Genomic DNA, 111,710 nt, shown 5'->3' with positions numbered 1-111,710 from the left:
ATCTTATCAGGACCCATTTCCTGAACCGGTCGGTGCTGACAAGCCCCCGCCAATTCCTGGGTAACCTTTCGCGGGTACGCCCGCTCGACCGCAATCTGAGAAACGAATTCTTCGGCGCGCGCGCCGCCGGATAGTCACGGCAATCCTTTCGCTCAACAAGGTTTCGATGAATGCCGGCTGATGCAACGAAACATAGATACGCGGCCCTGGATGCGATGCGCGGCCTGGCGGCATTCGCCGTCGTCGTCTACCACCTTGACAGGCCCTATGCGCCTTCGGCCTACATCGCGGTCGATTTCTTCTTCGTGCTCAGCGGCTTCGTCATCGCCAGAGCCTATGGCGAAAAGCTCGCCGGCGGCATGACCGTGCTGGCGTTCATGAAGGCCCGCTACGCGCGCCTCTATCCGCTATTCCTCATCGGCAGCGTCTACGGCCTTGTGCAATTGCTGCTGCATTGGCAGGCGGCAGGCGTCGGGCGGGCCGATCTTGCCGCAAGCATCCTTACGACCGTGTTCATGCTGCCTTCGCCGAGCTTTCTGACGCGATCGGCCGGAGACATCTTGGCGCTCTATCCGCTAAATGGCCCCGCCTGGTCGCTGTTTTGGGAGTTGCTGGCCAATCTGGTCTTCGCGCTGGTGCTTTTCCGACTGAAAACGCGAAGCCTCGTCCTCATAGCCGCCGCATCTCTGGCGACGCTGATCGGCTCGGTCTTCTTCCACAAATCGCTCGATCTCGGTTGGGAATGGCACTCCGTGGATGGCGGTTTTGCCCGCGTCTTCTTCTCTTTCACGCTCGGAATGATCATCTATCGGCTTCGAAACGTCGCAGCGCTCGGCCACACGGTGAACACCTATGCCGCGCTGTTGCCGATCGCAGCGATCCTGATCTTGCTGTTTCTCCCCACCTATTCGCTGAAATACGCGCTGGTGTTCTGCATCCTGATCTCGCCGCTCATCGTCCTTGCAGGCACAATGCTCGAACTGCCGGCCAAGCTGCAGCGGCTCGGTATCTTTCTCGGCTACCTCTCCTATCCGATCTACATGTGCCATCGCGGTTTCACCGAGATCTACGGGCATCTGATGCGCAATATCCACTTGCCGCAACCCGTCTACATCGCAATCTACCTCGTCGCGATCTCCATCATTGCGCTTATCTCGGCCAAGCTTGCGACTATCCTCGTCAGGTATGCTTCCCCCTGGAGGGAGGCGCCCAAAAGCGTGGGTGCGACCTCGAGCCGGTAGCATTGCCATTCACGTGTGGACAGCGGCAAGTGCGATGGCATCCGCAACATAGTCACGCCGCTCCGAGAGTTTGGCCGTCGCGACACGCAAATGACTGCTGGGCAAGATCGAGAACTTGGCACCGGGATGCACCGCAATGCCTCGGGCGGCAAGCGTCACCATTGCGAAGGGCTCCGACGAGACCGGCACCCAGGCACACAGCCCCTCCCCGTGTTTTGCATCGACGCCACGCTCGCCAAGCGCATCGATGAGGCCGGCCCGGCGCTCCCGATAGGTCTTGCGGGCATGATCGAGGCATGCCGCCGTCGCCGGATCGCGCAGCAGCCAGGCCGCCGCCGCCTGCAGAATACGGCTGGTCCAGCCGGAGCTGAAGCTGCGATAGGACTGGATCTGATCGATGATCGCCCGCGAACTCGACAAGACCGCGAGGCGCAGATCCGGCCCGTGCGTTTTCGAAAACGACAGGATATGGATGACCCGATCGGGAAAAAGGCTCCCCATCGAATGGCGCGGCGCCATCGAGATATCGGCGATACCATCGTCCTCCACGATCAACGTATCCTTGTCGCGAAGGATCTCGGCAATGGCCGCCATGCGCGCCGCACTGACGCTTTGGCCCGTGACAGAATGGATGCGCGGCTGAAAGATGAAGGCGACCGGGCGGTATTTCAACGCTTCCTCCAGCGAAGACGGCAGCGGCCCCTCCTCATCGCATTTCACCGGAATGATGCGGGCACCCCGATCCTCGAGAATATCGAGAAGCCGCATGCCTGTCGGGTCTTCGATCGCGACGGCGGCACCCGGCATGACGAGGGCATTGATCAGAGTGTAGACGGCATTATAGCCGCCATTCGTTGCCAGGAAGGCCTCTGGCTCATAGGGCCAGCTCTTCCTGACCTCGCTTTCCAGCTCCGGCAGGATGCGATTGCGCTCGTAGCTGTTGAGATTCTCGGCCGAGGCGCCATAGGCCATCGCCGCCTCGAGCTTCGGCAGCAGTTGCACATCGGGAACGGCGGCCGTCAGATTGAGGGCGTCGGAACCGTAGTCGCCGACGCTTGCCAGCCGCGCCGGCTTGGCAACAAAGCGGTCGCCGCTGACCCATGTACCATTCCGGCCTCGTCCGCTGATGATCTTCTGACGCCTGAGCTCGCTCCAGGCTTCCGATAGGGTTGCCGGGCTCACCCCAAGGACAAAGGCAAGGTCGCGGATCGACGGCAGCTTGGTGCCAACAGGCAGCGCCCCGGCGCGAATGAGCGCGCTCGTTTCAAGTGCAATGCCACGAATGGTCCGATCGCTCAATTTTTCGGCAAACCATTTCGCGTCCCGATCTTCGCTCATTTTCGCACCATTTTTAATGTTCAATAACGTAATAATATTTGATCGACTTATATTGAACATTTAGTCGTTGAGAAAACAAGTTTTCCCGCGAGTGAATTTCATGGCCCTTACTCTTCGACTTGCTCTCCGTGACTGGGACTACATGACCCCTCTGGTCCTGGGTGACGTCTCCTCCCGCAAGCTCGACATCAAGGTGGACCGTGTCGGCACGCTGATCTCGCATGTCGGCAAGAGCGATGCCTATGATGCCGCGGAAACCTCCTTCAGCCGCTATACGCAGCTGCGCATCGACGGTGACGCGAGCGTCGTCGGCATTCCGAATTTCATCATGCGCGGCTTCCGCCATCGCTGCGTCATCACCACCAAGGACAGCCCGATCACGAACTTCGCCCAACTTGCCGGCAAACGCATCGGCGTCACCGGCTGGCGCGACTCCGGCAATACCTGGACGCGGGCAGCACTGCGGCGCGAAGGCGTCGGCGTCGAAGATGCCATGTGGTATGCCGGCCGTCTCACCGAAGCCCATCCGATCACCGATCGCCTCGACGGTTTCGGCCGCCCCGGCCGCATCGAGGCCGCACCCGGCGAAAGGCCGATGGTGGAGCTTTTGAAGGAAGGCCTGCTTGACGCGATCTTCACGCCCTTCATGCCGGACGGTTATTTCGCCGGCAATTCCGGTTTCCGCCAGGTGCTTTCCGATTTCCGCGCCGCCGAACATCGCTATTTCGCCGATGTGGGCTATGTACCGGGTATGCACCTGATCGGATTGAAGGCGGAGTTTGCCGCCGAGCATCCGTGGGTCATGGCTGAGCTGAGCGCCCTCATCGATGAATCGCAGCGTGTGTGGCTCAGCAAGCGGCGCAAATATGCCGACACCACGCCCTTCATGCTCGACGAACTCCTGAAATCGGCGGTCGAATTGCCTGAGGGCTGGGATGCGAGCGGCTTTGCCGCCAACCGTAAGATGATCGCAGATTTCGCTGGGGAGCTGCATGTGCAGGGTATCCTGCCGCGGCTGATGACGCCGGAAGAACTCTTCCCGTTCGACGTCGATGGCAGCCGGACGAGCGCTGCCTGACCATCGACTGAAAAATCAGAGACACAAAGCAAAAAGGGGAATGAACATGTCGCTGAAGAAAATGACCTACGTCGCCCTGGCAAGCCTGATGATGTCGGGCGCCGCCTTCGCTGAGGATGCAAGCCTGCCGAAACTCTCGGTCAACAAGGATCTGCAGGCCAAGCTGCCGGAAGCGATCCGCACATCGGGCAAGATGATCTCCGTCAACAACGGCTCTTTCCCTCCCTATGAAATCGTCACCGGCACCAAGCTGACCGGTGCCAGCGCCGATCTGACCGACGCGATCGGCGAAGTGCTTGGCGTGAAGATCGAGCATGAGAGCGTCAGCGGCCTGCCTGCCATCCTCGCCGGCATCAATTCCGGCCGCTATCAGTTCGCCTTCGGTCCGATCGGCGATTTCAAGAGCCGCGAGGAAGCCAATGACTTCGTCGACTGGGTGCAGGAATTCGTCGTCTTCGCCGTCCAGAAGGGCAATCCGAAGGGCATTACCTCGCTCGACAGCGCCTGCGGCCAGCGCATTGCCGTCATGGCGGGCGGGTCGGCCGAAAAGGTGATCCAGGTGCAGGCCGAGAAGTGCAAGACCGACGGCAAGGGCGCGATCGAGGTTCAGTCCTTCACCGACCAGCCGAGCTCCATTCTCGCCGTCCGCTCCAAACGCTCTGACGCCTTCTTCTCCTCGCAGGCGCCGCTCACTTATTTCGTCTCGCAGGCCAGCGGCCAGCTGGAACTGACCGGCGTCGGCCAGAAGAACGGTTTCGAAGATCTCTATCAGGGCGCCGTGGTGCCGAAGGGCTCATCGCTCGGACCTATCCTCAAGGATGCCGTCAAGGTTCTTATGGACAACGGCACCTATGCCGCCATCATGAAGAAATGGGGCCTTGAGAACAATATGATCAAGGAGCCGGGTATCAATCTTGGCGGGATATTGCCGAAATGAGCACAAATGCCAAAGACATCGCATCGCCATCTGGCGATGCGGCGGAACGAGATGTGGCGAATGCCCACACACCGTTCCCGAAGGGCCGTGTGGCGGCCTGGGTCGTCACCCTCCTGATCGCGGCCTATTGGGCGTGGTCGGTCGCCCGCAATGAGAATTTCGGCTGGCACGTCGTCGGGCAATATTTCTTCGATCCCGTCGTCATCAGCGGCCTTTATGTTTCGCTTGGCCTGACCGTCGTCGCCATGGCGCTCGGCATCGTGTTCGGCCTGCTTTTGGCGATCGCCAGGCTGTCGAAAGACACGCTGGCAAGCACACTCGCGTCCCTGTTCATCTGGTTCTTCCGCGGCACGCCGCTGCTCGTGCAGCTGATCTTCTGGTACAATCTCTCGACGCTTTTCCCGACGCTGTCGATCGGCATCCCCTTCGGCCCGACCTTCGTCAACTGGGACACGAATTCCGTTATCAGCCCAATGACAGCAGCAATCGCCGGCCTCGCTCTCAACGAAGCGGCCTATATGGCCGAGATCATTCGCGGCGGCCTGCTTTCGGTCGACAAGGGCCAGTTCGAGACTGCGGAAGCCTTTGGCATGACGAGAATCCGGGCGCTGCGCCGCATCATCATCCCGCAGGCCATGCGCTCCATCGTGCCGCCGACCGGCAACCAGCTCATCAGCATGATCAAGGCGACTTCGCTCGTCAGCGTCATCGCCATGGCTGATCTGCTCTATTCCGTGCAGTCGATCTACAACCGCACCTTCGAAGTCATCCCAATGCTGCTGGTCGCCGTCATCTGGTATCTGCTGATTACATCGGTGCTGAACATTGGCCAGAGCTATATCGAGCGCTACTATAGCCGCGCCGACCGCCGTACAGGCGCGACGAAGGCTGTAAAGGAGAGTGCGCCGGCGCTCGTACCGGCACAGGAGGCGGGCCAATGAACGCTCCTATGAACTCGATCGTCAATGTGAACCCGCTGGTACAGGCACGCAACGTCCACAAGTCCTTCGAAAATCTCGAAGTGCTGAAAGGCATCGATCTCGATGTGACGCCGGGCGAAGTGGTCGTCATCCTCGGACCCTCCGGTTCCGGCAAGTCGACTTTCCTGCGCTGCATCAACCATCTGGAATCGATCAATCGCGGCTCGATCGAAGTCGACGGCGAACAGATCGGTTATCGGCTGAACAAGGGCCGACTGGTCAAACTGTCGAATCATGCGATCGCGCTGCAGCGGCGCAAGATTGGCATGGTGTTCCAACAGTTCAATCTCTATCCGCATATGACGGCGCTGCAAAATGTCATCGAGGCGCCGATCGGCATCCATGGCGAAAGCCGCAAGCAGGCGACCGAGAATGCGCTGGCGCTGCTCGACCGCGTTGGCTTGTCGGCCAAGGCTCACAACTACCCAAGGCAGCTTTCCGGCGGCCAGCAGCAGCGTGTGGCGATTGCAAGAGCGCTCGCAATCAAGCCGAAGCTGATGCTGTTCGACGAGCCGACGTCGGCGCTCGATCCGGAATTGGTCGGCGAGGTGCTGTCGACCATGCGCGATCTCGCCAGCCAGGGCCTGACGATGATCGTCGTCACCCACGAGATCGGTTTTGCCCGCGAAGCGGCCGACCGCGTCGTCTTCATGGATGGCGGCAAGATCGTGGAACAGGGCAGGCCCGAGGATGTGATCGGCAATCCGCAGCATCCGCGCACCAGAAGCTTCCTGTCGCGCTTCATCTAGCGCGACAGCTCCATCATCAGTGAAGCCCGCACGCTTTATGGCGAATGGCGGCACAAGCGAACCATTGGAATAGCCATGACCCTAGACAACGATTTCGCCCGCCTCTCGGACTTCGAGCCGATGAAGGCCGAATTGACCGGCATCCGCCAGCATCTGCATGCCAATCCCGAACTCTCCTTCGAGGAGGCGGAAACCGCGCGTTTCGTTGCCGAGAAGCTGGAAGGCTGGGGCTATGAAGTCACACGCAATGTCGGTGGCCATGGCGTCGTTGCACGCATGACTGTCGGCGCCGGCAAGAAGAGCATCGCGATCCGCGCCGATATGGACGCCTTGCCGATCACCGAACAGACCGGCGCCACTTACGCCAGCAGGTCGCCCGGCAAGATGCATGCCTGCGGCCACGACGGCCATACGACCATATTGCTCGGGGCGGCCGAATATCTCGCCCGCACCCGCCGGTTCAACGGCACGGTGAACCTGATCTTCCAGCCGGCCGAAGAAGCGGGGGCCGTCAGCGGCGCTCCCGCAATGATCAAGGATGGCCTCTTCGAACGCTTTCCCTTCGACGTCATTTACGGGCTGCACAATCATCCGGGTGCTACGGAAGGCACCTGGCTGTTGCGCTCCGGCCCGCTGATGGCGGCAGCCGATACGGTCGAGATCACTATCACGGGCAAGGGCGGCCATGCCTCCCGCCCGCATCTGACCATCGACCCCGTCGTCGTTGCGTGCAATCTCGTCGTCAGCCTGCAGACGATCGTTGCCCGCAGCGTCGACCCGACGCAGACGGCCGTCGTGACCGTCGGTGCCATCCATGCCGGCGAGGCTTCGAACGTCATTCCCGAAAGCGCGAAGATGCTGCTCACCGTCCGCTCCTTCGATCCGAAGGTGCGCGAACTGCTCGAGGCTCGCATTCGCAAGCTGACAGAATCCATCGCTGACGGCTATGGCGCCAGCGTCGAGATCGACTACGTCCACGGCCATCCGGTCGTCGTCAATTCGGAGAAGGAAACGGAATTCGCGCGCATGGTCGCCGAAGAGCTCGTCGGCGCCGACAAGGTCACCACCTGCGGCCTGATCCCCGGCAGCGAGGATTTCTCTCACTACCTGGAACACAAGCCCGGCAGCTTCCTGCGCCTCGGCAATGGCTTGAATTCGGCCATCCTGCACAGCGCCAAGTATGATTTCGCTGACGAAAGCCTGACCGTTGGCGCCGCCATGTGGGCACGGTTGACCGAGCGCTATCTCGACGCCTGAAGCACTTTCGCGAAGTGCGTGGCCCCACAAGCGACAGAATAAACGACAGCCCTGGCCGTGAGCCGGGGCTGAGCCGTTTTCGGAGATGACGTGAAGGAGTGGAGTGCCGCAATCGACCTCGCCAGAGCCTCATCATCAGATAAGCTCGGCGCGATCCGGTCTCCGCGAAGGATTATTTGTCGAGGGCTGCCAGGCTGTCGGGCGCTCCCGGTGCGGCCTTGACAGGCGTTTCCGTGGACAGCGAGGTCTTCACCTGCACGCTCTGAGCCTGCACCAGCCGCCATTCATTTTCCAGGCGATCAATCACATACGTAGGAATTTCATCTCTTACGTTTTCAAACTCTTGCATCACGACCTCCATTGTCATGCGTCACTGGCATGACATGGAAGAGTTTCTTTGTAAATCAAGGCATTAAATTATTTAAACGATTAAAATTTTTTCAATCGTTTGAAATATGCGCGCCTGTGGAAAAGCCGCAAACAGCGTTAATGCGGAGGTGCAAGGGTTATGAACCCGGCACTGGATCATCAGCGGCGCAAGCAATACGCCCCTGCCTGCTGACCTTGCCGCCTTCACAGCTACAGGCGGCTATCAAGCTCCAGATCCTGTCTGCGCCAGATCGAATCATGCTGCTCGCGCATGGCGTCGGCCGCCTCGCGCACCACTTCGGAAATCTGCATGAGCTGTTTGACCAGAGGGCTTGTCCTGCGCCAGATCATGCCGATCGTCCGTGACGGCTGCGGGCTTTGGAAGCGGACGGTCGAAACCGAGGCCGAACGGGTTTCCACCGCGACCGCCATCTCCGGTATCAAGGTGACGCCGATGCCGGCACTGACCATCTGCACCAGCGTTGACAGCGAGCTGCCATCCATCAGCTCCCGGGGAAGCGCCGACTGTATATTGCAGAAGGAGAGCGCCTGGTCGCGGAAGCAATGCCCTTCCTCCAAGAGCAACAGCCGCATTTCGCGAAGCGCTTCCCGGTTGGGCACCGGCTTGCCTTCGTCCTCGCTCGGCCGCACCAGGACGAAGTTTTCAGCAAATAGCGGCACTTCCGTCAGAGATGCTTCGGAGATTGGCAGAGCAACGATCGCCGTATCCAGCCTCCCCTCCTCCAGCTCTTCCACCAGTTTCGAAGTCAGGGTCTCGCGCACATGGATATCGAGCCCATCATAGATGCGGGAGAGATTGCCGATGATGCTCGGCAGTAGATAGGGCGCGACGGTGGGAATAATACCGATGCGCAACCGTCCCACAGGCTGATTGTGCGATGCGCGGGCAAGATCTCCCAGCTCGTCGACGGAGCGCAGGATGTCGCGGACGCGGATCGCGAACGCTTCTCCGAAATTGGTCAACCGGACCTGTCTCGCGCCTCTTTCGAAAAGATTCGTGCCGAGTTGCTCCTCCAATTCCTTGATCTGCATCGATAAGGCGGGCTGGGAGATCGCGCATAGATCGGCGGCGCGTCCGAAGTGGCCGAGCCGGGCCAGCGCTTCGAAATAGCGAAGCTGTTTAAGCGTGAAGTTTGCCATAAGCCTATCTTATCGCACCAATCAGGAAATCCAACTTAAATTAATGGAAAGCCTTGGCTATAGTGCCGCAGCAGAGATGAGATGCGGCCGCCTGTCACATGAAGCTCACATTGAGAGCATTGACTGCGTTCAGTTCATCGATGCACGGGCCGGTCGGAAGGCAGGATACCCAAGCTTTGCCTGCTTCCGCGCCTCCGTTTCATGCGAGGCCAGAACAACGAGAGATTCATGCGTCTGACATGTCGCCGCCATACCCGTTTTAGAGCCGGACCATTTCCCGGCGGGCTGGCAAAGCTCCTTCTCCGGTCGTCACAAATCAAATCATCGTAAGGGAGAAAATTATGGATACGAAAGTCGAAAATGCCGGCAAGTGTCCGTTTCCGCATGGGAACACGAGCGTTTCGGCTCGTTCGAACCGCGACTGGTGGCCGAACCAGCTGAACCTTCGGATTCTGCACCAGAATTCGGCCCTTTCCAGCCCGATGGGCAAGGCGTTCAACTACGCCGAGGAATTCAAGAAGCTCGACCTGGAGGCCCTGAAGAAGGACCTCACCGCCCTTATGACGGATTCGCAGGAATGGTGGCCGGCCGACTTCGGCCATTACGGCCCGCTCTTCATCCGCATGGCCTGGCATAGCGCCGGCACCTACCGCACCGGCGACGGCCGCGGCGGCGCCTCTTCCGGCACGCAGCGTTTCGCGCCGCTCAACAGCTGGCCGGATAACGTCAACCTCGACAAGGCTCGCCGCCTGCTGTGGCCGCTCAAGCAGAAATACGGCAACAGCATCTCCTGGGCCGACCTGCTGATCCTCACCGGCAACGTCGCACTGGAATCCATGGGCTTCAAGACCTTCGGCTTCGGCGGTGGTCGCGAAGACATCTGGGAGCCGGAAGAAGATATCTATTGGGGTGCGGAAGATACCTGGCTCGGCGACAAGCGCTACAGTGGCGACCGCGATCTGGAAAACCCGCTCGCAGCGGTGCAGATGGGCCTGATCTACGTCAATCCGGAAGGCCCGAACGGCAATCCCGACCCGCTCGCAGCGGCCCGTGACATCCGCGAAACCTTCGCCCGCATGGCCATGAACGACGAAGAAACCGTCGCCCTCATCGCCGGCGGCCATACCTTCGGCAAGACCCATGGTGCCGGCGATGCCGCCCATGTCGGCCCTGAGCCGGAAGCGGCCGGCATCGAAGAACAAGGCCTCGGCTGGAAGAACAGCTTCCGCAGCGGCAAGGGCGGTGACACGATCGGCAGCGGTCTCGAAGTCACCTGGACCTCGACGCCGACCAAGTGGAGCAACAACTTCTTCTGGAACCTGTTCGGCTATGAATGGGAACTGACGAAGAGCCCGGCCGGCGCCCATCAGTGGGTACCGAAGCACGGCGCTGGCGCCGGCTCGATCCCGGATGCTCACGACAAGTCCAAGCGCCATGCTCCGTCGATGCTGACGACCGACCTCGCCCTGCGCTTCGATCCGGCCTATGAGAAGATCTCCCGCCGCTTCTTCGAAAATCCGGACGAGTTCGCCGATGCCTTTGCCCGCGCATGGTTCAAGCTGACCCATCGCGACATGGGTCCGCGCGTGCGCTATCTCGGCCCGGAAGTGCCGAGCGAAGAGCTCATCTGGCAGGACCCGATCCCGGCTGCCGGTCACGCATCGATCGATGCCAACGATGTCGACACGCTCAAGGGCGAGATTGCCGCATCGGGCCTGACGATCCCGCAGCTGGTTTCGACCGCCTGGGCGTCGGCCTCGACCTTCCGCGGCTCCGACAAGCGCGGTGGTGCAAACGGCGCTCGCATCCGCCTGGCGCCGCAGAAGGACTGGGAAGCCAATCAGCCGGCCCAGCTCGCTTCCGTGCTCAACACGCTCGAAGGCATCCAGAAGAAGTTCAACGATACCCAGACCGGCGGCAAGACGGTATCGATTGCCGACCTTATCGTTCTCGGCGGCTCGGTTGCCATTGAACAGGCTGCGAAGAAGGCCGGCCATGACGTGGTCGTACCCTTCGCTCCCGGCCGTACCGATGCGACGCAGGAACAGACCGATGTCGAAGCATTCGCCGTTCTCGAGCCGATCGTCGACGGTTTCCGCAACTACCAGCGTCAGGCCTATACCGTCTCTTCGGAAGAGCTGCTGATCGACAAGGCACATCTGCTGACGCTGACGGCTCCGGAAATGACCGCCCTCATCGGCGGCCTGCGCGCACTGAACGCCAATGTCGGCCAGAGCCAGCACGGCGTCCTCACCAAGCGTCCGGAAACACTGACCAACGACTTCTTCGTGAACCTGCTCGACATGGGGACGGAGTGGAAGGCCGTTTCGGATGCCAAAGACGTCTTCGAAGGCCGCGACCGTGCGACCGGCGACGTGAAGTGGACGGCAACGCGTGCCGACCTCGTCCTCGGCTCCAACTCGCAGCTGCGTGCGATCGCCGAAGTTTACGGCCAGGCCGATGCCGAGAAGAAGTTCGTACAGGACTTCGTCGCGGCATGGACCAAAGTCATGAACGCCGACCGCTTCGACATCGCTTGAAGTGACTGAATAAAACGCCCGGACGCGACCCTACTCAGGTCGCGTCCGGGCATGACGTGATTTCTAGACGCACTCCGGACCTCAGCGGGCGGACTGCAATTGCAGGCGCGAGACGCCGGCTGCAACGTTCAGGCCCGTTCCCGCTTCCGCGCTCAGCGGCTGCAGCGCGAAATTCTTGGAATTGCCACCCACCAGAGCGTTCGCACCGAGGCCGAGCCCCACGGAAGCGCCTGCCGAAGCACCGACGTAGGTGCCGGCCAGGGCACCGTCGCCCACACGCGTCGGCGCGGTATTGACGACAACCCAGCTCATATAGGTCTTGCGGGTGACCCCGATATCGATGCCGAGCTTGCCGATTGTGCCCGTATAGCGTTCAGCTCTGCCGGTTCGCTGCTTGAATGTGCAGCTGATCGCCTTGTTCGATCCGATAATCATGCCGACACCGCCGGCGACCTCGCAAGACAGCGTTCCGAGCCTTTGCTTCGGCTCGGACACCACTTGTGCCGACTGCCTTTTGGAGTGAGTGCTGGCAGCGGAAGCCGCAGAACCAAAGGCAACTGCAATTGCCGCCGCCGCTATAATGAATTTTTTCATGACGTCTCCTTCGGCGTTTTGGGCGCCGCGGTCTGTCCGGGCGGCGCAGGGGAATTCGACAGCTCGATTTGCGGATGAGGATGGCTGGAAGGGTCGCGATCGGCCCGCAGGGCGATATTGCTGACGACGCGGGTCCTGGCATATTCGGCAGCTATTGCAATGGCCCGCTGCCGCGCCTCATCGGTCGATGCCACTCCGGAGAGAACGATTGCGCCTTCCATGGCGGCAACTTCGATATGACAATCCTCAAGTCCCTCGGCATAGGCGATCAGGCAGCGGATGGCCGCACAGGTTGCGTAACGATCCGACGATGCCGTCATCGATGGGGACTTGGCCAGGAAAAGCATTGGAAGCCTCGATAAATCGCGGGGGCGAAGTTTCGCACGCGCTTGACGTCAGCGAAGCGCGTGTCGATGGGGTCTTTGGCCTTGCCCACTTGCGCCAGGATCTTGCCTTCGACCTTTTCGGCGGCACCTTCGATCTTGAGCCGATTGTTTCCTGTCAGCCTTCCTGCGGCCTCCTTGATGGAACCGCTTGCCTCCTTGACTGCGCCTTTGACACGGTTCTTGTCAATTTCTTATCTCCTTGAGCTTTTCAAAAGAGGAGGTATCGGCGTTCCACCGAGACCATGAACAATGAAGTAGGGCGGCAATGCATAGCTTGCAGGGCAGAATGTACTATTGGTGCGAGTGGAAAATAGCCTTTTTGAGGCCATCACACGCATTCATCTGCCGATGACCGCAGCCCGGCACTCATGCTAAGCCTCTTTAAACGACTGAAATATTAGATGGGCCAGCGAACCGATAAGGAAAGCTATTACGACCGTCAGCAGATGACAGCGTCGGCAACCGCTCGCAAGCGACGGTTTAGTCTACGCAGCACAGAGGTGCTGCATTCTGCAACGGCAGCGGCAGGGCAATGACGGGATTGGGGATCGTAAGGGCGTCCAGAGTCGCCGTCTGTTCCGGCGAAAGCCGAACTTCAAGCGCGCCGATATCCTCATTGAGTTGTTCCAGCGTGTGAACGCCGATAATCGTTGAGGATACGCCAAGGCGCGCCATTGCCCAGGCAAGGGCGACGCGTGCGGTTGTCGTACCGAGTTCATCGGCGACGCGGAACAGGGCGTCGACGATTTCAAGATCCTGCTCGTCGGGCCTTTGCGCCAATTGTGCCGCATGCCCCGCCCTCACGCCCGCTTTGTTGGCGCGGGTATATTGGCCGCTGATGAGACCGCCGCTCAACGGCGAATGGGAGACGACACCAAGCCCCAATCCCCGCGCCAGAGGGATGAGCTCGATTTCAAATAGCCGCGCGGCGAGCGAATATTCGATCTGCAGACCGATGAACGGCTTCCAGCCGTTGGACTGCGACAAGAGGTGGGCATGCGCGACCTTCCACGCCGGCGTATCGGAAATGCCGAAATAACGCAGCTTTCCCGACTGAACGAGGTCATGGAGCGCCTCCAGCATTTCTTCCAAAGGGACCTGTATGTCCCAATTGTCCAGCCAATAGAGATCGAGATAGTCGGTACGCAGCCGCCGAAGAGCCTGTTCGAAGCCGTCTATCACGGCTTTGCGGCCCAGCGTTTCGCGATGCCACTCAACATTGAACTTGGCGGCGACGACCAGACGATCGCGTCTGATCGCGTTCTGTGCGACATAGCTGCCGACAACCGTCTGGCCGCCCGCTTTTTTTGCCCCGCTGCCCGTATCGAGATAATTGCCCCCCAGTTCGAGATATCGCGCAAGGACTGACGCGGGCTGATTTTCGCGCGACTTCCAAGCAAAACCCTCGTCGAAGGTCATGGTTCCGAGCGCAAGCGGACTGACGCGCAACTCCGAGCGGCCGAGTGCGGCATAGTCATCAAGATGCATGCATAGTCCCCCAGCCGGCTTGCAGCCGATACATAACTTTACACGCTATGTAAGAGCATCCAGCAAAGGAATTAAGCAGCAATTTGCAATTTTACAATTCGGAAATCCGGATAATCAGCCCGGTATCGTTCGATTTTGCAACCGCGTGGCCCGTGAGGAACGGTTCTCCCCAGTCGCCGCATGTCTTTGGCCACATGCACTGCAGCATTCATGATCGGCGGGGCTCAGTTCACCCTTCCCGGGAGCAACTAGCCGCGATACCGCAATGCGTCGACCAGCAGAGAAAAAGCCGCGGAGGGCTGCCGTCGGCTTGGATAATACAGATGATAGCCGGAAAACGGCGCGCACCAGTCTTCCATGACGCGCACAAGCCGCCCCTCCCCGACATCGGTCGCGACATGATCTTCCATGACGAAGCCAAGACCCAGTCCTGCCTTCGCAGCCCTCACGATCATGCCGACATTGTTGAAGACGAGCTGCCCCTCTACCCTGGCACGAAGCTCCCGCCCATCCTTTTCCAACTCCCAGGCATAGAGGCCGCCGGAACTCGGCAGACGCAGATTTATGCAATTGTGCTCGGCAAGTTCATTCGGCGCTTTCGGCGGAGGATTCCTGGCGAGATATGCCGGGGACCCGACGATGACCATGCGCACATCGGGACTGATCTTGACGGCGATCATATCCTTGGCGAGCGCCTCGCCAAGCCGGACGCCTGCATCGAAGCGATCAGCAACGATATCGCGCAGGCTGGAATCGATGCTGAGTTCGACGTGGATATCCGGATATTGCGGCAGGAGCCTTTCAAGGGCCGGCCAGAGAATGGTGGTGGCAGCGTGCTCGGAGGTGGTGATGCGGATGGTTCCTGCCGGCCTTTCGCGCAGCTCGCGCAGGGAAGCGAGTTCGCTATCGATGCTTTCGAGCGCCGGGCCAAGAGTGGCAAGCAGCCGCTCGCCCGCTTCCGTTAGAGCCACATTGCGGGTGGTTCGTGTCAGCAGGCGCACGCCCAGCCGCGCCTCCAGACGCCGGATCGTATGGCTGAGGGATGATTGCGACGTGCCGAGTTTCGCGGCGGCACGCGTAAAGCTCCTCTCCTCGGCCACAACAGCAAAGGCGTTGAGATCGACCAGTTCTTCCCGCTGCATTTATGAGCCCCAGATATAATTATATGTCATTTATATTGTATGGTCCCGGTTATCCGGCAAGTCTAAGGTGCCTTGAAAAACGGCGAAAGAGCCGCAAGTTCCCCCAAGAGGTGCAGGACATGGACATCAAACGCAGCGGTTTCCAGCCATCGGCCAAAGGGCCGGAAGACTATTTCACGGGTGTGGTTCGCATCGACGCGCCTTTTAGCGGCCGCGGCAATCTCAGCGGCGCGACCGTGACTTTCGAGCCCGGCGCCCGCACCGCGTGGCACACTCATCCCTTCGGTCAGACCTTGCTCGTTGTTTCAGGCCTCGGGCGCGTGCAGCGCGAAGGCGGCCCGGTGGAAGAAATCCGTCCCGGCGACATCGTCTGGTTCGCGCCGGACGAAAAGCACTGGCATGGAGCATCGCCCGATTGCGCCATGAGCCATATCGCGATCGCCGAAAAGGAAAACGGTTCGCCGGTGACATGGCTGGAGAAGGTGAGCGACGCGGATTATCTCGGAAAGGCACAATCATGAAGCCATATGTCATCTGCCACATGGTCTCGTCTCTCGACGGCGGCCTGCATCCCAGCTGCTGGACACATAGTTCGGACGGCAAGCTCAGTGACTGGACGGCGCTCTATCAATCCTGTCACGAGAAGCTTGAAGGCGATGCCTGGATGGTCGGTCGCGTCACGATGGCCGAGATGACCAAGGGCAGCCCGCATCCACCGCATGAACACGGCGCGGTGGCGCGTCCCCTCCATTTCGCCAATCGGAAAGCGGCCAATTTCGCCATTGCCATAGATATTTCCGGCAGGCTGCATTTCACCACGAATGAAATCGATGGCGATCACATCGTCGTCCTCCTCGGCAGCGACGTGCCGGACAGCCATCTGGCCGAGCTCACGAACGACGGCATTTCCTACATTGCCTCCGAGCAAGCTCAGCCTGACCTGGCCGCCATGCTTGATACGCTGGAGCACGAACTCGGCATCAAGCGCCTGCTGCTGGAAGGCGGTGCCGGGATCAACGGCTCCTTCCTTGCTGCCGGTCTTGTCGATGAAATCAGCCTGATCATCGCACCCGTTCTCGACGGACGCGCCGCAAGCCAGAGCATCGTCGAACATGGGGAGGGAGGTTTGGCAGGAAAAATCCAGCTCTCGCTCAAAAGCTGCGAGCCGCTGGCGCATGGGGCGGTCTATCTGCGTTATGCGGTCACCCCATCTTGATGTCGACGGCACATCTATTGGTCGGCGCAGCATAGGGTTCGTGGCCGCCGATCGACGGCCACGGGATTGCTCAGTTCAGCGGCCGGTGGTCTTCATCAGTTGCTCGGGATAGCGCTCGCCCTCGATCGCAATGTCTGCAGCTGCGCGCTTAATTTCGGCAAGTTCCGCCGCGCTCAGCTCGACATCCGCAGCCGCAAGATTCTCTTCCAGACGATGCAGCTTGGTCGTGCCTGGGATCGGCACGATCCAAGGTTTCTGCGCCATAAGCCATGCAAGCGCGACCTGGGCCGTGGTTGCCTGCTTGCGACCGGCAATCTGCTTGAGGAGATCGATGAGCGCCTGGTTCTTTTCCATCGCCTCGGGCGTGAAGCGCGGCAGAATGCGACGGAAATCATTCTCGCCAAGCTTCGTATCCTTGTCCATCGCGCCCGTCAGGAAGCCCTTGCCGAGCGGGCTATAGGCGACGAGACCGATGCCCAATTCCTCGCAGGCCTGCAGGATGCCGTTGGTTTCAGGTCCACGCGTCCAGAGCGAGTATTCGTTCTGCAGCGCCGTAACGGGCTGCACCGCATGGGCGCGGCGCACCGTCTGCGCACCGGGCTCGGAAAGACCGAAATGCCGCACCTTGCCCGCAGCGATCAGATCCTTCACCGCGCCTGCCACATCCTCGATCGGCACATCGGGATCGACACGGTGCTGATAGAAGAGATCGATGATCTCGATGCCCAACCGTTTCAGCGAGGCATCGGCGACGGCGCGAATATTCTCGGGACGGCTGTCGAAGCCGTTCGACTTGCCGTTCTCGATCCTGAAGCCGAATTTCGTGGCGATGACGACCCGATCACGCACGGGCTTCAGGGCCTCGCCGACGATTTCCTCGTTGGTAAAGGGACCATAGATTTCGGCGGTGTCAAAGAAGGTCACACCACGCTCGACGGCATCACGTATGAGCCTGACACCGTCATCCTTGGCCAGCGCATGGCCATAGCCGAAGTTCAGCCCCATGCAGCCGAAGCCCAGGGCCGAAACTTCAAGGCCGCTTTTTCCAAGTACACGCTTCTTCATCGCATCTCTCCTGCTGTCGCAAGCGTTTCGGGTTCGATGCGCATAAGATATGGGAGGCCGAACCTAGTGATTAGGCGGCATAATCAGCATGAAGCTATATTCGATGTTCATGAATACGCTATCGGCCGGACGCCAGTAACTATAGGTCTTCAAAGAACATCTCCTTGATTTCCGCCCGGAACACGGCCGTCCATCGAAAACACAGCCGTCTGGCGATATCAGGCCAAGTTTTTCTAGCGCTTGCGTATGAATTCGGTACGGAGAACCAATCCCTTGATCCCGTCGTAGCGGCAATCGACTTCTTCAGGGTTGTCGGTCAGTCGAATCGACCTGATAACGGTACCCTGCTTCAAGGTCTGATTGGCGCCCTTCACTTTCAAATCCTTGATGAGGGTGACGGAGTCGCCATCGGCAAGGACGTTGCCGCTCGCATCGTAAACGACAAACTCCGCGGCGGCAGCAGCCGCTGCCATCTCCGCGGCAGGTCGCCACTCACCGGTCACTTCGTCGTAGATATATTCGTCATCTTGGCTGCTCATGCCATACTCCATCCTGCAGGTTTTCTGAGTATTCCAAAGCCGGCAAACGCCTGACTTTCATCTCATTCATGATTGATAAATGGCGTCTACCCGAGACAATCAGCCTATGCAATAAGCGCGAAGCGAAGACCCGAGCGGACACTTGGCTTTCCTATTTCAGCTTGGATGCCGGCCAGGGATTGCGGCCCTCCCGAAGCCACGACAGCGTATTGACCCAGAAACCCTCAGCATGGCTATCGTGAAACAGGCCGAAATGGCCGATTGCGGACCGACCGAAATCAGCCGGGCGGAGCAGCACCGACTGGCGTTGCGCACCGGTATAATAATTCAGTGTGCGGTGAATTGCCGGCACGGTGCCAAGTTCGTCGTCCGAAACGGCAACGGCCAGGATCGATGCCTTGACAGCGCCCATTCGCCGCAGCACATCCCCCCTCTCGCCCGCAGGATGGCTGCGCTCGAACCGAGGGCCGCGAAAGCTCCACTCGTTTGCCACGCCTTTCGGCAAGTCCTCCAGCCAGCCAAGCCGGCGGCCCGGGAAATAACCGCAAAGCCCAGTCAGCGCAGGCATGGCGACATGCCATTTGAGGAACAGGGCGGCGCGGCGGCGGCGCATGTAATCCCCCCACCAGGCATATTGAGCTCCGACCGTCAGCATTCTGTCGATCATCGAGGCGCTTTCGGCCAGTCCAGGCAGGAAGCCACCGACACTATGGCCGATCACCATGAGGGGACCGCTGCGTCGATGCTCGATCATCAGTTGAAGCGCAGCCTCGAAATCCCTCTCCCCCCAATCGCGCCAGCGATAGCCCACCCCTCGCAGTTCCTGCGGTCGCGACTGGCCGATGCCGCGATAGTCGAAGGTGAGGACATCGAACCCATTTTGCGCCAGAAATCGCGCGTAGCGATGATAGTAGCGCGCAAGAACCCCGGTGGCCGGATTGATGATCACGCTACCCTCCGGCTTACCTGCCTCCGCCAGCCAGAGATGGCCGCCAAGGGTGACACCATCGCGGCACGAAATGGAAATCGGCAGGCTCCGCGGCTTTGCGGCTGGTGGAATTGGTTGCTCGCTCATAGCCGGCAGGATGGGGCCATTGCCACATTGTGTATATTCACTACCCGGTATACATTGAGCCATGAAAGACAGCTCACAGCCGACACGCGAACGCATTCTTCAGGCGGCAGGAAAGCTCTTCCATCGCGACGGCATCCGCGCGATCAGTGTCGATGCCATCGCCGAGAAGGCAGGCATTACCAAACGCACTCTCTATTATCATTTCCGCAGCAAGGACGACCTGATCGCCGCGCATCTGCAGGCGCGCGACGAGCCGAACCTTGCGCTCTTCAAAGGCTGGTTCGAGGAAACGGAAGGCGATACCGCCGAGAAGGTCGCAGGCATTTTCCGTCATCTAGCGCAATCGGCGCGCAACGCCAAATGGAAAGGCTGTGGCTTCCTGCGGACCTCGGTCGAACTCATCAATCTTCCTGGCCATCCGGCCCTGGTTGCGGCGCGCGCCCATAAGAAACGCGTGGAGGACTGGCTGGGTTCGATCTTTATGGAAGCGGGAGCGAGCGATGATGCCCAGCCGCTCGCACGCCAGATCATGCTGCTCCTCGATGGTTCATTTGCGGTCGTGCTGCTTCATCGAGATCCGAGCTACATGGAAACCGCAGCGGATGCTGTGGCGCAACTCATTGCCGATAAATTATCGCGTACCAGAGGGAACGAGAGCGGCCTCCGGGGAGCCGCATCAGTTGGCTGATCAATGATATTTCAGGCGCTCGCGGCCGAGGATGGCGGGAGCATCGACACCGGCGATCGGCTGGGAGAGATCGCTCGAAATGTCACCGGCAAGCTGCAGGTCGAGATAGCGTGAGCAGCAGACTCGCAGGAACGAGGTGAAATTACCGAGATCGTGACCGGCATCGATCGATTCATGGTGCAGCTTGGTAATGAGCTGCACCACGTTCATGCCGTCACGCCGCGCGATTTCCTCCAGCTTCGACCAGAAGAAGTTTTCCAGTCTGACGCTCGTCACCATACCGTCGATGCGCAGGGAGCGCGTGGTGCTTTCCCAGAGCCTGGCATCGGCCTTGATGAACAATTCGCACATGCGCGTCTCCCTCCTTCAGTTTCAGGCGGCGTTTGCTGCCGACAAAGCATTGGCGTCGAGTACGGCCATGAATTGCCGCAGCCATGACGGATGCGCCGGCCAGGCCGGTGCAGTCACGAGGTTGCCGTCGGCGACCGCGTCATTGATAGCGATATCGGCATAGATGCCGCCGGCAAGTTCCACCTCGGGGCGGCAGGCGGGGTATGCCGAGCAGGTGCGTCCCTTGAGCACGCCTGCCGCGCTCAGCAGTTGCGCGCCATGGCAAATCGCGGCCACCGGCTTGTCTGCCTCGAAGAAATGCTGAACGGCCTTGATGACATCAGGATTCAGCCGCAGATATTCCGGTGCTCGACCACCCGGAATGACGAGCGCGTCATAGTCTTCGGCGCGGATGCTGGCGAAGGTCGCGTTCAGTGCAAAATTGTGGCCGCGCTTTTCGGAATAGGTCTGGTCGCCTTCGAAATCGTGGATGGCCGTTGCCACCGTTTCGCCGGCATTCTTACCGGGGCAAACGGCATGGACCGTATAGCCGCAGGCAAGCAGCGTCTGAAACGGCACCATGGTCTCATAGTCCTCGGTGAAATCACCTGTAATCATCAGGATCTTTGCTGCTGGCATCGTTGTCCTCCCTCAAAACCAACAGATCTCACCTTAGCAAAGCGTCTGCGACCGCGGGTATTAGGCGAATACTACACGCGATTTATGACCCTGCTTATTGCGCTGGCGGACGCCGGATCTCCGGGATCGCACAAGCCTCGCCGCCGCCGAAGAGGCGGGAACGGGTCAGAAACCGCTTCTCCCGCCCGTTGTCGAGCGAGAACATGCCGCCACGTCCCGGCACGACGTCGATGATGAGTTGCGTATGCTTCCAGGCCTCGAACTGGCTGCCGCTGATATAGACGGGCACGCCACCGATCTCACCGAGCTTGACGTCATTGTCACCGATCATGAATTCATTGGCCGGATAGCACATCGGCGAGGAGCCGTCGCAGCAACCGCCCGACTGATGAAACAGGATATCGGGATGGTCCTGTTGTATCTCGCGGATGAGTTCAAGCGCCTTGTCGGTCGCGAGCACTCGATGCTCCGATCCATTATCGTCCATGATGATCCTCCATCGCCGCCTGAAAAAGATAGAGCGGTTCAGCTTTTCACGGAATCTCTGAACCGCTCTATCTTTTTGATTTCACGCAATTCCGGACGAAAAACAGCTGCGCACTTTTCCTGGAATTGCTTGAGAAGGCCCCCGGCCGCAGCCGGGAGCCTTGCTGGCTTCCTTGGGAGAACTCAGAAGAAGCCGAGCGCCTTCGGGCTATAGCTCACCAGCATGTTCTTGGTCTGCTGGTAGTGGTCGAGCATCATCTTGTGCGTCTCACGCCCGATGCCTGATTGCTTGTAACCGCCAAAGGCGGCATGCGCGGGATAGGCATGATAGCAATTCGTCCAGACACGGCCGGCCTGGATCTCGCGGCCGAAGCGATAAGCGCGATTGCCATCGCGGGTCCACACGCCGGCGCCAAGGCCGTAAAGCGTATCGTTGGCGATTTCGAGCGCTTCCTTCTCGTCCTTGAAGGTCGTCACGGAAACGACCGGCCCGAAGATTTCTTCCTGGAACACGCGCATCTTGTTGTGGCCCTTGAAGATGGTCGGCTTGATGTAATAGCCGCTCGACAGCTCACCGCCGAGATCGGCACGCGCGCCGCCCGTCAGCACTTCTGCACCTTCCTGCCTACCGATATCGAGATAGGAGAGGATCTTCTCCATCTGCTCGCTCGATGCCTGGGCGCCGATCATGGTTGCGGAATCAAGCGGATTGCCCTGCTTGATAGCTTCCACGCGCTTGACGGCCCGCTCCATGAAGCGGTCGTAGACCGATTCCTGGATCAGCGCGCGACTGGGGCATGTGCAGACCTCGCCCTGGTTGAGGGCGAACATCGCAAAGCCTTCCAGCGCCTTGTCGAAGAAATCATCGTCCTCGGCTGCGACGTCGGCAAAGAAGATATTCGGCGACTTGCCGCCGAGTTCGAGCGTAACGGGGATGAGGTTCTGGCTGGCATATTGCATGATGAGCCGGCCGGTCGTCGTCTCGCCGGTAAAGGCGATCTTGGCGATGCGCGGGCTGGTCGCAAGCGGCTTGCCGGCCTCCAGACCGAAACCATTGACGATGTTGAGGACGCCCGGCGGCAGGAGATCGCCGATCAGCTCGGCCCAGACCAGAAGCGAGGCCGGCGTCTGCTCAGCCGGCTTGATGACGACGCAATTGCCGGCGGCCAGTGCCGGCGCAAGCTTCCACGCGGCCATCAGGATCGGGAAGTTCCAGGGAATGATCTGGCCGACGACGCCGAGCGGCTCATGGAAATGGTAGGCGACGGTGTCGTGGTCGATCTCCCCGATCGAGCCTTCCTGAGCGCGAATGCAGGACGCAAAGTAGCGGAAATGGTCGATGGCGAGCGGAATATCGGCCGCCATGGTTTCACGGATCGGCTTGCCGTTGTCCCAGCTTTCCGCCTGCGCCAGCACTTCCAGCTTGTCTTCCATGCGCTGGGCGATCTTCATCAGGATGTTGGAGCGCTCTGCAACAGCGGTCCGGCCCCATTTGTCCTTTGCCGCATGGGCGGCATCGAGCGCGGCGTTGATATCCTTCTCGTCCGAGCGCGGTATCTCGCAAATCTTGCCGCCGGTGATCGGCGTCAGATTGTCGAAATATTTGCCGCCGATCGGCTCGCGCCACTCGCCACCGATATAGTTGCCATATTTCAGCTTGAACGGAGATTCGACGATCTTTTGATGCAGCATGCCATCCTCCCTTGGTCGAAAGGTTCGATAAGCGAACCGGATGAGGGAAGTCTGAGGGCATATCGCGGCAGGCGATAGGGGCGGCCTTACATGCTGCAGCGCACAGTGTCGCAACTCTGCGACAGCCGCCAGATCGAATGCGCGTCGACAGTGCTTCAGTGCAGATTGAGCCGCTTCATCTTCCGATGCAGCGTCGAGCGGCTCATGCCGAGTGCGGTCGCTGCCTGAGAGACATTGCCGCTGGCACGGGAAAGAGCCCTGAGCAGGGCCGCGCGTTCAGCCTCGGCCAGATCCTCGCCCACGGCCGCCTGCTCGCGAAGTACGTCGGATGCCGGAATTCCTGCGGCAATACGGTGATCGTCGAGCTTCAGCGCGAGACGAGCCGCCCGGGTCGCACCGAGCACGAGGTCGTTGCGGTCGACTGCCAGAAGCGCCGAGGTGGATGCCGTATCCGTCGGCACCATGACAAAACGGGCGCCGGCAAAGGCGCTGCGGAAAAGATTGAGCTCGATGCGCACCGCTGCGTCTCGCACCGTCTGCGAGAGGATCGCCAGAGTGGCATCGTTCACGTCGTCGCGGCAACTCGAAATGTCGAGCGCGCCGGCAAGCTGGCCACGATGATCGCGGATCGGAGCCGTCGTGCAGCTGAGATTGATGTTGGAGCAGAAGAAGTGCTGATCGCGAAAGATCGCGACAGCCCGCTCATCGGCCAATGCCGTACCGATGCCGTTGGTGCCGATGCTGGCCTCGGTCCAGACCGAACCGGTCCACAGACCGAGATCGTAGAACTCCTTGTCGTCGCCGGCGGCGCCGCGGCGTTCCAGCGCGATACCGTCGCGATCGGTCAGAAGCAGGCAGCAGCCGGCCTTGCCGACTGCGAGGAAAAGGCGATCCAGCTCGTTGCTGGCTTCGGCGACCAGCCGTTCTGATCGTTCCAGTGCGGCTTGAAATTCCTGGTTGCCCAGGCGCATCGGCAGACGCTTCTCCTCCGGCGCCAGGCGATGCATGACCATGCACCGCCGCCAAGAGGCAACGACCGAAGAACTCGCCGCCGTCGATTGCGCCGACGCGTAAACCTGATCCGCATGCGCGGAATAGTCGTGCATTTGGCTCCTCCCACCGAACGCTGCGCTAATTGTCGCTAAAAAAGGCCATTGACGCAATCCTCCCGGCGGCTTTCGTCCAAGATTGCGGGATTGAGCGGCTACCTTGTTGGCGGCACAGTTTTTTTCAACGCGACGCCTGTCTTCAGCCATAACTGCACATTTCGACAATCGAAGCCGACTGGCAGATATCGGGTATTGTTGCTTGTCATCCAAACAACCGAGATCTGACCCGCCAATCGCGACCTTTCAGGCGGCTGTCAGCGTGTTGCTGTAGCAGCTTTTTCCAAGGGAAAACGGAGCGGAAGGCGATTGGTGAGCCCAGCTCCACGAGCGGCTGTAGCGACAGCAATGGAAAGTCGGCTTTATGCAGGCATGGCAGCGAGGCCGAGAGGCCATAAAAGAAATGCTGGGGCGTTCCGCCGACACCGGTCGCAGGCGCATGGCTGGCGGCCTTCACTGCTTTTTCCGCACCCCGACCATTAAACCTCCTGCGAATCGCGCATTTCTCGAGCGCCCGATCGTTATCATCGCCATCTTCCTCGCCTTGTCATTGCTCGTCATGTGGACGGCCGATTATCCCTTGGGCATCTGGATGAAGTCGTTTCCCTCGCAGTTGCGTGGGACGGCGAAGTGGATCAGTAGCCTCGGCACCGGGCTTTTGGTACTCTCATTCAGTGGTGCACTGCTGATATTTGCAATCCTCGCGCCCGCACACAAGCTGCGGAAATCCATGCGAACGGGGGCAGATCTCATCGCCACCGCCGCCGCTTTCATCTTCCTGGCAGTCGCCGGCGGCGGCATTGTCGATTCGCTCGCCAAGAACATTATCGGCCGCGCCAGGCCGGAACTTCTGGATACGAATGGCGCCTTCTCATTCCGACCCTTCGCCTTCCACGCCGACTTCGCCTCCTTTCCCTCCGGACATTCGGCAACGGCCGGCGCCATGGCGATGTCGCTGGCGCTCGTCTTTCCTCGCCTTCGCCCTGTCTTCATGCCTATCGGCGTCCTGATCTGCCTGTCGCGGCAATGGGTCGGCGCGCATTGGGCAAGCGACACGCTGATGGGCTGGGGGGTCGGCGTCGCTTTTGCCCTGTGGCTGGCGCATGCATTCGCACGGCGGCGTCTCTTGTTTGCCTATGATACCAGCGGTCGCCTGTGCCCTGGGGAGCAATACAAGGCAATTCTGGCCGTGCTGCGCGCTTTGATCCGCCGTATGCCGATCATCGGCAAGAAAACGGTGCCTGCAGCAAAATCGTGCCCATCGCAGGCTCGCCTCGCATCCCGAGCCTTTGAAATTCGATCCTGATCCCGGGGCGAATATAGTTCTCCTGTATTGCCTGCCTGCTTCGGCGCTGCTGATGTCGGCCTTTCGTATCCGGATACAAAATCATCGCTATCCAGCGACGGATTTGCCTCTCGTCCCCGTTTAAGCGCTGAAGGGATAACAGCTTAAAGCTCTTCAAGGACGAATGAGGACATCATGAAAAAGATCATTTTGCTGGCTTTTGCCGCGGTCGCCTGTTTCGTTGCCATCTCGCCAGCCGAGGCTCGCGACGGATGCGGTATCGGCTTTCATCGCGGCCCCTACGGCTATTGCCGTCCGAACGGGCGGCCGGTGGTCGTCGTGCCCGCCGGCCCGGCTGTCGGCATCTTCTATCCCGGCCGTGGTTACTGGGATGGGCGTCGCTATTGGGTGCATCGCGAGTGGTGGCATGGTGGCTGGCGTTATCGCTAAGCCATTCTTCAGCGATGTGCGCGGTCCGATCTTGGGGATCGGGCCGCGTGCCAGCCGATAGATTAATCGGCATTCTTCCCTCGATCCATCCGCAGCCTGGCCCTGCCCTGCAAAGCTCTCGGTCTTTTATCAGTTTGGCATGACAGCCCATAGAAACGCGCAATTGACGGCGGCAATGCAACCGGTCAAAACTTCGGCCAGACCGGTTTACGGAAAACAACGCCGCCAGCATGAGCAAAAGCACTATCAGCGACTATCAAGGGCCGATCATCGTCTTCGACGCCATGTGCGTCCTGTGTACCGCCAACGCCCAGTTCGTGCTGCGCCATGACCATCTTGGCCGTTTTCGTCTTGCCTCCATGCAGAATGAAACCGGCATCGACCTCTATCGCCGCTGCGGCATGGACCCAGCCGATCCGGACAGCCTCATCATCGTGGACGGCACAATCGTGCTACGCGACAGCGACGCGGTGCTTGCCATCTATGCCGGCCTCGGCTGGCCTTGGAAGGCGATTTCCGTGCTGCGCATCGTGCCCCGTCTGCTGCGCAATCCGATCTATCACTGGCTTGCGCGCAATCGCTATCGCATCTTCGGCAAGCGGGAAACATGCTGGCTGCCGACACCAGAGCAGGCGAGCCGCATCCTTTGAAAAAAATCCTCGTTCTCGGTGGCTATGGCGGGTTCGGCGCGCGGCTGTCGCGGCGCCTTGCCGGCGACGGTTTCGAGGTTCTGGTCGCCGGACGCAATCTTGAAGCTGCAAAGGTACTCGCCGCTCGATTGCCAAATGCGATTGCGCTGCAAGCCGATCGAAATGGTGACATCGCGGAGATCCTCGGCAAGTATCAGCCCTTTCTGCTCATCGATGCGGCAGGCCCCTTTCAGCATAGTGACGACAGAGTGCCACGAGCCTGCATAAAGGCCGGCGTCCACTACATCGATCTTGCCGATGCGCGCGATTTCGCCGGCGCAATCGGCTCGCTTGACGGACAGGCAAAGACTGCCGGCGTCACCGTCATCTCGGGTGCGTCGAGCGTGCCGGCACTCTCCGGCGCCGTCGTTGCGGACCTTGTCAAGGACATGGAGGAGGTTCGTTCGATAGAAATGTCAATCAGCGCCTCCAATCGCGCGACCGCAGGCGCCTCGGTCGCATCGGCGATCCTGAGTTATGTCGGCAAACCGGTGCGGCTCTGGCGCGGCCGGCGCTGGCAGGATTCGACCGGCTGGCACATGCTGAAACGCGAAACCTATGCGGTCTCCGGCCATCGCCCTCTGCGCCGGCTGGTGGCGCTTGCCGACGTGCCGGATCACGACCTGCTGGTTGATGGCTTTGCCGAACGGCCCAGCGTCATCTTCCGGGCCGGACCCGAGTTTGCGTTTCAGACGCTGGCACTCTGGCTGCTGTCCTGGCCGGTCGCCTGGGGTTGGCTGACATCGCTCAGAAAGATCAGCCGCTTTCTGCTGCCGCTACAGGGCGTGACGGCACGGCTTGGCACAGCACGCTCGGCCTTCACGATCGAAGTGAAAGGGATCTGCCAGAGCACGATGCGAGCCCGCCGCTGGATCCTGATGGCCGAAAATGGCGATGGTGTGGAAATCCCCACTCTTCCGGCGCAACTGCTGGCGCGTGCCTTGCGCGACGGCCACCTTTCGCCCGGTGCCCGTCATGCGGGCGGACTCCTGTCGCTGGAGGATTTCCGGACATTGTTTCGCGATCTGGCAATCAGCGAGGAAAGGACGGAAGCACCCTACACGCCGCTTTACCAGCGCGTCATGGGCTCCGCATTCGCGCACCTTTCCGATCCTGTGCGCGCCATGCACGACGTCTTCGGCGATGGCGGCGCCAAGGGCGAGGCAGTCGTCACCCGCGGGCACTCACCCCTTGCCCGGCTGGTCGCGAAAGTATTCGGCTTTCCCGCAGCCGGGAAGCACGCGCTGCATGTGTCCTTTGAGGAATGCGATGGCGTCGAACAATGGACGCGGGACTTTTCCGGCCAGCGCTTTCTCAGCCATTTGAACGAAGAGAATGGCCACCTCGTCGAACGCTTCGGTCCCTTCCGCTTTTCGTTTGCTCTTCCCATGCGCGGCAACGGGCTCAGCATGGAGATGCGGCACTGGTCGTTCCTGCGCATTCCGCTGCCGCTCTTTCTGGCGCCCCGAAGCGTCGCCCTTGAATGGGCGGAGGATGATCGCTTCCAGTTCGACGTACCGATCGCCCTGCCGTTCATCGGCCTCGTCGTCCATTATCGAGGCTGGCTACAGCCAATCGAATGATCCGATCCGGCTTCCCCGCCTCAAGCCAGCAGCTACCGGCCGATTTGCGGCCGATAGCACGAGCGGAACGCACGATCGTCAGCCAGCCGCACTTGCGGCGCTTAAGACCGCCTTGACGGTTGCGGTTGCAACGTCGTCATCGATACCGACACCGAAGACCTGCGATCCGTCCGGTCGGACGCATTGCAGATAGGCGGCCGCTTTTGCATCGCTGCCGCGACGCAGTGCATGCTCCTGATAGTCCATGACGCTCAGCTCCACCCCGAAGGCTTCGGCAATCGCAGCATGCACTGCCGAGACGAGCCCGTTGCCGCGGCCGCTGACGGCAACATCCTGGTTGCCATGGCGAATCCGGCCGGTGAAAATGCGCTCCGCACCCGCACTCCTGCGGAAGCCGCCTTCGTAATCGACCAGCGCGAAGAACTTACCATCATCGACGTGATAGGCGTGGACGAAGACCTTCCAGATATCCCCGGCCGTCAGTTCGCGCTTGGTTTCATCGGCAAGGAGCTGCACCCGTTTGCTGAAATCGACCTGCATGGCGCGCGGCAGCTTCAGGCCCCTGTCCTGCTCGATCACCCAGACGACACCACCCTTGCCCGACTGGCTGTTGACGCGGATGACGGCCTCGTAGCTCTCGCCGATATCGGCGGGATCGACCGGCAGGTAAGGCATTTCCCAGACACCGTCATTGCGTCGCTTATGCGCGGCAAATCCCTTGCGGATGGCATCCTGATGCGAACCGGAAAAGGCCGTATACACGAGTTCGCCCCCGTAAGGGTGGCGCGGATGGATGGGCAGGCCGTTGCAATACTCCACCGTCTTCACGACATCGCGGATCGACGGAAAGGTCAGCTCGGGATCGATGCCCTGCGTATAGAGGTTCAGGGCCAGCGTCACCAGATCGACATTGCCGGTGCGCTCGCCATTGCCAAAAAGGCAACCTTCGACACGATCGGCGCCGGCCAGCAGCGCCTGTTCGGCCGAGGCCACCGCCGTCCCACGATCATTGTGGGGATGGACGCTGATGACGACGGCGTCGCGACGCGAAATATGGCGGCAGAACCATTCGATCTGGTCGGCATAGACGTTGGGCATCGCCACTTCCACCGTTGCCGGCAGGTTGAGGATGGCGGGACGCTCCGCAGTCGGCTGCCAGACATCGAGCACACGCTCGCAGATTTCGAGCGCGAAATCCGGCTCGGTGAAGCAGAAGGTTTCCGGCGAGTATTCGAAGGTCCAGTCGGTTTCCGGCTGCTTCAAGCTTTTTTGCAGCATTGTGGTAACGCCACTGATCGCGAGGTCGACGATCTCGTGCCGTTCCATACCGAAGACGACGCGGCGAAAGAGCGGTGCCGTGGCATTGTAGAGGTGGACGATCGCTTTGCGGGCACCGTTGAGGGATTCGAAGGTGCGGGCGATGAGATCGGCACGCGACTGGGTGAGCACCTGGATCGTCACATCCTCGGGAATGCGCTCCTCCTCGATCAGCGCACGCACGAAATCAAACTCGATCTGCGAGGCTGAGGGAAAGGCGACCTCGATCTCCTTGAATCCGGATGCAAGCAGCATGTCGTAGAAGCGCAGCTTGCGCTCGACATCCATGGGATTGGCAAGCGCCTGGTTGCCGTCGCGCAGATCCGTGGAAAGCCAGCGCGGTGCCTTGGCGAGGCGCTTGTTCGGCCATTGCCGATCCGGCAATTCGACGGGCGAGATGAAAGGGCGATATTTGGTTTCGGGATTCTTCAGCATGATCCGTTCCGTTGCATGTCGGTAAATTCGGGGAAAACGCGGACAGCAGCCTACGGTCGCCGGGATGCCGTCAGGCCCGACGACCGCGGCTAAGTCGCAGTGCAACAGAAAGCTGAAAGGACGTCGGTGCGCAGAGCGCAGCTGCGTTGTTCACCCGCACATGCAACGATGCGGCGGCAGCGCGATGCGGCCGATCAGATCGATGCAGATTGTGGGATGGGACGGACACGGGAGGAGAGATCCTGTTTGAACGGAACTCTAGGTTATCGTGAGGGATTTTGATATTCTCACGCGCATGGATCAATCATCGTCGCAAAAGGATCAAGCCTATCTGCAGCACGGCACCGATGTCGCTGAAGGCATCGCCGTCATCGCACATGACGATCGTCGCTTCACCAGTTCTCGCCACAGCCATAAGCAGGCACAGTTGCTCTACGCCGTCAGCGGTGTGATCTCCTTGACCACGGATAGCGGCACCTGGGTCGTACCGCCAAGCCGCGCGGTCTGGCTGCCGCCGCACCTTGAGCATGTGACGGCAAGCCATACGAGCGTTCAATTTCGTTCGCTGCTGATCGATGTCGAAGGCAAGGACACCCTGCCGAAAGAGTGCATGGTGGTGGAAGTCACCCCGCTTCTGCGCGAGCTCATCCTGCGGCTGGCCGGCCTCGTCGACAAACCGGATCACAAGAAGGTCGCGGAGGCGGTCATTCCGCTGCTGCTTCTTGAGCTCACCTTCCTGCCGGCCCAGCCGCTGAAGCTGCCGCTACCGAAACATCCGGCTCTTTCTGCTTTCTGCGAGATCGTGCTTGGCGATCTTGCAAGCACGACCTCGATCGAAGAGGCGGCCAAGGGGCTACATATGAGCCGGGCAACCCTTATGCGGCTGTTTCAGCGCGAAACGGGACTGAGCTTCGGCCGGTGGCGGCAGCAGGCACGCATGTTGAAGGCCCTCACCTTGCTTGCGGAAGGCCGGAGCGTTCTCGACGTCGCACTGGACTGCGGCTATGAGAGCCCAAGCGCCTTCTCGGCCATGTTCCGGCGCTCGCTCGGCCGCTCGCCTCGGGACTATTTTCAATCCACGACACCGCCCAATGAAACCGGTCAGGGGATTGACGGATAACTATCTCTGCTGGTCGCCAGCCAGGCAGCCGAACATGCGGAAATCATGGAAGGCCTCTTTGAATCGCGCCTTCTGCCGCAGCGTGCCCTCATATTGGAAGCCCGCCTTTTCCAGGACTCGGTCGGATGCGGTGTTTCCCGGCAATGTCCAGGCCTCGATGCGGTTCAGCGAGAAATCATCGAAGCCGCATCGGACGACAGCGCGTGCCGCCTCGCTCATCAGCCCCTTGCCCCAGGCGAAGGGATGCAGCTCATATCCGAGCTCGGCACACCTAGCACGCCTGTCGAAGCTGTTGAAGCGGATGGCGCCGAGCAAACGGCCTGAAACCCGATCCTCGATGATCCATGAGCAACCCGTTCCCTTGGGAAAGATTTTGATCATCCATCGCAGGGAGCGCTCGATCTGCGCCATCTTCGGCGCATCGACCCAATTCGAGAACCGCGTGACCTCCGGAATCGAAATCAGCGCATGGAAGTCGTCGCGGTCATCCATGCTCGGTTCGCGAAGCCGCAGCCGCTCGGTGAGAAGCACGGGAAACTCGGTTTTTGAAGACGCCATCGTCACGCTTTCAGGAGGTTGGCAAGAATGATCTCGCGCCAGACGCGGGTGGGCGTTATCCAGGCGTCCCATGAATTATACTTGCCGGAATAGATGACGGCGGCGATACCCGCATCAGGCATCAGCCAGAGCCTTTGCCCACCATTGCCGAAGCCGGCATACCACGGGCGCGGACCGTCAAACGCCGGCACCGGTGCATCGCCCGAAAACCACAATCTGCCATAGCTCAAACCGTCTCCGGTCGAAATTGCCGGCGCGAGGGATTGCGCGACCCACTCTTCCGAGACGATCCTCTTTCCGTTCCACACGCCCTTCTGAAGGAAAAGCATACCGATCTTCAACAGATCGGGGGCCGTGAGGCGCAAACCAGATGCTGATGACGCCACGCCGTCATGGCCGGCCGACCAGTAGAATTTCGCGATGTCGAGCGGCTCGAAGAGAACCTCACGCGCAAAATCGGGCAAGCGCTTGCCCGTGCCGCGCTCGATGATCGCTCCCACAAGCGCGACGCTGCCACCGGAGTAAATCCAACGCGTCCCGGGCTCAGCGACAATCGGACGCTCCAGAACGAAACGATATCGGTCCGGCGCATTCTCCATCGCAATTTCGCTGTTTAGCGGGTCGGTATAGGGGCGATCCTCGTCCCACTCCATCCCCAGCGTCATCGTCAGGGCGTGACCAACCGTGATCTTGGAGCGCGCAGGATCTCGGGCGAGATCGCCATATTCTGGGAACTGCTCATAAAGGAATGCGTCCGGCGACGATACCAATCCCCTGTCGAGCGCAATGCCATAAAGAAGACCGGCAATACTCTTGGTGACAGAGCGAAGATCGTGCAGCGTGTCCGCGTCGAAAGCGACATTCCCGAGCGGATCTCCCCAATTTTCGTCGGGGCCAGCGCCATAATATTCCAGGCATACCCGCCCGGAACGGGCGGCAAGCACGACATGCAGATCGCGCAGCAGGCCAGATTCGATACCGGCTTCAAACTTGCGGCGCAGCCCGGGATCAAAGCCCATGGCCTGCAAGGTTTCGTGATCGGGTGACAAGGGTGAAATGCTCTGCGTCACGGCCATGAAATCGCTTTCCTCCGTTATGCGACTTTCAGCTCAGGCTACAATCCAAGCATGTATTCAGCAAGACGGCTCCCAAGCGAGCGGGCACCTACCTTTCTGGCCTATCCCATCTTCACGTCGTCTTCCAGCGCGAGCGCGAATGCGGCCACGGTTCTGTTGCGGCCATTCAGCTTTGCTTTCAGCAAGGCGCCATCCGCGCGGTTGATCAGCGTCGTCGTCGGTCCGGAGGCTGGGGACGAGGCGATGCCGACGGAGACGGAAAGCGGGCCGACAATGCGCGCGCGATAAGAGAAGGGCGTGCTGAATACGCTCGTGCGCAGCATCTCGGCAAGAGCAAAGCCTTGCTCGTCGGCCATGTCGGTGGCGATAACAGTCAACTCCTCGCCGCCGAAGCGGTAGACCGTGCCGGCTTCACCAACCGTGTCCGCGACGATCTGCCCGACATGCCGCAGCACCTCGTCGCCGGCGTCATGGCCGAATTCATCGTTGAAACGCTTGAAGTGATCGATGTCGATCATCATGCAGATGACCGTGCGGGCGGATTGATCCCTGTGAAGATTGTTGAGCGCCTCGTCCAGCGAGCGCCTGTTGAGCAGGCCCGTCAGCGCATCGCGCACGGCAAGATTGATCAACCGGTCGCGCAGTTGCAGGTTCGCGATCGCAAGACCGATATTCTCGGCGATCAGCTCCAGATAGAGCCGCGGCGCATCGGCGGCCGTCGCATCCTTCGTGCGGTCCTCGAAGTAAAGCAGGCCGATTGCTTCGCCGAGCGCGGTCAGGGGAACGCAAAGACCGGGCACGCCGGAGTGATCCAGATGCTGGCAGGGAATGTCGGTGTCGGCCACATGGCTGACATGCGGGCGACCGCGACGCAGACCCCAGCAGGCGGAAGCGGCAAAGGAAGGCTCGGTATGCTCTGGCTCCAGCCACCGGCTGACTTCGCTCAGCACCGTCCTGCTTTCATTCATCGTGTAGAGGCATCCCGCGACGCCGGGAAAGATCTGCGGCACGAAAAGCGCGACGACTTCGGCGAGCTCTTTCTGGGCGTAGCAGGCCTGCAGGCGGTGCATCATCTGCAGAATGAGATCCTTCGTCTCCAGATCGCGCTTGCGCTCGGCGTCGAGACGGTTTCGCTCCAGGCCGTTCTCGCGAAAGATCTGTATAGCGTCGTTCATCTCGCCGATCTCGTCACGGCGGCGGTCGGTCGGCACCTCGACGGCATAATCCTGCTTTGCCAGACGATTGACGATGCCGGTCATGCGCACCAGCGGCAGCGCGACCCGGCGCCGCAATATGAAATAGAGCACCCCGAGGAATATCACAGCGGTCAAGGCCAGCATCACTTTGGCAATATTGGCCCAGAGATCGCTGCGTGCCTGCGCGGAACGGAAGGTTGCCTCGGTGCGGGTTGTCGTCAGAGCGCGAAACTGATTGACGCTGTTGAGGAGCGCGGTCTGGACGCGCTCGTGCTCGGGACCGAACAGCGTGTCGCGCGCACCGGTCTGATTGCCGCCTGTATAGGCGGCAACCGCCGCTTCCTCCACCTTATCGAGCGCCTGCGCATTGACCGCCACCTCCTCGACGACCTGAAGTTCGGCATCAGGAAGGCCGAGACTGCGAAGCGCATTGATCGCGGTATCGCGGCGGCGCTCTTCGCCCTCATCGACAGTAAAGGCATCCAGATGCCTCTCCTCGCCGCGCATGACATAGAGACGAGCTTCGTCGGTCGTCTCCTCGGCGCCGAGCGCAAGCTCCTCGCCCATGCTGTTCAGCAACAGGTGCTGCTCCACCGCCTGCCGTTCCTGCGTAGCGCTTCGCGCCGAGAGAATGAATGCCACAGCAGACAGCACGGTCAGGACCACGGTGATGCCGTAGGCCCAATTCGTAATTGTGGTAATTCTCATCTGCGGTCCTCTGCGCCTTTTTCAGGCACTCCTAAATTGCATGCCTTGTCGAGCCCTCAGTTATGACATCCAGCCACGGGATCAAGCGAGAATATGCAGCGTGGAAGGCTTATTCCAGGCACAGGCACGAACCCTCGTTTGCATCCTACGGCGCGGAGAGCTGTGGGCGTCGCGGTCTTCTGACGGGAACCCCGGTTGCGGCTGAGCCGCCGCTCCCGAGATTCCCGGCTGTCGTCAGGGGTGAGTACGACAGCCGTGTCAACAAATCGATTTTCAGACCGGCAATCCATAGGCTGACTGGAAGCTGGGAAACATAAGATTAAGTTCCACAAGTGACTGCCCCATTTCGAGACATCTTTCACCCAATGCTAAAATTTATCCTGTCAAGATTAGCCTTGTCTGCGGCACTTGTTGTTCAGATCTCATACAAGAGCGATGATTTGAACTTTCCAACTTAACCCATTTTCCTGAATAGCTCCTCGGGTTCTGCACAGATTCTGCAAAGACGGGCGCCATCGTTGCGCCATGAACAACACGCCCGAGACAATCACAGCTCCGCCCGTCCGCCTGCCACACAGCCTTCTCAAGGAAGGCTGGTGGCTCAAGGACGATCGTCATCCTCAAGCCGATCCGCCGGCTCAAGGGGCCAAGATCATACCCTTCGCCTTCGCCGAACATCTCGCACGGAGCCGATACCGATGAGCCTGTCCGATACACCAGCCCTTCCCACAAACTCCGCAAACTCCACAAGCAGCTCCAATCGCAAACTCCTCACATTCATTGTCCTTATCGCATTGGCCGACCTTCTGCTTTTCGACAGGGAGCCCGGCCTCAATCTTTTTGTCTTCACCAATGCCATTGCCGCAGGACTGCTCATCTCCTCGAGAAAAAGGCAATCCATTCCAAAAATCGCGGTGCTTGTCGCCCTCGGCCTTGTCGCGTCCGTGCCGCTTACCGAGGCCTCCTCCTGGATGGGCATCGCAATCAGCTTTCTCGGCCTTTGCCTGATCTCACTCGGCGCGGGCGGATTGATCCCCTCGCAATGGATCCGCCTGCCGCTCGTGCTACTCCGCTTCCTCCTCGACGTGCCGGCGCGGCCTTTCCGCCGCGCGAGCTATCGCTGGCTGCAACGCCTGCAAAAGCCGTCACCGCGCGGCGTCCGGCATCATCTTCGCAACTGGATCATACCACTGATTTTTGCCGCCGGCTTTCTTGCCCTCTTCGCAGCCGCCAATCCGCTGATCGAAAAGACGCTGCGCAGCATCGACCTTACCTTCCTGCTGCAATTGCTCGACGCATGGCGCATCGGCTTCTGGCTTGTCGTTGCAGCCTTCCTGTCCCTGCTGCTTCGTCCACGCCTGATGCGCCGCCGCTCTCGCCGACGCGATGTGCCTGATATTGTCACCGGAGCCGAAGACGTGCTGTTCGGCCATGGTGCGTTGCTGCGTTCGCTCATCGTCTTCAATGCGTTGTTTGCCGTGCAAACGCTGCTCGATCTCACCTATCTCTGGGGCGGCGCCAGCCTGCCCGATGGCATGACTCATGCCGAATATGCCCATCGCGGTGCCTATCCACTGATGCTGACAGCAATCCTCGCTGCCATCTTCGTGCTTGCCGCCATGCGGCGCGGCGGCCCGGGCGACAGAAGTCCGCTGCTTCGCGGCCTGGTGCATCTGTGGATCGCGCAGAACATCTTGCTTTGCCTTTCCTCCATTCTGCGTCTCGATCTCTATGTCGAAGTCTATTCGCTGACGGAGCTGCGGGTTGCGGCCGGCATATGGATAGGCCTCGTTGCGATCGGCCTCTTTCTCATCCTCCTGCGCATCCTGCTTCGCCGCTCCAACGAATGGCTGATCGCACTCAGTTCGGCGATGCTCGTCGTCACGCTCTATGCCGCCGCGCTGATCGACATTCCAGCCTTCATCGCCCGCTTCAATGTTGCCCACAGCCGCGAGATATCGGGCGAAGGCATCGTCCTCGACCTTGACTATCTCTCGACACTCGGGCCTGCGGCCATCCCGGCACTCGACACCTATCTCATATCGCTGCCTGCCGACACCGAAGCCCGCAAAGTGCGTGAAGCACTTTTCTGGCAGCATGTCGGACGCTCGCACGATTGGCGCAGCTGGACATATCGCGACGCCCGCCTCGACGCTTACCTCAAAAATGATGCAACCCTTGTCAGATGAGGCGGAAACGAAGACAAAGAGCGGAATAACCAAAACAGGCATCGCATGGCACAGCGCATCCTCGTCGCCGACGACGAACCCAATATCCGCGACGTGATCTGCTTCGCGCTCGACCGCGCCGGCATGAAGACGACGACCGCGCGCAACGGTACCGAGGCCATGATGGCCTTTCACAAGGGCGGTCTTGATCTCATCGTCCTTGATGTCGGCATGCCTGAGATGGATGGGCTGGAGGTTTGTCGGCGCATTCGCAAGACATCGAACCTTCCGATCCTCTTCCTCTCGGCGCGCGACGAAGAGATCGACAGGATTTTGGGCCTGGAAATCGGCGGCGACGATTACGTCACCAAACCCTTCAGCCCGCGCGAACTGGTCGCGCGGGTCAGGACCATCCTGAAGCGTAGCGGCCATGGCTCGGAGCCGGATGCGACCAACGATTCCGTTTCCGTGGGATCGCTGCGGCTCAATCGTGGCGGCCGCACGGCGAGTTTCGCCGATACACCGCTCACCCTGACCGCCCTCGAATTTGCGATCCTCGACACGTTGCTGTCGCGTCCCGAGATCGTCTTCAGCCGCGATCAGCTGATGGAAGCGGCTTATGGTGCCGACATGCAGGTCGCCGACCGCACCATAGACAGCCATATCCGCAATCTCCGCGCCAAGCTTTCGGCCGCCGGCGGCAAGGGCATCATCGCCACGGTGCATGGGATCGGCTTCAAGCTGACATCAGCCGCAGAAGGAGCCGCCTGATGCGAGCGCCGCGGGTGAAGCCGAAATGGCGGCCGCCGCTCGCCCTCATCGTCTATGCGGTGCTTCTGACCGTGATGATGCTGCCGGTGTTGACCGTCATCTGGTTTCGCGTCGTGCGCGCCGCCTCAGGCGCGATGGCGCCGGCCGAGATTGCCACCCTCGCCGCCGTTCTGATCCTGACCTTGGTCGTCGCCTATGTGCTGACGCGCACGCTGACGGTGCCGATCAACGCATTGATCGCGCGCACGGACGAGATCGCCCGCGGCGGACGATCCGCAATCCGGCCGCTCGAAATCTACGGCACGCGCGAGGTCGCAACCCTTTCGCAGAGCTTTCTCGATCTCGCCGGCAAGCTGGTCGATCATTCCGACTACGTCCGTTCCTTCGCCGCCCATGTCTCGCACGAGCTGAAATCGCCGCTCACCTCGATCAAGGGAGCGGCAGAACTGCTGCGTGACGATGACGACGGCAATCCGATGAGCCCGGAGCAGCGCAACCGCTTCCTTGCAAACATCATCGCCGACACCGAGCGGCTGGACCGGCTGCTGTCGCGCCTGCGCGAATTGGCCAAAGCCGAGCTGCCATCCGAACAGGCCTCCAGCAGTCTCGGCGATATCATTGCCCAGCTGAAGATGCAGTTTCGCCCATTGGCCATCAGCGATGAAGGCAGCGCCGACAAGATGCTGTCGCTGCCCGGCGAGGCAGCCGGCATCATCTTTGCCAATCTGGCAGAGAATGCGTTTCAGAACGGCGCTACGACCGTTGCGATCAAGGCAAGCAGCGAAGGGAGAAAGATGACGATCCAGATGCGCGACAATGGGCACGGAATTGCCGACGGCAATCGGGATCGCATCTTTGAACCCTTCTTCTCGACGCGACGCGACAATGGCGGCACGGGCATGGGCCTCGGGATCGTCCGCGCGATGCTCGCTTCGCATGGCGGCAGCATCGAGCTGCTGGATACGAGCAAGGACGGCACGGCATTTCGGATCGTTCTGCCGTGCATTGCCTGAAACGGAATTGCGGCGACGTGCTATGATCTTGCTGAGACAACAAAAAGCGGCCGATAGCTGATGCCACCGGCCGCTTTTGCTATTCAGGAGGGCAGCTTACGCCGCCTGTGACTGCGCTTGAGCTTCCAAGGCCATGGCACGCGCCGTGACGAAATCGACCTTGCCGGAGCCGAGAACCGGCACCTTGCCGACCGTCACTTCGGCGGGAACCATCATTTCCGTAGCACCCTTGGATTTGGCAAAGGCGAGGAAGTCGCTTCGCGTGGCGTTCGGCGCATCGGTCAGGAGCACGAGACGTTCGCCCTTCTTGGCGTCAGGCACGGCCGAGACGACGCTGAGAGCACCTGGCCAGAACTGTGCGGCAAGGGTTTCCACCGCGGCAAGCGAGATCATCTCGCCGCCAATCTTGGCGAAGCGCTTGGCACGGCCGCGGATCTTGACGAAACCGTCCTCGTCGATGGTGACGATGTCGCCGGTATCGTGCCAGCCTTCCGGCAGGGGTTCGAGGACACCGGGATTGTCGGCGCGCAGGTAGCCGGCCATCACATTGGCGCCACGGATCATAAGCCGGCCGCCTTCGTCGATGCCGGGAACCGGCTCGAGCTTCCATTCCATGCCGGGCATGATCTTGCCGACCGTTCCCGTGCGGTTGTACATCGGCGTGTTCAGCGAGATCACCGGGGCAGCCTCGGTGACGCCATAGCCTTCCAGAATGCGCAGACCGAATTTCTCCATATAGACCTCGCGGGTCGATGCCTTCACCGGCTCGGCGCCCGAGAAGATATAGCGGATCGATCTCAGGTCATAAGGATGAGCGGTGCGGGCATAGCCGTTCAGGAACGTATCCGTGCCGAAGACGATGGTGGCGTTCGACACATAGATCAGCTCCGGCACGATGCGATAGTGCAGCGGCGACGGATAGAAGAACACCGGCACGCCCGAGACCAGCGGCAGGATCGTACCTGCCGTCAGGCCGAAGGAGTGGAACATCGGCAGGATGTTGAACACCTTGTCGCCGGGGTGGAAGTCGATGCGCGAAGCTGCCTGGGCCGCGTTCGACAGGATATTGCGGTGGCTCAGCACCACGCCCTTCGGCGCCCCTTCGGAACCGGAGGTGAAAAGGATGACGGCCGGATCGTCGGCACTGCGCTTCACCAGCGGCCGATACTTGCGCATGAGGCCGGCGATCTTATTGAGGAAGGTCACCTGCGTGCGCAGCTCATCCAGCCAGACGAACGTAACCTGCTTTTCCAACTCTTCGACCACCGGGCCGAGTTTGGCCTGCGTGATGAAAGCGCGCGAGCAGAGCACATGCTTGACCTCGGCCGTCCGGCAGGCGGACAGAATGTTGGCCGCGCCCGCCGTGAAGTTCAGCATGGCCGGAACCTTGCCCGCCGACATGACGCCAAGGACGGTCGCAGCCGTGCCGTTGGCATTCGGCAGCATGACGCCCAGCGTCTTTTCGTTCGGAAACATCTTCTTGAACTTCGCGCCCAGCACGGCAGCACCGGTCAGGAGCTTGGCATAGGAGAGCTTGCCGGCAATCGGGTCCTCGACGGCGAGTTTCTTGCCACCGAATTCGTGAGCGCTTTCGATGACGCGGCCGAGAACCGTATTGTTCGTGTCGGCGGTGCGGAACATCAGGGTCGACATGATCTGATAGAGAGCGGCACCGGCAGCAATGCGCCGCTTTCTGCCCTTGAGTTCTGCGGGGACATCGAGCTTGACCGGCTCGAGGATCGTCACCTTGACCTTGGGGAAGAGGCGGCGGCGAACATGGCTCGACGTCAGGTAGGAGGCATAGCTCTTTTCCAGACCGTCGATGCGCACGGGCACGATCATCGCGCCGGTCTTGTCGGCGACCATGGCGGCGCCGTCATAGACCTTCATCAGCGTGCCCGTCACGGTCAGACGTCCCTCGGGGAAGATGCCGACCGGGCTGCCATCCTGGATGACCTTGATCAGCGAGCGCGTCGCCATCGGCTTGGTCGGGTCGAGCGGCAGGAACTTGCACATCTTCAAAAGCGGCCGCACCCACCATTTCTTGGCGAATGCCGTGTCGATGGCAAAGACGGGCTCTTCCTCGGTGATGGCAAGCGCCAGAGCACCGTCCAGCAGGCTCACATGGTTGAGCGCGATAATCGGCGCGGGGCCGGCCTTGCGGATGTTTTCCAGACCTTCGACTTCGAGCCGCATAAAGGCGCGGAAGATGATGGAGATGAGATCGCGGAAGGCATTGGTCGGCAGCATTTTCAGCATCAGCCAGGCGATCGCGATGTTGAGCACGGAGATGGTGAGGATGATGACCGGGATCGACAGACCCACGGCCTGAAGCACGGCCACAAGCGCCAGGCCCACCGCTATGAAGAGAGCGGAGAGCACATTCGATGCGCCGATGACGCGGGCGCGGCGATCCTCGTTTGCCCAGCTCTGCATGGCCGAGAAGGTTGGAACAGCCAGGAAGGCACCGCCGATCGCCATGCCGGCGAGATCGATGGCGACGCGGATGGTCTTCGGTCCGGCGAAGAAGGCAAGGATGGTTTCGGCGTGGCTGGTCGACTGCAGGCCCCAGAGGTTCCAGGCGAGATCGAGGCCGAAGAGCGCGACGATCAACATGCCGATCGGCGCTGGCAAAAGCACGATGCGGCCGGCAGCCATCCATCCGGCAATGGCCGAGCCGATGGCGACCGAGATGGCAAAGATCGCCAGATAGGCGGGAACGACGATTTCCGAGCCGCCGAGAATATCGGTGACCATGACCGGCAGCATCGACATGATGAAGGCACCGACGAACCAGAACCAGCAGTTCATCAGCGAGGCGCGCCAGATGCGGCTATCGGCACGAAGCTCGTTGACCAGCCGATGGCTGGAACGCACGACATTCTTATCGACGACGAGATCAGGCGCCTTGGAACCGGTCGAGGGGATCATGCGGGCGGCAAACCAGCAGAGGATGGAAAGCCCCATCATCATCGGTCCGAAGATCCAGACATTCTCGCCCTCACGGAAGGCGACGGCTGCAACCATGGTGCCGGTGAGAATGGCAATGAAGGTGCCGCCCTCGATCCAGGCGTTGGCCTTGGGAAGATCTCGGCTTTGCAGGTGATCCGGCAGGATGCCGTATTTGATCGGCCCGAAGAGCGAGGAAATGACGCCGAAGCCAAAGAGGGCGAGCATCAATATCCAGATGGAGGAGAAGGCGATGCCGACGACGGAGATCGCCGCCACGCCAAGCTCGCAGCGCTTCAAAAGCTCCGCCATCTTGGCCTTGTCGTATTTGTCGGCGAGCTCACCGGCAATCGCCGACAGCAGCAGGAACGGCACGATGAAGATGCCGCCGGCAAGCGTCACCAGGGCCGCACCCTCCGTCGCCATCTGCGCGAGGATGACGAAAACCAGGGTCTGCTTGAGAAAATTATCATTGAAGGCAGTCAGGAACTGCGTCCAGAACAGTGGCGCGAACTTCCTCGATCTCATCAGGTGCGTTTGCATGGCGTATCCCTCATTCAGCCAACAAGACGCCACAGAGTTGTTACGCAAAGGTTGAGCGCGGATACAACTCTGCAGCGTCGTTAATAAAGATTAGTCCTGACCGTCACGATTGAACTTAACCAGAAGCTTTTCCGTGCGGGCATCCTCGACCTTGCGGATCAGCTTGTCGGCTTCGGAATTGTCGCGAACCGTCTTGGTCACGTTGACCGTGGTTTGTACCAGCATCAGGATGCCCATGGCGAGATAGCCTTTACCCCAGAGATCGATCGGCATCATGTAGAGGCCGACGAAGAGCATAAAGGCGGCGGCGGCAAAAGAGATGTAGGAAAAGCTGACCCAAGCCTGGGAATGTTTCTGGAAGCTGTCGTTCATGATCGTATCCTCTCAATTATCTAACGTGTTTGATGTGTTCGTTTTCAGGCTGCTGAATTCATGCGCTCGCGCAGGCGGGCAAGCACATCGTCGGGCGATGGGCCGAGCGGTGCGCCGCAGCCGGCATTGGCGAGTTTTTCGATGATATGTGCCTGCCGGCTTGCCGCGTCCATTTCCTTCATGGCCGAGGCTGCAATCTCGCAGCGGCTCTGATAGGCCTGAAGACGGGCAAGCGTTTCCTCGGCGTCATCGAGCGTCGCAAGGCCGGAATTGTCGTCGCAGGCGGCATTCAATTTCTGTGTCTGCTGCGTTGCGCGCGCCAGACGCTCGCCGCGCTGCAATTCCTGCAGCCGCGCTTCCGATATACGAACCGTTGCCTTCAGCTTGCCGATCGTCTGGGTGAACTGCGCCTGCGCCTTCCCGGATGCATCGCGCTCGGCTTCGAGCTGGGCGATCGCCTCGGCCGCCTCCCGCGCCAGCTCGTCACTGCCTTTCTGCAGGGCGGCAACAGCGCGTGTTTCCAGATCCGCAATGCGGCCGGCAATCGCTGCATGCCGGTTCTTTTCCTGCTCATTCTGCGCGATGGCAATCGCCACTGCCCGCCGCGCCGACTGAATGGCGTTGGCCGCCTCGCGGATCTGCTGCGCCAGCAGAGACACCGCATTCCGATCGATGAACGCCTGCTCCGCATCGAAGGCCCGACCGCGAATGAGCGTCAGAATTGAATTGAACATTTGTCGTCTCCCGTTTATGAACGATGTTCACGAAACGATGTATGCCAGAATCATGAACATCGTTCAAGAAAAATTTTGAACGACGTTCAAAAAATCGAATTGGAATCGACAATGGCGAGAAAAACCCTGGAAAAGCGCGAGGATCTGAAGCTCAGGCTGATCGAGGCGGCGCGCAATCGCATCGCGGCCGACGGGCTCTCAAACCTCAGGGCGCGCGATGTCACGCAGGATGTCGGCTGTGCTCTTGGCGGTCTTTATACCGTCTTTGCCGATCTCGACGATCTGGTCATCCACGTCAATTCCGCAACGTTGAAGGGGCTTGAAGCCTCCCTGACGTTGGCGGAGGTTCGGGATCACACGCCGACGGATCGCCTGCGCAACCTCGCGCGCGGCTATCTGCGGTTTGCAGTCACGCACCGAAATCTATGGAAGGCACTTTTCGATCATCGGCCGCCGGATGATCGTCCGAGCCCGGAATGGCATCTCGAAGAACATATGTTCCTGATGGGTGTCATTGCCGAGCCGCTGGCCGAATTGCAGCCGAACATGTCGGAGACGGCACGCGCCATCCGCGCGAGAACCCTGTTCGGCGCCGTGCATGGCGTCGTCAGCATCAGCCTCGAAGGACGGTTCGTCGGTCTGCCGATCGAAAGCCTGGAACGGGAACTGGACGATTTCATCCTGACGGTCGCGGCCGGCGCTGCCGCAAGACAAGGTCAGCCGGAACTATAGCGCTCACGGGCTCGAGGACGCATAATTCCGGATGTCGCCGAAAGCGTAGCCGCGATCACGCAGCTTGCGGATCAGCGACTGCAGGTTTTCACGGCCGTTGAACTGATCTTGAAACATCTGGTCGTGCATGAGCAGAATCATCTTTCCGCGCTGCGTGAAGCGACCATATTGGAACAGATGGTCGATCTCATTGACGAGATGATCCACCGATTGGACAGGCTTACCGTCGTCGCTGTGCACCCATTCGAAATCCCAGCCGTAGAGATAGAACCCCGCCTCGGCGACGAGCTCGTAGTCCAGCCATTCGCGCTCCCATTGAGCGACATTGATGGAGAGATCCTCTCTCGATACGGTCGGAAGCCGAAAGACGTCCCTGCCCGGCAACCGCGCGTTCACGATCGGCGTCAAGCCGAGCACCTCGTTGGCGTGCAGCATATCGGCAACCACGGCCTGAGTGTTGGAATAGTATCGCCTGTAGCGGTTGTTGGCGTGGCTGTAGCTGTGATTGCCGACCGTCACCAGCGGCATCGCTTTAGCTTCGGCTAGGAGATCGCGACCGGCAGGGCTGGTTTCCACATGCAAGCCGACCATGAACACGGCAGCAGGAACATTCTCCTCTCTCAGCACAGAAAGGATGTTCTTCGTTCCCGGCAGGGGACCATCATCGAATGTCAGGTAGATCGTCTTGTCCGCCGCCTGCGCGGAGATGGCGCAGGCAACAGCAAAGATGCCGGCGAGCAGCCATCTCAAGACCGCATTCCATTGATGACTCAATCCGCCCAAGCCAGCCGCCTCCCGCATGATCGCTGCAAACTGGCATATCGCATTGGACAAGAAAAGCGCCGCGAACGCGACAAAAGCAAAGGGCGCTCTACCCATTTCTGGGGAGCGCCCTTGCTTTTTTAACCCGGACAGCGAACACCGGCTCGACACAGAAATATCAGCGCGGCAGGCCATCGTTACAGGTGATGGCGTGCAAATAATAGCGAATCGCCGTCTTTGCAAGGGTAAACTTCGAAAAAACTCGAAGTTCTGCCACATGGGGAAACCACGTGGCATCATTCGCACATAGGAGCGGCGCCTTGGCGGCCGTCAGGCCGCCTTCAAGGCCGCATCGCGCGGGATCTCGACGTCGATCTCCAGCATGGAGACGTCCTTGTCGCGATCCATCTTCACCTGCACCTTGTCACGATCGACCTGTACATGCTTGGCGATGACGGCGAGGATTTCCTCCCGCAGCACGGATACCAGATCCGAACCTACAGAGGCGCGTTCGTGGGCAAGGAGGATCTGCAGGCGCTCGCGCGCCATCGGTGCAGATCTCTGCTTGCGGAACAGTCCGAAAATGCTCATGCGGCCCTCCTTGCAAAGATTTTGCCGAAGATACCCCGCTTTTCGCCGGGGATGGTGATCGGCACCTGCTCGCCGGCAAGACGGCGTGCTGCTTCGAAATAGGCAAGCGATGGCGCGCAGCGCGCATCGGCAAGCGTAACCGGCGAGCCGAGGTTGGAGGCGCGCAGGACGTCGGTGCTTTCCGGAATGATGCCGAGCAGCGGGATGGAGAGGATCTCCAGCACATCGTCGACCTTCAGCATATCGCCGCGTTCGGCACGGCTGGCGTCGAAGCGAGTCAGCAACAGGTGCTTTTCCATGCGCTCGCCACGCTCTGCCTTCAGTGTCTTGGAGTCCAGCAGGCCGATGATACGATCGGAATCGCGCACCGACGAGACTTCCGGATTGGTGACGACGACGGCGACGTCGGCATGGCGCATGGCAAGCGTTGCGCCGCGCTCGATGCCCGCCGGGCTGTCGCAGATGACCCAATCGAAGTAGTTCTTGAGTTCATTGATGACGCGCTCGACACCCTCGGGTGTCAGATTGTCCTTGTCGCGGGTCTGCGAAGCCGGCAGGAGGAAGAGCGTCTCCAGCCGCTTGTCGCGGATCAGCGCCTGCGGCAGCTTGGCATCGCCGTGAATGACGTTGACGAGGTCATAGACCACGCGGCGTTCCGCGCCCATGACCAGATCGAGATTGCGCAGGCCGACGTCGAAATCGACCACGACGACCTTTTCGTTTCTCTGTGCCAGAGCCGCCCCCAATGCGGCCGTCGAAGTCGTCTTTCCAACTCCGCCCTTGCCTGATGTGACGACGATTACCTTGCCCATCTTGCTCTCCTGTTTTGGCCGGCTTCGGCTCAGATTAGTTTTTCGGCCATGATCGTTTCACCATCCAGCCAGAGCTGGACGGCTTGTCCCCTGAGGCCGGGTGATACGTCTTCCGCCATCTTGTAAATTCCATCGATCGCCAAAAGCTCGGCCTCGAGCTTGCGGCAGAAGATTCGCGCCGAGGCATTGCCGATCGAGCCCGCCATGGCACGACCACGCAGGGCGCCATAGATGTGGACCGATCCGCCGGCGATGACCTCCGCCCCGGATGCGACCGAACCGATGATGGTGACATCGCCTTCCGGAAAGATCACCGACTGACCGGAACGCACCGGCTCGCGGATGATCAGAGACTGCGTCACCGGCCGGATTTCCGGCGGCGGCGCCTTGGGCTCGCTGTTTCGGCGCTCCACGACCGGCTCGGCCTCGGAGACCTCGAAATCGGCTGCCGGACGCCCACCCTTCAGGATCGGCGGCATCCCCGGTCCGGCGATCGACGGACGGCCGCCCTCGATGCCCATGATGCTGACGTTGCGCGCCGAAAGCTCAGCGATCAGCTCCTTGAGCTGCGCCTTGTCGATCGGCAGGTCGGTTATATCGAGGACGACCGGCCGGCCTAGAAAGAAGCCGGCCGAACGGGCTGCGAGGTCGTCAAGCCTGATCAACCACTGATCCAGCGGAAGATCCGGCGAAAGCATGACCGCAAGAAAGGAGCGGCCCTTGATACGGATCGAACGAGCGTCTGTTAGCACTTTGGTCATCTATGTGAATAAATCGTTGATCTTGTGTACCGTTGATATGGTTAACAAGTGGTTAACGCAGGGCTCCATTCGAGCCCGATCCGCCCCATAAAACGGCGATGCTCGCAAGCGCCGAAGGCTCCTTGGAAGCGGGGTCGTAGACGCATGGAACGGCGAAAATCGCAGCTCCCGCAAGGAGAAGAATGATAGCCTTCATGTGATCCTCCATGCGCAAGGCATGATCTGCCTTGCCTGAAATCCGATGCGATAAAAATTAACGATTCTGCGCGCCGCGCCTTCCGGAGCGGCACGCAATATCGGCGCTTGCGTGATTCTCAGGCGAGCTTCAGCTCGACATTGATGTTGCCCCGAGTCGCCTTCGAATAAGGGCACGTCTGATGGGCTTCCTCGACCAGCGTGCGGGCGAGCTCCGGCTCGATGCCGGGCATGCTGATGGTGAGGCGCGCCTGCAGGAAGTAGGCGCCTTCCGTGGTGCCGAGGTCCACTTCCGCATCAACGGCGAGATCGGCCGGAAGCTTGACCTTGCGCTTGCCCGCGGCAAGGCCCATGGCGCCGATGAAGCAGGCCGACCAGCCGGCTGCAAAGAGCTGCTCGGGATTGGTGCCGGCATGGGCACTGCCCGGAGGCGACAGCTTGACGTCAAGCTGATTGTCATCGCTGCGCGCGAAACCGTCGCGGCCGCCGATGGTGTGGGTCTTGCCAGTGTAGAGAACCTTGTCGATCTTGGTCATGGAACACTCCTTTGTTGCGTTGCCCGCTCTCTCATGTCGTGAGGGCAACGTCTGTTGACGGAGTTGTTTTTGATGGATCGACGTATCCGGCATGTTTCCGGAAAAGCCGGAAGTGTCACAAAACGTAGGCCCTAACAGGCCGGATACAATGGCTTACAAATCGCCCGAAAATCTTTTGAAGAGCTTATTAGGAAATAACGACCTCGGCCGCCAGACCACCGCCTGCGCGGTTATAGAGCCGGACGGAGCCGCCGAGCGTCTGGGCGAGCTGCTGGGCAATCGCCAGCCCAAGCCCGGTGCCGCCGGTGTTGCGGTTGCGCGATTGCTCCAGCCGGAAGAAGGGCTGCATGGCCGCCTCGATCTGGTCTTGCGGGATGCCAGGTCCACGGTCCAGCACCGTTATGGTGATCTCACCCGTATCCCTGCGCTCCACGGCGATTTCCGCCGCGCCTGCAAATTTCAGGGCATTGTCGATGAAGTTGGTGAGGATGCGGCGAAGCGCATGCGGCTTCGTTGTCGCCGTGCCCTGGATGAGGCCGAGGATTTCGACGGATTTGCCAGTGTCCTGATAGTCGTAGCTGATGCTTTCGATGAAGGAGGCAAGGTCGATGCGCGCGCTCTTCTCGCCGTTGCCATGGGCGCTGCGTGCATAGGCGATCCCATCCTGCACCAGACGCTCGATCTCGCCGAGATCCTGCAGCAATTTGGTCTTCTCGGGAGAATCATCGGCAATATCGGCGCGCAGGCGCATGCGGGTGATCGGCGTCTGCAGATCGTGCGAGATGGCTGCGAGAATCTGCACGCGCTCTTCAAGATAATGCGCGATCCGGTCGCGCATGGCGTTGAAGGCCTTGGCCGTATGCGCCACCTCGCTTGGCCCCCGATCGCTCAATGCCGGCCCTTTCTTGTTCGGGTCGAGCGCATCGGCAGCTGCGGCAAACTCGGCAAGCGGCCGGATCGCCTGTCGGACGGCAAACCAGGTGCAAAGCACGATCACCAGCATCTGCACGACGAAGACATAAGGCAGCCATGCCGCGATCGGCATGATGCCCTTCGGCGTGACATCGATCGTCAGCGGACTGCCGTCACTGAGATTGAGATGCGCCTGCAGGCGCATGACCGGGCCTGGTATCGATTCCATTGTGATCGGAAAGCGATGACCGACGGCGTCATCAATCTTGGAGGCGATTTCTCCGCCACGGACCGAGGTATCGGGCACTCCAGGCAGGCCGTTGCCCAGTTCGAAATTGTAATTGCCGCGACTGAGCCAATCGACAAAATTTGCCCGCTCATCCGCCGGCAGACGATCAAGGACTGCGATCGAGGTCGCGACATCACTCTCCAAAGTGCCGAGCATGACGGCCTTCGCCGACATGTAACGCTCCAGATAGAGCACGCTGAAGGACAGGCCGTAGGCGATCGCAAGCCCGGCAAGCAGAATCAAAAAAATGCGCGAACGCAGGGTGCTGGGCCACCAGAGACCGCGCACCGACAGGCCAGCCATGCTCATGAGCGAAGCTCCGCAATTTCCACCGGCACGGAGAAGACATAGCCTTCGCTGCGCACCGTCTTGATGTACATCGGCTCACGCGCATCATCCCCCAGGCGCTGGCGAAGACGGCTAACGAGCAGGTCGATGGAGCGATCGAAGAGATCCGCATCGCGGCCCTGCGTCAGGTTCAGCAATTGATCGCGATTGAGCACCCGCTGAGGATGATCGATGAAGACGCGCAGCAGGCGATATTCCGCGCCGCTGAGCGTGATCTCCGTTCCATCCTTGTCGAGCAGATGGCGGCCGACCGTATCCAGCTGCCAATCACCGAAGACCAGCATCTGGCCGGCTTCACTGATCTGCAGGTTCGGCGGCAGCATGCGGGTGCGGCGCAGAACCGCCTTGATGCGGGCAAGCAGCTCGCGCGCGGCGAAGGGCTTTGCCAGATAGTCGTCCGCTCCCATTTCCAGGCCGAGAATGCGGTCCATTTCATCGTCGCGCGCCGTGAGCATCAGGACGGGCGTCGCCTTGTGCTTTCCGGCGCGAAGTTCGCGACACAGCACCAGACCGTCGTCACCCGGCATCATCACGTCGAGCACGATCAGATCGACCGAATTGGCCTCGAGGAAACTGCGCATCTGCCGGCCGTCGGCAGCCGTCGTCGCCCGCAAGCCATTCTTCTTCAGATAGCTCGACACCAGTTCGCGGATTTCCCGATCGTCATCGACGATCAGGATATGGTCGACATGGTCCATTTCGATTTCCCACTCATCATCGTAAGCATCAAGCTACGAATATTCATCCTTACGGCGCCAATGGCTAAGGGAGCCAGCTTACGCCGGCACCCTTCCGAACACTACCGTCGAACTAGAACCGATCAACATCTATCACAGCCTGGGCGAAAGCCTGGGGTGCCTCCTGAGGCAGATTGTGTCCGATGCCGCCGGTGATGGTGCGATGCTCATACTTGCCCGAAAACTTGCCGCGATAGGCCGAAGGTTCCGGATGGGGCGCGCCGTTGGCGTCGCCTTCCATGGTGATGGTCGGGATCGAAATCACCGGTCCGGCGGCGAGCTTCTTTTCATAGGCATCGAACTTTGCCTCGCCTTCGACGAGACCAAGCCGCCAGCGGTAATTGTGGATGACGATATCGACGTGATCGGGATTGTCGAATGCGGCAGCCGAGCGATCGTAGGTCGCGTCATCGAAAGCCCATTGCGGCGAGGCGGTGTGCCAGATCAGCTTTGCGAAATCGTGACGGTTTTCCTCGTAGCCGAGGCGGCCACGCTCCGTGGCGAAATAGAACTGGTACCACCATGCGAGCTCGGCCTTCGGCGGCAGCGGCTTGCGATTGATTTCCTGGCTGCCGATGAGATAGCCGCTGACCGAGACCAGCGCCTTGCAGCGTTCCGGCCAGAGTGCCGCCATGATATCGGCTGTGCGACCACCCCAATCGTAGCCGGCAATGACAGCCTTTTCGATCTTCAGCGCATCGAGAAGGTCGATCATATCAGCGGCAAGCGCTGCCTGCTGACCGTTGCGCGGTGTTTCCTTCGAAAGGAAGGTGGTGGTGCCATAGCCGCGAAGATAGGGAATGATGACCCGGTAGCCGGCACCGGCCAAAAGCGGTGCGACATCGACGAAGCTATAGATGTCGTAAGGCCAGCCATGCAGCAGCAGGACGACCGGACCATTGGCCGGACCGGCTTCCGCGTAGCCGACATTGAGCACGCCCGCCTTGATCTGCTTCAGTGCCTCGAAGGACGTATGGCTGCCGGCCTTGACGGCGGGCAGGGTCGATGCGGAAGCCTTGGCTTCCTGCGCGCCGGCGATGGCAGGCAGGCCGAATTCGGCGGCGGCAACGGCGATGGCAGCCATGCCGAAGAAGCGGCGGCGGTTGTGATTGATTTCCTCGGACATCTGTCTCTCCTGTGCATTGGATCGTGGGCTTGAGAAAGCCAGCCGCATGTATCGCCGATGTGTCGCAGACGGCCGGCTTTTGAATATCTGTGTAGCTTCAGGCCGCACAGATACAGTCTGATACAATCCAGTCCCTTTTCTCCGACCGCGTCGGCAAGCAGCTGAGCCACCTGCAAAATCGCGCCCAAATCGGCCAGTTTGTATCGCAATGTATCGAAGCCGGGAGCGTCGACGTTTCGGTACATTCCCGCATCCAACCAGACACATTCGAGATACGTCGCCAACTGCAGATAGCGTCATTGCTGAGCACGGCACGTCGCCGTTGGCAGCTGGTTAATCGCTTCTAAAGGAACAAGACGATGACGCTTCTCATCATTGCCTATCTCGGCGGCGCGCTGACGATCTTAAGTCCGTGCATCCTGCCCATCCTCCCCTTCGTCTTTGCCCGCGCCGGACAGCCCTTCGTCAGGAGTACGCTGCCCATGCTTGCAGGCATGGCGCTCACCTTCGCTATCGTTGCGACGCTGGCTGCGGTCGGCGGTGCTTGGGCGATCCGCGCCAATGAATATGGCCGCCTCGCGGCAATCGTCCTGCTCGGGCTCTTCGGCCTGAGCCTGATTTCACCGCGCATAGCGTCAGCGCTTTCGCGGCCAGCCGTCGATCTCGGCAACAATCTCCTGAACGCCGCCGGTGCTCAGCGCGCGGCTGCAAGCGTCAAAAGCTCCTTCGTGCTCGGCATTGCGACCGGCCTGCTCTGGGCACCCTGCGCCGGCCCGATCTTGGGTCTCGTCCTGACCGGTGCTGCCTTAAAGGGTGCCAATCTGCAGACGACATTCCTGCTGCTTGCCTATGGTGCCGGTGCCGCGACCTCGCTTGCCGTTGCGTTACTTGCCGGCGGCAGGATCTTTGCCCGCATGAAGCAGTCCCTCGGCGTCAGCGAGCGCATCCGGAAAGTTGCGGGAGCGGCCGTTCTGGCCGGCGTTGCAGCCATCGCTCTTGGGCTCGATACCGGCCTGCTGGCTCGCCTCTCCTATGCAAGCACCGGCTCCTTCGAACAGGCCTTGCTGGAGAAGCTGCACTCCAAGGCATCAGCTCCCGAAACCGAGGTTGCCAGCAACGGCGCCATGAAGGTCGCGACAGATGCGGCTCGCCCGTTCCACAGCGATCTTCCCATCGAAGGTGCTGCCCCTTCCCTCAATGGCGCAGTCACCTGGCTGAACTCGCAGCCGCTGACGACGGCCGAGCTTCGCGGCAAGGTCGTGCTTGTCGACTTCTGGACCTATTCCTGCATCAACTGCATCCGCACCATTCCCTATGTTCGTGCCTGGGCGGAAAAATATAAGGATCAGGGTCTCGTCGTGATCGGCGTCCACGCTCCGGAGTTCGCCTTCGAGAAGAATGTCGATAACGTCAAGAAGGCGGTCACTGACTTCAAGATCGGCTATCCCGTCGCGATCGACAACGACTACCGCATCTGGCGCGCCTTCGAGAACAACTACTGGCCTGCCCATTATCTGATCGATACCAAGGGGCAGGTGCGCTACCAGCATTTCGGTGAAGGCAATTATCGCCAGACCGAACAGGCAATCCAGGATCTCCTGCGTGAAGCCGGCAGCGACATGGCTCAAAGCGGCCCGGTCGTTCCCGATGCGAAGGGTGCGGAAGCAAGCCCCGACCTTGGCCATATCCGCTCAGGCGAAACCTATGTCGGCTATAGCCAGGCCACAGGTTTCGTCTCCCCGGAAGGCGTGAAGGCCGACACCGCCGCCGACTATTCCGTTGCCAATCCCGGCCTCAACCAATGGGGTCTGGCAGGCACCTGGACGGTCGGCCCGGAACAGGCATCGCTCGGCAAGGCAGGCGGCGGCATCACTTACCGCTTCAGCGCCCGCGACCTGCATCTCGTCCTCGGCCCCGCGACCGATGGCAAGCCGATCCGCTTCCGGGTTACCGTGGACGGAAAGGCGCCTGGCGCCGATCACGGCTCCGATATCGACGCCGACGGCAATGGCACCGTGACCGCCACCAAGCTCTATCAGCTCGTCCGTCAGTCGGGTGACGTCACCGCCCGCAACTTCCAGATCCGCTTTCTCGATCCCGGGGTCCAGGCCTACGCCTTCACCTTCGGCTGAAATGCCCTCTTCACCTCAAGCATGAACCACAATTGACAGGAGCTACACCCATGAAGACCCGTTTCCTCTCCATCGCCGCCCTTGGCCTTGCCGCAAGCACTTTTGCCTTTGCCGCGCAGGCGGCCGAGGTCAAGAACATCGTCATCGTTCACGGCGCCCTTGCCGATGGTTCGGGATGGCGCAAGACGGCCGATATCCTCGAAAAGGACGGCTTCAACGTCACGGTCGTGCAGGAACCGATCACCTCGCTCGCGGACGATGTCGCAGCCACCAATCGCGTGCTCGATCTTCAGAAGGGGCCGAGCCTGCTCGTCGGCCACAGCTATGGCGGCATGGTCATCAGCGAAGCCGGCAATCGCCCGGATGTTGCCGGTCTCGTCTATGTCGCTGCGTTTCAGCCGGACAAGGGCGAAAGCCTGATCAGCCTCGCAAGCTCGAAGCCGGCAGGCAGCATGAACATCCGCGAAACCAAGGACGGCCAATATCTCTATATCGACCCGGCAACCTTCGCGGCTGACTTTGCCGCCGATCTGCCGAAGGACGAAGCCGCTTTCCTGGCAAAATCGCAGGTCTTTGCATCAAAGGCCGCCTTTACCTCCAAGGTCGGCGACCCGGCCTGGTGGGCGAAGAAGAGCTGGGCCGTCGTGGCGACGAATGACCGCTCGATCAATCCCGAGCTTGAGCGAGACATGGCAAAGCGTGCCGGCAGCGATGTGACCGAAATCAAGGCAAGCCACGCCGTCTTCGCCTCGCAGCCGGAAAAGGTTGCCGCGGTGATCGAGAAGGCGGCCAAGGATGCCGGCAAGTAACGACAAGTCGGCGGCGGTCTCAAGAATGTGGCCGCCGCCGAACTCTGCATCTCAAACGGGATCGTAGCGGCTGACTTCGATGCCGGAGCCGACGGGCAGCAGAACGGATGTGATGCCCGGCTTGGCGCGAACAGCCTCGCCATAGCGCTTCACATCGTCATTGCCGGGCATGAACATATTGTCGGCAACGATAATCGCACTGGCATTGAGCTTGGGATAGAAAGCCTCCAGGCACGGAATATAAAGATCCTTCCACAGGTCGACGAGAACGAAATCGACGCCGGTGGGAAGCGCCTTGATCATCTCGACGGCATCGCCGATCTGGAAGTCGATATGCTCCGACAGACCCGCCTTCTCGGCCATCTCCCTGGCAAATTCGGTCTTGTAGGCATGCAGCTCCATGGAAATGAGCTTTCCCCCGCTTGCGCGCGCAGCCTCGGCCAGCCAGATGCCGGAATAGCCGAAGGATGTGCCAAGTTCGAGAATGGTGGGCGCCTTCAGGCTTTTCGCCAGAATGTTGATGAAGCGACCCGTCTCGGGTCCAAGGGCCCTCAGCCGGCGATCCTGGCCACCGTCGCGTCCGCCCGGCGGCATTTCCCTGGGTTTGCTGTGCTCTTCGCGAATAAGTGCATGATAGGCTTCAAGAACGGCTTCGATCTTCTGATCCATAACAAACTCCTCATTGAGTCAGTCGTTCGCCAGCGCGCGATTGCGCCGGCTGCTTCATCAAGCACGATGGCGATAGCCTGACCGGCATTGTGATCGATCATCTCGATATAGTTCGCAATATATGACGGAGCGCCTGTCTGAAATTTAATCTTTCTATCGTAATCCGCCGGGCGCATTTTTATCCCTGATCAGATCGGTGAAGGCTCCAATCCTCCAGTACCGGAATCAAACGACCTGCCGCGATATGATCGGACAACGAGCGAGCGGACTGCCGGAACGATCGGTATCGCGACCATATCCGTCAGCCCCGCGCCGTCCTGAGCTGATAGGAGCGCCCCGGAGAACCCTCATAAGGTTGTCCAGGATATGCTTCCAAATGCCAGCGGCGGCATTCAGGTTCTCGTTAGAATCATGCTCTACCTTTAGAACAATTCCAATTTAAGGAGATCCGATGCCTGCCAGATCGACCTACTCTGCTCCGCAACGCATTCTTCACTGGCTCATGGCCATCCTCATCTTTTTCAATCTCCTGTTTCCCGACGGTATGAACGCATGGCGGCGTCTTGTGCGTCATGGCCAGACGCCAACGCCGGCCGATATTGCCAGCGCCAATATCCATGCCTATGCCGGTATCGCGATTCTGCTGCTGGCTATCCTGCGCCTTGGCTTGAGATTGGTGTCCGATGTCCCAGCGCTGCCAGACGGTCAGCCCGCGTTTCTGCACTACATCGCAAGCATCACGCATTTCCTGCTCTATGCGCTGATCTTCGCAATGCCCCTATCGGGAATAGCAGCCTACTATCTCGGTATCGATACCGCCGCCTTCGTCCATGGCGGTCCGATCAAGACGCTGCTTTGGATCGTCGTCGTACTTCACATATTTGGAGCGCTTGTTCAGCACTTCTATTTCAAATCGGATGTCCTGCGACGGATGACGATCGGCTAGACCATCTGCGAAATTGGCGGCTAAGCCGATTGGCCGCCAAAATGCTTCTCAAAGGAGAAGAGGGCCGTCGGCAGTGCGCTGCCGTCTTGAAGCGCCAGGTCGGCGAGGATCTCGCCGACGACGCTCGTAAACTTGAAGCCATGGCCGGAACAAGCCGACGAGACCACCACATTCGGCTGCCCAGGCAGCCTATCGATGAGAAAATCTTCACTCGGCAGCATAGTGTAACGGCAGGTCGTCGCCCGCACGCGGAACGACGCTGCCTCCGGCAAGCGCTTGCGGGCAAAGCTGTCGAGCAGATCGGTATCGGCATCATTGACCGGTGGATTGGGCAAGACGGGATCGATCGGCTCCCTGAAATGAGCATGGCGGCCGATTTTCACGCCATCGACGCCGATCGCCGGAAAGCCGAAATACGACCCTTCGGCGCCTTCATCCCGCAGGAAGCAGGGCATGCGCTGCGGCTCGGCGACAAAACCGTCCTTTGGCTGATACCAGGCAACCACCTGTCGGATCGGCTGGGCATGTGCCTTTAACTGCGGCACCAACTCGGCAATCCATGCGCCGGTTGCGACGATCACCTTGCGGGCACGATATCGCCCGGTCGAAGAAACGACCGTCACGCCGCTATCATCAGGGTCGATCGCCACAACGCGCTCGCCGAAATGCAGGACCGCACCATCTTCCGCCGCAAGCTTGAGATAGCCCATGATTGCGGCCTCAGGGCGCACATAGCCACCCTGCGGATCGAGCAGGCCAACCTCGCCCTCCTCAAGCGCGAAAGCCGGGAAGCGGCGTTTCATGGCGTCACAGTCGAGGATCTCGTGCGGCAATCCATGCATGTCGCAGGAAGCGCGCGTGCCGCTGACGATCTTGCTGTCCGGCGCCCCGATCTGCAGGACGCCTGTCACCGTCAAAATCTCGGCACGCAGTCTCTCCTCCAGCGAACGCCAATTGTGATAGGCCCGTTTCAGCAAGGGAACATAGGACGGATCTTCGAAATAGCCGAGGCGGATCAGGCGGCTGTCGCCATGCGAAGAGCTGAGGGAATGAGCTGGAAAATGCGCCTCGATCCCGATTGCCTTTGCGCCACGCGCGGCGGCGAAAGACAGGGCAGCACTTCCCATCGCGCCGAGACCGATGACGGCAACGTCGAATTCCGCGGACAATTTAGGCTCCAGTTTCTTGTTCGGCAGGAGGCACGGTCTGGGCAATCAGATCCCGCAGCGCCTCCATGTCGGCATTCAGCGGACGATCGTCGCCATAGAGAGGAACACGCGAGCGGACAACGGCGTGGAGGCGATCTGTGCCCGGCGCTCGCGTCCCCTGCGAGGCAAGGAAGTCATGAGCCTGCGCGGCTGCCATCAATTCGATCGCGAGGATATATTCGGCATTGTCGAGGATCGCGAGCAGCTTGTTGGCGGCAGCCGTGGGATGGGCGAGGAAATCCTCCTGAAGGCCGGAGGTCAGGCCACCATCGAGCGATGCGGGCGCAGCCAAACGCCTGTTGTCATTGCTGAGGGCCGCAGCCGTATATTGCGCGATCATGAAACCGGAGTGGCTGCCGGCATCGCTCGCAAGGAACGGCGGCAGGCCGCTCACCAAAGGATTAACGAGACGATCCATCCGCCGCTCACTCATCGCCGATATCTGCGCGATCGCGATCGCAAGACTGTCAGCCGCCTGACCGAGGGCCGGCGCAACGGCATGGGCTTCGGAGGAAACGATCGGCCGCTCCGGCGTACCAGAAACCGCCGGATTGTCCGTCACGGAAGCCAGTTCCTGATCGACGATGCGGGCAGTTTGCTCAAAGACGTCCCAGGCCGTACCATGGGCATGCGGCACCGATCTCAGGCTCAGCGCATCCTGCGTCCGCCGCCCCAATGCGGCAGCGACGAGACCGCTGCCATTCAGGCGGCTGCGCAGCCTGCGCCCAACCTTGGCGATACCAGCCGATGGGCGCAGCGCCAATACGTTTTCATCGAAGGCCGTGATCTGGCAACCCGCCGCCTCGAGCGTCAGCGCTGCAATCGCGTCGGCCCAATCAAGCAGATGTTCCGCGCGGGAGACTGCGAGCGCCGACAATCCCGTGGCGCAGGCCGTGCCGTTAACGAGGCTCAAGCCCTCCTTGGCGCCAAGCACCAAGGGGGTCAAGCCGATTGCAGCCAGCGCTTCGGCGCCGCTCATAGAGTTGCCCTTCACGGCAGCCCTGCCCTCGCCGATCAGCACGAGGGCGGTATGGGCATTGTGCGTGAGATAACCGGCAGAGCCTTTGGAAGGGACTTCCGGAATGCAGTCGTGCTCGAGAAACGCAACCAAATGCCTGACGATTTCTGGCCGCACGCCGGAATGGCCATGGGCGAAATTGGCGATCTGTGCCGATATGATCGAGCGGACCTCGCGGGCCGGCAATAAGGGACCGACGCCGCAGGCATGGCTGAGGATGATGTTGCGCGATAGCCGGCTCTGGGAATCACGGTCGACCACCGTATCGGAGAGGGCACCGACGCCAGTATTGACACCATAGGCACGCACGCCCGTCTCGACAATGCGCTCGACGATGCGGGCTGCCTTGGCAACGCGTTCCCAGGCAGCATCGGAAAGAGAGAGCGGCTCGCCGGCGCCGACGCGCGCGACGTCACACCAAGACAATGGCTTGTCGATGCTGACGGTCATTGTCCGTTTCCGAAATGGCCAATGAACTGGCGGAAGGCGGGCGACGCGCCACCACCAAACATTTCGTCCGGCGTGCCGGTGCTTTCGACGAGGCCCTCTTTCATGAAGACGACGCGGTTGGAGACGTTGCGGGCAAAGCTCATTTCATGGGTCACGACAAGCATCGTCGTTCCCTCTTCGGCAAGCGAACGCATAACGCGCAGCACTTCGCCGACGAGTTCCGGATCGAGCGCCGAAGTCGGCTCGTCGAACAGCATAAGCTTGGGCTTCATGGCAAGCGCGCGGGCAATCGCTGCACGCTGCTGCTGGCCGCCGGAAAGATGGGCGGGATAGGCATGGCGCTTGTCGGCAATGCCGACCTTCTCCAAGAGCGCTTCAGCCTCGGCGATGCATTCCGCGCGGGGACGCTTCAGGACATGAACCGGACCTTCGATGATATTCTGCAGAATGGTCATATGGGACCAGAGATTGAAGCTCTGGAAGACCATGCCGAGCTCGGAGCGGATATGATCCACCTGCTTATGGCTCGCCGGGTAGCTTTTGCCATTCTTGTGGATCATGCGTATCTGCTCGCCATCCACCCAGATCTCGCCATCGGTGGCGATTTCGAGGAGGTTGATGCAACGAAGGAAGGTCGATTTGCCCGAGCCGGAAGCGCCGAGCAGCGAAATCACGTCGCCATCCTGAGCATCGAGGGAAATGCCGCGCAAGACTTCATGAGTGCCGAAGCTTTTGCGGATGTTGCGGACGGAAAGTCGGGTGACACCTGGCATGATTTGCCTGCTCCAGTAAGCTTTAAGCCTTCAACGCCGGCGGGATCGCGCGGCGATGGCGGGACAGAGAATATTCCAGCAGAGCCATGGCCTGCAGAATGACGAAATTCAGCACAAGGTAGATGATCGCGGCACAGATGAAGACTTCCATTGTGCGATAGGTCTGCGAGATCAGACGCTGAGCAACGCCCGTGACCTCCCAGACCGTGACGAGGCTTGCGAGCGCCGTCGACTTCATCATCAGCACGATCTCGGTCGAATAGGCCGGAAGCGCATGACGGAAAGCAATCGGCGCGATGATGCGGCGCACGAGCAGGAAGCGCGACATGCCGATAGAGCGGGCCGCTTCGATCTCCTTCGGCGAAACGGCACGGATGCCGCCGCGGAAGATCTCCGCCGAGTAGCCGGCGGTGCAGAGCGCCAGCGACAAGATTGCGCAGACGACCGGCTCGCGCAGGAAGGGCCAGAGGAAGGAGTAGCGGATGATGGAGAACTGCGCCAAGCCGTAGAAGACCAGGAACATCTGGATCAGCAGCGGCGAGCCGCGAAACACGAAAATATAGCCCTTGGCAAAGCCCGACAGGATCGGATTGCCGCTGACGCGCATCGCGACGATGACAAGCGCCAGAATGCCGCCGCAGAGGATCGACAGGAAAAACAGCAGCAATGTCATCGGCACTGCCTTCAGCAGCGTGACCATCGTGCTCGAAAGAAAATCGAAATCCATGTCTTCCTCCTCAAGCCTGGCCGATCGTCGCAGCCGGCATGCTGCGATTGGCGCGACGTTCGGCCTTGTTGAAGATGCGATCCGACAGGCTGGTCAGGACAAGATAGAGAATGCCGCCGGCGATGAAGAAGAGAAAATACTGGCGTGTGGAGCCGGCAGCCACCTGGCTGGTGCGCATAAGCTCGGCAAGGCCGGTCACCGAAATCAAAGCCGAGTCCTTGAGGCTGAGCTGCCAGACATTGCCGAGGCCGGGAATGGCGTAGCGTACCACCTGCGGAATGATGATACGGCGCAGGCGCAAGCCACGATGCATGCCGATTGCAGACGCAGCCTCAAGCTCGCCCTTGGAAATGGCGAGATAGGCACCGCGGAAAACCTCTGCCTGATACGCGCCGGAAATGATGCCAACGGCGAGAGCACCCGCGGCAAAGGATGGCAGGCCGAGAAAGCCCTCATAACCGAGCCACTTGCCGATCGATGTCACCGCCGACGAACCGCCAAAATAGATGAGATAGATGATCAGGAGCTCGGGAACGCCACGAAAGACTGTCGTGTAGATATTGCCGAGCGTTTTCAGCACCAGGCTTCCGGAAAGCTTGGCGAAAGCGATGATCGCGCCCAATACGGCCCCGATGGCCAAAGCCGTCGCCGTGACGGCGAGCGTCATCAAGGTGGCAACGAGCAGCAGCGCGCCCCACCCGTTCGAGCCGAAGCCCAGCAATTGCAAGCTTGCCATAGATCCAATCCCTGTCTGTGGCAGTTTCAGGCGTCAGGATATCATGCGGTCCCCGGCCGCAAAGCCGGAGACCGAAAATAGCGGCCCGCAGGCCGCACCGATCATTCCGGGCTGACGTCGACCTTGAACCACTTCATCGACAGGGTCTTGATGGTGCCATCAGCGAGAGCCGACTTGATCGCCTCGTTGAACTTGTCGCGCAGGTCGGTATCTGCCTTGCGGATGCCGAGACCTTCGCCTTCGCCCCAGATGGAGCCGGCGATTTCCGGGCCAGTGAAAGCAAGCGAGTCGTTCGCGCTGGCGAAGGCGTTTGCGAAGTAGACCGCATCGTCGAAGCCGAGGTCGATACGGCCGTTCTGCAAATCGAGATCGCGGTCAGCACCGGTCTTGTATTCGCGGATCGTGGCGATCGAGCCAAAATTGTCATAGACAAACTTTGCATAGACGGTTGCGGCCTGGATGCCGATCGTCTTGCCCTTGAAGGCTTCCTTCAGCACGTCGATTTCCTTGACGCCGGTCTGGCCGGGGGTCATCTTGATCGTGGTGCCGGTGCCTGCAGCATTGGCGAGCGGGCTATCCTTGGCGGTCGCAAAAGCAGCCGGGGTGGCAGCGTAGGGAATGGTGAAGCCGATGACCTGCTTGCGCTCGTCGGTGATCGACAGCGCGTCCATGATCACATCGAACTTGCCGGCGTTCAGCGCCGGGATCATGCCGTCCCAGTCGGAAGCCACGAGCTTGCAGTCGATCTTGGCGCGTTCGCACAGGACCTTGGCAAGCTCCGGCTCGAAGCCGCCGAGCGTACCGTCGGCGTTCGTCATGTTCCACGGGGCGTAGGCACCTTCCAGGGTGATCGTCGCCGTCTTCCAGTCCTTGGCAACAGCCGGAGCCGCAAAAGCGGCGGCAGCCATGACGCCTGACAAGAGAATTGCACTGAATTTCATCGTGTAGAGCTCCTCTGAGGTTGAAACAGGCCTTGCAGCACTTCCTACCGATCTTCGCCGGCTTGCCCGCTGTCCCAATTAAATTTTAGGGTTGATTGCGAGGTTGTATAGGGTACCATATGTGATAATTTATGATATGCAAGTGGGAAAGTTGTTTTCGAGGCAGATTCACTCGGTGCAAAGGGAATGGGCAATGAAGCGGTCCGGCGAGATGAAACGCGAACTGGCGGAAAATGATGCCGCCCCTCTTTATGCCGGCGTCAAGCAGATGATACTCGACCGCATTCATAGTGGCGAGTGGCCGCCCAAATATCGCGTTCCCTCCGAAAACGAATTGGTTGTCGAACTTGGCGTCAGCAAGATGACGGCCAATCGCGCACTGCGAGAACTGGCCAATGAAGGCGAGCTCGTTCGTATTCAGGGGGTCGGCTCCTTTGTCGCCGAGCGCAAGGGGGCATCGGCCTTGTTCGAGGTCCGAAACATCGCCGAGGAAATCGCCGAACGCGGCCATTCCCATCAGGCAAGCGTCATCGTGCTGGCCCGGGAAGCCGCATCGCCGGATGTCGCCGACGCATTGGAACTCGACATCGGATCACCGGTTTTTCACTCGCTGATCGTGCATAGCGAGAACGGCGTGCCGGTACAGATCGAGGACCGGCATGTCCATCCAGAGGCTGCACCCGACTATCTGCAGCAGGATTTCACCGACATGACGCCGAACGCCTATCTTTCAGCCGTCGCCCCCTTAAGCGGCTCGGAACATGTCGTCGAAGCCGTCATGCCGCAGGCTTGGGAATGCAAGCTGCTGACGATCTTGAAGACCGAACCCTGCCTGACGATCTGGAGGCGCACATGGTCGGCGCGCGGTATCGTCTCTACGGCGCGACTGGTTTATCCAGGGCATCGCTATCGGCTGGAGAGCCAAAGCGGCAAACCATCTGACCGATAGTTGTATATGGAACATAGGAGCACTGGTTCGCTCTGAGAAACCGCAAGAGATGTATGAGGTTCGAATGGCCTGATTGCGGTAGGCAATTACGATGCCTGCAGCATGCACTCCATAAATAACGCGCCCAAAAGCAGACCTGACACCGTCGCAAGCACTTTCAAGATCGCGCGCTCGATCCTGAGACGCTTCTGCGGCAGGATCAACGCAAGCGACTCGCTTGCAGCTGCGACCAATATGCACACAAGAGCAATGATGCGGCGGTCTTCGGGATAAGCCATCACGAACAGAAATCCCAAAAGGCCGAACGGAATGACACTGTCGATGCTCGCCATTGCCATGAACGGATACTTCGTCCCGACCGGGACGACCGTCGTCACGACGATCAGACCGAGCACGGTCCAGGCAAGGGCATAGGCGAGCAAAGTAAGTTCCATACGAAATCATAACAACAAGCCGTGAGTTTTCAAGCTGCGCGGCATGGCCTGCCTGGGCTTCCGTTCGGCTCGGCTGGCTGATGACCGATCGCCGGGGAAGAATCAAAACGGCTCGCTGCATCCAGCGCCGCATCTGCTATGGCTGCCAGCGCGATTGACAAAGCTCTGCCCTATTGGATGTATCGGTGATGTGGTCCGTCGGCCAACAGCCCGTGCGCTCCCGCCGACACCTTTTTTGCCAATAAGACAGGGTCCAACAATGTCTGATACAAACCCCGCACCGCAGCCAGCCACCTGGCGCATCGTGCTTGCCGCCATTTTCGATTTTTTCACCGCCTTCGCAGTTTTCGGCTATATCATCGCGTCGATCTTCGGCGGCAGGACGGAGGGCGGCTTCCAGCTCAATGGCCTGCCGGCCCTGCTGCTTTTCGCTCTCATCGTCGCTTATTTCATCCTGTTCAATCGATTCCTGGGCGGCACCCTTTGGAAGCGCATATTACGCGCGCGCCGTTTATAATAGCCGGCCAGGGGCGGCAACCTTCAAGGTGCCTGTCAGAGGCTACTCAGCAACAGGCTGGTTTCGCTGTTCGCGACACCATCGATCATCCGCACCTCACGCAACACGCGGTCGAAGTCCGAAAGGCTGGTTGCGCGGATATTGGCGACCAGATCCCAATTGCCATTGGTCGTGTGCAATGAATAGATCTCAGGCAGACCACGCAGCTTGCGGATGACCTGTGTCGTCGATTTCCCGACGACTTCGATCATCATGACGGCATGCACAGTCTGCTCCTCATAATCTTCCCGAACCCTTACGGTGAAGCCGAGCAGCGTGCCTGTATCGATCAACCGATCCAACCGGTTCTGCACCGTGCCGCGCGCAACACCCAAGGCATCCGATAGCTTGGAAAGCGAAGCGCGGCCATCGGCGCGCAGATGAGCGATGATACGCCGGTCGAGATCATCGGGAATATATTTGGCGAGCGTCATCGCGCGATCCTGCTCTTGTCTTTTCGGTCAAAAATACTGGGCAATTTGTGCAAACTCATACCAAAACTGGCACAGTTTTGCGATTTCAGTCAATCGATCCGCTTGGTACCCTATGGGAAATGATTTCCATCGAGGATACGAGAATGTCCGCACCGCTCCCATCGGAAAGAGCTTTCATTCCCTTCGTCAGCGTCGAGAACATGATGCGGCTCGTCCATCATGTCGGCATCGAAACCGTGCTCATTGAACTCACGGACGCCATCGAAGCGGATTTCCGTCGCTGGGATCTTTTCGACAAGACACCCCGCGTCGCTTCCCATTCGCATGACGGCGTCATTGAACTGATGCCGACGTCCGATGGCGCGGTCTACAGCTTCAAATATGTGAACGGCCATCCGAAGAACATGGCGCAGGGGTTGCAGACAGTGACCGCATTCGGCCTGCTGGCGGAGGTTGCGACCGGTTATCCCGTGCTTTTGACCGAAATGACGCTGCTGACGGCGCTGCGCACCGCAGCGACCTCGGCCATGGCGGCTCGCCACCTGGCACCGGCCAATTCGCGCCGCCTTACCCTGATAGGCAATGGCGCACAGGCCGAATTCCAGGCATTGGCGATGAAGGCTGTTCTCGGCATCGAGGAAGTCCGCCTCTACGATATCGATCCGAAGGCGACGGAAAAGACCGTACGCAACCTTGCGAAAACCGGCCTGAAGCTTGTGCCCTGCACCTCGGCTCAAGCCGCCATCGAAGGTGCCGACATCATCACCACCTGCACGGCCGACAAACAATTCGCGACCATTCTGACGGACAACATGGTCGGCGCCGGCGTGCACATCAACGCGATCGGCGGCGACTGCCCGGGCAAGACGGAACTCCATCGCGATATCCTGCTGCGCTCCGACACCTTCGTCGAATATCCGCCGCAGACCCGCATCGAGGGCGAGATCCAGCAGATGGACCCGGACTATCCGGTCACCGAGCTCTGGCAAGTCGTCAGCGGCCAGACACAGGGCCGCCGCAGCGATAGGCAGATCACGCTGTTCGACAGCGTCGGCTTTGCGATCGAGGATTTCTCAGCCCTGCGTTACGTCCGCGAAAAGCTGGCCGGCACAGACTACTTCCAGAAGCTCGACATCATCGCCGACCCGGACGATCCGCGCGATCTGTTCGGCATGCTGCTGCGGGCGGGCTGAGGACGAAGCGATGGCACACGCCACCTATTCCGTGCAAGCGCCGTCAGCCGTGGTCATGGTTCGTCCGCATCATTTTACCGTCAATACCCAGACGGCGGCCGACAATCGTTTCCAGCTCCTAACGACGGCGAGCGACAATTTCGCCTCTCAGGCTTTCGAAGAGATCACACGTGCCGCCGAAGCGCTCGAGCGCCAAGGGGTGACAGTCCATTTATTCGAAGACGACGGCGTGGAAACACCCGACTCGGTCTTTCCAAACAATTGGTTTTCGACCCATGCGGGCGGACACATCGCCATCTACCCCATGAAGGTGCCAAACCGCCGCCGCGAGAGACGCAGCGACGTTGTCGACATGTTGAAACAGCGCTACCGTGTCCAAGACGTCATCGATTATTCCGGGCTGGAACCCGATGGGCTGTTCCTTGAAGGCACCGGCGCCATGGTGCTAGATCATATCGACCGGGTGGCCTACGCCGTCCGCTCCGACCGGACCGATCCGATCGCACTCGAGCGCTTCTGCACTCATTTCAATTTCGAGCCAATGTTATTCGATGCGCGCGATGATGAAGGAGTCCCCGTCTATCACACCAATGTTCTGATGTGCGTGGCGACGAATTTCACCATGATCGGAAGCGGCTTGATAACGGACTCAAGACGGCGCGATGAAATCCTTGCCCGCCTGCAGCGCTCCGGCCGGGACGTCATCCACCTGACGAACAGGCAAATCGCCGAATTCGCCGGGAACGCCATCGAACTGCAGGGTACGGAAGGCCGGATCCTCGCGCTTTCAACAACGGCGCTGGCCGCACTGGACAACAATCAGCGGACGGCAATCGAGCGGCATGCAAGGATTATCGCCTTCGATCTCCCGACCATCGAGCGCGCTGGCGGTTCCGTTCGATGCACACTTGCCGGAATTCATCTCACGCCTCGGAGCTCATAAGTCCGGGCCTATTATAGAAAATGACGATGGCGGTCACAGACATGACCGCCATCGAATTTCACTCGTCTCTGCTTTGGACAGCATCAGCCCTTGTTTGCCGATGCCACAAGCCCCGGCTCTTTCACTCTGCCGTTCAACGAGAAGGCCAGCAGCGCCGATAGCAGCATCAGCGCCCCGACGATGAACATCGGCAATTCATAAAGACCCGTCGCATCCTTGACGACGCCGGTCACATAGGGTGCGGCAAAGCCGGCAATGTTGCCGATCGTGTTGATCAGGGCGATACCGGCCGCAGCCGCCGGCCCGGTCAGAAATCGCGACGGAATGGCCCAGAAATTCGGCAGGGCGGAAAAGATCGCGCAGGCCGTCAATGTGATCATGACGATCGTCGCTTCAGGCGAGCCCATATAGAGCGCGGCTGGAATGCTGAAGGCGCCAACCAGGGCCGGAATGCCGATGTGCCATGGCCGAACGCCGCGCCTGGACGCATCGCGACTCCAGAAGAACAGGGCGAATGCCGCCGGCAGATAGGGAATGGCCGTGATCAGCCCCTTGTCAAAGACATCGAACTTGGTGCCGAATTTCGTTTCGAAGCCGGCAATGATCGTCGGCAGGAAAAAGGCCAGCGCATAGAGGCCGTAGATCAGGCCGAAATAGATGATCGACAGCAGCCACACCCGGCCATCGGTCAAGGCGAGACCGGTCATCTTGCCATGGGCGGCCGCCTTTGCCTTTTCCTCGCCGGCAAGCTCCCGGTTCAGCCAATCCTTCTCGGCCTGCGTCAGCCATTTCGCGTCATTAGGCCGATCAGCAAGGTAGAACCAGGTGATGATGCCGACGATGACGGCCGGAATGGCAACGCCGAAGAACATGACACGCCAGCCTTCCAGGCCGAAGAGACCGTGCATCTGGATCAGCATCGCCGCGAAAGGCGCGCCGACGACGGTTGTCAGCGGCTGGGCAAGATAGAACAGTGCCAGGATCTTGCTGCGATGCTTGGCCGGCACCCACATGCTCAGGAACAGGATCGCGCCTGGAAAGAAGCCGGCTTCGGCAACCCCGAGCAGGAAGCGCAGCACATAGAGCTCTGTCGCGCTCGATACCCAGGTGAAGAGCAGCGCAACGATGCCCCAGCTCACCATGATGCGGGCAAGCCAGCGGCGCGCACCGTATTTATGGAGCGCAAGATTGCTCGGGATTTCGAGAACGATGTAACCGAAGAAGAAGATGCCGGCAGCAAAACCGAACTGCGCCGCCGTCAGCGCCAGATCCGTCGTCATGCCGTTCGGCCCGGCGAAGGAAATCGCCGTGCGGTCAAGGAAGTTGATGAAGAACATCAAGGCGATGAACGGCACCAGCCGCTTAGACACCTTTGATATGGCCGAGCGCTCGACCTGTGACATTTCCTGATTACCGGGCTGCAATGAAAATCCCTCCCCCCGTGCTGAAATCTTGACAACGCAGCGATCCGCTTGCGTCGCTGACAGAACGGAAACTCCGACTTCCCTTCCAACTCCTGCCTTCGGCCGCATGCGCCTTCGAATGACCTTGATCTCTAACGGGATGGACAAGTTGCAGGCAAACGATTTAATCTCTCCTTCATGTGAGGAAAAATCACATCATGACGCAGCGGAATCGAAAAAATGAGCGGCCCTCTCCCATCATTGAATGCCCTCAAGGCATTCGAAGCGACCGCCAGGCACAGGTCGATGACATTGGCCGCCGACGAGCTCTGCGTCACACATGGCGCGATCAGCCGACATATTCGTGGCCTCGAAGAGACGCTCGGCGTCATCCTCGTGACCCGCCGGGCGCGTTCGACCGAGCCAACGCCGGAGGGATTGCGGCTGGCCGAAGGGCTGGCGAGCGCCTTCGGCCTGATGCAGGCAAGCGTCGAGCGGGTCCGCCCAAGCCCGCTGACGCTCTCCTGTTCCTCCTCGATCATGATGGGCTGGATCATTCCGCGCATCGGCCAGTTCCACGAGCGCCATCCGCATATCGCCCTTCAGTTCAACATGAACTACGACCAGGTCGACTTCGTCCGCGACAAGATCAGCCTCGCCATCCGCTCGAGCGTCATCGATCCGCCGAAGGATGCGATCATCCGGGAGCTCGGCGGCGAGGCCATCGGTCCTGTCTGTTCGCCAGAATATCTGAGCCGCTCCGGCATCTTGCGTCCCGGTGATATGGAACATGCCGCGATCCTCTCGACGCAGACACGACCGCAAGCCTGGAGCGACTGGCAGGCCATTGCTGGGCAGGCGGATCTGCATCTGACGCCACAGGCAGCCTTCGACCACTTCTATCTGCTGATCCAGGCAGCCGCCTGCGGCCTTGGCATGGCGGTGGTGCCGCAGATGCTGGTGCTCGACCAGCTCGCCTCCGGACGGCTGGTGGCACCTTTCGGCTTCCTGCCAGGCCCGCGCCGCATGGTGCTCTGGATCGCGCCGCATATCGCCGGAAGACCGGATGCGCTGGCGCTCGAAAGATGGCTGACGGCCGAAATGCATGCAAGGCCGGACACCTAATGCTCTTTAGAAACCCGCGTCAGATAGAAGCGCGCCCGTAGCGAAGGCCTGTTATAGGCGACCGCATTCAACAAGCCGAAATATTCATGATACAAGCCACTTATGTTATTTAAAATACATTGGAATCGGCGGATTTTCTCTCTGCACTTTACGCCGGGGAATATGCTATGAATCCTCGTAAGCATGGGCGGAACGGGGCAATCCTTGCAGGTTGCGGCCGCTCAAGAGAGGATGCATCCTGAATATCGTGCCCGAACTGGCAAGTCACACCAACGAGATGGCGGTGCTTATCTCTGGCTTCGACTGGGCGGCCACCAGTCTCGGCCCGAAATCGGCATGGCCCCCATGCCTGACCGTTGCCGTCGATATCATACTCTCTGCGCAAGCCCAGATCGTCCTGTTCTGGGGCGAGGATTTTGTCGCTCTCTACAACGACGCCTATGCACCGACGATCGGCGACAAGCATCCGCAGGCCTTGGGGCATCCCGCAAAGGAAAACTGGGCCGAACTCTGGGGCGACCTCGAGCCGCTTCTGCGCTCCGTCCTTTACGACGGCCAGACGGTCGTCGCCAAGGATCGCCCCTTCTACATCGAGCGCTACGGCTACCCCGAAACGGTTTACTTCGACATTTCCTATTCGCCCGTTCGCGATACGGGCGGCAAAGCGCTGGGCGTCTTCTGCATTGTCAGCGAGACGACGGAACGTGTCCGGTCCGAGCGGGCCTTGCGCGAAAGCGAGGAGCGGTTTCGCGCCGTCATCTCGCAATCGGCAACGGGGATTGCTCAATGCGAGCTGGACGGCCGCTTCGTTCTGGTAAACGAGCGCTTCTGCGAGATCGTCGGCTATTCCGAGACCGAGCTTCTCGGCATGCGGATGCATGACATCACCTATTCGGACGATCTGCGCGAGAACAACCGCATGTTCGAAACGATGATGGCAACAGGCGAAAGCTTCGAGATCGAAAAGCGCTATGTCCGCAAAGATGGCAGCCTCGTCTGGGTGGCAAACTCCGTCTCCGGCCTGCGGGACAGTTCGGGACGGATCGAGCGGGTCGCCGGCGTCATAACCGATATCAGCGAACGCAAACGCGTACAGGAGGTGGAGCGGCGGCTGGCGGCCATCATTGCCTCGTCGGACGATGCCATCCTCAGCACCGACCTCAAAATGGTGATCACCAGCTGGAACAACGGCGCCGAAAGGCTTTATGGCCATTCGGCCGAAGAGGCCATCGGCCACTCGGTCATGATGCTCGTTCCGGACGATCGCAGCGAAGAGGAACCGGCGATCCTCGCCCAGATCCGCGCCGGTCAGAAGGTCGAACCCTACGAAACCAAGCGCAGCCGAAAGAATGGCGAGCTTGTCGATGTGCTGCTCAGCGTTTCTCCGATCTACGACGCGTATGGCCGCATCATTGGGGCGTCGAAAATCGCCCATGACATCAGCGCCAAGAAGGAAGCGGAGCGCCTGCAGACCGTGCTGGTGGGTGAGCTCAATCATCGCGTCAAGAATGTGCTCGCGACCGTCATGGCCATCGCGCGTCAGACCCTCGGGCGAGACGACGTGGACAAGGCATCCGTCGAGACATTCGAGGCACGGCTCTCCTCCATGGCGCGCGCCCACGATCTGTTGATCCACGGCCAATGGGAGCAGGCGGAATTGACCGCCGTTATTGCCCAGGCACTTTCACCCTATCCGAAGGATAGGTTCGAAATTTCCGGGCCGGCGATCAAGCTCGCGCCGAGAGCCGTCGTTTCCATATCGCTTGCATTGCATGAGTTGGCGACGAATGCCGCCAAGTACGGCGCGCTTTCGGTGGCAGATGGCCGCGTTGCGATCACCTGGTCCGTGGAAACGGGCGAGACCGACCGGCTCAAGCTGCGCTGGCAGGAATCGGGAGGGCCGGCCGTCAAAGCCCCGACCCGCAAGGGCTTCGGCTCCCGCTTGATCGAAAGCCTGCTGGCGGCGGAATTGAGCGGCAAGGTCCAAGTCCGTTACGAGCCAAGCGGCTTGATCTGCGAGGTGGATGCCGCGGCGGGCATCGGCTGGGATCAAAGCCACAATACGGCAGAAGAGTAATACTGCGCCCTGTACCGAAGCAATATTGGCCTATTCAACGCATGCCCTTCGGCCGCGTCGCCAGCACATTGCGGATCGAAAAACTCGAATGGATCCGAAGCACTCCCGGCATGGTCGACAGAATATCCTTATGGATGCGCTCGAAATCGCCGGGATTGGCGACCTCGACGCGCAGCAAATAGTCGGAGCCGCCCGTCATCAGAAAACATTCCTTGATCTCGGGGTGCTTGCGTACCGCCGCCTCGAAGCGATCGAGGTGTTCCTCCGTCTGCCGCTCGAGCGTGATGTTGATGATGACGGCGATCGATGCCTCCGCCTGGGAGGTGTCCACCAGTGCCGTATAGCCCCGGATCACGCCCGCCTGCTCCATCAATTTGATCCGCCGCAGGCAGGCCGATGGCGACAGCCCCACCTCGCTTGCCAGCCTGGCATTACTGACGCGGGCGTCGAGGCGAAGCAGGCGGAGGATATTGCGATCGATCGCATCGAGAGCGGCCATGTGGATTCTTTCAAAAATTCGCAGATCGTTTCAATATCAATGCAATTACACAATAATCAATCACTATTTGGCGAGCAATTTCACGATCCTTTCAATACTCTTGTTTTGAAAGACGAGGGCGGACATGAACGGCGGCATAGTAGATTCCCGAGCGCTGAAATTGGCGGTCGACAGCGGAGCATGTGGTTATCTGACGATCGATCTGGCTGCGCTGTGCCGGAATTACGAGAAGCTATCCGCCATCGTCGCGCCGGCGAAGACGGCCGCCGTCGTCAAAGCAGATTCCTATGGGCTTGGCGCCAGCCAAGTATCGAAAGCGCTCTATGCGCGCGGTTGCCGGCACTTCTTCGTCGCCCACTTCATCGAGGCGCTGCGGTTGCGTCCGCAATTGCCCGGCGACGCAACGATCTTCGTGCTGAACGGCCTGCTGCCCGGCAATGAGGCCACCTGCGCCGACGGCGGCATCGTGCCTGTCATCAATTCGCTCGATCAGCTGCAGCAATGGTCGGAGACGGCGCGGTCTCTTCAGCGCAGGCTGCCTGCGGTTCTGCAATTCGATACCGGCATGTCACGACTGGGTGTCCCGCCGGAAGACAGAAGCGCCGTCGCTGCTCATCTGCAGACATCGGACGACACCGACGTCCTCTTCATCATGAGCCACCTCGCCTCCGCAGACGAGGGCGGCAGCGGACAAAATGCCGACCAGCTTGCCGAAATGCGCCGCGTCGCAGCGGAATTTCCGCAGTACGATGTTTCATTCGCAAATTCCGGCGGCATCTTCCTCGGCGGAGATTTCCATGGTGTGCTGGCGCGGCCAGGGATCGCTCTTTACGGCGGCGCCCCGACAAGCGGCGTTGCCAACCCCATGGAAGCCGTCGTCAGGCTTGATTCCGCCGTGGTGCAGACCCGAACCGTTCCGGAAGGTGCCCGCGTCGGCTATGGCGGCGGACATGTGACGAAGGGCCAGACCCGGCTCGCGACGATCGCCGCCGGCTATGCCGACGGCCTTCCACGCAGCCTCAGCGATCGCGGCGCGGTCTACTATAACGGCGTGCGCCTGCCGATCGTCGGCCGCGTGTCGATGGACAGCACAACAATCGATATCAGCGCTTTACCCGAAGGCACTCTCTCCTTCGGAAGCATGGTGGAAGTTCTCGGAGATCATCAGACCCTGGATGATCTTGCGCGAGATGCCGGCTTGATTTCCTATGAAATCCTGACCAGTCTCGGCCACCGCTTCCAACGTCAATATCGCTGACCCTCCAAAGTTCAATTCTCTGAGGACATCATGAAAGTCGTCGTTCTGGGTGCCGGCATCATCGGCGTGACGTCAGCCTATCAGCTCGCCAAGGCGGGCCACGAAGTCACGGTCATCGACCGGCAGCAGGGGCCGGCGCTGGAAACGAGTTTTGCCAATGCCGGCGAAGTCTCGTTTGGCTACTGCTCGCCCTGGGCTGCTCCCGGCATTCCGATGAAGGCGATCAAGTGGCTGTTCATGCACCACGCGCCGCTCATCCTGCGCCCGAAGGTTGATGGCGCCATGCTGTCATGGCTTGTCAAGATGCTGTCGAACTGCACCTCGGAACGCTATGCGATCAACAAGAGCCGGATGCTCCGCCTTGCCGATTACAGCCGTATTTCGCTGGCTGAGGTTCGCGAAGAGACCGGCATCGCCTATGACGAACGTATGCAGGGCACGCTGCAGCTCTTCCGCACGCAACAGCAACTCGATGCATCGGCCAAGGACGTCAAGGCCCTAGCGGCCGACGGCATTCCCTATGAGGTACTCGATCCCGACGGCTGCATTCGCGTCGAGCCGGCACTCACGCATGTGCGCGGCAAGATCGTCGGCGGGCTGCTGACGCCGAAGGACGAGACCGGTGATTGCTTCAAGTTCACCAATGCCCTTGCGGCCAAGGCTGTCGAGCTCGGCGTGAATTTCCAGTATGGCACGACGATCAAGGGGCTCGACGTTCAGGGCGGGCAGGTGCGCGCCGTCATGACCGACCGTGGGCGCATGGACGCCGATGCGATCGTCGTCGCGCTCGGCAGCTATTCGCCGCTTTTGCTGAAGCCGCTCGGCATCAGCCTCTCCGTCTATCCGGTCAAGGGTTACTCGCTGACGATCCCGATCACCGATGCCTCGCGTGCGCCGGAATCGACCGTTATGGACGAGACCTACAAGATCGCAATCACCCGGCTTGGCGATCGCATCCGCGTCGGCGGCATGGCTGAAATCTCCGGCTATACCAATGATCTCGGCCTTGCACGGCGCCAGACGCTCGAGCATTCCGTCACCGATCTCTTTCCCGGCGGTGACGTCGCCAAGGCTTCCTTCTGGTCGGGACTGCGGCCGATGACACCGGATGGCACGCCGGTCATCGGACCGACGAAGATCAAGGGATTGTTCCTCAATACCGGCCACGGCACACTTGGATGGACCATGAGCTCCGGCTCGGCACGCGTCATCAGCGATCTCGTCAGCGGCCGTAAGCCCGATATCGACGCAACCGACCTCGCCATCAGCCGCTATGCCTGACAAGCAGGCTTGCGCATAAGCGCTCAAGAAAAAGGCGGGCTGATTGCCCGCCGATTTCGATCAATGCCGTGGGATTCGTGGCAGGAAGATCGTGAACAATCCCAGCAGCGGCAGATACGAGCAGATCGTGTAGACGAAGGAGATGCCGCGCACATCGGCGAAATCGCCGAGCCAGGCCGCGCCAAGGCCGCCCGCGCCGAAGGCAAAGCCGAAGAATATCCCGCCGATGAGGCCAACGCGACCGGGGATAAGCTCTTGCGCAAAGACTACGATCGCCGGGAAGGCCGAAGCCAGCACGAGGCCGATGATGACGGTCAGCACGCAGGTCCAGAACAGATCCGCATAGGGCATCAGCAGCGCAAACGGGATGACGCCGAGGATCGAGAACCAGATCACGAAGCGCGCACCCAGACGATCGCCCACCGGACCGCCCATGATCGTTCCAACGGCAACAGAGCCGAGGAAGAGGAACAGCATCAGCTGCGCGTCACGGACATCGAGATGGAACTTGTCGATGACGTAAAAGGTGAAATAGCTCGAAATACTGGCCATGTAGACGTTCTTCGTCGCTGTCAGCAGGATGAGGATCGCAAGCGCCCACATCGCCTTGCTGCGCGCGATCGGCAAGGTACGGCTCGGCGCGGGGCGCGCCGATTGCTGGCGTCGGTGATTGATGAACCAGGTGCCGACCCAGCTCAGAACGATAAAGCCGATAACGGCAAGCACGGAAAGCCATGCCACACTCTTCTGGCCATGCTGCAGGACAAAGAATGCAGCGATCAGCGGCCCGATCGCCGAACCGGCATTGCCGCCGAGCTGGAAAAGCGATTGCGCCAGGCCGTGGCGGCCGCCCGACGCCAGACGGGCAACGCGCGATGCCTCCGGATGGAAGACGGCTGAGCCGAAGCCGATCAGGCTTGCGGCCACCAGCAGCATTCCAAAGCTGCCGGCGTAACCAAGCAGCAGCAAGCCCAGGAAGGTGCTGACCATACCGACCGGCAACGAATAAGGCATCGGCCATTTGTCGGTGACGATGCCGACCACCGGCTGCAGCAGCGATGCGGTGATCTGAAACATCATCGTCAACAGGCCGATCTGCACGAAATCGAGCGCGTAATTCTCTCTGAACATCGGGTAGAGCGATGTCAAAAGCGACTGCATTGTGTCGTTCAGCAGGTGGCATGTGCTGACGGCCATAACGATCGACATCGTCGTCTTTTGATACCGGGCCTGCGTGCCCAAAACTTCCGCGACCATGACGGAGAATCCTTCCTGTGCCGGCAGGTTTGCCAAGCATATGACTTAATCCGCCTTTAACACGCCTTGCGTGTGTCCTTCTTTCGTGTTTTGGTCCAATAGTTTCTCGATTGGGCCAAAATGGAAAAGCTATCGAAACAGTTGCTGGCAACCCTCGACGACGACCATGTTCGTAACATCCGCTGGATGGAGGAGTCGCCTGCCGATGTGCTCGTTCACAGTGCCGAGCCGCCACAGGGCTACACCGTTCCCTGGCACCATCACCGCCGCACGCAATTGCTCTGTATCTTTTCTGGCGTCGCGCTGATCATGACGGCGCGAGGCCGCTGGATGGTGCCGCCCGGCCACGCTCTCTTCATCCCGGTCGGAATGGAGCATTCGATCGAAATCCTCAGCGATGTCAGCATGAAATCGGTCTACGTAACGCCGCGCGGCCAGCCGCCGAAGGATGAAGCGCCGCGCGTCGTTGAGGTGACGGATCTCGCCCGCAGTCTGTTGCTGGAGGCCATTCGGCTGCGGGAAGCGCCTGTCGGCCATCGCAAGGCCAAGTTGGTGCTGTCTCTGCTCGTCGAGGAGATAGCAACCCTGCCGGTACGTCCGCTCGGCCTCCCCTTCCCCTCAGACCGGCGATTGACCGCGCTCTGCCGCGACTATCTCGCCAATCCATCGCCCAATGCGAGATTGGACGACTGGGCCGAGAAGCTTTCGGTGAGCCGCCGCACCTTCACCAGGCAGTTCCGCAAGGAAACCGGTATCAGCTTCACGACATGGCGGCAGCAGGCGAGCGTCTTTGCCTGCCTGCCGCAGCTCGCCGAAGGCCAGCCCGTCACCAATGTCGCGCTCGAAGCAGGCTATGAGAGCGTGGCCGCCTTCACCACCATGTTCCGCCGCATGCTCGGCACCTCGCCGCGTAGCTATATGGCCAGCCGCTGGACCTTCGACCGACCATCTGCTTGAACGTCTGCTCTTGAAATGGCCGAGCGCTTCCGGCAAACAGCGCTGAAGAGCGAGGGCAAGCATATGCGGCATATCCACATCGTCGGTATCGGCACGGGAAATCCCGAACATCTGACCGTGCAGGCGATCAATGCGCTGAATGCAGCCGATGTCATTCTCATCCCCAGCAAAGGTGCGGCCAAGGCCGAACTCGCCGATGTCCGCAAGGAGATCTGCGAGCGCTATGTCACAAATAAAGCGACACGCTTCGTTAGCTATGACGTGCCCTCACGCCAGACGGCGGATCGCAGCTATGTGCAGAGCGTCGACGAATGGCATGAGGCGATTTCCACGACCTATGAACGGCTGTTTCTGGAGCAGCTGACAGAAAGCCAGAGCGCCGCCTTTCTGGTCTGGGGAGATCCGGGCCTTTACGACAGCACGTTGCGCATTCTCGAGCGCGTCGTCGGTCGGGGGAATGTTGCCCTCGATTATAGCGTCATTCCCGGCATCACCAGCATCCAGGCGTTGACGGCAAGCCATCGCATCCCGCTCAACCTCGTAGGCAAGCCGGTCCAGATCACGACAGGCCGGCGGCTCGCCGAGAGCTTTCCGGGCGTTGTCGAAACGGCCGTGGTCATGCTCGATGGCGAGCAGGCCTTCAGCAAGATCGACGACCCCGATGCCTATATCTATTGGGGAGCCTATCTCGGCACCAAGGACGAGATCGCCATCGCCGGCAGGCTTGCCGACGTTTCCGAGCAGATTCTTACTGCTCGGGCAGAGGCCCGCGCCCGGCATGGGTGGATCATGGATATCTACCTCATGCGCAAGGGGCAGGATTTCGACGATCTTGCATAAAAGCCAAATGCCAAATCGTTTGCCCGCCGATCCGGTTTATGCAAGGAAATGTCCCTTATGAAGGGCAGTCTTATGGTTGCGGCTGACGCGCAGACGGTAAAGGGACAAGCGTGCCTCTCGCAAGGAGAGGCCGGTCACGATGACGTTGCATCGCCCGTACCCTCCATGGTTCGCGGCGCCTGTCCCTCCCTGAGCGCGCCGATGCAGACGGGCGACGGTTTGCTCGTTCGCCTGCGGCCATCGACGCCAGGCCTGACGGTTGCGCAGTTGCGCGCCTTGGCCGAGGCTACAGAAAAGCACGGCAACGGCCTAATCGAGATCACCGCGCGCGGCAATTTTCAGCTGCGCGGCATGACGCCGCAAAGCATGGCTGGGCTGGCCGCCGATATCGATCGCGCCGGCATCGTGCCGGAGAGCGGCGTCGCGATCGAAGTCCCGCCGCTCAGCGGCATCGATCCGTCGGAGATCGCTGATGCACGCGGGCTCGCTGAACGCCTGCGCAACGCAGTCGATTCCCTTCATCCCAAGCCGCTGCTGGCCGCCAAGCTCGCCATTATCGTCGACGGCAGCGGTCGGCTCACACTCGACGAACTGACAGCGGATATCCGACTGAAAGCCACCCATGCCACCGATGGCCGAGAGTTTTGGACGCTCGCCATCGCCGGAACCGACGCGACAGCTGTACCACTTGCCGCCTTGCCCGGCGAAGAGGCGATCGCCGGTGTCATCACACTGCTCAAAACCTTGACCGCAATCGGACCCCGCGCCCGTGGTCGCGATCTGGACATTGCCTCGCTGCAGGCGCAGTTTCCTGCCGTTCACGGTTTCTCACGCCCCGAACGCGTTCTATCGACCTCTCCTGTCGGCGTCATCCCGCTCGACAAGCAGCATTCGGCCCTCGGCCTGCGCCCAGCCTTCGGTCAGATCCAGGCGCAAGAGCTCGTCCGCTTTCTCGACGTAGCCGAACTGGCCGGAGTGCTCGAAATTCGGACGGGACCGGAGCACAGCCTGCTGTTGCTCGGGCTTCCAGGCGATCGCATAGACGACATCCTCGCCGTGGCAGCCGATTGCGGCCTCCAGACGCGGGCCGACGATCCGGCAAATTATGCAATCCCCTGCGCCGGCGCCGGCGCGTGCGCCTCGGCCTACTATGCAACGAAACAGGCGGCCGCCGATCTGGTCGATGTCGGAGCCGAACTGCTTGACGGATCGCTCAAAGTCCATCTGTCCGGCTGCACAAAGGGCTGCGCCCACCCGTCCCCGACAATGCTGACCATCGTCGGTGCTGCAACAGGCTATGCTATTGTCGTAAATGGGTCATCATCATCAGAGCCGGTGGCTTACATCCACAAGGAAGGCCTGAAATCAGCGCTGGCTGCGCTCGGAGAACTGGTACGAAACAACAAAGCTGCTGGCGAATCGGCGCAGCAGTGTCTTAAACGGCTCGGCCGGGACGCAATCGCGACGGCTTTACGACAGGGATAGAAATGCCTGACTATGACTATATCCGCGAGGGAGATGCGATCTATGAACGCTCCTTCGCGATCATCCGCAGCGAAGCCGATCTCCAGCGTTTCCCCGAAGCCGAGGCCGATGTCGCAGTCCGCATGATCCATGCCTGCGGATTGGTGGAGGCGGCGGAGCACTTCCTGTTCTCCCCCGATTTCGTCGCATCCGCCCGCAAGGCGCTGACTGACGGTGCGCCGATCTTCTGCGATGCGGAAATGGTCGCTCGCGGCGTGACCCGTGGCCGCCTGCCGGCTGCCAACGAGGTGATCTGCACCTTGCAGGACCCGCGTACGGCCGAGATCGCCAAGTCGATCGGCAATACACGTTCGGCTGCCGCCATGCATCTTTGGACCGATCGCCTTGCCGGCTCGATCGTCGCCATCGGCAATGCGCCGACGGCCCTCTTTCACCTTTTGGAAATGTTGCGTGACGGTGCGCCGAAGCCTGCTGCCATCATCGGCATGCCCGTCGGCTTCGTTGGCGCGGCGGAATCGAAGGATGCGCTCACCGAAAACTCCTACGGCGTTCCCTTTGCCATCGTGCGCGGCAGGCTTGGCGGCAGTGCCATGACGGCCGCCGCCCTCAATGCCTTGGCGAGGCCGGGCCTATGAGCGCGCCATCCAATGGACAGCTGATCGGCCTCGGCACCGGCCCTGGCGATCCCGAACTGCTGACGGTCAAGGCTGTCAAGGCTCTCGAACGCGCCGATGTCGTCGCCTACTTTGCCAAGCAGGGCAGAGGCGGCAACGGCAAGGCCATCGTCGGCGAGTTTATGAGAACAGACGTAAAACTGCTGCCGCTCTACTATCCGGTCACGACCGAGATCGATAAGGACGCGCCGGAGTACCTTAGTCAGATTACCGCCTTCTACGATGCTTCAGCCGAAATGGTGGCAGCGCATCTGCGTGAGGGAAAGACGGTTGCCGTGCTCAGCGAGGGCGATCCGCTCTTTTACGGCTCCTATATGCATCTGCATGTGCGCCTTGCCGATCGTTTCCCGACCGAAGTCATACCCGGCGTGACGGCCATGTCGGGCTGCTGGTCGCTCGCCGGATTGCCGATGGTGCAGGGAGACGACGTTCTCTCGGTGCTGCCGGGAACGATGGCGGAAGCCGAGCTTACCCGCCGCCTGGGCGATACGCAGGCCGCCGTCATCATGAAAGTCGGCCGCAACCTGCCAAAAATCCGCCGCGCGCTTGATGCTGCCGGCCGGCTGGAGGAAGCGATCTACGTCGAGCGGGGCACGATGGCAAACGGCGCCATGACGCCGCTTGCAAGCCGCGACGATGCCGAGGCACCCTATTTCTCGCTGGTTCTCGTCCCCGGTTGGGAAAACAGGCCATGAGCGGGCGTCTCTATGTGATCGGCACCGGCCCCGGCAAGCCTGAGCAGACGACGCCGGAGGCGCTGGCTGCTGTCGCGGATTCCCATGAATTCTATGGTTACGGTCCTTATCTCGACCGCGTGACACTGCGCGACGACCAGATCCGTCAGGCATCCGACAATCGCGAGGAATTGGATCGCGCCAAGGTAGCGTTGCAGCGGGCTGCTGCCGGCGTCAACGTCTGCGTCGTCTCCGGCGGCGATCCGGGCGTCTTTGCCATGGCGGCAGCCATCTGCGAGGCGATCGATCACGGCCCGGCGGAATGGCGCACGGTAGACCTGATCGTCGTGCCCGGTATTACGGCCATGCTTGCGGTCGCTGCGCGCATCGGCGCCCCTCTCGGGCACGATTTTTGCGCAATCTCACTGTCGGACAATCTAAAACCCTGGCCGCTCATCGAAAACCGGCTTCGTGCGGTCGCTGAGGCAGGCTTCGTGATCGCGCTTTACAATCCGATCAGCAAGGCGCGGCCCTGGCAACTCGGCAAGGCTTTCGAAATCGTCCGTGACATTTTGCCTGCTGATACGCCGATCATTTTCGGCCGCGCCGCCGGCCGGCCCGACGAACGCATGACGGTGACACGGCTTGCCGATGCCGAAGCTTCGCAAGCCGATATGGCAACCTGCGTCATCATCGGCTCCGCCGAGACCCGCGTCATTGCCCGCGAAGGGCGCCCGGATCTCGTCTATACGCCGCGCTTCATTAGGGAAGAGACGAAATGATCGATCCGATCGAGCGCAGCGTCCACCGTTTCGACCACCGGCAGGCCGGCGGTCTCCGCGCGCTCGACCATGATCACCTTGATGCCGAGATGCCTTGCGGCCTCGATCTTGCCGTAAGTCGCGTCGCCGCCGCTGTTCTTGGCGATGACGACCTCGATCTGATGGTGTTGCAGCATGTCGAGTTCATCAGCCAGTCGGAACGGCCCCCGGCTGTGGATATAGCTGACATGAGGCACCGTCAGCGGCGGCTCGACGGGATCGACGCTGCGAACCCAGTAAAGGTGCTGCGGCGCCGCGTTCGCCTGATGCGCCTCCTGCCGGCCGGTTGCGAGGAAAACGCGCAAGGGCGCTGCGCCGAGCGCGGCGATAGCCTGCGAAACGCTATGCACCGAGAGCCAGTTATCGCCTTCGACCGGCACCCAGGCCGGACGACGCAAGGCAAAGGCGGTCACGGCACATTCAGCAGCCGCCTGCGCGGCATTGGCGGAAATGCGGGCCGCGAAGGGATGGGTGGCGTCGATCACCAGATCGATCGCTTCATCACGGACATAGCGAGCAAGCCCCTCGGCGCCGCCGAAACCGCCGCTGCGCACCGGAATGGGCTGCGGGGCCGGATCGGCGGTTCTGCCGGCAAGCGACAGAACGACCTCGAGATCTCCGCGAGAGGCGAGCGACGTTGCCAGCGCGCGGGCCTCCGTCGTACCGCCCAGGATCAGAATGCGGGCCTTGCCCATGGCTGAGACACCTTCAATTCAACGCTGGCTCACTCTTATCGGCATCGGCGAGGACGGTCCAGCCGGGCTCGGCGACGAAGCCAAGCGGCTGCTTGCCGAAGCATCAATTGTCTTTGGCGGCATGCGCCACCTCGAGTTGATGGGTTCATTGATAACAGGTGAAGCACACGCTTGGCTTTCACCATTCGAAAAATCAGTCGAGGCGGTGCTCGCCCGCCAAGGCAAGCCGACGGTGGTTCTCGCCTCCGGTGATCCCTTCTTCTACGGCGTCGGGGTGACACTTTCACGACGCATTCCGGCTTCTGAAATGATCGTCATTCCGGCGCCTTCCTCCTTCAGCCTTGCCGCATCGCGCCTCGGCTGGCCCTTGCAGGAAACGACGGTTCTCTCGCTCCACGGGCGGCCGATCGGTCTGATCCGGCCGCATCTGCATCCCGGCCGCAAGATCCTGGCGCTGACATCCGATGGCAAAGGCCCCGCCGAATTGGCCGCCTTGCTGCAAGGCTCAGGCTTCGGCCCTTCCAAGCTTACGGTTCTGGAAGCGCTTGGCGGTCCGCATGAGAAGGTTTCCCGGCACACTGCGGCCGATTTCACTCTCTCCGGCATCAATGATCTGAACATCTGCGCAGTCGAGGTCAAAGCGGACGCCGGTGCTCGGATTTTGTCGCTCAGCGCCGGCTTGGCCGACGAGCTTTTCGAGCATGACGGCCAGATCACCAAGCGGGAGATCCGCGCAATCACGTTGTCGGCGCTTGCGCCGCGCCATGGCGAGTTGCTCTGGGATATCGGAGCCGGTTCCGGTTCGATCGGCATCGAATGGATGCTGGCCGATCCCTCGCTGCGTGCCATTGCCATCGAAGCATCGCCTGAGCGCGCGGCGCGTATCCGTCGCAATGTCGCAAATTTCGGCGTGCCGGGCCTGATCATCGTCGAAGGCGAGGCACCGGCGGCTCTTTCCGGTCTTGCGGCACCGGATGCGATCTTCATCGGCGGAGGCGGCAGCGACGCTGGCGTGCTGGAGGCCGCGATCGGCCAGCTGAAAAGCGGCGGCAGGCTCGTTGCCAATGCCGTCACCACCGAAATGGAAGCGCTGCTGCTGGCCGAACAGGCACGCCGAGGCGGCTCACTGATCCGCATCGACATTGCGCGCGCCGCACCCGTCGGCCGCATGACCGGCTGGCGGCCAGCCATGCCGGTGACGCAATGGTCGTGGGTAAAGCCATAATTCAGAATGAGGTAGAGCGATGACAGTGCATTTCATTGGCGCAGGCCCCGGTGCCGCCGACCTGATCACGGTGCGTGGCCGGGATCTGATCGGCAAGTGCCCGGTCTGCCTTTATGCCGGCTCGATCGTTTCGCCGGAACTGCTGCAATATTGCCCGCCCGGCGCCCGCATCATCGATACCGCGCCGATGTCGCTCGACGAGATCGAGGCGGAGTATCTGAAAGCGGCCGCCGCCGGCGAGGATGTCGCGCGCCTGCATTCCGGCGATCTCTCGGTCTGGAGCGCGGTCGCCGAACAGATCCGCAGGCTCGAGCAGCATGACATTGATTATACGTTGACCCCCGGCGTTCCCGCTTTCGCCGCGGCCGCTTCGGCGCTTGGACGTGAGCTGACCATCCCGGCAGTGGCTCAAAGCCTTGTCCTGACCCGCGTGTCCGGTCGTGCCTCGCCCATGCCGAACAACGAGACGCTGGAGAAATTCGGTGCGACTGGAGCCACACTTGCCATCCATCTGGCAATCCACGCGCTCAAAGAAGTGGTCGAGGACCTGACACCGCTCTATGGCCCCGATTGCCCGGTCGCGATCGTCGTCAAGGCTTCCTGGCCTGATGAGCGGATCATTCGAGGCACGCTTGCCACGATCGAAGCGCAGGTGGCCGCCGATCCGATCGAGCGCACCGCCCTGATCTTCGTCGGGCCGTCGCTTTCCGCCAGCGATTTCCGCGAAAGTTCGCTCTATGACCCCACCTATCAGCGCCGTTTCCGCGGCCGGCAATAGCGCTGGGCGCCGTTGCAAATCTTCTCGAAATTTCCTCTAGTCGACCGCGGCAAGCCGCGGGGCAAAAGAGGATCAGGAAATGCAGCGCATTACTATCACCATTGATGACGATCTTCTGGAGACGATCGACAAGATCAGTGCCCAGCGCGGCTATGCAAGCCGCTCGGAAACCTTGCGCGATCTCGTCCGCGATGCTGTGACCCGCGCGCAACCGACCATAGACGGCGAAGCGAGATGCTACGCAGCCCTTGCCTATGTCTATGAACACGAGACCCGCGACCTGTCGCGCCGGCTGACGACGGCGCAACACGATCACCACGATCTTTCAGTCTCGACGCTTCATGTTCACATCGATGGGCAAGATTGCCTCGAAGTCTCCGTGCTGAAAGGGAAGGTGGACGAGATAAAGACCTTTGCCGACAGCGTCGTGACGCAGCGCGGCGTGCGTTTCGGGAACCTGCACATCATCCCATCAGGCGATGGCGCAGATCATCTTGAAACGCATTCGCATGACTGAGCGGGCGGGTGAGTTGCCCGCGGACTACTCAACAGAGCTGACACCGTGACATAGGCTATGCTTTCCTCGAGAGCTGCAACCGAAACCGAGCGGCTCAACAGGGCGAGTGATGTCGACAGTTTCCAGTATCGGCTTCCGCGTTGATCGGGCGTCACCGCCCGAGCCCATCCGGATCATGCGGTCCGGGCGGCATGATCCGTCGAGCTGAAGTCTCTCCTCCCTGCATAAGATTCCCTCAGGCCTTGACGAAGGACGACAAAGCATAAATGTCTTCCCATCACGGCAAATGGGGGAAGCGATGAAGATACTCGGCATATCGGGCAGCCTGCGGAAAGGCTCCTTCAACACGGCCCTGCTACACGCGGCCGTCGAATTGGCGCCAAACGGCGTCGAGCTGATCGCCCGCACCATTCACGGCGTACCGCTTTACGACGCCGATCTCGAGGCGGCGGATGGCATCCCGGAAAAAGTGCAGGAACTCAAGGACCTCGCCATTTCAGCTGATGGGCTGATCCTGTTTACGCCGGAATACAACAATTCGCTCCCTGGCGTCTTCAAGAACGCCATCGACTGGATGAGCCGCCCCTCCACCGACATCGCCCAGGTCTTTGGCGGAAAGCCGATCGCGGTTCTCGGCGCTTCGCCCGGCAATTTCGGCACCATCCTCAGCCAGAACGCCTGGCTGACGGTCTTGCGCACGCTCGGCGCCGAAGCCTGGTTCGGCGGCCGGCTGATGGTGTCACGTGCCGGCAGTGTCTTCGACGCGAACGGGGCGATCGTCGACGAGAAAGTGAAACACAATCTTGCGGCTTTCATCGATGGTTTCACGGCTTTCATCGCGGATCGCAAAAAGGGCTGATGTGGCTTTGCGAGTGGGCCAAATCGCAAGCATGAAGCCTATGATTGAACCGATGAATGACCTAATGTGAATGCGGTGCCGAGTCCCGGCGCCTCGCACATCTTCTTCCTTCGAAAGCCATGAAATCCAATAGTACCGGTTACGTCTTCACGCTGTTGGCAATCAGCATATTCGCCATACAGGACGGCATCTCCAAGCACCTTGTCAGCGCCTATCCGCCGCTTCTGGTGGCGATGATTCGCTATTGGGCTTTCATGCTTTTTGCCGTCGCTATGGCTTCGCGTGCACCGGGCGGCTTGCGACGCAATGTCAGGACCAAGCGCCCTACCCTGCAGATTGCCCGAGGCCTGCTGCTCGCCACACAGATTGTCGTCGCCATCTCGTCCTTCGTCATCGTCGGCCTTGCCCATTCGCAGGCGATCTTTTCATCCGGCCCGCTGATGGTGGCCCTGTTGTCCATACCGATCCTCGGCGAGAAGGTCGGCTGGCGGCGATGGCTGGCGATCTGTTTCGGCTTCATCGGCGTGCTGTTGATCCTGAAGCCGGAAAGCGGCGTCTTCGATGCGCGGTTCCTGGTGCCGCTTTTCGGCGCATTGCTATTTTCGCTCTATGTCGTCCTGACGCGCTATGTCAGCCGCGAGGACGGAGCCATGACCAGCTTCTTCTATACAGGCGTGGTGGGTGCGATCGCCATGACCTGCATCGGGCCGTTCTTCTGGACACCGCTTGCGCCACATGACTGGATCTTCATGGGCATTCTCTGCCTGACCGGCGTTTCGAGCCATTATTTCCTCATCCGCGCCTATGACATGCTTGACGCGGTGGTCATCCAGCCCCTGACCTATTTGCAGCTCGTCTTCTCCGCCATTATCGGCGTCACGATATTCGGCGAAAAATTAAGCGCGCCCATGATCCTGGGCGCGCTCATTGTCGTTGCGGCGGGCATATTCACGATCTGGCGCGAACATGCCCTGGCGAGAGCCCGGCTCAAGGCCGGTAAGGCATCGGCCAGCTAGGCGTCCACCTGGGCGCGCGGCTGTGCCTCGGTGTAGTAGCTCACATATTTCTGCCGGTAGCGCTCCGTTCCACCGAAGTCGCTGTAGCGCGGCAATTCCGACATGTCCGTCTTGTTGAGGATAACGCCGAGGATGCGCGAATTGATCTGCGGCTCCTGTTCCAGAACATCACGCACCAGATTGGTCGGTGTTGCACCCCATTCGGTCACCAGCAGGAAGGCATCGACCTGTGGCGCAAAGGCCTTCGCATCGATGACAGGGCCTAGCGGTGCAAGATCGACGATGATGTAATCGAACATCTTGCGCGCATTTTCCATCAGATGCTGCATGCCCTGCGAGGACAGAAGCTCGCTGGTGTGCAGCAGATGATCGCGCACGGCGACCGGGAGAATGGCAAGCTTGGTGCGCGGATCGACCTTCACGGCATTCGTCCAGGGCACCTCGCCAAGCACAGCCTCGATCAGGCCGGCCTGCGGCGGCGTCTTCAGCGTCCGGCTGAGGCCCGGGTTGCGCAAGTCGGCATCGATGAGCAGCGTGCGCTTGCCGCTGCTCGCAAGCAGGGCGGCAAAGTTGGCAGCCGTCGTCGACTTGCCTTCGCCCGGCAGTGCCGAGACGACGCCGATGACGCGGTCGGCGCGGCCCTGCAGCATCACGTCGCTGGCAAGCTTCGCGTTCCTCAAGGTCTCGGCGAAGATCGAGCGCGGCGCTTCGACGGAGATGCGCATCATGCGCTCGAAGGCGACGCCGTTTTCTCCCTCTTCCGCCGTCATCGGTTCCGTTCCGGCATCGGCCTTGCGCGACTTCTTCTTATTCTTGCTCTGCTGACCGAGCAGCGGCAGATAGCCCAGGAACTTCAATCCGAGAGCAGCCCGCACGTCGGCCTCGACGCGGAAGAAGCGATCACGGAACTCCTGGAACGCGGCGACACCGCAGCCGACCATCAGGCCAAGAATGACCGAAAGTGCCATGACAAGCGTCTTCTTCGGGCTGGACGGCGCCGTCGGTACGCCAGCGACCGATATGACGCGAGCCTTGGCGATGGGGAACGAGCGCTGCTGGGTCGCCTGTTCGAACCGGCCAAGATAGGATTCATAAAGCGTCTTCAGCGCGGATGCCTTCTGGTTCAGCTCATTCAGATGAACCAGCGACTTGTTGGCTTCGGAATTCTTGCCGACGACCTTGTCGATGCTTTCGCGCAGCGATTCCGCACGCGACTCCGCAACATCATATTCGTTCTTGTAGCTGGCGGTGAGCTGCTGGAGCTCCTGATAGATCTGCCGCGTGATATCCTGCCGCTCGGCGCGAAGCGCAACGGCTTGCGGATGGTCGGCGCCGAAGTTCTGCGTGACGTCCTGCTCGCGCTTTTCGACAGCGAGATATTTCGTCTTCAGATCCTGCAGCACCGAGTTGTCGGTCGTGCTCGACGAGATGGTCGCGTTCTTGACGGCGTTGTCGGGGCCTTGATCAATGATCGACTTATATTGATTGTAGCGGGCGGATGCGCTCGCCGTATCGGCCTGGGCGATGATCAGCTGCTTGTTCAGGTCGGAAATCTGCTGTTCCGACATCAGTTCGCCGCCCGTTGACGTCAACCCATTGTCGGCCTTGTATTTCTCGACTTCGAGCGAAGCCTCCTGGGCGCGCTGGCGCAAGTCATTCAAGCGTTCCTGCAGCCAGACGGAAGCGCGTTCGGTCGCGTCGAAATTGGCGTTCAGCTGGTCGGTCAGATAAGCGTCGGCATAAGCGCTCGTAACCTTGGCGGCAAGGCGCTTGTCCGTCGAGGTGAAGGAGACGGCAACGACCGAGCTTCGCGTGACGCGCTCGACCTTCAGATTATCCTGCAGAACGGCAGCAACCTTCTGGCGCTGAGCCTCACGCTGCTCTTCCGGTGTCATCGGCGGGCGACCGGGCGTGAAGACGCTGACGATCAGGCTGACGCCGGATTTGAGCAACGCCGCCGGAGACACCGGCGGATTGAGCAACGTATTGTTGTCCGCAAGGCCGGCCGTGTCGACGACGCGCAGCGCCATCTCGTTCGATTTGAGGATTTCGACCGCGCTGGCGATTTCCATGTCCGCCTGCTGACTGCTCGCCGCCGGCGGCTGGTCCTCAGCATATTTCGTCATGGTTTCGTCGAGCAATATCTGCGTCATCGAGGTGTAGCTCGACGTTGCAGTGAGCAGATAAGCAACGGCCAGAATGACAAAAGCGGCCACGGCGAAAATGATGGTGCGGATGCGCCGGATCACGACGGCCATCAGCCGGTCGAGATCGATAAAGCTATCCTGCGACTCTGCTTGCGGAAGAGCGCTGTGGAAAGTGAAGTTCTTCTGATGCATGGCGACCACCTTGTCGGAGAAGCCCGAATGAACAATAGCCATGGCCTGCGGCCTTTTCGGCCGCAGGCCACAATGTGACAGGCTTAAGCGGCGGTCATCTGCGCTTCGTGCGAGACGACCAGGTTGCGGATCGAGTCATAGACCAAGCCGCCGATATCGGAGCGAGCGAGCGCGAAGGCGACGTTCGCTTCGATGAAGCCGTGCTTGGACCCGCAGTCGAACGTGCGTCCGTTATAGACCTGGGCATGGAAGGATTGCGTCTCGGAGAGGCGCAGCATGCCGTCGGTCAACTGGATCTCGTTACCGGCACCGCGCTCCTGACGGGCCAGAATATCGAATATCTCGGGCTGCAGAATATAACGGCCATTGAGGTAAAAGTTTGAAGGCGCCTCGGATGGATGCGGCTTCTCGACCATTTTGGTCACGGCAAAGCCATGGCGCACGGACTCGCCCTTGCCGATGATGCCGTATTTCGAAGTTTCTTCCGGAGCGCATTCCTCGACGGCGACGATATTGCCACCGGTCTCATTATAGAGATCCATCAGGCCGGCCATGCAGCCGCGCATGCCGTAGCAGAGCATGTCGGGCAAAAGCAGCGCGAAGGGCTCGTTGCCGATCAGGTCGCGGGCGCACCAGACGGCGTGGCCGAGGCCGAGCGGAGCCTGCTGGCGAGTGAAGCTGACGGCGCCCGGCCGCGGCAGAAGGCGTTCCAGCTCGCTGACCTGGTGGCTTTTGCCCGCCCGCTGCAGCGAGGAAATCAGCTCCGGCGTGTCATCGAAATGGTCCTCGATTGCCGACTTGTTACGGCTGGTGACGAAGACGATGTGCTCGATGCCGGCTTCGATGGCTTCATCGACGGCATATTGCACGACTGGCCGATCGACGATCGTCAGCATCTCCTTTGGCATCGCCTTGGTGGCGGGCAGGAAGCGCGTTCCATTGCCGGCAACCGGGATGACTGCTTTTCTCACACGATGTTTGGGGTCCATGGCTCTATCCTTTGTTAGAGTGAGGGCCTGCGCCCATATTGGGCAGGGGGGAGGAAAGTGAAGAGGTAGGCGACGGCTGGCGACCGCTCCGCAGAGATGCGGCCAACCGACGAAAACGCGCAAAGATCGGCATGCTGAGATGGCGCACCGCCCGCGGGTTGAGGCATGCGATCTTGAGCATCGCCTGCAGTTCGCGCTCCTTGATGCTGTCGACCAGCTTCAGGAATGCGATGACGTCCTTCAGATTGCGCGTGCGTCGCCGTTGTGCGGCAAGGGCGGCAGCCCCGAAGGGATGTTCGGCGAAGAATCTGGTGTCTGCGGCAAGCATGGCCTCGACATGGTCTTGTCTGAGAACACGCGAGATCGACCCATCGCGAATATAATATAGGTAGCCGACGGTCGGCTCGACGACGCAGACGCCGCCACGAGCAAGGGCGGAAGCAAGGAAAATGTAATCCTCGCCGATCCGCAGGCTCTCATCGAAGCGCAGCCGATGCTTCTCGACGAAGGCTCGCTCAAAGACCGGCTTCATGTAACCGAAATTGTGCTCCGACTGGAAAATCATGTTCGAGGCGATGAATTTTGCCAGCGTCAGCGTCGGCATGCGCGCCAGCATCGGCTCCGGGAACATCGGCAACATGGTGCCCGCGTCCTCGCGGATGACATCGAGATTGTCGACCGCGATCTGCGCCTCGACCTTTTCCGCCCTGGCGATCAGGCGGGCCATACGATCCGGACGAAGGGCATCGTCGGAATCGAGCACAGCCACCCAGCGGCCGCGGGCCGCATCGAGCCCGGCATTGCGGGCAGCACCTGGACCGCCGTTGCGGGCCATGGCGACAAGGCGCACCCGCGGATCGGGATGGTTACCGGCAATCTCGCGCGTACCATCGCTCGAGCAATCGTCGACGACGATCACTTCCATGCTGACGGCGCCTTGTGCCAGCGCACTGTCGATGGCACGCTCGAGCGTTTCCTCGGCATTATAGGCAGCGATGACGAAGCTGACATCAGGGATGAAATCCGTCATTGCGGTGCCTTCTCCAGATTTCCGTATTGTTCGATTTCGCGAACTCCAAAGAGACCGCTGACGACGCCGGCATGCATGATGCCGCGCAGACCGTAGCGATGACGCTTGATGGGGGACGCGGAAAGCAGCGCGGCGGCAGTAAAGCAATAAGCGGATTTCGTACCCGCAAGCGCGATCGCGCTCCAACGCCCGAAGCCACCTTTGGCTTCCAGCAGCATACGACCATGCGTCTGGCCCATGCGATACCGGCGCTTGGAGAGCCACGAAACGGTCGCCCGCTTGTTCGGGACGGGTTCGTAGACGAGCGCATCCGCTGCGTAGGCGATCCTGCCGCCCGCCTTGTGCATATGGGTGAAGAACTCGGTGTCTTCGCCGCCGCTGCGTCCGAGCGCGATATTGAAGCGTCGACCGGCAAGCGAAGGCGCGCCACGGCGCAGCAACACATTGCAGGTGTAGCCGGTCAGGATTTCTCCTGCGACCCAGACCGGCAAAGTCGAATGGAAATCGCCGTGCTGCATCCAGGTCGGAGCGACATTCGCATAGACCGCCTGCACGGGCCCGAGAACGGCGTCGGCGCCGGTCGTGTCGGCCATGATGATCATTTCGCTCAGCCAGTCTTCCGAGGCCGTTTCGTCGTCATCGATAAAGGCGAGGAAATCGCCGCTCGCATGCTCCAGGCAGGCATTGCGGGCGATCGAGATGTTCGATGCCGGGCAATGGACATAGACGATCTCGAAGGGCACGGCCGAACGCATGGCGTCGACGCGGCCCCGCGCACTCGGCGTTACATCATTGTCGGCGACGATGATCCGGATGATCGCGCCTGTGGGGATGCTGAGCACGGCAAGTGACAGCAGCGTCTGATCGAGCTCTGCCCGCCGATAGGTGCAGACCGCGATGTCTATCTTTGTCGGGCGTCGATGGACTTGTGTCATGACGCGATCCTGCGATTGCGGAAGCTGAAGACTTCCATCCAGAAGCCCATGGACCAGGCGAAATGCATGACCATGGCGGAAATTGCAGCCAGCGGGCCGTAAGGGTTCTTCTGGCCGAGAGCGATCCAGAAGCCATAGGCAATGCAGGCCACGGCCCATAGACCAACCGGAATAACAGCAATCCAGTTGAGGACGGCCAGGAAGGCACCAATGAAAATCGGCACGACCGCAAGCGGCAGCATCTGGCGCACGCTCGGCATGCTGCGATGCTTGAGAATATTACGCGCGCGGCCGCGGCCATAGCCGAGATACTGCTTGAAGAGCGTCGGCACGCTGGAACGCGGATAGTAGGTCATGGCCGTCTTGTCGGTCAGCCAGATCCGATACCCCGCCTTGTTCAGCCGATAATCCAGCTCGGCATCCTCGTTATGGCTGAAGGTTTCGTCATAACCGCCGACGGCGCGGAAGGCGGCAACGCGCATCAGCGCATGGTGCCCGTGTTCGGCCCAGTGACCCTTGGCACCCTCGCGATGCTTGGAGCCGCCATTGCCGAGCTTGGAGTTCTGGGCGACGGCCGTTGCCTTCTGGAAGGCGCTGAAGCCCATGGTGCGCATGGCAACGACGATGGAATCCGCGCCCGTCGCGCCAGCCTCTTGCACCAGCGTCTGGCAGTAATCGTCCGGGTAGTCCCCATGGGCGTCGATACGGATGAAATACTCATGATCGTCGCCGAACGTCTCGATGGCGAGATTGATCGCCGCGCTCTGCAGTCGTTTCGGATTATCGAGCAATAGAACGCGCGGATCTGTCAGCGCTATATCCCGAACGATCTCGCGCGTGCGATCGGTGCTGCCGCCATCAGCCACCACGATCCTGGCGTCGAGTTCGTCCAGAGCCTGCCCGAGCTTTTCGATCAGCGGCTCGATATGCTTTTCCTCGTTGAGGCAAGGAATAACGATTATGCAACGCATATCCCCTGAACTTTCGGTCGTCATTGCAATCCACCTCTATTGCGATGCAGTTGTGGGAGGGCCTGTATTTCGGCAATCTGCTCATTGGCGCGCGTCAGCGAGGCCAGCCGCTGCACCAGTCCCTGACAGTCGGTGCGATCCATCATCCATTGCTTGTGATCCTGGGATGCCACGGCCTCGAAAGCGGCGAGGTAGCGCTTCGTGTCCATCTCACCCAAAAGCGCCGCGAGATGCTCGGCATCAGCCTCGTCGAGCGTAAGCCCGATCCTTCGGCTCGTGAGGAATCTCGCTGTCTCGGTACCCTTGATCGCGATCGGCACGGTGCCGTAAAGGCCGCCTTCATAAAGGCGGTTCGGCAGCAGCCAGCTGGAGTTCAGGCCTTCTTCGAAGAAGTCGATGGCCCAGGAAAACTGGACTTCGCCATAGATCGCCGAGAGATCCTCAGGGTTCTTGTAGGCGCCGGCAAAATGCATGAAGGGTGCATCGCGGACGGTGCGATCGAAATCGTCGAACTCGGAATAAGCCGGTCGGCCCCGCAGGACGATCTCGAAACGACCATCCATCCGGCGAGAGAATTGATCGAGCAACGCCAACGACTTGCGGCAGCGAAGGGCGCCGAACCAGCCTATCTTCCATGGCTTGCCCGCAGCCGGCGGCCTTGCGGCCGATGCGAAGGTGCGCGCCGCAGGCTCAAGCGCCAGCACCTTGTTTTCGAGCAGCATGACCGGCACATTGAGCCCGGAGCGCGGGCGGAAATAACGTTCGATGAAGGCTGGCGAACTGGTCACCAGCAATGACGCTTGCGAGCCGAAATGACGCTCCGCACTGCGAAGCGCACTGCCCACCACATCGTCGCGCAGCAACAGCCGATGGATATCGAGGCACTCATAGACGATCGGCATATCGCCGCCGAAAACGGACTTGGCGCGATTGGCCAGTGCCAGCATTTCGAGATTGCGGCCGATGATGAGGTCCGGCCTTGCGACCGAGCGCAGCGCACCACGCAGTTTCGCCGCCGATCTGGCCACCGCCGCGATACGCTGCGCAAATTGGGCATCCTGCGTCTTGCCGAGCTCGATCGGCTCGACACCATGGATGGCAGCCAGCGCATTGTCATCGCGCCGGAAACCCGCGAGCGTCACGAGTGCCCCGCCGGCCTGCAGCATCAGCACCCGCCTGCGCACGGCCGGGTCGGCAAGATCATGAACGAAGTACAGTATATGCAGCATCAAAATTTCCGCTTTTGCGCCCGGTCAGGACCGGGCACCTCGTGTGGTTGGTGTTGCATGGTGCATTGCAACCGGCCGCGAGGGATGCCACGCAGCCGGCCGTGTTTAATCGAGCTTGCAGGTGATCGATTCCGGGAACAGGCACTTCTCTCCCGGCGCAGTGAAGGCGACGCGCTTGATCTCCATGGTTGCCGGCTCGCCGCCGTAGGCGAATTTGCCCATCCAACCACTGAGCGTATCGGTGCCCCAGAGGCTGAAGAAGATCTTCTGGGCATTCGTCGGTATCTTCGAAGGATCGGTGACTTCCTGAACGAGCTTGCCGTTCACGTAATAGCGCAGACGATCCTTCTCCCAGACGAAGGCATAATCGTTGAAGCCCTGGTCGGCACCACCGGAAACCGGTACCAGCTTTTCGTTGCCGCCCTTGGCCGAAATATATTGGTTGACCTGAACCTGGCCGGGATTCTTGCCGAGCACTTCGAAATCGATTTCGTCATGCGGCTTCTTGTCGGTCGGGCCGATATAAGTGAAGAAGGCAGAGTTGAGACCAGGCCCCTTGGCTGTGCGGTAACGCGCCTCGTAGGTGCCATAGCCGTAACGTTTCATCGTCTGGATTTCGCCGCAAGCATAATTGCGATCGCCGGTCTTGGACTGGGTGAACTGCAGTTGCAGCGCTCCGTCCTTGACGCTCACCTGTTTTCTCGACCAGGTGCAATTCTGATACGCTCCATTGTTCCAGCCATCGGAGATATACCAGCGGCTGGTATCCAGATGCTCGAAATTGTCGACGAATGACCGGCCGCTCGCCTGATCATCCTGAGCGGACACGGCCTGCGGCAGGCAGCACGCACTCATGAGAGCGATTGAGACAAGACCAAGTCTTTGCACGTAGCTTTTCGATGTCGTCATGGCATCACCTTTGCTTCGAACGCACTTGCCGATCTTCGGCAGCGCGGTTCTGGGCGGCGCGGATTTCGCTTTGCGGGCGTGCCCGGCTGCCGGTCAGCAGGTTGTGGAAGCTTGGCAGGGCGTAGCGCGCCATGCCATTGGTCAAGGGCAGCAACAGCAAGGCAAGTGCGGCCGCCAGAAGATAGAAAATCGGATAGAGCTCGCTGCCACCGCGGTTCCAAAGAACCCAGAGACAGAAGAGCAGCGGATAATGGGCGCAAAAAATCCAGAAGCTGAGGCTGCCGGTTCCTGCCAGGCCCTGCCCGATCCGGCTGCGGATGAAGATTGCCGATAGCGCCCAGAAGCCGGGAATACCCACCAGCACCATCAGATTGCGACAAACCTCAAGCCACAACGGCAATCCGGGCCCTGTCATGTAGGCAGCCGTTGCCAGAAGCGCTGCAAGCGCAATGAAGGCAGGTGCTATCAGGGCGGCATAGCGATCTATGAGCGTCACATCGATACGATGGAGGCTCAGGTAAATTCCGAAGCTGAAGCTGAAGAGGATCGAGTTCCGCAACACTATCCCGATAGATATGGGCCAGGCTGCAAGCAGAAGCAGAAAGACCAATGTCGGTAACGGAGCACGACGGATAAGAAAAGCCAGTACCGGCGACAGCAAAATGCAAACAAAAAGATCGCGCAAAAAATAGAGCGGCAGATTTATCGGTTCACCGTCGATAGCCAGCAAGAGATTTGATATCGTATGCGGATTGGCTTCCGACAGATCCGGCAGATACCCATCGCCTATACCGTAGTACTGAAGAAGCAATACGAATAGGAAGAAAGTGCTATTCCACAACAGGAACGGCAGAATAACTGTCTTTGTCTTCCGGCCAATGGTCTTTGTATAGCTCTGCGGTGCCTTTCCATTACGAAACAGCAAGTAACCGGAGATCACGCTCAGGCAGGGAACACCGACACGGAACAAACTGTCACGCAGGAACACGCGCAGCCAATCGAAAAAACCATAGGCACCGTTGAACGGGCTGGTATGCGGATCGAACGGTATGTGGACAAAGATTATGCCCGAGATGAGCACGATACGCATGAGGTTTATCCGCGAAGACACGTTGGCAGTCACATTCACGATGTCTGTCACCCCTTCTTCGGGCTGCATCCCCCCCTCGCAGCCATTTCAAACAGAGCAGAGCTCGCAGAGGTAACCTAGGGCGCTCTTCGGAAAGGGAATATGGCACCGCAGCAAAATTGAGCAAAAAATCATATGCGGATCAGTGCAAAAAACGCCGATTTGTACGCGTTTAAGCGTGGAATAATCGATTTGAATCGGAGAAAAGCTCTGCTGCAGAAGGCACTTAGACGCCCGCTCGATGTTTCGATGCCGGTTTCCGGCGAAGGGGTCCGACCCACCCTGTTTTTTTACTGGAAGGTGAAGATTTTTTGCAGCGCAGCAGAGTTTAGTGGGCGAACCATGACCAAAATGCGACAGCATTTCAATCCTTATAAGAAAAGCAATTCACATCGCTCCCCTCATGAGTGCAATAACGCGCGATCATGATGCGCAATGTATCACAATGATCCGTCGGCCGGACGGTCTGAATGCTGCCACGCGCGGATAAAGTTTGAGAAAATCTCGTTTCTCAACATTGCTCGACACCGATTGGACGCTACCTGTTGGCGTCACAACGACCTCCGTTATGGGTCAATCGGCCGGGAAATTGGCGCGGATGCCGTTGGAAAGCCAATGATCATGCCCTCGGGGGATGAGACCGCAAGCCCTTGAATCAAAACCGTAAAGGCGGGAAAATGGCGTCTATCACGATTGTTATTCCGTTCTATCAGAAGCAAACCGGCGTTCTGCAGCGCGCGTTGAACTCGATATCCCGGCAGACATTTCAGGATTTCGATATCCTCATCGTCGATGATGAATCCCCACTTCCGGCAGAAGGCGAGCTGCAGTCGCTGAGCAGCGAAGAAAGAAAGCGCATCCGTGTGATCCGTCAGGCCAATGCGGGTCCGGGCGGGGCTCGCAATACCGGCCTTAATAGCGTGCCGGCCGAGAGCCGGTTCGTGGCCTTCCTGGATTCCGATGACGAATGGGCACCGGAGCATCTCAGCAATGCCTTCGGAACGCTGACCCATTACAATGCCGATTGCTACTGGGACTCCATCGATGGCGGCAAGGAGTTCTATTATCACTTCAGCATCGCCGAGCTTGGGAAATCGGCCGATACGATACGATTGTCGGACAGGCCCGCCGTCGTCGAAATCCCGAACATCGCCAGCGTCATGCTGCAGGATTGGAGCTTTTTGCACATGTCCTGCATGGTGATCGGGCGGCCGCTGTTCGAAAAGATCCGTTTCGAGCCGTCATTGCGGCTGGCGGCGGAGGATGTCTTGTTCTTCTGCGACTGCATTCTCGCAGCCAAGCGGGTATTGCTGTGCGAAAACGCCGGTGCACTGCGCGGCGAAGGCGTGAACATCTTCCACAGCATCGACAATGACTCCCCGCAATTCCTGCGTCAGCAATTCAATACATGGACGGCGCTCAATACACTGGAGCAAAGATTTTCGCGTCGGCCGCAGGATGTCGAGTCCATCCGTCTCTATAAAAACCGCGCCCGGCGGCAGGCGCTCTGGAGCCAGGCGCGACAGATGCGACAGCGGCGTATGCCGCAATTTGGATTGCTGGCAAAATGGGCCTTCCGCGACCCGGCGATTTTACAAAGCGTCATGCAGCTTGCCGTCGGCAAGCTCGCGCCCTAGATTTTGCAGCGCAGCATGAGCTGCGCATGCCGCATCGAAGAGCCACGGCATGCCCCGCTATCGTTTGGATCAGCAAGGAGTCCTGTATGAAGCCGTTCCACTGGGAATCCACCCATGGCAATTTCGGTGATGATCTCAATCTCTGGCTCTGGGATTTCCTACTCCCCGGCCTTCGCGATGTTCACGCGGAAACACTGCTGGTCGGCGTCGGAACCGTCCTGAACACAGAGATCCTGCCTCACGACGGACGCAAGCTCGTCATCGGCAGCGGCTTCGGTTATGGTTCCCTTCCCGATATGCGCGACACTTCGCAATGGGATGTCCGCAGCGTGCGTGGCCCGCTGACGGCGGAAAAGGCTGGCTTGCGCGCCGAAATGGGCATCGTCGATCCCGCCGTCCTGGTGACGGAAATGCCGGAATTCCAGAACATTTCGAAAAATGGCAAGCGCACCTTCATTCCGCATTGGGAATCGGCTGCCGCTGGCCTCTGGCCTGAAATCTGCAAGACCGTCGGCCTTTCCTATCTCGACCCCCGCGGCGAGGCGAAGGCCGTGATCCGCGAAATTGCCGCCTCCGAACTGATCGTTGCGGAATCCATGCACGGCGCCATCCTTGCCGATGCTTTCCGCGTTCCGTGGATTGCAGTCAGCTCCTCACGCTCCATCAACAGCTTCAAATGGAACGACTGGGCTCGCTCGCTCGGCGTCACCTATCAGCCGAAGCACATTCCCGTTTCAACCCGCGCCGAGGCGATCGCCAAGGGTGCGAAATTCTGGGGCGTTGGCTTTGAGCGCAGCACGCTGGCAGCAGCCGAGCTTGGAAAGCAGCGCTACGGGGAAAACGTGATGCTTGCCGATCCAGAACAGACCACGCTGCGCGTCATGGCGAAGCAGGCGCTTGCCATGCCTTCCGCCCTGGCTCTTTGGCAGGCAAGCAAGGCAAGGCCGCAGCTGAGCAAGGACAGCGCGCTGGCAGCCTGCAAGGAGCGCCTCCTCAATGTGATCGAAGGTGTACGCCGCGACTATCTATAAGCCGCGATACCGCTATTTCGGAGCGGCCTGCAGAAGATAGCGCAGGCCGTTTGCACCGGCATGGGCAATGGGCGCGCCGCTCCGCTTACGGAAGCGCTCTGTCTTGTCCGTGAGAATGCCTCCGGCTATCGCCGGGATGGCGAAGGGATGCGAAAGTGCATAAATCGCGGCAGACAAGAGTCCCGACTGCGACTTAATGTCGAGGAAATGCCGCAGCTCGTAGCGATCGCGGATATGCTGCTCATGACGGCGGATGATCGCAGCATCTTCTGAAGAAAGCCCGCCCTTGGCAAGAATGGTCCGGTCAGCCTCATAGAGGCGGCGCAAATCCTCTGTCTTGTGCCGGCCGCTCAGGGAATCGCTGCGCACGACCGCGCCATAACCGCAGCTGTGGATGATCTTGTAGCGTGCGCGCTTGGCCAGCGCACGCACATACAGATCGTAATCTTCGCCGAGGCGCAGCGCCTCGTTGTAGCGCAGGCCATGCGCATCCAGAAATGAACGCCGCATCAAGGGCTTCAGGAAGCCGATCTCACCGCGGCGCACGCCGCGCTTGGAAATATTGCCCTCGACGAAAGCAGCAAGATCGAGAAAACGCGGCTTTGCATCGAAATGATCGAGCCGTGCATGCGCCTCAGGAACGGTGTCGGCACTGACGAAGGCGATGTTATCGGCAACGAAATCCCAATCATCAGCGGCAAGCAGCGCAGCGAAACGCCCCGGAAAGAAGAAATCGTCGGCATCGAGAATGCCGATCAACGGAGCCTTGGATATCTCGATCGCGTGATTGCGTGCTGCGGCGGGACCGCGATTCTTCTCGAATTCCTGGATTGTCAGCCTGCCGCTGCCGTCATCGGCCTTGGCGGCGGCGGCGGCGGTTCCATCCGTCGAACCGTCGTCGATGACGACGACTTCAGCCACTTCGGGCTCCCGAAGGGCCGAGGCAACGGCCAGCCCGATGGTGTCACTGGCATTCTTCGCGGCAATGATTACGCAGACACTTTTTTCTGCACGGTCGGTCACGTCAGCCTCCAATGGTTCAGGCGGAGACTTAGGACATGGCTCTGATCCGGCAACCGCCGGGTCGTCAAAAGATCTGATTGTCTACCCTGTCAAGGGTTGAACGGCTCGGACCGCTTCAAACTGGATGCGGACAGACCGGCGACCTTGCCCTCCTCCTGGCCCACTGGCACCTTGTCTTCGTTCAACAGGGCCTCGTGCGCTTTGCGCTCTTTCCACACAAGGTAGAGCACGCCCAGGAAATAACCGACCTGCAGAAGGACGGCACAGATCACCGTTTCGATCAGCGTGGTCGAAAGCGAGTTCGTCAGGAAATATGTTGCGATAGCAAATACGATCAGCGTGCCCAACATGCTGATGAAAACGCGGGGCGCATACATAATCTTACCTCGCCCGCTCTGCCATCATATAAAAAACGATCAAGGTCTTTCCTCCCTTATCAGACCCGAAACTCAAATATATTTTATGATTCATTGAGATTCAACCAAGTCACGTTGATCCGTTGCGATTTGAGACGACCCTAACGCCGGGCCTGTTAAAACTACACCTCGATTATAATTACAATTGAATTTGTTCATCTTTCTCTTTGCAATTATATGGAGATGTAATGAAATAATGCAATTATAGCGAGGCACGCGGTCAGCCACGCCCCTGTGGTTTCATCGCCAATTCAATCAACTTTTATTACAAAGTCCTGAAAAATCCGATCGCAGTATGTGCACCGCAAAATATTGCTGCAGCGCAATATATCCTATGAAGAAATTAGGATAGCATATAGCTGAAGGGAAACCGAGCACAGGCTATCGAAGCCAATGATAATGAACAACTTACCGTTCGATACCTATAACATCCTTAGAAATCGTCGACTATGACGCGGCAGAGCTGCTAGCCGTGCCTTTATACGCAGCGCGATACAGTACAACCCATCTATAACCGATCACTGATTTAAACCAAGTCACCATTGATGCGGTAAATATATACCGCCATGCCATATCGCTACAAAAGTTTGGCTTAAAAAGTCCAAATCGGAACCTACACTCCGATCATCCCGGCTCTAATTACGCGTCCGAGAATTTCCGACCAATCGTCAACATGAATGGAGTTTTCTCTATGAAGTCTGCGACGAGATCGGCCACATCGGCTTTTTTCAGCGCCGCGGAAAGCGACGTCTTTCCGCCCACTGGTGGAGTACTGAAACGTGTTTTCGACGTCTCTACCGCTATGCTCGCTTTGATTTTCATCAGCCCGCTCTTTCTAATGCTGATGCTGCTGGTGAAACTTACAGACCGCGGCCCCGCTTTCTACGGCCATCGCCGTATCGGCCATAATGGCAAGACTTTCCGTTGCCTGAAGTTTCGCACCATGGTCGTCGATGGCGACAAGGTGCTGCATACCCACTTGCAGTCCAATCCCAAGGCAATGGACGAGTGGCGCGCAACGCGCAAACTGCAGAACGACCCCCGCGTCACCACCGTCGGTGCCGTCCTGCGCAAACTCAGCCTCGACGAGCTGCCGCAGCTCATCAACATCATCCGCGGCGAAATGAGCGTTGTCGGACCACGCCCGGTCGTGGAAGACGAGCTCGAGCGCTATGAGACCTCGGCAATCTATTATTTGCAGTCTCGTCCGGGCTTGACCGGCCTCTGGCAGGTCAGCGGCCGCAACGACGTCTCCTATGAAAGCCGCGTCGCCTTCGATACGCATTATGTGAAGAACTGGTCGCTCAGCAGCGACATGGTGATCATCGCCAAAACCATTCCTGCAGTCTGCCTCTCGCGCGGCAGCTATTGATGATGACTGGCAGATACCGCGGGAGGTTTCCTGCGGTTTTCCCGCGTCTTGCGGGTTGCCTACCAATAACAGGGAAGATCCTGCATGATTGAATTTCGGCCTTCCAAAAGGCTTGTACGCGTCAAGACATCGCTGCGCTGCGCATCCTTCGTAGCCCTCAGCCTTTGCGTAGCTTCCGTCTCGGCTTCGGCCGAAAACCTTCCCGGATATCATCTGGGCGTCATGGACAAGCTACATGTGCGCGTTGCCGAATGGCAGACCGCCGAAGGTACCATCCGCGACTGGTCGGTGATTTCGGGCGACTACACCGTAGGGCCATCCGGCTCGATCTCGGTTCCTTTCATCGGGGACATGCCCGCAGTCGGCAAGACCACGGATCAGATCGCCGACGCCATCGGCCTTGGACTGCAAAAGCAGTTCGGCCTGCGTGATCGCCCGTCGGCTTCCGTTGAAATGTCGCAGTTCCGGCCGATCTATCTTTCGGGAGAAATCCAGAATCCCGGCGAATATCCGTTCGCGCCCAACCTGACCGTGCTGAAAGCCGTAAGCCTCGGTGGCGGCATGCGCCGTGCCGATGCCGGACAACGCTTTGCCCGCGATTTCATCAATGCCAAGGGCGACGCCGTCGTCTATATGGCGGAGCGCGGTCGCCTGCTGATGCGCAAGGCGCGCCTGCTGGCCGAACTGGCTAGCAAGGATGATATCGATGTGCCGACGGAGCTGAAGCAATTGCCGCAAGCGGCAGATCTGCTCGCGAGCGAGAAAGCGCTGATGGATACGCGCAGCAAGCGCATGAAAACGCAACTGCAATCGCTGGAAGACTTGAAGGCGCTCTTGCAGAACGAAGTCGAGGCCCTTTCGAAGAAGAACGACACGCAGAGCCGTCAGCTCGATTTGGCCAAGGCCGATCGCGACAAAGTCGAAAGCCTGACCGAGCGCGGGCTGGAGCTTGCCTCCCGCAGAATCTCTGCTGAACAGCGTGCCTCCGACCTGGAAGCGACGCTTCTCGATACGGAAACCGCGTCCCTGAAAGCCAAGCAGGATATCAACAAGGCCAATCAGGACGAGATTACTCTGCATAACGACTGGCAGAGCTCGTTGGCCCAGGACATGCAGGACACGGACACGCAGCTGGAAACGCTGCAGCTCAAGCTGTCGACCAGCCAATCACTCATGCAGGAAGCCGTGGCTCAATCGGCCGACGCCGGCAACCTCGATCCGAGCGGACCGGGTGTAAGCATTTCCTACACGATCATTCGTGACGAAAACGGCCAGCCGAAGGAAATCCAGGCTCAGGAAAACACGCAGGTACTGCCGGGCGACTTGATCAAGGTCAATACCGGCCTTGCCATGCGATAGGAAAGTCGATGCGGATAGCCAAATCGCTCTTTGTGCGTCCAGGCAGCAACGCCACCTATGGCATGGTGGCGATTGCTCTCTCTTTCTTCGTCTTTGCCTATTCCTCCCGCTTCGGCCAGCCATCCATCCTGCTCTACTACGCCCTGTGGTTTCCGCTTGTCATGATCGACTACCGGAATGTGCTCGGCAGCTATAACAGACAGCTCTGGCTCTTCGCGTTCGGGGTTTTCACCTGCCTGTCGATCTTCTGGTCGGTCGTCCCCTCCGTGACCGCGCGCGCGGCGATCCAGTACATGACGCATATCTTCTGCGCCCTGGTCGCCATGCGCACGCTCGATATCCGCACGCTGACGCGGGGCGCGATCGCAGGCACCGCCATCGTGCTCATCTATTCGATATTGTTCGGCTATTATGCCTACGATCCAATCGACGGAAGCTACAGCTTCGTCGGCGCCTTCGACTCCAAGAACCAGCTCGGCTTTTACGCCTCGCTCGGCATCTACTTCGCCTTCGCCGCCGTCTTCGTCCTTGGCGAACGTCGGATCTGGATGCTGGGTGCAGGATTTGCCGGCCTGCTGTCGGCCTATTGCCTCCATGCTTCGGCATCGGCAACATCGGTGCTGACGACGGGATTGGTCGTGGTGTTATGCATAAGCCTGCGTGTGATCCTATATCTGTCGCCCAAGCAGCGTAAAAGGCTGTTTGTGACAGCGGCCGTCTCCGGCATCATCATTGCAGTTGCCGGCGTCTATCTCGGTGCGGTCGATCTTGTTCTCGGCGCCTTTGGCAAGGATTCCACGCTCACCGGACGTACCTATCTTTGGCAGCAGGGAATCGCGGCTGCGCAGCAGAACCCGTTCTTCGGCGTCGGCTATCAAGCCTACTGGGTCCAGGGTTTCTCCGAGCCCGAGCGACTGTGGGATGAGTTTTTTATCGCCTCCCGCGCCGGCTTCCATTTTCACAATACCTATATCGAAACTACGGTCGAAACCGGACTCATCGGCGTCTTCTTGCTCGCCTCGATCCTGCTGACGGCTTTCATCGGCCATATCAGCCGTTTTCTGAGCGACATCAGAAACGATGAATCCTACATCCTTCTAGGTGTCGCGACCCTGTTGCTGATCCGCTCCTTCGTGGAGATCGACATTCTCAATCCGTACCATGTCGGCTCCTTCCTGTTCTACTTCACAGCAGGAAAGCTCTCCATGCGAGCGCGTATGCCAACGAACGCGCCATCGCGAGTGGATGAGCAGATACAATTCGTGCCTCCCGTCAACTGGGAGCCGCGACCCGGTCAATGAAGACACTCTACGGCATTCAATATCTCCGTGCCTTTGCCGCGCTCGCCGTAGTGTTGTTTCACGCCGCCGAACGCAGTGGCGGCCATTTTCGCATTGGAGCCGCAGGCGTCGACGTCTTCTTCGTCATCAGCGGCTTCATCATGTGGACCATGAGCGAGCGCCGGCCGGTAACGCCGCTGCGCTTTGCGCTCGACCGGCTGCAGCGCATCGCGCCATCCTACTGGATCGTGACCGCCATCATGATCGTCGGCGCCGTTATCGGCCTGTTTCCGAACATGAAGCTGACGGCAAGCCATATTCTCGGCTCGCTGCTGTTCATTCCCGTTCGCTCGCCAAGCGCAGGCGGTGGCGAGATCTGGCCGGTTCTGGTGCAGGGATGGACGCTGAATTTCGAGATGTTCTTCTACGTCATCTTCGCTGCCTGCCTGTTTCTGCCGCAACGGCTGCGGCTTGCCGGGATGACGGCGATCTTCCTCGCCTTCGTCCTTGCTGGCGGCATCATCGATCCGCAGTCGCCGCTGCTTCTGACCTATACGCGGCCGATCATCCTGGAATTCGTCGCCGGCGCCATCCTCGGGCGCCTCTGGCTATCCGGACACGTGCCGGGGGCAGGTCTCGGCCTTGCCCTGATCGCCGTCGCCCTGTCGGGCTTTGCCACGATCCAGATCCTCGGCCTGGACTTCGACGAGCTAACCTGTGGACCGCTCGCTGTTGCCCTCGTGCTCGGCATGGTGTCGGTGGAGCGCAGCGGCAAGTTGCCCTCCATCCCCCTTCTTACCTATCTCGGCAACAGCTCCTATTCGATCTACCTCTGGCACACCTTGGCCATTTCGGTGGTCGTCAAGCTGATGGCGTCGATGCAGATACCTTCTGACGCCATTACCTTCATCGGCGTCATCGGTGGCACCGTTCTCGGCATCTGTGCCTATGAAGCCGTCGAAAAGCCATTGCGCAATCTTCTGAAGAACCTGAGCTGGCAGAGATCACGCCCCTCGCCCGCCTGAAGCTCCCGCTCCGTACAACCATTGCGCAATCCCGCCCGCTTATGCTCGCGGGCGCTTGACGACACGCATCGGAGAACGTCCTATGGGCGGACGCGAAATTCGAAAACTCCACGGCGACTGCGATCCGCCGTCACTATCCTCGGTTCACGGACCCCACATGAAACGTTTGGCAACCGCTTTGCTGCTGGCTCCGCTCTGGGTCCCCTTCCTTCTCGCCGTCGCTACCGCCCTCTTCTGGCCGGTGCCACATGTCCTGAGCGATACCAGCAGGCCGTCATGGATCTGGACGGCGACTTCGGCAGGTGCGCTCCTAGGATATGCGGCCGTCCTCGCCATTGGACTGCCATCGCATATATGGCTGGGCAGGCGGGGCCGCCGCTCGCTTCGAGCTTATCTGGTTACATGGTTCGTGCTTGCGATCATCGCGTGGGTCGTCGGTTTCATTGCAGCCTTCGCTACGCTCGGGCCGGGCTTCGCGCTCTCATACCTGATGGAAGTCATCGTCCATCGCCCCTATGTGCCGCTTGCATTCGGGACGACGTGGGCCGTGGTCGGCGCCACCTTCTGGGCAATCGTGCGACCCGATCGTTAGAGCAATTCCAGGAAAAGTGCACAGCGGTTTTCCGTCCATAATTGCTTAAAATAAAGAGATAGAGCCGTCCAGAGATTCCATGAGAAGCTGAACCACTCTATCTCCTTGCAGGTCCGTTGACTTAAATCACTGCCCTGGTGAAACCAGCGATCGAGGCAAATCCAGGCGACACCAAAACAATAAATTCCGCCTCTGTTTCGCGCGCTTTCGACAGAAAGATCATGGCGCATTGGCAGCTCCTGACAAAGCCACGCCACCTCTACAACGCCCGTCCTCCGATCAGGATCGGCAATACCGGCGGAATATGAAAATGCCTGCGCATCGGTCAGAAAAAATTGGATAAAACCCAATAAAATCGATGGATTGAAATAAGTTAAGCAAAAACTAATTTTCACGAGGCTTCCGCAAGTGGAAGCTCACCTAACCAACGTTGCCCTATTCCAATTTTCAACATGGAGAAAATTTATGGCTCGCTATTTCGAGTTCGAAACCAGCCCATACGACGCCAAGTTTGTATTCGAGCTTACGGATGAAACGAAGATCGCCCATGTCCTGAAAATCCTCTCCGGGGAAGAAAAGGATAAAGTTCACGTCATCGGAAGGATCAAGGTAGGGAGGAAATCCTACAATCCGAATTTGGATTTCTACATGGACCCGGATTCGATCGACTTCTTCGAAGTGTCAATCGAGGTCTGCGACGCAACCACCAATTATGTCAACGACCATCTCGATGAAGCCGGCGGCGCATTCCTGCCCGGATACATCTGGTGCCCATGGAGCTCCAAGGTGATCCGCGAAGTCACTCCCTGATAACGAGCGGGGCGACGATCGGGCGGGATAGCTGCCGCTCGATCATCGCTTCATGTCCAATCATGTGCCTAGGCCCGGCGGCGGCGTAACTGATCGAAATAGACGATGACGATGATCAGGACGCCGGTGATGATGCGCTGCCAGAAGGAATTGAGATTTAACAGGTTGGCGCCGTTGTTGATGGTCGCCAGGATGAAAGCGCCGATCAGCGGGCCATAAACCGTACCGACTGCGCCGAAGAGGCTGGTTCCGCCGATGACCGACGAGGCGATCGCCTGCAGCTCCCAGCCATCGGCCTGGGTGGCATTGCCGATGGCGATGCGCGAGGCCAGGAGAACGCCGACGAAGGCGGCGCAGGTTCCCGACAGGATATAAGCGAGATAGATCATCCAGTTGACGTTGACGCCGGAAAGCCGGGCTGCCTCGCGGTTTGAGCCGACAGCGAAGAGATAGCGCCCCCAGCGGCTCAGATGCAGGAAGATAACAGCCGGGATCGCCACCAGGATCACCATCCAGAACAGGCTCGGGATCCCCAAGAAATCCGAGACGGCGAAATTGGTGAAATCATCATTGACGATGTTGATCGTGGAGCCGTTGGTGATGAGAAGACCGATACCGCGAAGCGATGTCAGTGTCGCGAGCGTGATGATGAAGGGCGGCAAGCCCATGCGCACGATGCCGAAGCCATGGAACGCGCCGATCAAGACCCCGAACAGCAAGGTGATGAGGATTGCGGCCCAGACCGGAAATCCGGCCTGCAGCAGCCAGGCGATGATGACGGTGCAGAAGCCAACAATCGCTCCGACGGAAAGATCGATGCCCGCCGTGATGATGACGAAGGTCTGGCCGAGCGCAAGAATGGCCGTCATTGAGCCCTGGCGCATCAGATTGGTGATGTTGAGCGGCGTCCAGAATTTGTCGGTCCAGAAGCCAAGAACAATCCAGAGCGCCAGCAGCAGCAGGATCAGCGTCAAGCTGAAGAGGATATTCATCTTGCGCCGCGGCGCTACGGTCGGGCCTTCTGTCGTATTCGCGGCCATTTTTGTTCTCCCTCTTTAGACTTGTTTATTGTTCAAACGCCGATTGCCTCGCCAAGGACTTCCTCGTGCGTTGCCGCATGGAAATCATGGCTGGCGACCAGCTGGCCGTGGCGGAAAACGTGCAGGCGGTCGGCAAGCTCGTAGACCTCAGGCAGATAGGAGGAGATGACGATAATGCCGGCGCCGGCGCGCAGCAGCTTGGCAAACAGTCTATAAATCTCGGCCTTCGTCCCGACGTCGACGCCGACGGTCGGCTCGTCGAAGATGAAGAGCTTGGCGCCATGGCTTAGCCATTTGCCGATGACCACCTTCTGCTGATTGCCGCCCGACATGGCGGAGACCAGAACCCGCCGGCTCGGCGTCTTGATGCTGAGATCGCGAATCTGCTTGTCGGCATTGGCAGCTTCGCCCTTATTGTTGATGATCGGGCCGCGGCTTAGCCGCTTGAAAACGGGCAGATTGATGTTCAGCCCGATCGGCAGATTGAGGCAGAGCCCCTGATCGCGCCGGCTTTCGGGCGCCAGCGCAATGCCGAGATCCATCGCATCACGCTCGTTGCGGATGTCGACCTTGCGCCCCTGCCAGTAGATCTCTCCGGCCGAAAGTGGCTGGCGTCCGTAGAGACCAAGCGCGAACTCGCTGCGGCCGGCACCGATCAACCCGTAAAGGCCGACGATCTCGCCGGCACGAACGCTGAGCGAAACATTCTCGAAGCCGGGGCCGGAAAGGCCGCGCGCCTCGAGGATGGTGTCGCCGATCGGTATCTCCTCCTTGTGGTAAATCTGCTCGATGGAGCGATTGATCATCAGCTTGATCAACTCGTCCTCGTTGGTTTCGGCGATCGTGCGGGTGCCGACATGCGTGCCGTCACGTAAGACGGAGACCCGGTCGGCCAGTTCGAACACCTCTTCCATGCGATGGCTGATATAGACGATCGTCACGCCCTCGCCCTGCAAGCGACGGATCAGCTTGAACAGTTGCGCCGATTCCTGGCGGGTGAGATAGGCAGTCGGCTCGTCGAAAATCAGAAATTGCGTGCCGCGCATCGCGGCTCTGGCGGTTGCGACCAGCTGCTGCTGGCCGATGGTAAGGGAGCTCAGGAGCTCACCGGCCGGTAGTCCGAAGCCGAGATCGTCGAGCACGGTCTGTGCCATCGCCACCATCTGCTTCTTGCGCATCAGGCCGAAGCGGTTGACTTCATCGCCAAGGAAAAGATTGGCCGCGACCGTCAGATGCGGGCAGAGCACCACTTCCTGATGCACGGCATTGATGCCGCGGGCGATCGCCTCATTCGGCGTTGCGAGCGCCACGGGATGACCGCACCAGAAGATTTCGCCTGATGTCCTTGTAATAACCCCAGTGAGGAGCTTGATGAGGGTCGATTTGCCCGCGCCGTTCTCGCCGACGATCGCATGGATCTCGCCGGCCAGAAACGTGACGGTCGCCGGCTTCAGCGCCTCGACGAAGCCATATCGCTTCTGCAGACCTTTAAGCTCAAGGATGGGCGAGCCGGCCGGAATGCGGTTTGCTTCCGTCTTGACGGTGTCGTCGTGCCGATGGCTGATTTCTTCAAGGCTCGTCATGAGGTCTCCTCCCTCTCGCATCACCGCGCGACCGCCTCGCAGAAGCAGCCAGACGAAAAGGCCGCGCCCGATCACACGGGCGCGGCCTCCAGCCTTACTTGACCTTCGGGTTCAACAGGGCGTCGATCTTCGGATCGCTCATATTCGCCTTGGTGACGAGATTGGCGCCGGTGTCGACATTGGCCTCGACCTTTTCCTTCTTGGAAGCAGCGAGCGCGGTCTTGATGCCGTCATAACCCATCCGGTACGGGTCCTGCACCACGAGGCCGGCAAGAACGCCTGATTTCAGGAAGCCGACGGTCTTGTCGTCATTGTCGAAGCCGATGACCTTGATCTTGTCGCCGAGCTTGTTTTCAGCAATCGCCTGGCCGACGCCCTGCGCCATGATCAGATTGGAGGCGAAGACGCCGACGAGCTTCGGATTGGCGGTGATCAAGTCGGTCATGATGTTGAGGCCGGTCGTGGCCTGACCGTCCGCATATTTATCAGCAACGACCTTGAGGCCCGGATACTTGCTCTTGACCTCTTCCAGGAAGCCCTGACGGCGCTGGTCGAGCGAACCGACGCCCGGCAGGCTGGTGATGATGGCGATCTCACCCTCTTCCTTGCCAGTCATGCCCTTGATGGCAGCGGCAAGGCCGTCAGCGGCGATGCGTCCGCCTTGCGTGTTGTCGGTCGTCAGGAACGAGACGAAAGACTTGGAATCGGCGGCGGAGTCGATGCCGACGACCGGCACGGACTTGGCGGCTTCATCCACGGGCTTGCCGAGCGCCTTGAACTCGGTCGGCGAAATGACGACGGCGGCCGGCTTGCCGGCAACAGCGTTTTCGAGAATGCTGATCTGGCCGTTGATATCGGATTCCGACTGTGCGCCGAGTTCCGGCACCTTCACACCGAGATCCTTGCCCGCCTGGCGGGCGCCGGCAAGAACGATTTGCCAGTAGAAGGATGTCGTATCCTTGACGATGATCGGGATGGTCACGTCAGCCGCGAAGGACTGCACGGGCATCGCCATCGCTATGATGGCAGCGCCGGCAAGGCCGGTAAAGCTGCGGCGGGACAGAAGTGACTTGGCAATTTTCATCTGCTTCTCCTCTCAACGCGCTCTCTCTCCTGCACACCTGCCGCTGAACGCTTACGGCTCGGTATCGTGACGCCTTGCGGCATCACGCATCGCGCGGCGAAAAGGCCACCGACGCAAAACAGGCTTTCCTCCTCCTCGAAGCCGTCTCTCCCGACGGCTCGATAGCTCCCAATCTGCTGGAGCGGTTCAGCGTTTCACGGAATCGCAAAACCGCTCCATCTGCTGTCTCACGCAATTCCGGACGGAAAACCGCTTCGCACTTTTCCTGGAATTGCTCTAAACCCTGACCGCCTCATCTCCCAAAGGAGGCGCGACCACGGTCAAACCTTCGAATTCCGTATAGAGGCTGTCGGGAAGCCTTGGCTCCACGAGCTGCATGTTGCGGACAAGACTTTCCGGCTTTGCCGTGCCGATCAGCACCGAAGCCACGCAAGGGCTGCGCAGCGGAAACTGAAGCGCTGGCTGGGCAAGCGGCAGGCCATGCTTGCGGGCGATCTCCTCCATCGCCCCCACCTTGGCCAGAATATCCGGCGTCGCCGGCAGATAATCGAAATGTGCGCCGGGCACAGGGCCAGTCGCCAGAATACCCGAATTGAAGACCCCGCCCACGACCAGCGACGTTCCCTTCTTTTCGCAAAGCGGCAGCAACTCGGCAACGGCAGATCGATCGAGCAGCGTATAGCGGCCGGCGAGCAGGATGCAGTCAATATCGGCCGCGTTCATCACATCCAGGCAGACCGGCACCTCGTTGACGCCGAGACCATAGGCCTTGATCGCACCGGATGATTTCAGCTCCTCGAGAGCCTTCAACCCGGACCCCAGGAGCTGCCCGAGATAGCGGTCGTTCAGCGCCTTGCCGTGGGTATAGCCGCCGATATCGTGGACATAGAGAATATCGATGCGATTGAGCCCGAGACGGGCATAGCTGAACTCGACCGAGCGCATGATGCCGTCATAGGAGTAGTCGTAATCGGCATCGAAAGGCAGCGGGTCGACATAGCCGTAATTCGGCACCTTGTCGGTCGGCACCGGGCGCATGAGCCGGCCGACTTTGGTCGACAGCACATAGCTATCCTCAGGCTGGTCTCGCAGAAAATCGCCGACACGGCGTTCGCCAAGGCCAAAACCATACCAGGGCGCAACGTCGAAATAGCGGATACCGCTGTCCCAGGCCGCCTGAAGGGTCGCCATTGCCTGGTCGCGCGGACAGGCACGATAGAGGCCACCCAGCGCCGCAGCACCGAAGCTGATCTCCGTGACCTCGAGGTCCGTCCTGCCGATTGTTCTTCTTCGCATCACCTCTCCCTTGTGATGGCTGTCATTTCATTTCCGCCGATCTTGGACCGGCTTCGAAGCGACCTCGAGCCGGCCACTCCATTCTCCTCTTTCATCCTTGGCGACGGTCAGCTCCCGATAGTCCATCCACCAATTGATTTTGTTTTTTATCTACAATAAACATTTTGGTGTCAACGAGCAAATCGCCTCATGCCCGGGAGGAAGGTGGCTGGTGCGGTTCCGTCAACACTCCTGCAATTGACTGCCATTCAATCATGGTTCAGACAGCGCCGCCGGTAAAGAGCGGTGACGATACGCGAGGGGGAAATGGCAAGGCAAAACACGCTCTTCAAGGAGGCGTATAATCGCTATGCGGCGCGCCTGAAGCCCGATACGGAGCTGCCGAGCGAGCCTGAAATCGCTGCCGAACTCGGCGTCAGCCGCAGCACGGCGCGCGCGATCCTCATGCGTCTAAGTGACGCCGGCATCATTCTCTGGAACAAGCGGCAGAAGACGGTTCTACGACCGCCGACGGAGGACGATTTCTTCCCGAAGGAAGAGACCGATTCACTACACGACATCATCGAGCGCAGCTTCATGATGCGCATCATGTCCGACGAAGCCCAGCCCGGCATGCAGATCAACGAACTGGAACTGGCGCGCGAGATCGGCACCGGGACTTCAGTCGTGCGCGAATTCCTCATTCGTTTCAGCCGTTTCGGCCTGATCGAGAAGCGGCCGAACAGCCATTGGATTCTCAAGGGCTTCACCAGCGAATTCGCGCTCGAGCTTGCCGATGTACGCGAGATGTTCGAGCTGCATTCGGCAGCCGAGTTCGGTCGTTTGCCCGCCCAACACCGCGCCTGGGAGGAACTCAGGGCGATCGAACGGGAGCACCACGAGCTGCTCAAGGATTTCGACGCGCATTACCGCGATTTCTCGCGCCTCGACGAGAAGTTCCACCTGCTCATCCATCGCGCATCGAAGAACCGCTTCATCGCCGATTTCTACGATGTCATCGCCATCATTTTTCACTATCACTATCAGTGGAACAAGGCATATGCCCGCGAACGCAACGCCCGCGCCGTAACCGAACATCTCGACTATATCGAAGCCCTGCAATCGCGCGATCAGCGAAGGATCGATGCGGCTTGCCGCCAGCACCTCGCCTCGGCGCGACAGACGCTGCTGCAGTCGATCCCACAAGGTGCGAGCGAAGTTGCCGGCTCTGCCGCCTAACGACGAGAGCCGGCTTGCCGTTCATTTCGCGGTGAGGCTCAGCCTTTGGCTTGCAAAGCGCGATGACGCTACTTCGAGCTTGATCGCGCCGGCATCTCCGGTTGCCTGCAGCCAGAAACCCGTGGTTCCGCCCTGGAATGCCACAGTTTCCGGCCCAATGACCTTGGCCGGCCCATCGACCTTGATCGTG

Annotated in this window: 112 protein-coding genes (2 of these 112 running past the window's edge); 51 read left to right on the top strand and 61 right to left on the bottom strand. The window is 60.0% G+C overall.

All coding sequences use genetic code 11. The features are described from left to right. Together ABOK31_RS23490 and ABOK31_RS23485 are read left to right on the top strand one after the other, a co-directional pair. Positions 1–134, top strand: the final stretch of a protein-coding gene (locus ABOK31_RS23490) for a galactosyl transferase (RefSeq protein ID WP_349961171.1). Its footprint begins 682 nt before the window's first position; 134 of the gene's 816 nt are visible here — the last part of the coding sequence; its start codon lies off the left edge, out of view; it ends in the stop codon at positions 132–134. 36 nt (positions 135–170) lie between these two features. After that, on the top strand, positions 171–1,241 hold the full coding sequence (locus ABOK31_RS23485; RefSeq protein WP_349961168.1) for an acyltransferase: 1,071 nt from the start codon (positions 171–173) through the stop codon (positions 1,239–1,241). 9 nt (positions 1,242–1,250) lie between these two features. Here the strand turns inward: ABOK31_RS23485 and ABOK31_RS23480 are convergent, their stop codons facing one another. After that, entirely contained in the window at positions 1,251–2,579 is a 1,329-nt protein-coding gene (locus ABOK31_RS23480; protein WP_349961167.1) for a PLP-dependent aminotransferase family protein, read from the bottom strand. A 100-nt stretch (positions 2,580–2,679) separates the two neighbouring features. Here ABOK31_RS23480 and ABOK31_RS23475 point away from each other — a divergent pair, with 100 nt between their 5' ends. From ABOK31_RS23475 to ABOK31_RS23455, 5 genes are all read left to right on the top strand, one after another. Beyond that, positions 2,680–3,657: a nitrate ABC transporter substrate-binding protein gene (locus ABOK31_RS23475; protein WP_349961164.1), complete on the top strand. Its 978-nt coding sequence runs from the start codon at positions 2,680–2,682 to the stop codon at positions 3,655–3,657. A 46-nt stretch (positions 3,658–3,703) separates the two neighbouring features. Further along, entirely contained in the window at positions 3,704–4,594 is an 891-nt protein-coding gene (locus ABOK31_RS23470; RefSeq protein ID WP_349961162.1) for an ABC transporter substrate-binding protein, read from the top strand. Beyond that, positions 4,591–5,535, top strand: a complete 945-nt coding sequence (locus tag ABOK31_RS23465) for an amino acid ABC transporter permease (protein WP_349961161.1) — start codon at positions 4,591–4,593, stop codon at positions 5,533–5,535. Before ABOK31_RS23470 ends, ABOK31_RS23465 begins: the two co-directional genes overlap by 4 nt. A gap of 8 nt (positions 5,536–5,543) precedes the next feature. Continuing rightward, positions 5,544–6,323 carry an amino acid ABC transporter ATP-binding protein gene (locus ABOK31_RS23460; RefSeq protein WP_349961272.1) on the top strand — a complete coding sequence of 260 codons (780 nt, stop codon included), beginning with the start codon at positions 5,544–5,546 and terminating at the stop codon, positions 6,321–6,323. Positions 6,324–6,398: 75 nt separating this feature from the next. Continuing rightward, positions 6,399–7,580, top strand: coding sequence for a M20 aminoacylase family protein (locus tag ABOK31_RS23455; protein ID WP_174182041.1), 1,182 nt, complete (start codon positions 6,399–6,401; stop codon positions 7,578–7,580). 172 nt (positions 7,581–7,752) lie between these two features. Here ABOK31_RS23455 and ABOK31_RS23450 read toward each other — a convergent pair whose 3' ends face one another. Together ABOK31_RS23450 and ABOK31_RS23445 are read right to left on the bottom strand one after the other, a co-directional pair. After that, complete coding sequence (locus tag ABOK31_RS23450; protein ID WP_349961159.1) at positions 7,753–7,929, bottom strand: hypothetical protein; 177 nt, start codon at positions 7,927–7,929, stop codon at positions 7,753–7,755. A gap of 230 nt (positions 7,930–8,159) precedes the next feature. Next, complete coding sequence (locus tag ABOK31_RS23445) at positions 8,160–9,110, bottom strand: LysR substrate-binding domain-containing protein (RefSeq protein WP_349961156.1); 951 nt, start codon at positions 9,108–9,110, stop codon at positions 8,160–8,162. Positions 9,111–9,451: 341 nt separating this feature from the next. On the opposite strand from ABOK31_RS23445, the gene katG reads away from it, so the two are divergent. Beyond that, entirely contained in the window at positions 9,452–11,650 is a 2,199-nt protein-coding gene (gene katG, locus ABOK31_RS23440; RefSeq protein WP_349961153.1) for a catalase/peroxidase HPI, read from the top strand. 81 nt (positions 11,651–11,731) lie between these two features. Here katG and ABOK31_RS23435 read toward each other — a convergent pair whose 3' ends face one another. The 5 genes from ABOK31_RS23435 to ABOK31_RS23415 all read right to left on the bottom strand — a co-directional run bounded on the left by ABOK31_RS23435 (position 11,732) and on the right by ABOK31_RS23415 (position 15,260). After that, on the bottom strand, positions 11,732–12,244 hold the full coding sequence (locus ABOK31_RS23435) for a DUF992 domain-containing protein (protein ID WP_349961151.1): 513 nt from the start codon (positions 12,242–12,244) through the stop codon (positions 11,732–11,734). Beyond that, positions 12,241–12,591, bottom strand: coding sequence for a BON domain-containing protein (locus tag ABOK31_RS23430; RefSeq protein WP_349961149.1), 351 nt, complete (start codon positions 12,589–12,591; stop codon positions 12,241–12,243). The genes ABOK31_RS23435 and ABOK31_RS23430 overlap by 4 nt, the downstream gene beginning before the upstream one ends. Next, complete coding sequence (locus ABOK31_RS23425) at positions 12,561–12,749, bottom strand: hypothetical protein (protein ID WP_350019304.1); 189 nt, start codon at positions 12,747–12,749, stop codon at positions 12,561–12,563. The genes ABOK31_RS23430 and ABOK31_RS23425 overlap by 31 nt, the downstream gene beginning before the upstream one ends. Positions 12,750–13,110: 361 nt before the next feature. Continuing rightward, on the bottom strand, positions 13,111–14,118 hold the full coding sequence (locus ABOK31_RS23420; protein ID WP_174182026.1) for an aldo/keto reductase: 1,008 nt from the start codon (positions 14,116–14,118) through the stop codon (positions 13,111–13,113). A gap of 248 nt (positions 14,119–14,366) precedes the next feature. After that, entirely contained in the window at positions 14,367–15,260 is an 894-nt protein-coding gene (locus tag ABOK31_RS23415; RefSeq protein WP_349961146.1) for a LysR family transcriptional regulator, read from the bottom strand. A 119-nt stretch (positions 15,261–15,379) separates the two neighbouring features. Here ABOK31_RS23415 and ABOK31_RS23410 point away from each other — a divergent pair, with 119 nt between their 5' ends. Then, entirely contained in the window at positions 15,380–15,781 is a 402-nt protein-coding gene (locus tag ABOK31_RS23410; RefSeq protein ID WP_349961145.1) for a cupin domain-containing protein, read from the top strand. Then, complete coding sequence (locus ABOK31_RS23405; RefSeq protein ID WP_349961143.1) at positions 15,778–16,476, top strand: RibD family protein; 699 nt, start codon at positions 15,778–15,780, stop codon at positions 16,474–16,476. The genes ABOK31_RS23410 and ABOK31_RS23405 overlap by 4 nt, the downstream gene beginning before the upstream one ends. A gap of 75 nt (positions 16,477–16,551) precedes the next feature. Here the strand turns inward: ABOK31_RS23405 and ABOK31_RS23400 are convergent, their stop codons facing one another. The 3 genes from ABOK31_RS23400 to ABOK31_RS23390 all read right to left on the bottom strand — a co-directional run bounded on the left by ABOK31_RS23400 (position 16,552) and on the right by ABOK31_RS23390 (position 19,155). Then, on the bottom strand, positions 16,552–17,541 hold the full coding sequence (locus ABOK31_RS23400) for an aldo/keto reductase (protein ID WP_349961142.1): 990 nt from the start codon (positions 17,539–17,541) through the stop codon (positions 16,552–16,554). A gap of 233 nt (positions 17,542–17,774) precedes the next feature. After that, positions 17,775–18,080, bottom strand: coding sequence for a PhnA domain-containing protein (locus ABOK31_RS23395; RefSeq protein WP_234910364.1), 306 nt, complete (start codon positions 18,078–18,080; stop codon positions 17,775–17,777). A gap of 151 nt (positions 18,081–18,231) precedes the next feature. Beyond that, positions 18,232–19,155 (bottom strand): alpha/beta fold hydrolase, encoded by a 924-nt coding sequence (locus tag ABOK31_RS23390; protein WP_349961139.1) that lies wholly within the window; start codon positions 19,153–19,155, stop codon positions 18,232–18,234. Positions 19,156–19,216: 61 nt separating this feature from the next. Here ABOK31_RS23390 and ABOK31_RS23385 point away from each other — a divergent pair, with 61 nt between their 5' ends. After that, on the top strand, positions 19,217–19,843 hold the full coding sequence (locus ABOK31_RS23385) for a TetR/AcrR family transcriptional regulator (protein WP_349961138.1): 627 nt from the start codon (positions 19,217–19,219) through the stop codon (positions 19,841–19,843). Here the strand turns inward: ABOK31_RS23385 and ABOK31_RS23380 are convergent, their stop codons facing one another. The 5 genes from ABOK31_RS23380 to ABOK31_RS23360 form a co-directional block, all read right to left on the bottom strand. Then, positions 19,844–20,194 carry a ribbon-helix-helix domain-containing protein gene (locus ABOK31_RS23380; RefSeq protein WP_174182013.1) on the bottom strand — a complete coding sequence of 117 codons (351 nt, stop codon included), beginning with the start codon at positions 20,192–20,194 and terminating at the stop codon, positions 19,844–19,846. Positions 20,195–20,215: 21 nt separating this feature from the next. Continuing rightward, positions 20,216–20,812: a DJ-1/PfpI family protein gene (locus ABOK31_RS23375; protein ID WP_174182011.1), complete on the bottom strand. Its 597-nt coding sequence runs from the start codon at positions 20,810–20,812 to the stop codon at positions 20,216–20,218. A 94-nt stretch (positions 20,813–20,906) separates the two neighbouring features. After that, entirely contained in the window at positions 20,907–21,299 is a 393-nt protein-coding gene (locus tag ABOK31_RS23370; protein WP_174182010.1) for a DUF779 domain-containing protein, read from the bottom strand. Between the two features lie 182 nt (positions 21,300–21,481). Next, complete coding sequence (gene adh, locus ABOK31_RS23365) at positions 21,482–22,990, bottom strand: aldehyde dehydrogenase (protein WP_174182008.1); 1,509 nt, start codon at positions 22,988–22,990, stop codon at positions 21,482–21,484. 155 nt (positions 22,991–23,145) lie between these two features. Beyond that, positions 23,146–24,096 carry a helix-turn-helix domain-containing protein gene (locus ABOK31_RS23360; protein WP_174182006.1) on the bottom strand — a complete coding sequence of 317 codons (951 nt, stop codon included), beginning with the start codon at positions 24,094–24,096 and terminating at the stop codon, positions 23,146–23,148. Positions 24,097–24,499: 403 nt separating this feature from the next. On the opposite strand from ABOK31_RS23360, the gene ABOK31_RS23355 reads away from it, so the two are divergent. From ABOK31_RS23355 to ABOK31_RS23340, 4 genes are all read left to right on the top strand, one after another. Continuing rightward, positions 24,500–25,402: a phosphatase PAP2 family protein gene (locus ABOK31_RS23355; RefSeq protein ID WP_234910363.1), complete on the top strand. Its 903-nt coding sequence runs from the start codon at positions 24,500–24,502 to the stop codon at positions 25,400–25,402. Between the two features lie 174 nt (positions 25,403–25,576). Next, positions 25,577–25,831, top strand: a complete 255-nt coding sequence (locus ABOK31_RS23350) for a hypothetical protein (RefSeq protein WP_174182002.1) — start codon at positions 25,577–25,579, stop codon at positions 25,829–25,831. Between the two features lie 230 nt (positions 25,832–26,061). Next, on the top strand, positions 26,062–26,481 hold the full coding sequence (locus ABOK31_RS23345; RefSeq protein ID WP_174182000.1) for a thiol-disulfide oxidoreductase DCC family protein: 420 nt from the start codon (positions 26,062–26,064) through the stop codon (positions 26,479–26,481). Further along, a complete protein-coding gene (locus ABOK31_RS23340; RefSeq protein ID WP_349961134.1) occupies positions 26,439–28,103 on the top strand; it encodes a DUF4166 domain-containing protein in 1,665 nt (554 codons plus the stop codon). Before ABOK31_RS23345 ends, ABOK31_RS23340 begins: the two co-directional genes overlap by 43 nt. A 78-nt stretch (positions 28,104–28,181) precedes the next feature. Here ABOK31_RS23340 and leuA read toward each other — a convergent pair whose 3' ends face one another. Further along, positions 28,182–29,855: a 2-isopropylmalate synthase gene (gene leuA / locus ABOK31_RS23335; RefSeq protein ID WP_349961133.1), complete on the bottom strand. Its 1,674-nt coding sequence runs from the start codon at positions 29,853–29,855 to the stop codon at positions 28,182–28,184. A 295-nt stretch (positions 29,856–30,150) separates the two neighbouring features. Between leuA and ABOK31_RS23330 the strand changes: the two genes are divergently transcribed. Continuing rightward, positions 30,151–30,975 carry a helix-turn-helix transcriptional regulator gene (locus ABOK31_RS23330; RefSeq protein WP_349961131.1) on the top strand — a complete coding sequence of 275 codons (825 nt, stop codon included), beginning with the start codon at positions 30,151–30,153 and terminating at the stop codon, positions 30,973–30,975. Here the strand turns inward: ABOK31_RS23330 and ABOK31_RS23325 are convergent, their stop codons facing one another. The 3 genes from ABOK31_RS23325 to ABOK31_RS23315 all read right to left on the bottom strand — a co-directional run bounded on the left by ABOK31_RS23325 (position 30,976) and on the right by ABOK31_RS23315 (position 34,513). Beyond that, positions 30,976–31,533: a GNAT family protein gene (locus ABOK31_RS23325; protein ID WP_174181992.1), complete on the bottom strand. Its 558-nt coding sequence runs from the start codon at positions 31,531–31,533 to the stop codon at positions 30,976–30,978. It abuts the gene before it with no gap. A 2-nt stretch (positions 31,534–31,535) separates the two neighbouring features. Further along, positions 31,536–32,609 (bottom strand): serine hydrolase, encoded by a 1,074-nt coding sequence (locus ABOK31_RS23320; protein ID WP_349961130.1) that lies wholly within the window; start codon positions 32,607–32,609, stop codon positions 31,536–31,538. A 101-nt stretch (positions 32,610–32,710) separates the two neighbouring features. Next, complete coding sequence (locus tag ABOK31_RS23315; protein ID WP_349961129.1) at positions 32,711–34,513, bottom strand: diguanylate cyclase; 1,803 nt, start codon at positions 34,511–34,513, stop codon at positions 32,711–32,713. 698 nt (positions 34,514–35,211) lie between these two features. Between ABOK31_RS23315 and ABOK31_RS23310 the strand changes: the two genes are divergently transcribed. From ABOK31_RS23310 to ABOK31_RS23300, 3 genes are read left to right on the top strand one after another with little or no spacing between them, the layout of a single operon-like run. Continuing rightward, positions 35,212–36,702, top strand: coding sequence for a DUF4173 domain-containing protein (locus tag ABOK31_RS23310; protein ID WP_349961127.1), 1,491 nt, complete (start codon positions 35,212–35,214; stop codon positions 36,700–36,702). A gap of 45 nt (positions 36,703–36,747) precedes the next feature. Then, the gene (locus tag ABOK31_RS23305) at positions 36,748–37,452 is read left to right on the top strand and encodes a response regulator (RefSeq protein WP_349961126.1); all 705 of its coding nucleotides are present in this window, start codon (positions 36,748–36,750) and stop codon (positions 37,450–37,452) included. Then, positions 37,452–38,465, top strand: a complete 1,014-nt coding sequence (locus ABOK31_RS23300) for a HAMP domain-containing sensor histidine kinase (protein WP_349961124.1) — start codon at positions 37,452–37,454, stop codon at positions 38,463–38,465. Before ABOK31_RS23305 ends, ABOK31_RS23300 begins: the two co-directional genes overlap by 1 nt. Positions 38,466–38,561: 96 nt before the next feature. Here ABOK31_RS23300 and ABOK31_RS23295 read toward each other — a convergent pair whose 3' ends face one another. The 3 genes from ABOK31_RS23295 to ABOK31_RS23285 form a co-directional block, all read right to left on the bottom strand. Beyond that, positions 38,562–41,957, bottom strand: a complete 3,396-nt coding sequence (locus tag ABOK31_RS23295; protein WP_349961123.1) for an acyl-[ACP]--phospholipid O-acyltransferase — start codon at positions 41,955–41,957, stop codon at positions 38,562–38,564. Positions 41,958–42,047: 90 nt separating this feature from the next. Further along, positions 42,048–42,329: a YiaA/YiaB family inner membrane protein gene (locus ABOK31_RS23290; RefSeq protein ID WP_092845527.1), complete on the bottom strand. Its 282-nt coding sequence runs from the start codon at positions 42,327–42,329 to the stop codon at positions 42,048–42,050. A gap of 44 nt (positions 42,330–42,373) precedes the next feature. Further along, complete coding sequence (locus ABOK31_RS23285; protein WP_349961122.1) at positions 42,374–43,063, bottom strand: PspA/IM30 family protein; 690 nt, start codon at positions 43,061–43,063, stop codon at positions 42,374–42,376. 111 nt (positions 43,064–43,174) lie between these two features. Here ABOK31_RS23285 and ABOK31_RS23280 point away from each other — a divergent pair, with 111 nt between their 5' ends. Then, entirely contained in the window at positions 43,175–43,795 is a 621-nt protein-coding gene (locus ABOK31_RS23280; protein ID WP_174181981.1) for a TetR-like C-terminal domain-containing protein, read from the top strand. Between the two features lie 3 nt (positions 43,796–43,798). On the opposite strand, the gene ABOK31_RS23275 is transcribed toward ABOK31_RS23280, so the two are convergent. The 9 genes from ABOK31_RS23275 to ABOK31_RS23235 form a co-directional block, all read right to left on the bottom strand. Further along, on the bottom strand, positions 43,799–44,836 hold the full coding sequence (locus tag ABOK31_RS23275) for a polysaccharide deacetylase family protein (RefSeq protein WP_349961121.1): 1,038 nt from the start codon (positions 44,834–44,836) through the stop codon (positions 43,799–43,801). Positions 44,837–44,887: 51 nt separating this feature from the next. Beyond that, a complete protein-coding gene (gene minE / locus ABOK31_RS23270) occupies positions 44,888–45,148 on the bottom strand; it encodes a cell division topological specificity factor MinE (protein WP_112344625.1) in 261 nt (86 codons plus the stop codon). Continuing rightward, the gene (gene minD / locus ABOK31_RS23265) at positions 45,145–45,960 is read right to left on the bottom strand and encodes a septum site-determining protein MinD (protein WP_112423347.1); all 816 of its coding nucleotides are present in this window, start codon (positions 45,958–45,960) and stop codon (positions 45,145–45,147) included. The genes minE and minD overlap by 4 nt, the downstream gene beginning before the upstream one ends. A 29-nt stretch (positions 45,961–45,989) precedes the next feature. Then, the gene (gene minC, locus ABOK31_RS23260) at positions 45,990–46,721 is read right to left on the bottom strand and encodes a septum site-determining protein MinC (protein WP_174181979.1); all 732 of its coding nucleotides are present in this window, start codon (positions 46,719–46,721) and stop codon (positions 45,990–45,992) included. A 52-nt stretch (positions 46,722–46,773) separates the two neighbouring features. Further along, on the bottom strand, positions 46,774–46,917 hold the full coding sequence (locus ABOK31_RS23255; protein WP_349961118.1) for a hypothetical protein: 144 nt from the start codon (positions 46,915–46,917) through the stop codon (positions 46,774–46,776). A 118-nt stretch (positions 46,918–47,035) separates the two neighbouring features. Further along, positions 47,036–47,452, bottom strand: coding sequence for an organic hydroperoxide resistance protein (locus ABOK31_RS23250; RefSeq protein ID WP_095437034.1), 417 nt, complete (start codon positions 47,450–47,452; stop codon positions 47,036–47,038). A gap of 187 nt (positions 47,453–47,639) precedes the next feature. Further along, on the bottom strand, positions 47,640–48,962 hold the full coding sequence (locus tag ABOK31_RS23245) for a HAMP domain-containing sensor histidine kinase (protein WP_349961116.1): 1,323 nt from the start codon (positions 48,960–48,962) through the stop codon (positions 47,640–47,642). Continuing rightward, positions 48,959–49,699 (bottom strand): response regulator, encoded by a 741-nt coding sequence (locus ABOK31_RS23240; protein WP_349961114.1) that lies wholly within the window; start codon positions 49,697–49,699, stop codon positions 48,959–48,961. The genes ABOK31_RS23245 and ABOK31_RS23240 overlap by 4 nt, the downstream gene beginning before the upstream one ends. Positions 49,700–49,811: 112 nt before the next feature. After that, complete coding sequence (locus tag ABOK31_RS23235) at positions 49,812–50,864, bottom strand: alpha/beta hydrolase (RefSeq protein ID WP_349961112.1); 1,053 nt, start codon at positions 50,862–50,864, stop codon at positions 49,812–49,814. Between the two features lie 359 nt (positions 50,865–51,223). On the opposite strand from ABOK31_RS23235, the gene ABOK31_RS23230 reads away from it, so the two are divergent. Continuing rightward, the gene (locus tag ABOK31_RS23230; protein ID WP_349961110.1) at positions 51,224–52,996 is read left to right on the top strand and encodes a cytochrome c biogenesis protein DipZ; all 1,773 of its coding nucleotides are present in this window, start codon (positions 51,224–51,226) and stop codon (positions 52,994–52,996) included. Between the two features lie 50 nt (positions 52,997–53,046). Then, positions 53,047–53,805, top strand: coding sequence for an alpha/beta hydrolase (locus ABOK31_RS23225; RefSeq protein ID WP_349961108.1), 759 nt, complete (start codon positions 53,047–53,049; stop codon positions 53,803–53,805). Between the two features lie 51 nt (positions 53,806–53,856). On the opposite strand, the gene ABOK31_RS23220 is transcribed toward ABOK31_RS23225, so the two are convergent. Further along, the gene (locus ABOK31_RS23220; RefSeq protein ID WP_349961106.1) at positions 53,857–54,474 is read right to left on the bottom strand and encodes a class I SAM-dependent methyltransferase; all 618 of its coding nucleotides are present in this window, start codon (positions 54,472–54,474) and stop codon (positions 53,857–53,859) included. A gap of 451 nt (positions 54,475–54,925) precedes the next feature. Here ABOK31_RS23220 and ABOK31_RS23215 point away from each other — a divergent pair, with 451 nt between their 5' ends. Beyond that, on the top strand, positions 54,926–55,420 hold the full coding sequence (locus tag ABOK31_RS23215; protein WP_174181962.1) for a cytochrome b/b6 domain-containing protein: 495 nt from the start codon (positions 54,926–54,928) through the stop codon (positions 55,418–55,420). A 20-nt stretch (positions 55,421–55,440) separates the two neighbouring features. Here ABOK31_RS23215 and solA read toward each other — a convergent pair whose 3' ends face one another. From solA to ABOK31_RS23185, 6 genes are all read right to left on the bottom strand, one after another. Then, entirely contained in the window at positions 55,441–56,589 is a 1,149-nt protein-coding gene (gene solA, locus ABOK31_RS23210) for an N-methyl-L-tryptophan oxidase (protein WP_349961104.1), read from the bottom strand. A 1-nt stretch (position 56,590) separates the two neighbouring features. Then, on the bottom strand, positions 56,591–58,096 hold the full coding sequence (gene hutH / locus ABOK31_RS23205) for a histidine ammonia-lyase (RefSeq protein WP_349961102.1): 1,506 nt from the start codon (positions 58,094–58,096) through the stop codon (positions 56,591–56,593). After that, entirely contained in the window at positions 58,093–58,869 is a 777-nt protein-coding gene (locus ABOK31_RS23200; protein WP_174181956.1) for an ATP-binding cassette domain-containing protein, read from the bottom strand. The genes hutH and ABOK31_RS23200 overlap by 4 nt, the downstream gene beginning before the upstream one ends. Before the next feature lie 22 nt (positions 58,870–58,891). Continuing rightward, positions 58,892–59,596 carry an ABC transporter permease subunit gene (locus tag ABOK31_RS23195; RefSeq protein ID WP_174181954.1) on the bottom strand — a complete coding sequence of 235 codons (705 nt, stop codon included), beginning with the start codon at positions 59,594–59,596 and terminating at the stop codon, positions 58,892–58,894. Between the two features lie 10 nt (positions 59,597–59,606). Further along, positions 59,607–60,332, bottom strand: a complete 726-nt coding sequence (locus tag ABOK31_RS23190; protein ID WP_174181952.1) for an ABC transporter permease subunit — start codon at positions 60,330–60,332, stop codon at positions 59,607–59,609. 101 nt (positions 60,333–60,433) lie between these two features. Further along, positions 60,434–61,273, bottom strand: coding sequence for a transporter substrate-binding domain-containing protein (locus ABOK31_RS23185; protein ID WP_174181950.1), 840 nt, complete (start codon positions 61,271–61,273; stop codon positions 60,434–60,436). Positions 61,274–61,466: 193 nt separating this feature from the next. On the opposite strand from ABOK31_RS23185, the gene hutC reads away from it, so the two are divergent. Then, a complete protein-coding gene (gene hutC, locus ABOK31_RS23180; protein WP_349961099.1) occupies positions 61,467–62,222 on the top strand; it encodes a histidine utilization repressor in 756 nt (251 codons plus the stop codon). 86 nt (positions 62,223–62,308) lie between these two features. Here hutC and ABOK31_RS23175 read toward each other — a convergent pair whose 3' ends face one another. Next, a complete protein-coding gene (locus ABOK31_RS23175) occupies positions 62,309–62,656 on the bottom strand; it encodes a hypothetical protein (RefSeq protein WP_174181946.1) in 348 nt (115 codons plus the stop codon). 259 nt (positions 62,657–62,915) lie between these two features. Between ABOK31_RS23175 and ABOK31_RS23170 the strand changes: the two genes are divergently transcribed. Beyond that, the gene (locus ABOK31_RS23170; protein ID WP_349961098.1) at positions 62,916–63,173 is read left to right on the top strand and encodes a hypothetical protein; all 258 of its coding nucleotides are present in this window, start codon (positions 62,916–62,918) and stop codon (positions 63,171–63,173) included. Between the two features lie 35 nt (positions 63,174–63,208). On the opposite strand, the gene ABOK31_RS23165 is transcribed toward ABOK31_RS23170, so the two are convergent. Then, positions 63,209–63,646 carry an Lrp/AsnC family transcriptional regulator gene (locus tag ABOK31_RS23165; RefSeq protein WP_174181942.1) on the bottom strand — a complete coding sequence of 146 codons (438 nt, stop codon included), beginning with the start codon at positions 63,644–63,646 and terminating at the stop codon, positions 63,209–63,211. Between the two features lie 143 nt (positions 63,647–63,789). On the opposite strand from ABOK31_RS23165, the gene ABOK31_RS23160 reads away from it, so the two are divergent. Together ABOK31_RS23160 and ABOK31_RS23155 are read left to right on the top strand one after the other, a co-directional pair. Next, positions 63,790–64,839, top strand: a complete 1,050-nt coding sequence (locus ABOK31_RS23160; protein ID WP_349961096.1) for an ornithine cyclodeaminase — start codon at positions 63,790–63,792, stop codon at positions 64,837–64,839. Between the two features lie 10 nt (positions 64,840–64,849). After that, positions 64,850–65,782: an arginine deiminase-related protein gene (locus ABOK31_RS23155; RefSeq protein ID WP_349961095.1), complete on the top strand. Its 933-nt coding sequence runs from the start codon at positions 64,850–64,852 to the stop codon at positions 65,780–65,782. Between the two features lie 83 nt (positions 65,783–65,865). On the opposite strand, the gene ABOK31_RS23150 is transcribed toward ABOK31_RS23155, so the two are convergent. Next, a complete protein-coding gene (locus tag ABOK31_RS23150) occupies positions 65,866–67,185 on the bottom strand; it encodes an MFS transporter (protein WP_349961271.1) in 1,320 nt (439 codons plus the stop codon). Between the two features lie 240 nt (positions 67,186–67,425). Between ABOK31_RS23150 and ABOK31_RS23145 the strand changes: the two genes are divergently transcribed. Then, complete coding sequence (locus ABOK31_RS23145; RefSeq protein ID WP_349961093.1) at positions 67,426–68,310, top strand: LysR substrate-binding domain-containing protein; 885 nt, start codon at positions 67,426–67,428, stop codon at positions 68,308–68,310. A 277-nt stretch (positions 68,311–68,587) separates the two neighbouring features. Beyond that, a complete protein-coding gene (locus ABOK31_RS23140) occupies positions 68,588–70,387 on the top strand; it encodes a PAS domain S-box protein (RefSeq protein ID WP_349961270.1) in 1,800 nt (599 codons plus the stop codon). Between the two features lie 34 nt (positions 70,388–70,421). Here ABOK31_RS23140 and ABOK31_RS23135 read toward each other — a convergent pair whose 3' ends face one another. Then, positions 70,422–70,886 (bottom strand): Lrp/AsnC family transcriptional regulator, encoded by a 465-nt coding sequence (locus ABOK31_RS23135; protein WP_349961092.1) that lies wholly within the window; start codon positions 70,884–70,886, stop codon positions 70,422–70,424. Positions 70,887–71,010: 124 nt separating this feature from the next. On the opposite strand from ABOK31_RS23135, the gene alr reads away from it, so the two are divergent. After that, complete coding sequence (gene alr / locus ABOK31_RS23130; protein WP_349961090.1) at positions 71,011–72,144, top strand: alanine racemase; 1,134 nt, start codon at positions 71,011–71,013, stop codon at positions 72,142–72,144. A gap of 30 nt (positions 72,145–72,174) precedes the next feature. Continuing rightward, positions 72,175–73,425 carry a D-amino acid dehydrogenase gene (locus ABOK31_RS23125; RefSeq protein ID WP_349961088.1) on the top strand — a complete coding sequence of 417 codons (1,251 nt, stop codon included), beginning with the start codon at positions 72,175–72,177 and terminating at the stop codon, positions 73,423–73,425. Between the two features lie 60 nt (positions 73,426–73,485). Here ABOK31_RS23125 and ABOK31_RS23120 read toward each other — a convergent pair whose 3' ends face one another. Then, on the bottom strand, positions 73,486–74,682 hold the full coding sequence (locus ABOK31_RS23120) for an MFS transporter (protein ID WP_349961087.1): 1,197 nt from the start codon (positions 74,680–74,682) through the stop codon (positions 73,486–73,488). A gap of 120 nt (positions 74,683–74,802) precedes the next feature. On the opposite strand from ABOK31_RS23120, the gene ABOK31_RS23115 reads away from it, so the two are divergent. From ABOK31_RS23115 to ABOK31_RS23090, 6 genes are all read left to right on the top strand, one after another. After that, positions 74,803–75,639, top strand: a complete 837-nt coding sequence (locus ABOK31_RS23115; RefSeq protein ID WP_174181930.1) for a helix-turn-helix transcriptional regulator — start codon at positions 74,803–74,805, stop codon at positions 75,637–75,639. A 63-nt stretch (positions 75,640–75,702) separates the two neighbouring features. Beyond that, on the top strand, positions 75,703–76,479 hold the full coding sequence (cobF, locus tag ABOK31_RS23110) for a precorrin-6A synthase (deacetylating) (protein ID WP_349961269.1): 777 nt from the start codon (positions 75,703–75,705) through the stop codon (positions 76,477–76,479). A gap of 57 nt (positions 76,480–76,536) precedes the next feature. Beyond that, a complete protein-coding gene (gene cobG, locus ABOK31_RS23105; RefSeq protein ID WP_349961085.1) occupies positions 76,537–77,964 on the top strand; it encodes a precorrin-3B synthase in 1,428 nt (475 codons plus the stop codon). Positions 77,965–77,966: 2 nt separating this feature from the next. After that, positions 77,967–78,599, top strand: coding sequence for a precorrin-8X methylmutase (locus ABOK31_RS23100; protein WP_349961083.1), 633 nt, complete (start codon positions 77,967–77,969; stop codon positions 78,597–78,599). Beyond that, a complete protein-coding gene (locus ABOK31_RS23095; RefSeq protein ID WP_174181924.1) occupies positions 78,596–79,333 on the top strand; it encodes a precorrin-2 C(20)-methyltransferase in 738 nt (245 codons plus the stop codon). The genes ABOK31_RS23100 and ABOK31_RS23095 overlap by 4 nt, the downstream gene beginning before the upstream one ends. Continuing rightward, entirely contained in the window at positions 79,330–80,094 is a 765-nt protein-coding gene (locus ABOK31_RS23090) for a precorrin-3B C(17)-methyltransferase (protein WP_349961081.1), read from the top strand. Before ABOK31_RS23095 ends, ABOK31_RS23090 begins: the two co-directional genes overlap by 4 nt. On the opposite strand, the gene ABOK31_RS23085 is transcribed toward ABOK31_RS23090, so the two are convergent. Beyond that, positions 80,058–80,828 (bottom strand): cobalt-precorrin-6A reductase, encoded by a 771-nt coding sequence (locus ABOK31_RS23085; protein ID WP_349961078.1) that lies wholly within the window; start codon positions 80,826–80,828, stop codon positions 80,058–80,060. The two genes, ABOK31_RS23090 and ABOK31_RS23085, sit on opposite strands and share 37 nt — an antisense overlap. Here ABOK31_RS23085 and cbiE point away from each other — a divergent pair. From cbiE to ABOK31_RS23060, 5 genes are all read left to right on the top strand, one after another. Further along, positions 80,812–82,053 carry a precorrin-6y C5,15-methyltransferase (decarboxylating) subunit CbiE gene (gene cbiE / locus ABOK31_RS23080; protein WP_349961076.1) on the top strand — a complete coding sequence of 414 codons (1,242 nt, stop codon included), beginning with the start codon at positions 80,812–80,814 and terminating at the stop codon, positions 82,051–82,053. The two genes, ABOK31_RS23085 and cbiE, sit on opposite strands and share 17 nt — an antisense overlap. Before the next feature lie 19 nt (positions 82,054–82,072). Next, complete coding sequence (gene cobM / locus ABOK31_RS23075; RefSeq protein ID WP_349961074.1) at positions 82,073–82,831, top strand: precorrin-4 C(11)-methyltransferase; 759 nt, start codon at positions 82,073–82,075, stop codon at positions 82,829–82,831. Positions 82,832–82,910: 79 nt separating this feature from the next. Next, a complete protein-coding gene (gene nikR, locus ABOK31_RS23070) occupies positions 82,911–83,348 on the top strand; it encodes a nickel-responsive transcriptional regulator NikR (protein WP_349961072.1) in 438 nt (145 codons plus the stop codon). 298 nt (positions 83,349–83,646) lie between these two features. Continuing rightward, positions 83,647–84,207: an NADPH-dependent FMN reductase gene (locus ABOK31_RS23065; protein WP_349961070.1), complete on the top strand. Its 561-nt coding sequence runs from the start codon at positions 83,647–83,649 to the stop codon at positions 84,205–84,207. A gap of 119 nt (positions 84,208–84,326) precedes the next feature. Continuing rightward, the gene (locus ABOK31_RS23060) at positions 84,327–85,223 is read left to right on the top strand and encodes a DMT family transporter (RefSeq protein ID WP_349961068.1); all 897 of its coding nucleotides are present in this window, start codon (positions 84,327–84,329) and stop codon (positions 85,221–85,223) included. Here the strand turns inward: ABOK31_RS23060 and ABOK31_RS23055 are convergent. The 8 genes from ABOK31_RS23055 to ABOK31_RS23020 form a co-directional block, all read right to left on the bottom strand. After that, positions 85,220–87,562 carry a polysaccharide biosynthesis tyrosine autokinase gene (locus ABOK31_RS23055; protein WP_349961268.1) on the bottom strand — a complete coding sequence of 781 codons (2,343 nt, stop codon included), beginning with the start codon at positions 87,560–87,562 and terminating at the stop codon, positions 85,220–85,222. The two genes, ABOK31_RS23060 and ABOK31_RS23055, sit on opposite strands and share 4 nt — an antisense overlap. Before the next feature lie 83 nt (positions 87,563–87,645). Further along, positions 87,646–88,551: a UTP--glucose-1-phosphate uridylyltransferase GalU gene (gene galU / locus ABOK31_RS23050; RefSeq protein WP_075856115.1), complete on the bottom strand. Its 906-nt coding sequence runs from the start codon at positions 88,549–88,551 to the stop codon at positions 87,646–87,648. Between the two features lie 4 nt (positions 88,552–88,555). Further along, entirely contained in the window at positions 88,556–89,581 is a 1,026-nt protein-coding gene (locus ABOK31_RS23045; protein ID WP_349961066.1) for a glycosyltransferase family 2 protein, read from the bottom strand. Continuing rightward, positions 89,578–90,516: a glycosyltransferase family 2 protein gene (locus tag ABOK31_RS23040; protein WP_349961065.1), complete on the bottom strand. Its 939-nt coding sequence runs from the start codon at positions 90,514–90,516 to the stop codon at positions 89,578–89,580. The genes ABOK31_RS23045 and ABOK31_RS23040 overlap by 4 nt, the downstream gene beginning before the upstream one ends. Beyond that, positions 90,513–91,511, bottom strand: coding sequence for a glycosyltransferase family 2 protein (locus ABOK31_RS23035; RefSeq protein ID WP_349961063.1), 999 nt, complete (start codon positions 91,509–91,511; stop codon positions 90,513–90,515). The genes ABOK31_RS23040 and ABOK31_RS23035 overlap by 4 nt, the downstream gene beginning before the upstream one ends. Continuing rightward, positions 91,508–92,716 carry a glycosyl transferase family 1 gene (locus ABOK31_RS23030; protein WP_349961061.1) on the bottom strand — a complete coding sequence of 403 codons (1,209 nt, stop codon included), beginning with the start codon at positions 92,714–92,716 and terminating at the stop codon, positions 91,508–91,510. The genes ABOK31_RS23035 and ABOK31_RS23030 overlap by 4 nt, the downstream gene beginning before the upstream one ends. A 105-nt stretch (positions 92,717–92,821) precedes the next feature. Further along, a complete protein-coding gene (locus ABOK31_RS23025) occupies positions 92,822–93,625 on the bottom strand; it encodes a glycoside hydrolase family 16 protein (protein WP_349961060.1) in 804 nt (267 codons plus the stop codon). Positions 93,626–93,629: 4 nt separating this feature from the next. Further along, positions 93,630–94,784 (bottom strand): acyltransferase, encoded by a 1,155-nt coding sequence (locus tag ABOK31_RS23020; RefSeq protein WP_349961058.1) that lies wholly within the window; start codon positions 94,782–94,784, stop codon positions 93,630–93,632. A gap of 647 nt (positions 94,785–95,431) precedes the next feature. On the opposite strand from ABOK31_RS23020, the gene ABOK31_RS23015 reads away from it, so the two are divergent. Together ABOK31_RS23015 and ABOK31_RS23010 are read left to right on the top strand one after the other, a co-directional pair. Next, positions 95,432–96,391: a glycosyltransferase family 2 protein gene (locus tag ABOK31_RS23015; protein WP_349961057.1), complete on the top strand. Its 960-nt coding sequence runs from the start codon at positions 95,432–95,434 to the stop codon at positions 96,389–96,391. A gap of 86 nt (positions 96,392–96,477) precedes the next feature. Next, positions 96,478–97,422 carry a polysaccharide pyruvyl transferase family protein gene (locus ABOK31_RS23010; protein WP_349961055.1) on the top strand — a complete coding sequence of 315 codons (945 nt, stop codon included), beginning with the start codon at positions 96,478–96,480 and terminating at the stop codon, positions 97,420–97,422. A gap of 12 nt (positions 97,423–97,434) precedes the next feature. Here the strand turns inward: ABOK31_RS23010 and ABOK31_RS23005 are convergent, their stop codons facing one another. Both ABOK31_RS23005 and ABOK31_RS23000 read right to left on the bottom strand, forming a co-directional pair. Then, on the bottom strand, positions 97,435–98,445 hold the full coding sequence (locus tag ABOK31_RS23005) for a glycosyltransferase family 2 protein (protein WP_349961054.1): 1,011 nt from the start codon (positions 98,443–98,445) through the stop codon (positions 97,435–97,437). 89 nt (positions 98,446–98,534) lie between these two features. Next, positions 98,535–98,822 (bottom strand): exopolysaccharide production repressor protein, encoded by a 288-nt coding sequence (locus ABOK31_RS23000; RefSeq protein WP_349961053.1) that lies wholly within the window; start codon positions 98,820–98,822, stop codon positions 98,535–98,537. Between the two features lie 730 nt (positions 98,823–99,552). On the opposite strand from ABOK31_RS23000, the gene ABOK31_RS22995 reads away from it, so the two are divergent. The 5 genes from ABOK31_RS22995 to ABOK31_RS22975 all read left to right on the top strand — a co-directional run bounded on the left by ABOK31_RS22995 (position 99,553) and on the right by ABOK31_RS22975 (position 104,489). Beyond that, positions 99,553–100,233, top strand: a complete 681-nt coding sequence (locus tag ABOK31_RS22995; RefSeq protein ID WP_174181890.1) for a sugar transferase — start codon at positions 99,553–99,555, stop codon at positions 100,231–100,233. Positions 100,234–100,317: 84 nt separating this feature from the next. Further along, a complete protein-coding gene (locus tag ABOK31_RS22990; RefSeq protein WP_174181888.1) occupies positions 100,318–101,592 on the top strand; it encodes a polysaccharide biosynthesis/export family protein in 1,275 nt (424 codons plus the stop codon). 8 nt (positions 101,593–101,600) lie between these two features. Next, positions 101,601–102,893, top strand: a complete 1,293-nt coding sequence (locus ABOK31_RS22985; protein ID WP_349961052.1) for an O-antigen ligase — start codon at positions 101,601–101,603, stop codon at positions 102,891–102,893. Further along, positions 102,890–103,897, top strand: coding sequence for an acyltransferase (locus ABOK31_RS22980; protein ID WP_349961050.1), 1,008 nt, complete (start codon positions 102,890–102,892; stop codon positions 103,895–103,897). The genes ABOK31_RS22985 and ABOK31_RS22980 overlap by 4 nt, the downstream gene beginning before the upstream one ends. Positions 103,898–104,054: 157 nt before the next feature. Next, a complete protein-coding gene (locus ABOK31_RS22975) occupies positions 104,055–104,489 on the top strand; it encodes a hypothetical protein (protein ID WP_349961048.1) in 435 nt (144 codons plus the stop codon). Here the strand turns inward: ABOK31_RS22975 and ABOK31_RS22970 are convergent. Then, positions 104,486–104,884, bottom strand: coding sequence for a hypothetical protein (locus tag ABOK31_RS22970; RefSeq protein ID WP_349961047.1), 399 nt, complete (start codon positions 104,882–104,884; stop codon positions 104,486–104,488). The genes ABOK31_RS22975 and ABOK31_RS22970 overlap by 4 nt on opposite strands. 70 nt (positions 104,885–104,954) lie before the next feature. Between ABOK31_RS22970 and ABOK31_RS22965 the strand changes: the two genes are divergently transcribed. Next, a complete protein-coding gene (locus ABOK31_RS22965) occupies positions 104,955–105,299 on the top strand; it encodes a calmodulin (RefSeq protein WP_349961045.1) in 345 nt (114 codons plus the stop codon). Between the two features lie 68 nt (positions 105,300–105,367). Here the strand turns inward: ABOK31_RS22965 and ABOK31_RS22960 are convergent, their stop codons facing one another. The 4 genes from ABOK31_RS22960 to ABOK31_RS22945 form a co-directional block, all read right to left on the bottom strand. Continuing rightward, positions 105,368–106,339 carry an ABC transporter permease gene (locus tag ABOK31_RS22960; RefSeq protein ID WP_174181878.1) on the bottom strand — a complete coding sequence of 324 codons (972 nt, stop codon included), beginning with the start codon at positions 106,337–106,339 and terminating at the stop codon, positions 105,368–105,370. A 32-nt stretch (positions 106,340–106,371) separates the two neighbouring features. Next, positions 106,372–107,922, bottom strand: a complete 1,551-nt coding sequence (locus tag ABOK31_RS22955) for a sugar ABC transporter ATP-binding protein (protein WP_174181877.1) — start codon at positions 107,920–107,922, stop codon at positions 106,372–106,374. Positions 107,923–108,016: 94 nt separating this feature from the next. Continuing rightward, positions 108,017–109,006, bottom strand: a complete 990-nt coding sequence (locus tag ABOK31_RS22950) for an ABC transporter substrate-binding protein (protein ID WP_349961043.1) — start codon at positions 109,004–109,006, stop codon at positions 108,017–108,019. A 276-nt stretch (positions 109,007–109,282) separates the two neighbouring features. After that, positions 109,283–110,302, bottom strand: coding sequence for an aldo/keto reductase (locus ABOK31_RS22945; RefSeq protein ID WP_349961041.1), 1,020 nt, complete (start codon positions 110,300–110,302; stop codon positions 109,283–109,285). Positions 110,303–110,608: 306 nt separating this feature from the next. Here ABOK31_RS22945 and ABOK31_RS22940 point away from each other — a divergent pair, with 306 nt between their 5' ends. Beyond that, positions 110,609–111,520, top strand: coding sequence for a GntR family transcriptional regulator (locus ABOK31_RS22940; RefSeq protein ID WP_174181875.1), 912 nt, complete (start codon positions 110,609–110,611; stop codon positions 111,518–111,520). Between the two features lie 21 nt (positions 111,521–111,541). Here ABOK31_RS22940 and ABOK31_RS22935 read toward each other — a convergent pair whose 3' ends face one another. Beyond that, positions 111,542–111,710: the end of a glycoside hydrolase family 2 TIM barrel-domain containing protein gene (locus tag ABOK31_RS22935; RefSeq protein ID WP_349961039.1), read on the bottom strand. The gene runs 2,075 nt beyond the window's last position; the window shows 169 of its 2,244 coding nt (coding positions 2,076–2,244); the start codon falls outside the window, past its right edge; it ends in the stop codon at positions 111,542–111,544.

The sequence above is a fragment of the Rhizobium sp. ZPR4 genome, assembly GCF_040215725.1.
Classification (GTDB): domain Bacteria; phylum Pseudomonadota; class Alphaproteobacteria; order Rhizobiales; family Rhizobiaceae; genus Rhizobium; species Rhizobium rhizogenes_D.
Note: the sequence above shows the minus strand (reverse complement) of the source record. Positions and strands in the feature narration are given on the sequence as shown.

Excerpts from the sequence above, each read along its gene's own strand:
- ABOK31_RS23485 (WP_349961168.1), top strand. The coding sequence starts at position 171 with ATGCCGGCTGATGCAACGAAACATAGATACGCGGCCCTGGATGCGATG.
- ABOK31_RS23480 (WP_349961167.1), bottom strand. The coding sequence starts at position 2,579 with ATGAGCGAAGATCGGGACGCGAAATGGTTTGCCGAAAAATTGAGCGAT.
- ABOK31_RS23475 (WP_349961164.1), top strand. The coding sequence starts at position 2,680 with ATGGCCCTTACTCTTCGACTTGCTCTCCGTGACTGGGACTACATGACC.
- ABOK31_RS23470 (WP_349961162.1), top strand. The coding sequence starts at position 3,704 with ATGTCGCTGAAGAAAATGACCTACGTCGCCCTGGCAAGCCTGATGATG.
- ABOK31_RS23465 (WP_349961161.1), top strand. The coding sequence starts at position 4,591 with ATGAGCACAAATGCCAAAGACATCGCATCGCCATCTGGCGATGCGGCG.
- ABOK31_RS23460 (WP_349961272.1), top strand. The coding sequence starts at position 5,544 with ATGAACTCGATCGTCAATGTGAACCCGCTGGTACAGGCACGCAACGTC.
- ABOK31_RS23455 (WP_174182041.1), top strand. The coding sequence starts at position 6,399 with ATGACCCTAGACAACGATTTCGCCCGCCTCTCGGACTTCGAGCCGATG.
- ABOK31_RS23450 (WP_349961159.1), bottom strand. The coding sequence starts at position 7,929 with ATGCAAGAGTTTGAAAACGTAAGAGATGAAATTCCTACGTATGTGATT.
- ABOK31_RS23445 (WP_349961156.1), bottom strand. The coding sequence starts at position 9,110 with ATGGCAAACTTCACGCTTAAACAGCTTCGCTATTTCGAAGCGCTGGCC.
- katG (WP_349961153.1), top strand. The coding sequence starts at position 9,452 with ATGGATACGAAAGTCGAAAATGCCGGCAAGTGTCCGTTTCCGCATGGG.
- ABOK31_RS23435 (WP_349961151.1), bottom strand. The coding sequence starts at position 12,244 with ATGAAAAAATTCATTATAGCGGCGGCGGCAATTGCAGTTGCCTTTGGT.
- ABOK31_RS23430 (WP_349961149.1), bottom strand. The coding sequence starts at position 12,591 with ATGCTTTTCCTGGCCAAGTCCCCATCGATGACGGCATCGTCGGATCGT.
- ABOK31_RS23420 (WP_174182026.1), bottom strand. The coding sequence starts at position 14,118 with ATGCATCTTGATGACTATGCCGCACTCGGCCGCTCGGAGTTGCGCGTC.
- ABOK31_RS23415 (WP_349961146.1), bottom strand. The coding sequence starts at position 15,260 with ATGCAGCGGGAAGAACTGGTCGATCTCAACGCCTTTGCTGTTGTGGCC.
- ABOK31_RS23410 (WP_349961145.1), top strand. The coding sequence starts at position 15,380 with ATGGACATCAAACGCAGCGGTTTCCAGCCATCGGCCAAAGGGCCGGAA.
- ABOK31_RS23405 (WP_349961143.1), top strand. The coding sequence starts at position 15,778 with ATGAAGCCATATGTCATCTGCCACATGGTCTCGTCTCTCGACGGCGGC.
- ABOK31_RS23400 (WP_349961142.1), bottom strand. The coding sequence starts at position 17,541 with ATGAAGAAGCGTGTACTTGGAAAAAGCGGCCTTGAAGTTTCGGCCCTG.
- ABOK31_RS23395 (WP_234910364.1), bottom strand. The coding sequence starts at position 18,080 with ATGAGCAGCCAAGATGACGAATATATCTACGACGAAGTGACCGGTGAG.
- ABOK31_RS23390 (WP_349961139.1), bottom strand. The coding sequence starts at position 19,155 with ATGAGCGAGCAACCAATTCCACCAGCCGCAAAGCCGCGGAGCCTGCCG.
- ABOK31_RS23385 (WP_349961138.1), top strand. The coding sequence starts at position 19,217 with ATGAAAGACAGCTCACAGCCGACACGCGAACGCATTCTTCAGGCGGCA.
- ABOK31_RS23380 (WP_174182013.1), bottom strand. The coding sequence starts at position 20,194 with ATGTGCGAATTGTTCATCAAGGCCGATGCCAGGCTCTGGGAAAGCACC.
- ABOK31_RS23375 (WP_174182011.1), bottom strand. The coding sequence starts at position 20,812 with ATGCCAGCAGCAAAGATCCTGATGATTACAGGTGATTTCACCGAGGAC.
- ABOK31_RS23370 (WP_174182010.1), bottom strand. The coding sequence starts at position 21,299 with ATGGACGATAATGGATCGGAGCATCGAGTGCTCGCGACCGACAAGGCG.
- adh (WP_174182008.1), bottom strand. The coding sequence starts at position 22,990 with ATGCTGCATCAAAAGATCGTCGAATCTCCGTTCAAGCTGAAATATGGC.
- ABOK31_RS23360 (WP_174182006.1), bottom strand. The coding sequence starts at position 24,096 with ATGCACGACTATTCCGCGCATGCGGATCAGGTTTACGCGTCGGCGCAA.
- ABOK31_RS23355 (WP_234910363.1), top strand. The coding sequence starts at position 24,500 with ATGCTGGGGCGTTCCGCCGACACCGGTCGCAGGCGCATGGCTGGCGGC.
- ABOK31_RS23350 (WP_174182002.1), top strand. The coding sequence starts at position 25,577 with ATGAAAAAGATCATTTTGCTGGCTTTTGCCGCGGTCGCCTGTTTCGTT.
- ABOK31_RS23345 (WP_174182000.1), top strand. The coding sequence starts at position 26,062 with ATGAGCAAAAGCACTATCAGCGACTATCAAGGGCCGATCATCGTCTTC.
- ABOK31_RS23340 (WP_349961134.1), top strand. The coding sequence starts at position 26,439 with ATGCTGGCTGCCGACACCAGAGCAGGCGAGCCGCATCCTTTGAAAAAA.
- leuA (WP_349961133.1), bottom strand. The coding sequence starts at position 29,855 with ATGCTGAAGAATCCCGAAACCAAATATCGCCCTTTCATCTCGCCCGTC.
- ABOK31_RS23330 (WP_349961131.1), top strand. The coding sequence starts at position 30,151 with ATGGATCAATCATCGTCGCAAAAGGATCAAGCCTATCTGCAGCACGGC.
- ABOK31_RS23325 (WP_174181992.1), bottom strand. The coding sequence starts at position 31,533 with ATGGCGTCTTCAAAAACCGAGTTTCCCGTGCTTCTCACCGAGCGGCTG.
- ABOK31_RS23320 (WP_349961130.1), bottom strand. The coding sequence starts at position 32,609 with ATGGCCGTGACGCAGAGCATTTCACCCTTGTCACCCGATCACGAAACC.
- ABOK31_RS23315 (WP_349961129.1), bottom strand. The coding sequence starts at position 34,513 with ATGAGAATTACCACAATTACGAATTGGGCCTACGGCATCACCGTGGTC.
- ABOK31_RS23310 (WP_349961127.1), top strand. The coding sequence starts at position 35,212 with ATGAGCCTGTCCGATACACCAGCCCTTCCCACAAACTCCGCAAACTCC.
- ABOK31_RS23305 (WP_349961126.1), top strand. The coding sequence starts at position 36,748 with ATGGCACAGCGCATCCTCGTCGCCGACGACGAACCCAATATCCGCGAC.
- ABOK31_RS23300 (WP_349961124.1), top strand. The coding sequence starts at position 37,452 with ATGCGAGCGCCGCGGGTGAAGCCGAAATGGCGGCCGCCGCTCGCCCTC.
- ABOK31_RS23295 (WP_349961123.1), bottom strand. The coding sequence starts at position 41,957 with ATGCAAACGCACCTGATGAGATCGAGGAAGTTCGCGCCACTGTTCTGG.
- ABOK31_RS23290 (WP_092845527.1), bottom strand. The coding sequence starts at position 42,329 with ATGAACGACAGCTTCCAGAAACATTCCCAGGCTTGGGTCAGCTTTTCC.
- ABOK31_RS23285 (WP_349961122.1), bottom strand. The coding sequence starts at position 43,063 with ATGTTCAATTCAATTCTGACGCTCATTCGCGGTCGGGCCTTCGATGCG.
- ABOK31_RS23280 (WP_174181981.1), top strand. The coding sequence starts at position 43,175 with ATGGCGAGAAAAACCCTGGAAAAGCGCGAGGATCTGAAGCTCAGGCTG.
- ABOK31_RS23275 (WP_349961121.1), bottom strand. The coding sequence starts at position 44,836 with ATGTGGCAGAACTTCGAGTTTTTTCGAAGTTTACCCTTGCAAAGACGG.
- minE (WP_112344625.1), bottom strand. The coding sequence starts at position 45,148 with ATGAGCATTTTCGGACTGTTCCGCAAGCAGAGATCTGCACCGATGGCG.
- minD (WP_112423347.1), bottom strand. The coding sequence starts at position 45,960 with ATGGGCAAGGTAATCGTCGTCACATCAGGCAAGGGCGGAGTTGGAAAG.
- minC (WP_174181979.1), bottom strand. The coding sequence starts at position 46,721 with ATGACCAAAGTGCTAACAGACGCTCGTTCGATCCGTATCAAGGGCCGC.
- ABOK31_RS23255 (WP_349961118.1), bottom strand. The coding sequence starts at position 46,917 with ATGAAGGCTATCATTCTTCTCCTTGCGGGAGCTGCGATTTTCGCCGTT.
- ABOK31_RS23250 (WP_095437034.1), bottom strand. The coding sequence starts at position 47,452 with ATGACCAAGATCGACAAGGTTCTCTACACTGGCAAGACCCACACCATC.
- ABOK31_RS23245 (WP_349961116.1), bottom strand. The coding sequence starts at position 48,962 with ATGAGCATGGCTGGCCTGTCGGTGCGCGGTCTCTGGTGGCCCAGCACC.
- ABOK31_RS23240 (WP_349961114.1), bottom strand. The coding sequence starts at position 49,699 with ATGGACCATGTCGACCATATCCTGATCGTCGATGACGATCGGGAAATC.
- ABOK31_RS23235 (WP_349961112.1), bottom strand. The coding sequence starts at position 50,864 with ATGTCCGAGGAAATCAATCACAACCGCCGCCGCTTCTTCGGCATGGCT.
- ABOK31_RS23230 (WP_349961110.1), top strand. The coding sequence starts at position 51,224 with ATGACGCTTCTCATCATTGCCTATCTCGGCGGCGCGCTGACGATCTTA.
- ABOK31_RS23225 (WP_349961108.1), top strand. The coding sequence starts at position 53,047 with ATGAAGACCCGTTTCCTCTCCATCGCCGCCCTTGGCCTTGCCGCAAGC.
- ABOK31_RS23220 (WP_349961106.1), bottom strand. The coding sequence starts at position 54,474 with ATGGATCAGAAGATCGAAGCCGTTCTTGAAGCCTATCATGCACTTATT.
- ABOK31_RS23215 (WP_174181962.1), top strand. The coding sequence starts at position 54,926 with ATGCCTGCCAGATCGACCTACTCTGCTCCGCAACGCATTCTTCACTGG.
- hutH (WP_349961102.1), bottom strand. The coding sequence starts at position 58,096 with ATGACCGTCAGCATCGACAAGCCATTGTCTTGGTGTGACGTCGCGCGC.
- ABOK31_RS23200 (WP_174181956.1), bottom strand. The coding sequence starts at position 58,869 with ATGCCAGGTGTCACCCGACTTTCCGTCCGCAACATCCGCAAAAGCTTC.
- ABOK31_RS23195 (WP_174181954.1), bottom strand. The coding sequence starts at position 59,596 with ATGGATTTCGATTTTCTTTCGAGCACGATGGTCACGCTGCTGAAGGCA.
- ABOK31_RS23190 (WP_174181952.1), bottom strand. The coding sequence starts at position 60,332 with ATGGCAAGCTTGCAATTGCTGGGCTTCGGCTCGAACGGGTGGGGCGCG.
- ABOK31_RS23185 (WP_174181950.1), bottom strand. The coding sequence starts at position 61,273 with ATGAAATTCAGTGCAATTCTCTTGTCAGGCGTCATGGCTGCCGCCGCT.
- hutC (WP_349961099.1), top strand. The coding sequence starts at position 61,467 with ATGAAGCGGTCCGGCGAGATGAAACGCGAACTGGCGGAAAATGATGCC.
- ABOK31_RS23175 (WP_174181946.1), bottom strand. The coding sequence starts at position 62,656 with ATGGAACTTACTTTGCTCGCCTATGCCCTTGCCTGGACCGTGCTCGGT.
- ABOK31_RS23170 (WP_349961098.1), top strand. The coding sequence starts at position 62,916 with ATGTCTGATACAAACCCCGCACCGCAGCCAGCCACCTGGCGCATCGTG.
- ABOK31_RS23165 (WP_174181942.1), bottom strand. The coding sequence starts at position 63,646 with ATGACGCTCGCCAAATATATTCCCGATGATCTCGACCGGCGTATCATC.
- ABOK31_RS23160 (WP_349961096.1), top strand. The coding sequence starts at position 63,790 with ATGTCCGCACCGCTCCCATCGGAAAGAGCTTTCATTCCCTTCGTCAGC.
- ABOK31_RS23155 (WP_349961095.1), top strand. The coding sequence starts at position 64,850 with ATGGCACACGCCACCTATTCCGTGCAAGCGCCGTCAGCCGTGGTCATG.
- ABOK31_RS23150 (WP_349961271.1), bottom strand. The coding sequence starts at position 67,185 with ATGTCACAGGTCGAGCGCTCGGCCATATCAAAGGTGTCTAAGCGGCTG.
- ABOK31_RS23145 (WP_349961093.1), top strand. The coding sequence starts at position 67,426 with ATGAGCGGCCCTCTCCCATCATTGAATGCCCTCAAGGCATTCGAAGCG.
- ABOK31_RS23140 (WP_349961270.1), top strand. The coding sequence starts at position 68,588 with ATGGCGGTGCTTATCTCTGGCTTCGACTGGGCGGCCACCAGTCTCGGC.
- ABOK31_RS23135 (WP_349961092.1), bottom strand. The coding sequence starts at position 70,886 with ATGGCCGCTCTCGATGCGATCGATCGCAATATCCTCCGCCTGCTTCGC.
- alr (WP_349961090.1), top strand. The coding sequence starts at position 71,011 with ATGAACGGCGGCATAGTAGATTCCCGAGCGCTGAAATTGGCGGTCGAC.
- ABOK31_RS23125 (WP_349961088.1), top strand. The coding sequence starts at position 72,175 with ATGAAAGTCGTCGTTCTGGGTGCCGGCATCATCGGCGTGACGTCAGCC.
- ABOK31_RS23120 (WP_349961087.1), bottom strand. The coding sequence starts at position 74,682 with ATGGTCGCGGAAGTTTTGGGCACGCAGGCCCGGTATCAAAAGACGACG.
- ABOK31_RS23115 (WP_174181930.1), top strand. The coding sequence starts at position 74,803 with ATGGAAAAGCTATCGAAACAGTTGCTGGCAACCCTCGACGACGACCAT.
- cobF (WP_349961269.1), top strand. The coding sequence starts at position 75,703 with ATGCGGCATATCCACATCGTCGGTATCGGCACGGGAAATCCCGAACAT.
- cobG (WP_349961085.1), top strand. The coding sequence starts at position 76,537 with ATGAAGGGCAGTCTTATGGTTGCGGCTGACGCGCAGACGGTAAAGGGA.
- ABOK31_RS23100 (WP_349961083.1), top strand. The coding sequence starts at position 77,967 with ATGCCTGACTATGACTATATCCGCGAGGGAGATGCGATCTATGAACGC.
- ABOK31_RS23095 (WP_174181924.1), top strand. The coding sequence starts at position 78,596 with ATGAGCGCGCCATCCAATGGACAGCTGATCGGCCTCGGCACCGGCCCT.
- ABOK31_RS23090 (WP_349961081.1), top strand. The coding sequence starts at position 79,330 with ATGAGCGGGCGTCTCTATGTGATCGGCACCGGCCCCGGCAAGCCTGAG.
- cbiE (WP_349961076.1), top strand. The coding sequence starts at position 80,812 with ATGCGGGCCTTGCCCATGGCTGAGACACCTTCAATTCAACGCTGGCTC.
- ABOK31_RS23085 (WP_349961078.1), bottom strand. The coding sequence starts at position 80,828 with ATGGGCAAGGCCCGCATTCTGATCCTGGGCGGTACGACGGAGGCCCGC.
- cobM (WP_349961074.1), top strand. The coding sequence starts at position 82,073 with ATGACAGTGCATTTCATTGGCGCAGGCCCCGGTGCCGCCGACCTGATC.
- nikR (WP_349961072.1), top strand. The coding sequence starts at position 82,911 with ATGCAGCGCATTACTATCACCATTGATGACGATCTTCTGGAGACGATC.
- ABOK31_RS23065 (WP_349961070.1), top strand. The coding sequence starts at position 83,647 with ATGAAGATACTCGGCATATCGGGCAGCCTGCGGAAAGGCTCCTTCAAC.
- ABOK31_RS23060 (WP_349961068.1), top strand. The coding sequence starts at position 84,327 with ATGAAATCCAATAGTACCGGTTACGTCTTCACGCTGTTGGCAATCAGC.
- ABOK31_RS23055 (WP_349961268.1), bottom strand. The coding sequence starts at position 87,562 with ATGCATCAGAAGAACTTCACTTTCCACAGCGCTCTTCCGCAAGCAGAG.
- galU (WP_075856115.1), bottom strand. The coding sequence starts at position 88,551 with ATGGACCCCAAACATCGTGTGAGAAAAGCAGTCATCCCGGTTGCCGGC.
- ABOK31_RS23045 (WP_349961066.1), bottom strand. The coding sequence starts at position 89,581 with ATGACGGATTTCATCCCTGATGTCAGCTTCGTCATCGCTGCCTATAAT.
- ABOK31_RS23040 (WP_349961065.1), bottom strand. The coding sequence starts at position 90,516 with ATGACACAAGTCCATCGACGCCCGACAAAGATAGACATCGCGGTCTGC.
- ABOK31_RS23035 (WP_349961063.1), bottom strand. The coding sequence starts at position 91,511 with ATGACGACCGAAAGTTCAGGGGATATGCGTTGCATAATCGTTATTCCT.
- ABOK31_RS23030 (WP_349961061.1), bottom strand. The coding sequence starts at position 92,716 with ATGCTGCATATACTGTACTTCGTTCATGATCTTGCCGACCCGGCCGTG.
- ABOK31_RS23025 (WP_349961060.1), bottom strand. The coding sequence starts at position 93,625 with ATGACGACATCGAAAAGCTACGTGCAAAGACTTGGTCTTGTCTCAATC.
- ABOK31_RS23020 (WP_349961058.1), bottom strand. The coding sequence starts at position 94,784 with ATGCAGCCCGAAGAAGGGGTGACAGACATCGTGAATGTGACTGCCAAC.
- ABOK31_RS23015 (WP_349961057.1), top strand. The coding sequence starts at position 95,432 with ATGGCGTCTATCACGATTGTTATTCCGTTCTATCAGAAGCAAACCGGC.
- ABOK31_RS23010 (WP_349961055.1), top strand. The coding sequence starts at position 96,478 with ATGAAGCCGTTCCACTGGGAATCCACCCATGGCAATTTCGGTGATGAT.
- ABOK31_RS23000 (WP_349961053.1), bottom strand. The coding sequence starts at position 98,822 with ATGTATGCGCCCCGCGTTTTCATCAGCATGTTGGGCACGCTGATCGTA.
- ABOK31_RS22995 (WP_174181890.1), top strand. The coding sequence starts at position 99,553 with ATGAAGTCTGCGACGAGATCGGCCACATCGGCTTTTTTCAGCGCCGCG.
- ABOK31_RS22990 (WP_174181888.1), top strand. The coding sequence starts at position 100,318 with ATGATTGAATTTCGGCCTTCCAAAAGGCTTGTACGCGTCAAGACATCG.
- ABOK31_RS22985 (WP_349961052.1), top strand. The coding sequence starts at position 101,601 with ATGCGGATAGCCAAATCGCTCTTTGTGCGTCCAGGCAGCAACGCCACC.
- ABOK31_RS22980 (WP_349961050.1), top strand. The coding sequence starts at position 102,890 with ATGAAGACACTCTACGGCATTCAATATCTCCGTGCCTTTGCCGCGCTC.
- ABOK31_RS22975 (WP_349961048.1), top strand. The coding sequence starts at position 104,055 with ATGAAACGTTTGGCAACCGCTTTGCTGCTGGCTCCGCTCTGGGTCCCC.
- ABOK31_RS22965 (WP_349961045.1), top strand. The coding sequence starts at position 104,955 with ATGGCTCGCTATTTCGAGTTCGAAACCAGCCCATACGACGCCAAGTTT.
- ABOK31_RS22960 (WP_174181878.1), bottom strand. The coding sequence starts at position 106,339 with ATGGCCGCGAATACGACAGAAGGCCCGACCGTAGCGCCGCGGCGCAAG.
- ABOK31_RS22955 (WP_174181877.1), bottom strand. The coding sequence starts at position 107,922 with ATGACGAGCCTTGAAGAAATCAGCCATCGGCACGACGACACCGTCAAG.
- ABOK31_RS22950 (WP_349961043.1), bottom strand. The coding sequence starts at position 109,006 with ATGAAAATTGCCAAGTCACTTCTGTCCCGCCGCAGCTTTACCGGCCTT.
- ABOK31_RS22945 (WP_349961041.1), bottom strand. The coding sequence starts at position 110,302 with ATGCGAAGAAGAACAATCGGCAGGACGGACCTCGAGGTCACGGAGATC.
- ABOK31_RS22940 (WP_174181875.1), top strand. The coding sequence starts at position 110,609 with ATGGCAAGGCAAAACACGCTCTTCAAGGAGGCGTATAATCGCTATGCG.